The 111,813-nt window shown below is 67.3% G+C and carries 109 protein-coding genes, 1 tRNA gene and 3 pseudogenes; 53 read left to right on the plus strand and 60 right to left on the minus strand.

From position 1 onward, the window contains the following. Positions 1-74: 74 nt before the first annotated feature. Together ACJH6J_RS14415 and ACJH6J_RS14420 are read right to left on the minus strand one after the other, a co-directional pair. Positions 75-779: an MBL fold metallo-hydrolase gene (locus ACJH6J_RS14415; protein WP_406804116.1), complete on the minus strand. Its 705-nt coding sequence runs from the start codon at positions 777-779 to the stop codon at positions 75-77. A 1-nt stretch (position 780) separates the two neighbouring features. Then, the gene (locus ACJH6J_RS14420; RefSeq protein WP_406804117.1) at positions 781-2,205 is read right to left on the minus strand and encodes a PLP-dependent aminotransferase family protein; all 1,425 of its coding nucleotides are present in this window, start codon (positions 2,203-2,205) and stop codon (positions 781-783) included. Positions 2,206-2,283: 78 nt separating this feature from the next. Here ACJH6J_RS14420 and ACJH6J_RS14425 point away from each other — a divergent pair, with 78 nt between their 5' ends. The 5 genes from ACJH6J_RS14425 to ACJH6J_RS14445 all read left to right on the plus strand — a co-directional run bounded on the left by ACJH6J_RS14425 (position 2,284) and on the right by ACJH6J_RS14445 (position 7,210). Next, positions 2,284-2,931, plus strand: a complete 648-nt coding sequence (locus tag ACJH6J_RS14425; protein ID WP_406804118.1) for a pyridoxamine 5'-phosphate oxidase family protein — start codon at positions 2,284-2,286, stop codon at positions 2,929-2,931. 191 nt (positions 2,932-3,122) lie between these two features. Beyond that, positions 3,123-4,985, plus strand: coding sequence for a molecular chaperone DnaK (dnaK, locus tag ACJH6J_RS14430; RefSeq protein WP_133428481.1), 1,863 nt, complete (start codon positions 3,123-3,125; stop codon positions 4,983-4,985). After that, complete coding sequence (gene grpE / locus ACJH6J_RS14435) at positions 4,982-5,629, plus strand: nucleotide exchange factor GrpE (RefSeq protein ID WP_133428482.1); 648 nt, start codon at positions 4,982-4,984, stop codon at positions 5,627-5,629. The genes dnaK and grpE overlap by 4 nt, the downstream gene beginning before the upstream one ends. Before the next feature lie 28 nt (positions 5,630-5,657). Next, positions 5,658-6,842 carry a molecular chaperone DnaJ gene (dnaJ, locus tag ACJH6J_RS14440; protein WP_133428483.1) on the plus strand — a complete coding sequence of 395 codons (1,185 nt, stop codon included), beginning with the start codon at positions 5,658-5,660 and terminating at the stop codon, positions 6,840-6,842. Beyond that, positions 6,839-7,210, plus strand: a complete 372-nt coding sequence (locus ACJH6J_RS14445) for a heat shock protein transcriptional repressor HspR (RefSeq protein ID WP_226520508.1) — start codon at positions 6,839-6,841, stop codon at positions 7,208-7,210. Before dnaJ ends, ACJH6J_RS14445 begins: the two co-directional genes overlap by 4 nt. 11 nt (positions 7,211-7,221) lie before the next feature. Here the strand turns inward: ACJH6J_RS14445 and ACJH6J_RS14450 are convergent, their stop codons facing one another. The 6 genes from ACJH6J_RS14450 to ACJH6J_RS14475 all read right to left on the minus strand — a co-directional run bounded on the left by ACJH6J_RS14450 (position 7,222) and on the right by ACJH6J_RS14475 (position 13,003). Further along, entirely contained in the window at positions 7,222-7,968 is a 747-nt protein-coding gene (locus ACJH6J_RS14450) for a hypothetical protein (RefSeq protein ID WP_406804119.1), read from the minus strand. Next, positions 7,965-8,783: a secretion protein EccK gene (locus ACJH6J_RS14455; protein WP_406804120.1), complete on the minus strand. Its 819-nt coding sequence runs from the start codon at positions 8,781-8,783 to the stop codon at positions 7,965-7,967. The genes ACJH6J_RS14450 and ACJH6J_RS14455 overlap by 4 nt, the downstream gene beginning before the upstream one ends. A 1,538-nt stretch (positions 8,784-10,321) precedes the next feature. After that, positions 10,322-11,482 carry a hypothetical protein gene (locus ACJH6J_RS14460; RefSeq protein ID WP_406804121.1) on the minus strand — a complete coding sequence of 387 codons (1,161 nt, stop codon included), beginning with the start codon at positions 11,480-11,482 and terminating at the stop codon, positions 10,322-10,324. Further along, the gene (locus tag ACJH6J_RS14465; RefSeq protein WP_406775134.1) at positions 11,479-12,327 is read right to left on the minus strand and encodes a hypothetical protein; all 849 of its coding nucleotides are present in this window, start codon (positions 12,325-12,327) and stop codon (positions 11,479-11,481) included. The genes ACJH6J_RS14460 and ACJH6J_RS14465 overlap by 4 nt, the downstream gene beginning before the upstream one ends. A 72-nt stretch (positions 12,328-12,399) precedes the next feature. Then, positions 12,400-12,690, minus strand: a complete 291-nt coding sequence (locus ACJH6J_RS14470; RefSeq protein ID WP_029120443.1) for a WXG100 family type VII secretion target — start codon at positions 12,688-12,690, stop codon at positions 12,400-12,402. 10 nt (positions 12,691-12,700) lie between these two features. Further along, the gene (locus ACJH6J_RS14475; RefSeq protein ID WP_212808142.1) at positions 12,701-13,003 is read right to left on the minus strand and encodes a WXG100 family type VII secretion target; all 303 of its coding nucleotides are present in this window, start codon (positions 13,001-13,003) and stop codon (positions 12,701-12,703) included. A gap of 297 nt (positions 13,004-13,300) precedes the next feature. Between ACJH6J_RS14475 and ACJH6J_RS14480 the strand changes: the two genes are divergently transcribed. Beyond that, the gene (locus ACJH6J_RS14480; RefSeq protein WP_212808143.1) at positions 13,301-14,860 is read left to right on the plus strand and encodes a hypothetical protein; all 1,560 of its coding nucleotides are present in this window, start codon (positions 13,301-13,303) and stop codon (positions 14,858-14,860) included. A gap of 12 nt (positions 14,861-14,872) precedes the next feature. Here the strand turns inward: ACJH6J_RS14480 and ACJH6J_RS14485 are convergent, their stop codons facing one another. The 5 genes from ACJH6J_RS14485 to ACJH6J_RS14505 are packed head-to-tail and all read right to left on the minus strand — an operon-like array spanning position 14,873 to position 19,038. Then, the gene (locus tag ACJH6J_RS14485) at positions 14,873-15,616 is read right to left on the minus strand and encodes a potassium channel family protein (protein WP_212808144.1); all 744 of its coding nucleotides are present in this window, start codon (positions 15,614-15,616) and stop codon (positions 14,873-14,875) included. A 37-nt stretch (positions 15,617-15,653) separates the two neighbouring features. Next, on the minus strand, positions 15,654-16,553 hold the full coding sequence (locus ACJH6J_RS14490; RefSeq protein WP_212808145.1) for an aldose 1-epimerase: 900 nt from the start codon (positions 16,551-16,553) through the stop codon (positions 15,654-15,656). Positions 16,554-16,567: 14 nt separating this feature from the next. Then, positions 16,568-17,734, minus strand: coding sequence for an FAD-binding oxidoreductase (locus tag ACJH6J_RS14495; RefSeq protein WP_212808146.1), 1,167 nt, complete (start codon positions 17,732-17,734; stop codon positions 16,568-16,570). After that, positions 17,734-18,357, minus strand: a complete 624-nt coding sequence (locus tag ACJH6J_RS14500) for a CYTH domain-containing protein (RefSeq protein ID WP_212808147.1) — start codon at positions 18,355-18,357, stop codon at positions 17,734-17,736. Before ACJH6J_RS14500 ends, ACJH6J_RS14495 begins: the two co-directional genes overlap by 1 nt. Before the next feature lie 15 nt (positions 18,358-18,372). Next, complete coding sequence (locus tag ACJH6J_RS14505; protein ID WP_212808148.1) at positions 18,373-19,038, minus strand: GAP family protein; 666 nt, start codon at positions 19,036-19,038, stop codon at positions 18,373-18,375. 187 nt (positions 19,039-19,225) lie between these two features. Here ACJH6J_RS14505 and clpB point away from each other — a divergent pair, with 187 nt between their 5' ends. Next, positions 19,226-21,772: an ATP-dependent chaperone ClpB gene (clpB, locus tag ACJH6J_RS14510; protein ID WP_318984667.1), complete on the plus strand. Its 2,547-nt coding sequence runs from the start codon at positions 19,226-19,228 to the stop codon at positions 21,770-21,772. 230 nt (positions 21,773-22,002) lie between these two features. On the opposite strand, the gene ACJH6J_RS14515 is transcribed toward clpB, so the two are convergent. Next, entirely contained in the window at positions 22,003-23,079 is a 1,077-nt protein-coding gene (locus tag ACJH6J_RS14515; RefSeq protein WP_212808150.1) for a dihydrodipicolinate reductase, read from the minus strand. A gap of 4 nt (positions 23,080-23,083) precedes the next feature. After that, positions 23,084-24,073, minus strand: a complete 990-nt coding sequence (locus ACJH6J_RS14520) for a Rieske 2Fe-2S domain-containing protein (protein ID WP_212808151.1) — start codon at positions 24,071-24,073, stop codon at positions 23,084-23,086. 69 nt (positions 24,074-24,142) lie between these two features. Here ACJH6J_RS14520 and ACJH6J_RS14525 point away from each other — a divergent pair, with 69 nt between their 5' ends. From ACJH6J_RS14525 to ACJH6J_RS14545, 5 genes are all read left to right on the plus strand, one after another. Further along, entirely contained in the window at positions 24,143-24,748 is a 606-nt protein-coding gene (locus ACJH6J_RS14525; protein WP_212808152.1) for a TetR/AcrR family transcriptional regulator, read from the plus strand. Positions 24,749-24,814: 66 nt separating this feature from the next. After that, positions 24,815-25,627 carry a trehalose monomycolate transport factor TtfA gene (gene ttfA / locus ACJH6J_RS14530; protein WP_212808153.1) on the plus strand — a complete coding sequence of 271 codons (813 nt, stop codon included), beginning with the start codon at positions 24,815-24,817 and terminating at the stop codon, positions 25,625-25,627. 25 nt (positions 25,628-25,652) lie between these two features. Beyond that, the gene (locus ACJH6J_RS14535) at positions 25,653-26,564 is read left to right on the plus strand and encodes a hypothetical protein (protein WP_212808154.1); all 912 of its coding nucleotides are present in this window, start codon (positions 25,653-25,655) and stop codon (positions 26,562-26,564) included. Continuing rightward, on the plus strand, positions 26,536-27,222 hold the full coding sequence (locus ACJH6J_RS14540) for an RNA methyltransferase (protein WP_212808155.1): 687 nt from the start codon (positions 26,536-26,538) through the stop codon (positions 27,220-27,222). The genes ACJH6J_RS14535 and ACJH6J_RS14540 overlap by 29 nt, the downstream gene beginning before the upstream one ends. A 15-nt stretch (positions 27,223-27,237) precedes the next feature. Next, the gene (locus ACJH6J_RS14545; protein ID WP_406804122.1) at positions 27,238-28,380 is read left to right on the plus strand and encodes a glycoside hydrolase family 76 protein; all 1,143 of its coding nucleotides are present in this window, start codon (positions 27,238-27,240) and stop codon (positions 28,378-28,380) included. Between the two features lies 1 nt (position 28,381). On the opposite strand, the gene ACJH6J_RS14550 is transcribed toward ACJH6J_RS14545, so the two are convergent. After that, a complete protein-coding gene (locus ACJH6J_RS14550) occupies positions 28,382-28,702 on the minus strand; it encodes a DUF732 domain-containing protein (RefSeq protein ID WP_212808157.1) in 321 nt (106 codons plus the stop codon). 165 nt (positions 28,703-28,867) lie between these two features. Here ACJH6J_RS14550 and ACJH6J_RS14555 point away from each other — a divergent pair, with 165 nt between their 5' ends. From ACJH6J_RS14555 to chrA, 3 genes are all read left to right on the plus strand, one after another. Further along, positions 28,868-29,152 (plus strand): hypothetical protein, encoded by a 285-nt coding sequence (locus ACJH6J_RS14555; RefSeq protein WP_406804123.1) that lies wholly within the window; start codon positions 28,868-28,870, stop codon positions 29,150-29,152. A 104-nt stretch (positions 29,153-29,256) separates the two neighbouring features. Continuing rightward, entirely contained in the window at positions 29,257-29,709 is a 453-nt protein-coding gene (locus ACJH6J_RS14560; protein WP_406804124.1) for a lipoprotein LpqH, read from the plus strand. Positions 29,710-29,747: 38 nt separating this feature from the next. Continuing rightward, the gene (gene chrA / locus ACJH6J_RS14565; protein ID WP_406804125.1) at positions 29,748-30,905 is read left to right on the plus strand and encodes a chromate efflux transporter; all 1,158 of its coding nucleotides are present in this window, start codon (positions 29,748-29,750) and stop codon (positions 30,903-30,905) included. A gap of 38 nt (positions 30,906-30,943) precedes the next feature. Here chrA and ACJH6J_RS14570 read toward each other — a convergent pair whose 3' ends face one another. Beyond that, entirely contained in the window at positions 30,944-31,297 is a 354-nt protein-coding gene (locus ACJH6J_RS14570) for an Rv2640c family ArsR-like transcriptional regulator (protein ID WP_318984658.1), read from the minus strand. Positions 31,298-31,398: 101 nt separating this feature from the next. Here ACJH6J_RS14570 and ACJH6J_RS14575 point away from each other — a divergent pair, with 101 nt between their 5' ends. Together ACJH6J_RS14575 and arsB are read left to right on the plus strand one after the other, a co-directional pair. Continuing rightward, complete coding sequence (locus ACJH6J_RS14575; RefSeq protein ID WP_212808161.1) at positions 31,399-31,824, plus strand: ArsI/CadI family heavy metal resistance metalloenzyme; 426 nt, start codon at positions 31,399-31,401, stop codon at positions 31,822-31,824. Continuing rightward, a pseudogene (gene arsB, locus ACJH6J_RS14580) lies at positions 31,821-33,289 on the plus strand (ACR3 family arsenite efflux transporter). The gene ACJH6J_RS14575 and the pseudogene arsB overlap by 4 nt, the downstream one beginning before the upstream one ends. Here the strand turns inward: arsB and ACJH6J_RS14585 are convergent. Continuing rightward, positions 33,286-34,335 carry an oxygenase MpaB family protein gene (locus tag ACJH6J_RS14585; RefSeq protein WP_244872690.1) on the minus strand — a complete coding sequence of 350 codons (1,050 nt, stop codon included), beginning with the start codon at positions 34,333-34,335 and terminating at the stop codon, positions 33,286-33,288. The pseudogene arsB and the gene ACJH6J_RS14585 sit on opposite strands and share 4 nt — an antisense overlap. 17 nt (positions 34,336-34,352) lie before the next feature. Further along, positions 34,353-34,985, minus strand: coding sequence for a TetR/AcrR family transcriptional regulator (locus tag ACJH6J_RS14590; protein WP_212808164.1), 633 nt, complete (start codon positions 34,983-34,985; stop codon positions 34,353-34,355). A gap of 66 nt (positions 34,986-35,051) precedes the next feature. Between ACJH6J_RS14590 and ACJH6J_RS14595 the strand changes: the two genes are divergently transcribed. Further along, the gene (locus ACJH6J_RS14595; RefSeq protein ID WP_406804126.1) at positions 35,052-36,959 is read left to right on the plus strand and encodes an acyl-CoA dehydrogenase; all 1,908 of its coding nucleotides are present in this window, start codon (positions 35,052-35,054) and stop codon (positions 36,957-36,959) included. On the opposite strand, the gene ACJH6J_RS14600 is transcribed toward ACJH6J_RS14595, so the two are convergent. The 3 genes from ACJH6J_RS14600 to ACJH6J_RS14610 form a co-directional block, all read right to left on the minus strand. Continuing rightward, on the minus strand, positions 36,956-37,480 hold the full coding sequence (locus tag ACJH6J_RS14600; RefSeq protein ID WP_212808166.1) for a DUF1254 domain-containing protein: 525 nt from the start codon (positions 37,478-37,480) through the stop codon (positions 36,956-36,958). The genes ACJH6J_RS14595 and ACJH6J_RS14600 overlap by 4 nt on opposite strands. 158 nt (positions 37,481-37,638) lie before the next feature. Next, positions 37,639-37,911, minus strand: a complete 273-nt coding sequence (locus ACJH6J_RS14605; protein ID WP_212808167.1) for a hypothetical protein — start codon at positions 37,909-37,911, stop codon at positions 37,639-37,641. 56 nt (positions 37,912-37,967) lie between these two features. Continuing rightward, the gene (locus ACJH6J_RS14610) at positions 37,968-39,398 is read right to left on the minus strand and encodes a DUF1254 domain-containing protein (RefSeq protein ID WP_212808168.1); all 1,431 of its coding nucleotides are present in this window, start codon (positions 39,396-39,398) and stop codon (positions 37,968-37,970) included. A 150-nt stretch (positions 39,399-39,548) separates the two neighbouring features. On the opposite strand from ACJH6J_RS14610, the gene ACJH6J_RS14615 reads away from it, so the two are divergent. Next, positions 39,549-40,547, plus strand: coding sequence for an AraC family transcriptional regulator (locus tag ACJH6J_RS14615; RefSeq protein WP_212808169.1), 999 nt, complete (start codon positions 39,549-39,551; stop codon positions 40,545-40,547). 4 nt (positions 40,548-40,551) lie between these two features. On the opposite strand, the gene ACJH6J_RS14620 is transcribed toward ACJH6J_RS14615, so the two are convergent. From ACJH6J_RS14620 to ACJH6J_RS14635, 4 genes are all read right to left on the minus strand, one after another. After that, positions 40,552-41,043 carry a hypothetical protein gene (locus ACJH6J_RS14620; protein ID WP_212808170.1) on the minus strand — a complete coding sequence of 164 codons (492 nt, stop codon included), beginning with the start codon at positions 41,041-41,043 and terminating at the stop codon, positions 40,552-40,554. A gap of 2 nt (positions 41,044-41,045) precedes the next feature. After that, complete coding sequence (locus tag ACJH6J_RS14625) at positions 41,046-43,088, minus strand: DUF4185 domain-containing protein (protein WP_406804127.1); 2,043 nt, start codon at positions 43,086-43,088, stop codon at positions 41,046-41,048. Positions 43,089-43,182: 94 nt separating this feature from the next. Beyond that, entirely contained in the window at positions 43,183-43,548 is a 366-nt protein-coding gene (locus ACJH6J_RS14630) for a hypothetical protein (protein ID WP_406802296.1), read from the minus strand. A 6-nt stretch (positions 43,549-43,554) separates the two neighbouring features. Beyond that, entirely contained in the window at positions 43,555-44,952 is a 1,398-nt protein-coding gene (locus ACJH6J_RS14635; protein ID WP_406804128.1) for a threonine/serine exporter ThrE family protein, read from the minus strand. A gap of 134 nt (positions 44,953-45,086) precedes the next feature. Between ACJH6J_RS14635 and ACJH6J_RS14640 the strand changes: the two genes are divergently transcribed. The 3 genes from ACJH6J_RS14640 to ACJH6J_RS14650 all read left to right on the plus strand — a co-directional run bounded on the left by ACJH6J_RS14640 (position 45,087) and on the right by ACJH6J_RS14650 (position 47,552). Further along, a complete protein-coding gene (locus ACJH6J_RS14640; protein WP_212808174.1) occupies positions 45,087-45,230 on the plus strand; it encodes a hypothetical protein in 144 nt (47 codons plus the stop codon). Positions 45,231-45,306: 76 nt separating this feature from the next. Then, entirely contained in the window at positions 45,307-46,533 is a 1,227-nt protein-coding gene (locus ACJH6J_RS14645) for an AAA family ATPase (RefSeq protein ID WP_406804129.1), read from the plus strand. Then, entirely contained in the window at positions 46,530-47,552 is a 1,023-nt protein-coding gene (locus ACJH6J_RS14650; protein WP_406804130.1) for a hypothetical protein, read from the plus strand. Before ACJH6J_RS14645 ends, ACJH6J_RS14650 begins: the two co-directional genes overlap by 4 nt. 28 nt (positions 47,553-47,580) lie before the next feature. Here ACJH6J_RS14650 and ACJH6J_RS14655 read toward each other — a convergent pair whose 3' ends face one another. The 3 genes from ACJH6J_RS14655 to ACJH6J_RS14665 all read right to left on the minus strand — a co-directional run bounded on the left by ACJH6J_RS14655 (position 47,581) and on the right by ACJH6J_RS14665 (position 49,456). Then, positions 47,581-47,985 (minus strand): HNH endonuclease, encoded by a 405-nt coding sequence (locus ACJH6J_RS14655; protein ID WP_406804131.1) that lies wholly within the window; start codon positions 47,983-47,985, stop codon positions 47,581-47,583. Positions 47,986-48,031: 46 nt separating this feature from the next. Then, positions 48,032-48,103, minus strand: a tRNA-Thr gene (locus ACJH6J_RS14660). A 48-nt stretch (positions 48,104-48,151) separates the two neighbouring features. Next, a complete protein-coding gene (locus ACJH6J_RS14665; protein WP_406804132.1) occupies positions 48,152-49,456 on the minus strand; it encodes a hypothetical protein in 1,305 nt (434 codons plus the stop codon). Between the two features lie 132 nt (positions 49,457-49,588). On the opposite strand from ACJH6J_RS14665, the gene ACJH6J_RS14670 reads away from it, so the two are divergent. Beyond that, positions 49,589-50,308: a response regulator transcription factor gene (locus tag ACJH6J_RS14670; protein ID WP_020098732.1), complete on the plus strand. Its 720-nt coding sequence runs from the start codon at positions 49,589-49,591 to the stop codon at positions 50,306-50,308. 35 nt (positions 50,309-50,343) lie between these two features. Beyond that, the gene (locus ACJH6J_RS14675) at positions 50,344-51,876 is read left to right on the plus strand and encodes a cell wall metabolism sensor histidine kinase WalK (protein ID WP_212808179.1); all 1,533 of its coding nucleotides are present in this window, start codon (positions 50,344-50,346) and stop codon (positions 51,874-51,876) included. On the opposite strand, the gene ACJH6J_RS14680 is transcribed toward ACJH6J_RS14675, so the two are convergent. Genes ACJH6J_RS14680 through ACJH6J_RS14700 form a run of 5 tightly spaced genes read right to left on the minus strand, consistent with a single transcriptional unit; the run spans position 51,823 to position 56,139 of the window. Further along, positions 51,823-52,227, minus strand: a complete 405-nt coding sequence (locus ACJH6J_RS14680) for an HIT family protein (RefSeq protein ID WP_212808180.1) — start codon at positions 52,225-52,227, stop codon at positions 51,823-51,825. The genes ACJH6J_RS14675 and ACJH6J_RS14680 overlap by 54 nt on opposite strands. Positions 52,228-52,236: 9 nt before the next feature. Then, complete coding sequence (locus ACJH6J_RS14685) at positions 52,237-53,214, minus strand: enoyl-CoA hydratase/isomerase family protein (protein WP_318984646.1); 978 nt, start codon at positions 53,212-53,214, stop codon at positions 52,237-52,239. 9 nt (positions 53,215-53,223) lie between these two features. Then, entirely contained in the window at positions 53,224-54,585 is a 1,362-nt protein-coding gene (locus ACJH6J_RS14690; protein WP_406804133.1) for a cytochrome P450, read from the minus strand. 15 nt (positions 54,586-54,600) lie between these two features. Beyond that, positions 54,601-55,515, minus strand: coding sequence for an SDR family NAD(P)-dependent oxidoreductase (locus tag ACJH6J_RS14695; protein ID WP_406804134.1), 915 nt, complete (start codon positions 55,513-55,515; stop codon positions 54,601-54,603). Then, complete coding sequence (locus tag ACJH6J_RS14700; protein ID WP_406802502.1) at positions 55,516-56,139, minus strand: PaaI family thioesterase; 624 nt, start codon at positions 56,137-56,139, stop codon at positions 55,516-55,518. Between the two features lie 461 nt (positions 56,140-56,600). Here ACJH6J_RS14700 and ACJH6J_RS14705 point away from each other — a divergent pair, with 461 nt between their 5' ends. From ACJH6J_RS14705 to ACJH6J_RS14720, 4 genes are read left to right on the plus strand one after another with little or no spacing between them, the layout of a single operon-like run. Beyond that, on the plus strand, positions 56,601-57,767 hold the full coding sequence (locus ACJH6J_RS14705) for a thiolase family protein (RefSeq protein ID WP_318984642.1): 1,167 nt from the start codon (positions 56,601-56,603) through the stop codon (positions 57,765-57,767). Next, entirely contained in the window at positions 57,764-60,001 is a 2,238-nt protein-coding gene (locus tag ACJH6J_RS14710) for an MMPL family transporter (protein ID WP_406804135.1), read from the plus strand. The genes ACJH6J_RS14705 and ACJH6J_RS14710 overlap by 4 nt, the downstream gene beginning before the upstream one ends. Beyond that, positions 60,001-60,975 (plus strand): SDR family NAD(P)-dependent oxidoreductase, encoded by a 975-nt coding sequence (locus ACJH6J_RS14715; protein ID WP_212813551.1) that lies wholly within the window; start codon positions 60,001-60,003, stop codon positions 60,973-60,975. Before ACJH6J_RS14710 ends, ACJH6J_RS14715 begins: the two co-directional genes overlap by 1 nt. After that, positions 60,975-61,973, plus strand: coding sequence for an NAD-dependent epimerase/dehydratase family protein (locus ACJH6J_RS14720; protein WP_212813549.1), 999 nt, complete (start codon positions 60,975-60,977; stop codon positions 61,971-61,973). The genes ACJH6J_RS14715 and ACJH6J_RS14720 overlap by 1 nt, the downstream gene beginning before the upstream one ends. Here the strand turns inward: ACJH6J_RS14720 and ACJH6J_RS14725 are convergent. From ACJH6J_RS14725 to ACJH6J_RS14760, 8 genes are all read right to left on the minus strand, one after another. After that, positions 61,961-62,383 carry a nuclear transport factor 2 family protein gene (locus ACJH6J_RS14725; protein WP_244872688.1) on the minus strand — a complete coding sequence of 141 codons (423 nt, stop codon included), beginning with the start codon at positions 62,381-62,383 and terminating at the stop codon, positions 61,961-61,963. The two genes, ACJH6J_RS14720 and ACJH6J_RS14725, sit on opposite strands and share 13 nt — an antisense overlap. Before the next feature lie 71 nt (positions 62,384-62,454). Beyond that, positions 62,455-63,585, minus strand: a complete 1,131-nt coding sequence (locus ACJH6J_RS14730; protein WP_064985444.1) for an NDMA-dependent alcohol dehydrogenase — start codon at positions 63,583-63,585, stop codon at positions 62,455-62,457. 93 nt (positions 63,586-63,678) lie between these two features. Beyond that, the gene (locus tag ACJH6J_RS14735) at positions 63,679-64,242 is read right to left on the minus strand and encodes a nuclear transport factor 2 family protein (protein ID WP_053854654.1); all 564 of its coding nucleotides are present in this window, start codon (positions 64,240-64,242) and stop codon (positions 63,679-63,681) included. 17 nt (positions 64,243-64,259) lie between these two features. Then, complete coding sequence (locus ACJH6J_RS14740) at positions 64,260-64,466, minus strand: ferredoxin (protein ID WP_212813545.1); 207 nt, start codon at positions 64,464-64,466, stop codon at positions 64,260-64,262. Next, a complete protein-coding gene (locus ACJH6J_RS14745; protein WP_406804136.1) occupies positions 64,466-65,818 on the minus strand; it encodes a cytochrome P450 in 1,353 nt (450 codons plus the stop codon). Before ACJH6J_RS14745 ends, ACJH6J_RS14740 begins: the two co-directional genes overlap by 1 nt. Next, positions 65,815-66,669 carry an SDR family oxidoreductase gene (locus ACJH6J_RS14750; protein ID WP_212813541.1) on the minus strand — a complete coding sequence of 285 codons (855 nt, stop codon included), beginning with the start codon at positions 66,667-66,669 and terminating at the stop codon, positions 65,815-65,817. Before ACJH6J_RS14750 ends, ACJH6J_RS14745 begins: the two co-directional genes overlap by 4 nt. Next, on the minus strand, positions 66,670-67,869 hold the full coding sequence (locus ACJH6J_RS14755; protein WP_212813539.1) for a cytochrome P450: 1,200 nt from the start codon (positions 67,867-67,869) through the stop codon (positions 66,670-66,672). It abuts the gene before it with no gap. Beyond that, on the minus strand, positions 67,866-68,471 hold the full coding sequence (locus ACJH6J_RS14760; RefSeq protein WP_212813534.1) for a TetR/AcrR family transcriptional regulator: 606 nt from the start codon (positions 68,469-68,471) through the stop codon (positions 67,866-67,868). The genes ACJH6J_RS14755 and ACJH6J_RS14760 overlap by 4 nt, the downstream gene beginning before the upstream one ends. Before the next feature lie 209 nt (positions 68,472-68,680). Between ACJH6J_RS14760 and ACJH6J_RS14765 the strand changes: the two genes are divergently transcribed. From ACJH6J_RS14765 to ACJH6J_RS14785, 5 genes are read left to right on the plus strand one after another with little or no spacing between them, the layout of a single operon-like run. Continuing rightward, a complete protein-coding gene (locus ACJH6J_RS14765; RefSeq protein WP_406775118.1) occupies positions 68,681-70,150 on the plus strand; it encodes an aldehyde dehydrogenase in 1,470 nt (489 codons plus the stop codon). 51 nt (positions 70,151-70,201) lie between these two features. Then, on the plus strand, positions 70,202-70,954 hold the full coding sequence (locus ACJH6J_RS14770; RefSeq protein WP_406775117.1) for an SDR family oxidoreductase: 753 nt from the start codon (positions 70,202-70,204) through the stop codon (positions 70,952-70,954). Beyond that, positions 70,951-71,805, plus strand: a complete 855-nt coding sequence (locus tag ACJH6J_RS14775) for an NAD(P)-dependent oxidoreductase (protein WP_406775116.1) — start codon at positions 70,951-70,953, stop codon at positions 71,803-71,805. The genes ACJH6J_RS14770 and ACJH6J_RS14775 overlap by 4 nt, the downstream gene beginning before the upstream one ends. Next, a complete protein-coding gene (locus ACJH6J_RS14780) occupies positions 71,805-72,248 on the plus strand; it encodes a carboxymuconolactone decarboxylase family protein (protein ID WP_073695680.1) in 444 nt (147 codons plus the stop codon). Before ACJH6J_RS14775 ends, ACJH6J_RS14780 begins: the two co-directional genes overlap by 1 nt. Further along, a complete protein-coding gene (locus tag ACJH6J_RS14785) occupies positions 72,238-73,464 on the plus strand; it encodes a hypothetical protein (protein ID WP_406804137.1) in 1,227 nt (408 codons plus the stop codon). Before ACJH6J_RS14780 ends, ACJH6J_RS14785 begins: the two co-directional genes overlap by 11 nt. Before the next feature lie 221 nt (positions 73,465-73,685). On the opposite strand, the gene ACJH6J_RS14790 is transcribed toward ACJH6J_RS14785, so the two are convergent. Beyond that, positions 73,686-74,177 (minus strand): EspA/EspE family type VII secretion system effector, encoded by a 492-nt coding sequence (locus ACJH6J_RS14790; protein ID WP_318984629.1) that lies wholly within the window; start codon positions 74,175-74,177, stop codon positions 73,686-73,688. Between the two features lie 72 nt (positions 74,178-74,249). On the opposite strand from ACJH6J_RS14790, the gene purD reads away from it, so the two are divergent. Further along, positions 74,250-75,518: a phosphoribosylamine--glycine ligase gene (gene purD / locus ACJH6J_RS14795; protein ID WP_406804138.1), complete on the plus strand. Its 1,269-nt coding sequence runs from the start codon at positions 74,250-74,252 to the stop codon at positions 75,516-75,518. A 48-nt stretch (positions 75,519-75,566) separates the two neighbouring features. Here purD and ACJH6J_RS14800 read toward each other — a convergent pair whose 3' ends face one another. After that, on the minus strand, positions 75,567-76,463 hold the full coding sequence (locus tag ACJH6J_RS14800) for an alpha/beta hydrolase (RefSeq protein WP_406804139.1): 897 nt from the start codon (positions 76,461-76,463) through the stop codon (positions 75,567-75,569). Positions 76,464-76,548: 85 nt separating this feature from the next. Between ACJH6J_RS14800 and ACJH6J_RS14805 the strand changes: the two genes are divergently transcribed. From ACJH6J_RS14805 to ACJH6J_RS14815, 3 genes are read left to right on the plus strand one after another with little or no spacing between them, the layout of a single operon-like run. After that, positions 76,549-77,163, plus strand: a complete 615-nt coding sequence (locus tag ACJH6J_RS14805; protein ID WP_020098760.1) for a TetR/AcrR family transcriptional regulator — start codon at positions 76,549-76,551, stop codon at positions 77,161-77,163. 24 nt (positions 77,164-77,187) lie between these two features. After that, the gene (gene purB, locus ACJH6J_RS14810; protein WP_406804140.1) at positions 77,188-78,606 is read left to right on the plus strand and encodes an adenylosuccinate lyase; all 1,419 of its coding nucleotides are present in this window, start codon (positions 77,188-77,190) and stop codon (positions 78,604-78,606) included. After that, the gene (locus ACJH6J_RS14815; RefSeq protein WP_406804141.1) at positions 78,603-79,820 is read left to right on the plus strand and encodes a cytochrome P450; all 1,218 of its coding nucleotides are present in this window, start codon (positions 78,603-78,605) and stop codon (positions 79,818-79,820) included. The genes purB and ACJH6J_RS14815 overlap by 4 nt, the downstream gene beginning before the upstream one ends. A gap of 57 nt (positions 79,821-79,877) precedes the next feature. On the opposite strand, the gene ACJH6J_RS14820 is transcribed toward ACJH6J_RS14815, so the two are convergent. From ACJH6J_RS14820 to ACJH6J_RS14830, 3 genes are all read right to left on the minus strand, one after another. Then, the gene (locus ACJH6J_RS14820) at positions 79,878-80,762 is read right to left on the minus strand and encodes a cyclopropane mycolic acid synthase family methyltransferase (RefSeq protein ID WP_406784451.1); all 885 of its coding nucleotides are present in this window, start codon (positions 80,760-80,762) and stop codon (positions 79,878-79,880) included. A 9-nt stretch (positions 80,763-80,771) separates the two neighbouring features. After that, positions 80,772-81,635: a cyclopropane mycolic acid synthase family methyltransferase gene (locus tag ACJH6J_RS14825; protein ID WP_406784450.1), complete on the minus strand. Its 864-nt coding sequence runs from the start codon at positions 81,633-81,635 to the stop codon at positions 80,772-80,774. A gap of 377 nt (positions 81,636-82,012) precedes the next feature. Continuing rightward, positions 82,013-82,642, minus strand: a complete 630-nt coding sequence (locus ACJH6J_RS14830; protein ID WP_406784449.1) for a hypothetical protein — start codon at positions 82,640-82,642, stop codon at positions 82,013-82,015. Between the two features lie 30 nt (positions 82,643-82,672). On the opposite strand from ACJH6J_RS14830, the gene ACJH6J_RS14835 reads away from it, so the two are divergent. Then, positions 82,673-83,572: a phosphoribosylaminoimidazolesuccinocarboxamide synthase gene (locus tag ACJH6J_RS14835; protein ID WP_267324618.1), complete on the plus strand. Its 900-nt coding sequence runs from the start codon at positions 82,673-82,675 to the stop codon at positions 83,570-83,572. Beyond that, positions 83,569-85,725, plus strand: a complete 2,157-nt coding sequence (locus ACJH6J_RS14840; protein WP_406784448.1) for a S9 family peptidase — start codon at positions 83,569-83,571, stop codon at positions 85,723-85,725. The genes ACJH6J_RS14835 and ACJH6J_RS14840 overlap by 4 nt, the downstream gene beginning before the upstream one ends. Here the strand turns inward: ACJH6J_RS14840 and ACJH6J_RS14845 are convergent. Next, the gene (locus tag ACJH6J_RS14845) at positions 85,654-86,100 is read right to left on the minus strand and encodes a DoxX family protein (RefSeq protein WP_212813490.1); all 447 of its coding nucleotides are present in this window, start codon (positions 86,098-86,100) and stop codon (positions 85,654-85,656) included. The genes ACJH6J_RS14840 and ACJH6J_RS14845 overlap by 72 nt on opposite strands. A gap of 80 nt (positions 86,101-86,180) precedes the next feature. Between ACJH6J_RS14845 and ACJH6J_RS14850 the strand changes: the two genes are divergently transcribed. From ACJH6J_RS14850 to ACJH6J_RS14860, 3 genes are all read left to right on the plus strand, one after another. Continuing rightward, the gene (locus ACJH6J_RS14850) at positions 86,181-86,732 is read left to right on the plus strand and encodes a TetR/AcrR family transcriptional regulator (RefSeq protein WP_212813488.1); all 552 of its coding nucleotides are present in this window, start codon (positions 86,181-86,183) and stop codon (positions 86,730-86,732) included. Positions 86,733-87,130: 398 nt separating this feature from the next. Further along, the gene (locus ACJH6J_RS14855; protein WP_212813486.1) at positions 87,131-87,835 is read left to right on the plus strand and encodes a DUF2334 domain-containing protein; all 705 of its coding nucleotides are present in this window, start codon (positions 87,131-87,133) and stop codon (positions 87,833-87,835) included. Between the two features lie 24 nt (positions 87,836-87,859). Further along, positions 87,860-89,500: an FAD-binding dehydrogenase gene (locus tag ACJH6J_RS14860; protein ID WP_212813484.1), complete on the plus strand. Its 1,641-nt coding sequence runs from the start codon at positions 87,860-87,862 to the stop codon at positions 89,498-89,500. Positions 89,501-89,504: 4 nt separating this feature from the next. On the opposite strand, the gene ACJH6J_RS14865 is transcribed toward ACJH6J_RS14860, so the two are convergent. Both ACJH6J_RS14865 and ACJH6J_RS14870 read right to left on the minus strand, forming a co-directional pair. Next, the gene (locus tag ACJH6J_RS14865; RefSeq protein ID WP_212813482.1) at positions 89,505-90,098 is read right to left on the minus strand and encodes a phosphatase PAP2 family protein; all 594 of its coding nucleotides are present in this window, start codon (positions 90,096-90,098) and stop codon (positions 89,505-89,507) included. Positions 90,099-90,115: 17 nt separating this feature from the next. Further along, on the minus strand, positions 90,116-90,766 hold the full coding sequence (locus tag ACJH6J_RS14870) for an MBL fold metallo-hydrolase (RefSeq protein WP_212813480.1): 651 nt from the start codon (positions 90,764-90,766) through the stop codon (positions 90,116-90,118). Positions 90,767-90,877: 111 nt separating this feature from the next. Between ACJH6J_RS14870 and purS the strand changes: the two genes are divergently transcribed. Continuing rightward, positions 90,878-91,117, plus strand: coding sequence for a phosphoribosylformylglycinamidine synthase subunit PurS (purS, locus tag ACJH6J_RS14875; protein ID WP_020098778.1), 240 nt, complete (start codon positions 90,878-90,880; stop codon positions 91,115-91,117). Continuing rightward, entirely contained in the window at positions 91,114-91,788 is a 675-nt protein-coding gene (gene purQ, locus ACJH6J_RS14880; protein WP_406804142.1) for a phosphoribosylformylglycinamidine synthase subunit PurQ, read from the plus strand. Before purS ends, purQ begins: the two co-directional genes overlap by 4 nt. A 227-nt stretch (positions 91,789-92,015) precedes the next feature. Here purQ and ACJH6J_RS14885 read toward each other — a convergent pair whose 3' ends face one another. From ACJH6J_RS14885 to ACJH6J_RS14895, 3 genes are read right to left on the minus strand one after another with little or no spacing between them, the layout of a single operon-like run. Next, complete coding sequence (locus ACJH6J_RS14885) at positions 92,016-92,813, minus strand: family 1 encapsulin nanocompartment shell protein (RefSeq protein WP_073696664.1); 798 nt, start codon at positions 92,811-92,813, stop codon at positions 92,016-92,018. Then, positions 92,810-93,826: a Dyp-type peroxidase gene (locus tag ACJH6J_RS14890; protein WP_073696663.1), complete on the minus strand. Its 1,017-nt coding sequence runs from the start codon at positions 93,824-93,826 to the stop codon at positions 92,810-92,812. The genes ACJH6J_RS14885 and ACJH6J_RS14890 overlap by 4 nt, the downstream gene beginning before the upstream one ends. Positions 93,827-93,872: 46 nt before the next feature. Beyond that, a complete protein-coding gene (locus ACJH6J_RS14895; RefSeq protein ID WP_073696662.1) occupies positions 93,873-95,240 on the minus strand; it encodes a cytochrome P450 in 1,368 nt (455 codons plus the stop codon). Between the two features lie 63 nt (positions 95,241-95,303). Between ACJH6J_RS14895 and ACJH6J_RS14900 the strand changes: the two genes are divergently transcribed. Both ACJH6J_RS14900 and ACJH6J_RS14905 read left to right on the plus strand, forming a co-directional pair. Beyond that, on the plus strand, positions 95,304-96,563 hold the full coding sequence (locus ACJH6J_RS14900) for a M18 family aminopeptidase (RefSeq protein ID WP_073696661.1): 1,260 nt from the start codon (positions 95,304-95,306) through the stop codon (positions 96,561-96,563). Between the two features lie 15 nt (positions 96,564-96,578). Then, positions 96,579-96,932: a VOC family protein gene (locus tag ACJH6J_RS14905; RefSeq protein ID WP_073696660.1), complete on the plus strand. Its 354-nt coding sequence runs from the start codon at positions 96,579-96,581 to the stop codon at positions 96,930-96,932. A gap of 4 nt (positions 96,933-96,936) precedes the next feature. Here ACJH6J_RS14905 and ACJH6J_RS14910 read toward each other — a convergent pair whose 3' ends face one another. Beyond that, positions 96,937-97,107 (minus strand): hypothetical protein, encoded by a 171-nt coding sequence (locus ACJH6J_RS14910; RefSeq protein WP_406804143.1) that lies wholly within the window; start codon positions 97,105-97,107, stop codon positions 96,937-96,939. 136 nt (positions 97,108-97,243) lie between these two features. Between ACJH6J_RS14910 and ACJH6J_RS14915 the strand changes: the two are divergent. The 3 genes and pseudogenes from ACJH6J_RS14915 to ACJH6J_RS14925 all read left to right on the plus strand — a co-directional run bounded on the left by ACJH6J_RS14915 (position 97,244) and on the right by ACJH6J_RS14925 (position 100,441). Further along, a pseudogene (locus ACJH6J_RS14915) lies at positions 97,244-97,667 on the plus strand (DoxX family protein). Between the two features lie 51 nt (positions 97,668-97,718). Beyond that, the gene (purL, locus tag ACJH6J_RS14920; RefSeq protein ID WP_073696659.1) at positions 97,719-100,007 is read left to right on the plus strand and encodes a phosphoribosylformylglycinamidine synthase subunit PurL; all 2,289 of its coding nucleotides are present in this window, start codon (positions 97,719-97,721) and stop codon (positions 100,005-100,007) included. A 53-nt stretch (positions 100,008-100,060) separates the two neighbouring features. Continuing rightward, on the plus strand, positions 100,061-100,441 hold the full coding sequence (locus tag ACJH6J_RS14925) for a sterol carrier family protein (protein ID WP_406804144.1): 381 nt from the start codon (positions 100,061-100,063) through the stop codon (positions 100,439-100,441). Position 100,442: 1 nt separating this feature from the next. Here ACJH6J_RS14925 and ACJH6J_RS14930 read toward each other — a convergent pair. Further along, positions 100,443-101,705: pseudogene (locus ACJH6J_RS14930) on the minus strand (DoxX family protein). 284 nt (positions 101,706-101,989) lie between these two features. Here ACJH6J_RS14930 and purF point away from each other — a divergent pair. Then, positions 101,990-103,522: an amidophosphoribosyltransferase gene (gene purF / locus ACJH6J_RS14935; protein WP_073696672.1), complete on the plus strand. Its 1,533-nt coding sequence runs from the start codon at positions 101,990-101,992 to the stop codon at positions 103,520-103,522. A gap of 62 nt (positions 103,523-103,584) precedes the next feature. Then, a complete protein-coding gene (gene purM / locus ACJH6J_RS14940) occupies positions 103,585-104,667 on the plus strand; it encodes a phosphoribosylformylglycinamidine cyclo-ligase (RefSeq protein WP_406775817.1) in 1,083 nt (360 codons plus the stop codon). A 61-nt stretch (positions 104,668-104,728) separates the two neighbouring features. Here the strand turns inward: purM and ACJH6J_RS14945 are convergent, their stop codons facing one another. The 5 genes from ACJH6J_RS14945 to ACJH6J_RS14965 all read right to left on the minus strand — a co-directional run bounded on the left by ACJH6J_RS14945 (position 104,729) and on the right by ACJH6J_RS14965 (position 109,297). Beyond that, the gene (locus tag ACJH6J_RS14945; protein WP_318987077.1) at positions 104,729-104,944 is read right to left on the minus strand and encodes a DUF3073 domain-containing protein; all 216 of its coding nucleotides are present in this window, start codon (positions 104,942-104,944) and stop codon (positions 104,729-104,731) included. 144 nt (positions 104,945-105,088) lie between these two features. After that, a complete protein-coding gene (locus tag ACJH6J_RS14950; RefSeq protein ID WP_212813459.1) occupies positions 105,089-106,198 on the minus strand; it encodes an alcohol dehydrogenase catalytic domain-containing protein in 1,110 nt (369 codons plus the stop codon). After that, the gene (locus tag ACJH6J_RS14955; protein WP_212813457.1) at positions 106,195-107,412 is read right to left on the minus strand and encodes an aminotransferase class III-fold pyridoxal phosphate-dependent enzyme; all 1,218 of its coding nucleotides are present in this window, start codon (positions 107,410-107,412) and stop codon (positions 106,195-106,197) included. The genes ACJH6J_RS14950 and ACJH6J_RS14955 overlap by 4 nt, the downstream gene beginning before the upstream one ends. Beyond that, on the minus strand, positions 107,409-108,425 hold the full coding sequence (locus ACJH6J_RS14960) for a transketolase family protein (protein ID WP_406775816.1): 1,017 nt from the start codon (positions 108,423-108,425) through the stop codon (positions 107,409-107,411). The genes ACJH6J_RS14955 and ACJH6J_RS14960 overlap by 4 nt, the downstream gene beginning before the upstream one ends. Continuing rightward, on the minus strand, positions 108,422-109,297 hold the full coding sequence (locus tag ACJH6J_RS14965; RefSeq protein WP_406775815.1) for a transketolase: 876 nt from the start codon (positions 109,295-109,297) through the stop codon (positions 108,422-108,424). Before ACJH6J_RS14965 ends, ACJH6J_RS14960 begins: the two co-directional genes overlap by 4 nt. 65 nt (positions 109,298-109,362) lie before the next feature. Between ACJH6J_RS14965 and ACJH6J_RS14970 the strand changes: the two genes are divergently transcribed. Both ACJH6J_RS14970 and ACJH6J_RS14975 read left to right on the plus strand, forming a co-directional pair. Further along, complete coding sequence (locus ACJH6J_RS14970) at positions 109,363-110,103, plus strand: Lrp/AsnC family transcriptional regulator (protein WP_406775814.1); 741 nt, start codon at positions 109,363-109,365, stop codon at positions 110,101-110,103. Positions 110,104-110,274: 171 nt separating this feature from the next. Continuing rightward, positions 110,275-111,741: an aldehyde dehydrogenase gene (locus tag ACJH6J_RS14975; RefSeq protein WP_212813449.1), complete on the plus strand. Its 1,467-nt coding sequence runs from the start codon at positions 110,275-110,277 to the stop codon at positions 111,739-111,741. Positions 111,742-111,813 lie beyond the last annotated feature (72 nt).

Consider the following 111,813-nt stretch of genomic DNA (forward strand, 5'->3'; position numbering starts at 1 on the left):
GTCTCCGGGTCGTACTTGCTCGGCATGACATGCACCTTCCCAAGGAAGGAGGTGCGCATCAAACGCGGGATGGTTCACCCATCGGCCAGTGCTCGGAGCTGCGCCGCGCCGTCGCCGGTATAGGACGAACCGTGCATGAGGGCGAGCGTCGACGGATTCAACGCGGCGAGCTGCTCGAGTGTCGGCGCGAGGTTCGTCGTCAGTCCGGTGGCGTGGAAGATGGCCTCCGCCTCAAGTGCCGGGACCACGCAATCGGATTCGGTCAGCGGCGGACAGTGTCCGGTGTGGGTGAACAGATCGCCGGCGAGCAGGGTGGAGGTCGTCTCGTCGAACCACAACCCCGCCTCCCAGTTGTGCGGAACATGGGGTGTGGCAATGAATCTGAGTCGGTGACCGCCGATGTCCAGCACAGTGTCCGGGGCGGCGACGGGCGGTCGGTCGCACATGTCGACCAGCGACAGCATCAGGGCCAGCCCGCCGTGAACGACCTCGGCATGAGGCGCCGCGGCCAACATCAGGTTCATCGCGCCGCATTCGTCGGCCTCGAGGTGCCCAAACGAGATCCAGCGCAGCTTCGGCAGTGGCATGACTCGGCTGATGGCGTCCGAGACCAGTGGGAACAGTTGTCGTTGGCCGCAGTGGAAGAGGAATGGCTCGTCGCCGGTCAGCAGGAATTGGTTGAAGGTGAAGCCGTTTTCGGTGATGTCCGGAATCCAGGTGGAGAGCCGGAAGATATCGGGGGCAATCTCGTCGACTGCCGTGTGCGGGTCGGCATTCATCTCACAATGGTGCGCCTTGGGCGAGAGCCGCCGCAGTGTAATCGGCGAAGCGCCTGGCGATCGCCCGGTCAATGTGCGCGAAATTCACTGCGATGCCGTTGATCTCGGAGCCGGGCCGCTGCGGGAAATTCGACAGTGGCGTGACGATGAGACCGGCGGCCTCAAGGGATGCGGCCACGTCGCGGTCGCGCCGGCCGGCGGGCAGCAGGATGGCGACGTGCAGCCCGGCCTGGACGCCGAGCACTTCGAGGTCGGGACAGCGTGCCTCGAGTTCGGTGATGAGAATATCTCGGCGGCAACGGTATTCGCGGCCGGCCCGGGCCAGGTGCCGTTGCAGTTCCCCGGCGGTGATCAGTTCGGTGAGGGCGATGCGGGTGATGGTGGAGACCGCGATGCGGTGGTCGCGGAGGTAAGTCTGGACCGCGTCTCGCAGGGGGAGTGGCGGCACCAACCAGGCGGCGCCGAGGCTCGGCGCGAGCATCTTGGAGGCGGTGCCGACGTAGGCGACGTGTTCGCCGGCGCCGGGAATCGACCGGATGGCGGGCAATGGCGCGACGCCGTAGCGGAACTCCCCGTCGTAGTCGTCTTCGATGACGATCGAGCCGGTGCGCTTGGCCCACGCGACGAGCTCGGCCCGGCGATTCACCGAGAGCCGGTGCCCGAGCGGGTACTGGTGAGCCGGTGTGGTGTAGACGATGCCGGCCTCCTTGCCGAGCCTGTCGACGCAGAGGCCGTCATGGTCGACGGAAACGAAGACCGGCTGCAGGCCGGCGCGGATGAATTCTTCCGCAGCGGCGGGGTAGCAGGGCGACTCGAGATAACAGCGGGTGAGGCCACTCACGGCCGCCAGAGTCTGGAAGGCTGCGGTCGATCCCGGAATGTCGAAAACCGTGTCGGTGTCGACACCCCGATTGGTGCGCAGGTGGCGGGATATGGCGGTGGTGAAGGCATCGTCGGTGTCCTGCCATGGCGAGAGCATCGTCGGTGGGGCAGACGCGGCGGCCCGCCACGCGCGGGTCCAGGCCCGCATGTCGATGAGTCCGGTGTCGGGGGTGCCGGGGCGCAGATCGACCACACCGGTGGGGTGCACCGCGGCATGCGGTGCCGGCGCGACGTTCGTCGTCTCCAGGCGGGGCGCGCGACTGGACAGCCCGGCGCGGGCAGCTGCCGTGGCGCCGACGGTCGTCCGGGTCCCAGCGCCGGGCACGCCTTCGAGGAACCCGGCCGCGACCAGTTCGTCATAGGCGGCGGCGACCATCGTCCGCGAGGCCCCGAGCTCGTGTGCGAGCGTTCGCGTCGACGGCAGCCAGTCGCCGTCGCCGACCTGCCCAGCGGCGATCAGCGCCACCAGCTGGCTCGCGACGGCCCTGGCGCTGAGGTCGGTGGTGTCGAGAGGTAGATGTACCGCCCGGGTGTGCCGCGCCACTCGGTCAGAATACTGGCCTGCTGGAAATGAGCAATTCTGGCTATTTTGGCAAGGCCGCAATCATGGTGATCTGGACTCATGGAAAAGGTCACCCGTAAGTACGGTCGTCAGTCCACGGCGCGCGCCGCTCTCGAGGAGTTCCTCGATGGGCAGTGGTGGGGCGTGCTCAGCATCGGCGACGTGGCTCGGCCGAACGGCAAGGTCCGGCCGCTTGCGGTGCCGACGCTGTACGTCCGTCACGGCGACCGGATTCTCATCCACGGGTCGACCGGCGCGGGTGCGCTGGGGACGAAGGGGGCGGGTGCGCAGGTCGCCTTCTGTGTGACGGCCATGGACGCGCTTGTGGTGGCGCACAGCACTTTTGACTCATCGGTGCACTACCGATCGGCGGTGCTGTACGGCGAGGTGGAACCCGCACGCCGGGAGGATCGGGCGGCCTTGCTCGAGCGCTTCAGTGAGTTGCTGATCCCCGGCCGTACCGCCGAGGTGCGCGCGATGTTGCCGAAGGAGATCGCGGCGACCAACGTCATCTCGCTGCCGATCGTCGACGGCGACTGGGTGTACAAGGTCAACGGCGGCCCGATCGCGGAGCCGGATGAGGAAACCGACGCCTGGGCGGGCATCGTGCCGTTCTCCGTCTCTTACGGGGAGCCGCAGCGGGCGGAGTGGTCGACGGCCGAACTGCCGGATTCAGTGCGGGCGATGGTCACCAAAGCGCCAGCCTGACCTGCGTCAACAGGTCCGGATAGACATTTTTGGGGATTCGGGAATAGATCGCCAACCACCCAGGTTGGACCGACCGACAAGAAGTTGAGTGCAACAGACTCAAGTATGGCTTGACAGACGACCCCATCCGATAGCAAGCTTGAGCGCAGTTCGCTCAGATCACCCATCAATGTCTATCAGGAGGCATCACTATGGCTCGTGCGGTCGGTATCGACCTCGGGACCACCAACTCTTGCGTCGCGGTGCTGGAGGGCGGCGACCCCGTCGTCGTTGCAAACTCTGAGGGCTCCCGGACCACCCCGTCGGTCGTCGCGTTCGCGCGTAACGGCGAGGTGCTGGTCGGCCAGCCCGCCAAGAACCAGGCCGTGACCAACGTCGACCGGACCGTCCGTTCGGTGAAGCGCCACATCGGCACCGACTGGACCATCGACATCGACGGCAAGAAGTACACCTCGCAGGAGATCAGCGCGCGCACGCTGCAGAAGCTGAAGCGCGACGCGGAGGCGTACCTCGGTGAGGACATCACCGACGCCGTCATCACCGTCCCGGCGTACTTCAACGACGCTCAGCGTCAGGCCACCAAGGAAGCCGGCCAGATCGCCGGCCTGAACGTGCTCCGCATCGTCAACGAGCCGACCGCGGCCGCCCTGGCCTACGGCCTCGACAAGGGCGAGAAGGAACAGACCATCCTGGTCTTCGACCTCGGTGGTGGCACCTTCGACGTCTCGCTGCTGGAAATCGGCGAGGGCGTCGTCGAGGTCAAGGCGACCTCCGGTGACAACCACCTCGGTGGTGACGACTGGGACCAGCGCATCGTCGACTGGCTCGTGGAGAAGTTCAAGGGCACCAGCGGCATCGACCTGACCAAGGACAAGATGGCCATGCAGCGTCTGCGTGAGGCTGCCGAGAAGGCCAAGATCGAACTGAGCTCGAGCCAGAGCACCTCGATCAACCTGCCGTACATCACGGTCGACGCCGACAAGAACCCGCTGTTCCTCGACGAGCAGCTGACCCGCTCGGAGTTCCAGCGCATCACCCAGGATCTGCTGGACCGCACCCGTAAGCCGTTCCAGCAGGTCATCAAGGACGCCGGCATCTCGGTCTCCGACATCGACCACGTGGTCCTCGTCGGTGGCTCGACCCGTATGCCCGCCGTCACCGAGCTGGTCAAGGAACTGACCGGTGGCAAGGAGCCCAACAAGGGCGTCAACCCGGACGAGGTCGTCGCCGTCGGCGCCGCGCTGCAGGCCGGTGTGCTCAAGGGTGAGGTGAAGGACGTTCTGCTGCTTGACGTCACCCCGCTGTCCCTCGGTATCGAGACCAAGGGTGGCGTGATGACCAAGCTGATCGAGCGCAACACCACCATCCCGACCAAGCGGTCCGAGACCTTCACCACGGCCGACGACAACCAGCCGTCGGTGCAGATTCAGGTCTTCCAGGGCGAGCGTGAGATCGCCGCGCACAACAAGCTGCTCGGCAGCTTCGAGCTGACCGGCATCCCGCCGGCCCCGCGCGGTGTGCCGCAGATCGAGGTCACCTTCGACATCGACGTCAACGGCATCGTGCACGTGACCGCCAAGGACAAGGGCACGGGCAAGGAGAACACGATCAAGATCCAGGAAGGCTCCGGCCTGTCCCAGGAGGAGATCGACCGGATGATCAAGGACGCCGAGGCGCACGCCGAAGAGGACAAGAAGCGTCGCGAAGAGGCCGACGTCCGCAACCAGGCCGAGTCGCTCGTCTACCAGACGGAGAAGTTCGTCAAGGACCAGCGTGAAGCCGAGGGCGGCTCGAAGGTCCCCGAGGAGACGCTGACCAAGGTCGACGGTGCCATCGCCGAGGCCAAGACGGCGCTCGCCGGCACCGACATCGCCGCCATCAAGACGGCCATGGAGAAGCTGGGCGTCGAGAGCCAGGCCCTGGGCCAGGCGATCTACGAGGCCACTCAGGCCGAGCAGGCCGCCGGCGCCGGTGCGGGTGCTCCGGGTGGCGCCGCCGCAGATGACAACGTCGTGGACGCCGAGGTTGTCGAGGACGATCAGGAGAACAAGTGAGCCAGGACGATTCGCACGAGCCGGTGACCATCACCGACAAGCGGCGCATCGATCCGGAAACCGGCGAACCGCGTGAGGGCGCTCCGGCGTCGGCCCCTGAGGGGTCGGCGCCGGGCTCCCCGGCCACTGGTCAAGGTGGCGAGGCCGCGGAGGCTCCGGTGACCGACGAAGCCGCCGAGCTGAAAGCAGACCTGCAGCGGCTGAAGGCCGAGTACGACAACTACCGCAAGCGGTCGGTCCGTCAGGAGCAGGCCGCGGCCGAACGGGCCAAAGCGGTTGTCGTGCACCAGTTCTTGCCGGTGCTCGACGACCTCGAGCGGGCCCGCGCCCACGGCGATCTGGAGTCCGGACCGCTGAAGTCGGTGGCGGACAAGCTTTCCGGTGCGCTGGAGGGCCTAGGGCTGACGTCGTTCGGCGCCGAGGGCGACGCGTTCGACCCGTCGCTGCACGAGGCCGTTCAGCACGAGGGCGACGGCTCCAACCCGGTGTTGGGCACCGTCATGCGTCGCGGCTACAAGCTCGGTGAGCAGGTGCTGCGGCACGCGTTGGTCGGTGTCGTCGACGCCGAACCCGCAGCTGATGCGCCCGACACGCCCGCCAATACCGACGCTGCGACCGAACAGAAATCAGAATCAAACGAGTAACCGAGCGACGCTGAGGAGGTGACGCGACATGGCTCAACGTGAATGGGTCGAGAAGGACTTCTACAAGGAACTCGGCGTCACCTCTGACGCCACCAAGGATGAGATCAAGCGCGCCGCGCGCAAGGTGCTGGCCGACAACCATCCGGACCGCAATCCGAACAACCCCGCGGCCGAGGAACGCTACAAAGCGGCGACCGAGGCCAAGGAGATCCTGACCGACGACACCAAGCGTGCCGAATACGACGAAACCCGGCGGCTTTTCGCCAACGGTGGATTCGGCCGCCGGTTCAGCGGCGGCGGAGGCGGCTTCGGAGGTTTCAGCGGCGACGCGTCGGAGTTCAACCTGGGCGACCTGTTCGACCAGGCGGGGCAGACCGGCGGCGCCAACATCGGTGACCTGTTCGGCGGCCTGTTCGGCCGGGGCGCGCAGCAGCCGCGCCCCAGCCGTCCGCGCCGCGGCAACGACCTGGAAACCGAAACCGAGCTGAGCTTCCTGGAAGCGACCAAGGGCGTGGCCATGCCGCTGCGCCTGACCAGCCCGGCACCCTGCACCAACTGCCACGGCAGTGGCGCGCGCCCGGGCACCAGCCCGAAGGTGTGCCCCAACTGCAACGGCGCCGGCGTCATCAACCGCAACCAGGGTGCGTTCGGCTTCTCGGAGCCGTGCACCGAATGCCGCGGCACGGGCTCGATCATCGAGCACCCGTGTGACGAGTGCAAAGGCACCGGCGTCTCCACCCGGACGCGCACCATCAACGTGCGCATCCCTCCGGGTGTCACCGACGGTCAGCGCATCCGGCTGGCCGGGCAGGGCGAAGCGGGTCTACGCGGGGCGCCCTCGGGCGACCTGTATGTCACCGTGCACGTCCGGCCCGACAAGGTGTTCGGCCGTGACGGCGACGATCTCACCGTCACCGTTCCGGTGAGCTTCCATGAATTGGCATTGGGGACAACGCTTTCCGTGCCGACGCTGGAAGGCAAGGTTGGCGTCAGGGTGCCCAAGGGCACGTCCGACGGCCGCATCCTGCGCGTGCGTGGGCGCGGTGTGCCCAAGCGCGGCAGCGACGGCGGTCATGGCGACCTGCTGGTCACCGTCAAGGTGGCTGTGCCGCCGAACCTCGAGGGTGAAGCGGCGGAGGCGCTTGAGGCGTACGCAAAAGCAGAGCGGGCCAGTGGATTTGATCCGCGGGCCGGTTGGGCGGGGTCGCTATGAGTGCCCGGCGTAAGACAGAGGAAGCGCGGACCTTCCTGATTTCGGTGGCCGCCGAGCTGGCCGGTATGCACGCACAGACGTTGCGGACATACGACCGGCTCGGCCTGGTCAGCCCCCAACGCACCTCGGGCGGCGGTCGGCGCTATTCGCAGCACGACGTCGACCTGCTGCGCGAGGTGCAGCGCCTGTCCCAGGACGAGGGCGTCAACCTGGCCGGCATCAAGCGCATCATCGAGCTGACGAATCAGGTCGAGGCGTTGCAGGCCCGGCTCGCCGAGGTGACCGCCGAACTCGAACGCGTCCGCAAGCCCAGCACGGCGTTGGTGCTGTGGGAACCGCGGCGGCGGGGGAATTCGCAGCGGAGCTGAACCCCAGCGGTTCAACGGGTTTGGCGGTCCACCTCGTCAGGTGTGTAGAAGAACTCGCGGTCGTCGTCACGGTCGTCGAACATGCCGGCTTGTTCCAAGAGTTGGAAAAACACTCGATAGAGCCGACGGTAGATCACGAGTTCTTGATCGATAAGCGCTGCCACCCAGGGGTTGTGCTCGGGTGTGGCAGCCAGCCCGCCGACGCAATCGAATTGCACCCGAAGAGGAATCTGGTCGCGGTGGGTTGTGAAAATTTCGCCAGCGGCAAGCAATACCCCGTAGAACGGGTCGTTCGACAGCGGTGGGATAGGGCCAAAATCGACGTCCAAGAACGCAAATGTGGCGCGTCTGATGCAGTCGGCAGACGCGATGGTGACGCGGCTCAGGTCCTTGTTGTCAGCCGCGGCGACGACGTCGACAGTTACGTTGAACCAGGACCGCTGCCGCCGCCAATGACCGAGAATGCGCTGGACCCATTCTCCGATCTCTGGCGCACCGCGCTCGAACAGCTTTAGGGCGTGCCGGTCGATCGACTCGATCGTGGAGTCCGCATCGATGTTCAGAACCCATGGTTCATGTAGACGTGCGATTCGCTCAACTACCTCACGACTGCCAGCACCGATCGCAGCCGCGCGGCTAGCATCGTCGCCTTTTGCGATCGCCGACAGCAGCTGGATGTCCATGTGCCGATAGAGCTCTGGGAAAACCTCGAAAGGCCGGACCGCGGTACGTTCCCATCCGTCGCTGTGGTCGCTCACGCTTGAACACTGCCAAGAACAGGATTCGTGGCGTCCTGGCAGATCGACGAAACGTGCTGCCAGTAAATCCAGTCCGACATCGCTTCGCGTTGCGCGGCCACATGAGGGGCGGTGTACGCCTTGTACAGCTCGATGTTCTGCATGTGGTCGGCGTAAGCGATGAGCTTGGTCAGATGATCGATCGGACCATTGGTGCCGGTGGTGCGCAATAGCGGCTTGATGGTCTCTACCCAGAGCTTCATCGTCTGCTTGGCGTCGGGTGGGGCATCCTGCACCGGTCGAGGCGGCAGCGCCTCGTACAGCGTGACGTCAGACCATTCCTCCAGTCGCGCAGCTGCTTCCGGCGCGATCACCTGCAGCCGTGACCGACCTTGCATGGTGCCATCGGCGGGAATGTCATCAGGTGCCAACTCTTCGGCATGCATGCTCGACTTGTAGGGCTTCACCTCGTCAGGCGTGCCGATGATCGCGCGAAGCGTCTTGCCGTGGAACTGCGCCCAGCCTTGCAATGCGAGGAACGGAACATTCACCCAGCGGCCGCGCTCAGCCGGCGAGATTGCCTCATCCGCACTGACCAGCGTCACCTGCCCCGGGAGCTTCACCCCGTCAGGGATGTAGCCGATCCCGTACGAGTTGGCCGCCAGTATCTGCCCTTCGGACGTGACACCGACTGCCCACACAAACTGATAGCTGGCGGCCGGAATAGACGGCGGCGCATGCAATGCCGCGGAAATGCGCCGCGCGATTTCGATATCTGCGTCGGTGTTTCCCGCCGACTTACGTTGCAGCAGGCCGGCTTTGGCGGCCGCTGCCATGGCGTCGCGCTCTGCGCGCGCCGGGCTGACCGGGATCGGCGCGGCCGCGGCAGCAGCTTGCTGGTTGTTCGTACCGGCCGCGGCGACACCTGGGCCTGTTGGTCCGACGGGGCCGCCCTGTCCGGGTTGTGCGACCGGTGCCGCCGGAGACGGTGTCGGGGCAGGGCCCAACGGTGCTGCCGGCGCGGCCGGCGTTGCAGCCGCTGGCCCGCCGACGGAACCGCCACCGCCCGCCGCCGACGCGGCGCCGACGGGAGCGGCACTCGTCCCGGACGTGCCGCCAGCTGCGCCAGTCGGGGTTGCCGGGGGCGGCGGCGTAGTGGGTTGTTGCGTCGCCGGTTGGGCTGCCGCCAGCGGTTGTGAAGTGTTACCCGCTCCGCTCTGCAGACCCTGACCGAACTGCTGCAATCCCTGCTGCAGTGGATTGTTCGGTTGGCTGCCCGGCTGCTGCGCTGCGGTCGGCTGGCCGGTCGGGCTTCCTGACTGGGGCGTGCCGGATCCACCAGTGGTGCCGCCGAGGCCACCCGAAGAAGCGCTGCCTGCGGGGCTTGTGGTCGTGGTCGTGCTACCGCCTGCGGACGTCGAGTTTGCCGGTCGGGGACCAGGTTGCAGTGGTGATGTGACCATGCTGCCGCCGGGTGTGGAACCGTTCGATGTCGGGTCATTGACGGCGGGTAATCCGGGTGCTGGAGCAGGGTCTTGCTGACGTGGTGCCGCAATTTTGGGACCGTCGCCGCCCTTCGTTGCTGGTGTCGACACGGGTGTTGCTGCACCACCCGGTGATCCAGGAGCGGGATGGTCTTGCTCCGCCACTACCGGGGTCTTTGGACCGAGGCCAGCCTTCGGTCCGGCGGGCTCGTCGGGTGTCGGTTTATTGTTTGGCGCAGGGGGGCTGGGCTGATTCTGTGCCTCGGTACCCTCCAATTTCGGGCCCTCCCCGGCTTTTGGTGCTGGGGGTGGTGCCGTTGTTGTAGGAGCAATGGGTGCCGCCCCAGGTGCCTCGGGTAAGCCATTTGCAAGGAGTTGTTGGTCTGTCGCTCGGGGCTTGTAGGACTCTGGGGGTACCGCGGCCTGAGCGGCTGTCTTAACAACGCTGAGGTTGTCGTTGTAGCACTGGGTCTTTCTATTTCTTACCAGTGTTTCGTAATTTGGGGCGTCGGTCGATATCTTCTCAATGTCAGCTTTTGCATTGTTTACATTGTTTATTATCGAGTCTTTCGCGCCTGCGATCGTATGTGACAGGTCATTGTTCCAGTTAGCTGCCACGGTCAAGTGGTTCTGCATTGCGGCGAAGTTGGTCAATATCTTGCCGCCTTTGCCGTCCGCAGCTCCAGCGGCGCTTCCGGACCAGTTTCCTCCACCGTTGCGGAACGTATCGCGAAGATTCGTATCCCATGGATGCATGCCGTTGTTCACGAGATTCCGCAATGCATCGAGACAATCTTGTGCAACCCTGTGGAATTGTGTCTCGCTGGCATCCGGCCAAGCGCCCGGCTCCAGCATATCTTCGGCGCCGCTTGGCCTTTGCCTGTCGCTCATTAACGCACCCCCACGGCGTTGCATGCAGCGCTAATAGCTCCTGGAGCACGCTGAAAAACGTTGAATAGGTAGATGTCTGAACGGGTGTATGTGGAGATTCCTTGGTTGAACGCGCGGCCGTACTGCGCTGCCAGGACTCCGAAGTCTTCAATTACTGGATTTGAGCTTTGCCGACCGAGTTTCTCAACGACGTCGGAGGACCGAGTAAAGAGCGGTTTCACTGCCTCGTTCTCGGCCTTATACTGAGGCGACCAGCTGCTCGCCGGAATGCTGCTGTCTTGCTTGTTCCATGCGATATAGGCTGGGTCGTTGAGAATATCGTCGACCGACCGGTTCCAGTCCTGGCATCCTTGGTACGGCGCTGTGAGAAATTGAATTGGCTTGTCTGCATTGCCGATCGGTGCAATTGATGAGGGCGGCTCCGCGGTTGGGACGAGTGGGCCGCGAGCAGCGGCTGAACCGAACGTAATCGCCTGGCAAACGCCGTTGATAACGCCACCGAGCGTAGCTCCAGTTACGACAAGATCGTTGTCATTTGCGGTATAATTCGAGACTCGGTCAACAAATGCTCGCATGTATGCTACGTATTGCTGGTAGAGTTCGCGCATCACTCGGTGCGTGGTTAGTTTTATCAAAGGTATTGCTTGATCGGCTGACGTACGAAATGCGTCCGCGGCGATTTGGTATGTTGTGCGCATCTCTGGCGTCCATTCGGAAGCAGGGATTGCCGCGTCTCGAGTGCTCCAACCGCCGTTCTTGGTGACGTTGGCGAGCGTGTCATTAATCGGACCCCACGGCGCACACGACGGGTCCTCGGTTATCACCGAAACAGGTCCAGTGTCGTTAGCGCTAGCGATGTCGGATTTCGAACCCGATGATGGTGTACCGCCGCCGTTCCCATTGTTGGAACCATTGCCACCCGCGCATGACACCGCCACCACGGCGGTGACCGCGATGACAGCAATCAGGGCGATTGCACCGAGGATCCACTTCAGCGGGCCCTTCTTCTGAGGAGCAGGAGCTGGATTCGGCCACTGCTGTTGCGGGTTCCACTGCCCCCGCGGACCCGGCCCATGTTGTCCACCGGGGTAGCCCTGCCAGTTTCCGGGCTGCTGCGGGGGCTGAGCACCCCACGGGCCGGACTGCGGTGGCTGGGTCACAGTTGTTCCTCCACATTGGGTCGGGTCGGTGCCGCGTGGCGTGGTGCAGACGAGGACGGGGGGACGGGGGGAGCGCTTGAACCGTGGATCGGCGCTGCAGCATGCTTGCCCTCGACCGGAGCCTTCGGCTGCGCTTTCTCGGACTGCGCCTGCGACTTGTCTTTGTCGTCTGCCGACTTCTTTTCGTCGTCGGTTTTCTTGTCGTCAGCAGCTTTCTGTGCAGCGTCTTCTGGCTTGTCCTTGTCGGACTCGCCCTTCTTGCCGGCCATTTGGCCGATCTGCTGGCCCACTTGCTGGGCCATCTGCATCGCCGCTTGCGGGATTGCTCCCGCTGCCTGGGCCATCTGCATAGGCATCTGCAGCATCTGGCCGCCCATCTGGCCGAGTTGGCTCAGCTGGCTCATCGGATCCCCACCGGCACTTGGCGCGCCTGGTGCGGCCGCGGACGTTGCGCCAGCTTTGGCCGAATTGGCGGCGCCGCCGGGTGAGCCCGCCCCGCCGCCACCGCCTGGCACGCCACCGCCGCCGCCAGACCCTTGGCCTGCCGGATCATCGAGCTTTTGTTTCAGCACGTCTGCCGCGGCCTGTTGATCAGTCGTCGCGTAGGTGGACGCCGCGTCTTTGATATTCGCTGCATAGGCCGCGGTCTCGGTTTTCAGCTTGGGCAAGCCGGTCGTTATCGGGTCCGCGTACTTTGGGGCATTGGTCGCCGCGGCAGACGACAGCGCATCTGCAGCGGGCGGAATGTAGAAAGCCGGAGCAGCCGGCACCGCGTCCGACGCTGCTTGAAACGCTTGACCGGCAGCCGCGAGTTGGGTCGTATCAACCTTCAACGTAGGCGTCATCTGCTGCCCGCCCTGCGATGCGCCCCCAGCGGACGGTGACTACTCGACACCGAATTCCCCTCCCTGAGTCGGTCAGCCGAACTTGCCCTTGAGCTTCCCCTCGGCGGATTCCATCGAATCATGACCGCCCTGGATGGCGCCGATCAGCTTGTTCAAGGCTTCCAGCGCAGCGTCGGCCTTCTCACCCCACGAGCGCTCGGCAGCTTGCCACCCCTCACGAGCGGTGCCGTGCCAGATGTCGCTGCTGACCATCTGAATCCGAGCGCGCTCCTCGGCCAGAACGTCATTCAACCGCTTGTGCTCATCCTTGAGGTCGCCGACCGTCTGCTCGATCTTCGCAAAGTGCCACTCTTGCTCGGCCATTGATGTCCCCCTACAGATGCATTGCTTGGGTCAGCCCTGAGGCGGCGTTGGTGTCGGTCGAGTCGTAGGCCGCAACCGCGGAGTGCAGCTTTTCAGCAATGCCGTGTTGCTCGGTGCGCAGTGCGGCCATCGCCTTCTGATAGCTGCTCAGAGCCGCCGCGACGGCCTTGCCCGTGTCGCCCTTCAGTGCCTCACCGAATGAGTCGATGGCGTGCCCGACCGTCTTCTCATGCGACTCGAGATGACCGATAGTCTCCTCGAGTTTCGCCACCTGATGCCGCAGCATCTCTGTGTCGACCTTGACTACGTCCACGCCGCCCCCTTCACACGACAACCCCGGACCGATTTTACGCCGGGGCGGTTATCAGTCGTCCCAACAAGGATAGTGGGCCGGAAGAGCGGTTACCTGCACCAAAAGTGTGGGCAGATCGTGCGAGGCGCGTGGCTTCGCTGACTTTTCGAGTGGCGCGTCATGGCCCCGATAGGATTGGGCTGTCGTCGACAGCACAAGTTTGCGCTTGACGCTGACTGCGGCCCGACATCCATCCGAAGCAGATACCTAGAGCGATTCTTGCCAGTGGCCTCGACCGATCCTGCACCGAGATTGTGGGTGTCCGAAGACGCTCAGATTGGTGAACTCGTCGCTGGCTTTGATGCGGTCGCGAACCTGCGCATTCCGTACGGAAAGTTGCCGCCTCGTGCGCGGAGTTTGTACGCATCGCGCTACACAACGTGGTCCGACATCGCCGAAACGACGATCGCCGAACTGCTTGAATCCCGATCGAGCGGGGTCCGTACCGTCGCGTCGATCGTGGCGGCAGCACATGACGCAGTGAGCCAATTGGCGGACTCTGTGGACGGTCCTCAACCGTCGCTTGCAGACGGGCTCGATCGATTGGTGGCTGGCATCGGGGAGCGCGACCACCACGTTCTGCGCGCTCGAGCATGGGGATCCACTCAAGTCACTCAAGAGCGACTCGCCGAAGAGCTTGGTGTGCACCCGACCTGGTTGTGGCGAAACGAGAGCCGGATTCGGTCGCGCTTCGCGGAACTACTCAGCGAACCTGGCCACTTTCGGATCCGGCAGTCGGCAGATGAATTGCGCCGCAGGCTCGGCATCTATGTGCCGCGAGAAACAGTCGAGTCAGAGATTCAGCAGCTGGGGCTAGAGCCGACGAGCGAAGCCGCCCGGCTGTTGCTGTACGTCGCCGGGCCGTACAAGGAGCGTGGGGACTGGTTCGAAGATGCGTCGCAGGGCGGACTTCGACGGGTCGATGCTTGTGTCCGGAGGCTGTTCCGTGGCGAGCCCGCCCAGACCCTGGAAGCGCTGACTCGGGAACTCGCAGCCGAAGGGATGCGGCGAGATGCAGTGCCTCCGTATTTGGACACGCTGGCACTGAGCAGGATCGGCGGCGCCTACCTGCCGCCGCGCTCTGGGCTCAGGGCCAAAATCGTAGCGGCATTGGACGCTGCTGGGCGGCCGATGACTGCCGAAGAAATCAGCGACATGGTGGGGGATTCGGCCAGCGCCAAATCTGTACTGAAAGCGTTGCACGGCAACGACACATTTAGGCGAACGAGCCGAACTGGATGGGCCTTGGCCGGGTGGAGTTATCCCGAGTACGGCGGCATCGCGCAAGAACTGACCAACCGTATCGAGGCTGCCGGCGGGCGGATGCCGGTGCGGACGTTGCTTGACGACATGCTCAAGGCATTCCCGGACATCAAGGAAAGCTCAGTCCGTACGTACCTGGCGACTCTCGCGTTCGTAACCGAAGGGGGCATGGTGCGTTGCCGAGGCCCCGAAGACGCATGGCCACCAGTACCTTCACTGAGCACCGTGCCTGGAGCAGTTCGCCAGTCCGACGGCTGCATCGGAATTGCAATCCCAGTGACCGCACACGTTCTCCGAGGCTCGGGCTTGTCGATCGATCCGCCTGTCGCACAGGCGATTGGTGTGACGCCGGGGAACCGCCGTGACTTCGAAACATCCAGCGGGTCCGTCTCCGTTGCGTGGGCACTGTCCGAGCCCGCTGCGCCCAACATGGGATCAATTCGCCGCCTCGCCAAGGCCGCTGGAGTTCGCCTTGGTGATTCCCTTGTGCTGATCTTTGACCCAAATGAAGGCGTGCTGCGTGCAGAGCGTGGCCAACGGAACGAATCGGACTAGCTGTCAGGCGGCTCAGTTGACCGGAGTTGCATCTCCACTCACCTTGTCACGCAACAACTCCCGCAGTTGCGCGATCTCACCTCGCAGGTCTTCGATGTGCGCCGCCGTCACGGCGTCTTGTTTCTGATCGTCGATCGACACGCTCTGCACGATCCATGACGCGATGGTCGCCGTGATCGAACCGACCAGGCTGATGCCGCCGATCATCATGAGGCTGGCCATGACTCGACCCGTGGTGGTGACGGGGTACATGTCGCCGTAGCCGACGGTGGTGATGGTGGTCATCGCCCACCACACCGCCAGGCCGAAGCTCGTGATGTGGGCGTCCGGCGCACCGCGTTCGGCTTCGTACACCGCCAGCGCCCCGACGTACACCAACAGCACGGCGCCCGAGATGGTGTAGATGATCACCTTGCCGCGAATGGCGTTGCCGATGGCCTTCTGCAGGGCACCGACGAGCACGACCAGCCGGAGTAGACGAAGCGGCCGCAGCAGCGGCAGCAGCACGACGGCGAGGTCGACCAGATGCCGGAAGAACCACTGCCTGCGGTCGGGGGCCAGGTAGAGCCGCGCCGCGTAGTCGGCCGTGAACACCGCCCACGCCAACCAGGTCACCAGGGTCAGAAGCCGGGCGAGCAGGCCCGTCGGCTGGACGAGGACCTCGATGCTGTACGCGGCCAGGAACAGGGCGGCGACGGCGGCCAGGGGCCACTCCGCGCGGTGTTCCCACCGGTCGAGGCGGTCTTGCGTATCCACGTCAGAAAGTGTGCGGCACCGGCCGCGATTTCGGAACTCAGTTGACCGTGATCGAGAACCGCGCTGTCGCCGGTCGACCCGGCGCCGCGACGCGGTGGCCGCCACGACGCAGCGCGTCGGTGGGCGCGGCCATGGGCTCGATGGCCACCAATGCGTCGCCGGGCGGCGCGAACAGCTGCGCGGCGGGGTAGCCGGTTTCGAACGTCACCGTGATCCGGTGGTCGCCACCGCTGAGGATGAACTGCGCGCCGTCGGGCACCTGGTCGAACCCGTCGTCGTAGGCGGTGTCGCCGAGCGGCGCGGACTGCGCCGGCCACGGTTCGACAACACCGCACGGCAATCCGCGATCATCGGTCGGCAGGTGCCGCATCGCCGGCGTCTCCAGTACCCAATCCTCACGGGGCACACCCGGAATCGTCAGGTACGGGTGGTACCCGAAGCACAGCGGCACCGCTGCGGACGCCGACGGCCGGACGGTCGTCTCGACCGACAGGACACGACCCACCAACGTGGCCCGCTGCGTCAGCACATGCGGGAACGGGAACGACGCCAACAGGCCGGGCCGGTTGAAATCGACTGCGGCGGTGACCGAATTCGCGGACTGCTCGACGATCACCCAACCCGGGTACGCGGCCAGGACACCGTGCATGGGTGCGCCGTGCGGGTCGGTACGGACACCGCCGGAGCCGGGCGTCAACGTGACGACGCCACCGTCGACGTCATATGTGTTGGCGCCCAACCGGTTCGCCCACGGATACAGCAGCGGGATACCCATGGTCTTGGCGTTCGCCAGGTAGGCGTCGAGGCCGCGGCGCTGGCCGAGGAACTCGAGATCGCCTTCGGCGAACGACGTGCCGATCATGCCGGCACCGGGGACGAACGTCGCCCTCATCGCGGACTCGGGGTCGCGCAAGACGACGGTGTCGAGTTCGGCCATCGATTCCTCCAGCGTCAGTGGGCCAACGGGTCGTGCTGAATACGTTCTGGTGGTGCGCCTTTGGCGATCAGGGCGGCTTTGGTCGCCGTGACCATCGCGGGCCCGCCGCACAGCAGGATCTGCCGGTCGCCCCAGCTGCCGTAGCTCGTCACGACGTCTGCCAGCAGCCCCGTCTGCCGCACGTGCAGCCCGCGCGGCGGCGTCACATCGGGATAGTCGGCGGCCCACGGCGGATCGGTGGAGTACTCGGACACCGGCGTGACGGACAGCCACGGATTGGTGGCCGCGATCTCCCAGAGGACACGCAGGTCGTACAGGTCGCACGGGTAGCGCCCGCCGAAGAACAGGTGCACGCGCGGATTCTCGGCCTCGCGGCACAGATTCATCAACAGCGCCCGCAGCGGGGCGAGTCCGGTGCTGCCGGCCACCATGAGCACATCACCGTCGGAACGTGAAACATGCATTCCGCCATGCGGATTGGACAGTCGCCAGCGGTCGCCGGGCGCGGTCTGGTTGACGATCGCGGTGCTCACCATGCCGCCGCTGACGGAGCGGACGTGAAACTCGATGGCGCCGCTGGCATCTGACGGCATCGAGGGACTCAGGTGTCGCCAGCGTCGCGGCCACTGCGGCACCTGCACCGCGACGTACTGCCCGGCGTGATACGGCAGCGCCTGGTCGAGCTGCAGTCGTACCACCGAGACATCCCGGGTGACGCGCAGATGCTCGACGACGGTGCCGTCGACATAGGGCGGCGTCTGTTCGGCATCGGCCGCGCCGCGCATGACGCCGACGATCAGGTCCACGGCATGCGTGGTGGCCTCGGCGACCCGGGCATCCCAGCGGTCGCCGAGTTCATCGCGCAGGGTGGTCAGCAGCGCGTCCTGCAGCGCCGCGTAATGCTGATGTCCCACACCGTATTTGCGGTGATCCCGGCCGAGCTGGGCCAGGAATGCCACCGGCTCCTCGGCGCGCTGCTCGATGAACTCGCCCAGCACCCAGAACAGCGCCTGGCTGAAGGCGGTGCGCTGGCCGGCCAGGTCGGGTGGGAAGAGGTCGCGCGCCGACAGGTCGCCGGCGAACCACCGGGTGTAGAAGCGGCCGATCACGTCGTCCCCGCCGCGCGCAGGGTCGACCACGGCCCGCACCGTCATCAGCGCTTCGCGGTCGTCAAGTCCCATCAGGCATCGTCGAAGTGGTTCTGCCCCAACGTGTTGACGAAGCTGGGGCCCAGCCGGTCGAGTTCGCGCCGGTGTGCGTCGGCCCACGTGCCGTACGGCTGGTGGGCCAGGTACTCGTTGCGGAACCGGTCGTCCTCGGACACCTCGGTGACACAGAACGTCGGGATCGCCAGGTCGACCACCGGTCCGCCGCGCTCGACCTCGGCCAGCAGGAGCGGGGCATTGCCGCCGGTGAATCGGTCGATGATCCAGCCGTCCTCACCCAGCCACACCGAATACCGCACCTTGGTGACGACGTGCTCGGCGCGACGGACGATTTCGCCGGCCACCAACGGATCGAGTTCGCGTTCGGCCTCATAGCGGGTGCCGCCGGTGGCCGGGCCCTTGGCGGTCATGGTGCCGATCGAGTCGCTGCCGATGGCGTCGATGAGGTCCAGCGCCGGATCACTGAGATCGGCCGGAGCGGGGCCCTGGACGCGCACCCGGACGGCATAGCCATCGGACGCGAACAGGTAGGCCTGCACGATCAGGGCAGGGCTCGGGTCGGACGCTGTGACAGCGGGCAGGTCGCGGACGAGGAACTTTCGTTCGAACTCGAAATCGCCGAAGCCGGACTCGGACATGGTTAAACGGTAGTCCTAGAGGTGGCTCAGGCCCTTGTATGCCACGAGAAGTCCGATGACGATCAGGATTCCGGCGACCAGCACCGCGTGCTGGCGGTGCAGCCAGGCGCCGAGGCGGGCCATGGCCGGGTCCAGCCGTTCGCCGGCGGCGGCGTAGGTCAGGATCGGGATGGCGACCGAGCTGCCCGCCACCACGGTGAAACACAGCACCGATGCCAAGGCAGCCGCGTGGGGGAGTTCGTCGGTGCTGATCGCCAGACCGGCGGCGACGCACATGAACAGCACTTTCGGGTTCACGACCGCGAGCACCGCGGCGGTCACGAAGCCCCGGCCGGGGGTGACACTGGTCAGCTTCCGCATCCAGGCCGGCTCGGGAGCGTCGTGGTTGCGGTTGGCCCAGCGGTAGATGCCGAAGACGACCAGCAGGACGCCGATCACGATGCGCACCCACGACGCCGTCGTCGACGGATGGCCGGCCTCGGGCATGAGGCCGGACAGCTGGACGAAAACCCCGGTGAGTACGCCGATGGCCACGAGCCAGCCCGCGAGAAACGTCAGGCCGGTGATGCGGGCGTGGGGGGATTGCAGCACCAGGACCGCGGGAATGATCGACAGTGGAGAAAGGGCGATCACCAAGGCGAGGGGAATCAGTTCGGTCAGGACCGAAGCCCAATCTGTCATGCGTGCACCCCTTCGCGGTCGCGACAAGTATGCCTTCACCGACAAGGGGCATTCGGACAGCGTGGAAAAGGACTTGTGGCGGTATTGAAAATTGGTCGGAATTTTCTAGACTTGAGCGGAACAGACTCAACCTTGACGACGTTGAACTCAGCGACAAGCATTTTTCTGTAGACGAAAGGGAGGTGTCGTGGACTCGTTCAACCCGACCACGAAGACTCAGGCGGCGCTGACCTCAGCGTTGCAGGCGGCGACTGCCGCCGGAAACCCGGAGATCCGTCCGGCGCACTTGTTGATGGCTCTGCTGACCCAGAATGACGGCATCGCCGCGCCTCTGCTGGAGGCCGTCGGTGTCGAGCCCGCCGCCATCCGGGCCGAAGCCCAGCGGCTGATCGACCAGCTGCCGAGTGCCAGTGGCGCCAACTCGACGCCGCAACTGTCTCGTGAGTCGGTGGCAGCCCTGACGGCTGCCCAGCACCTGGCCACCGAGATGGACGACGAATACGTCTCCACCGAGCACCTGCTGTACGGCCTGGCCAGTGGCGACTCCGACGTCGCCAAGCTGCTGGTCAACCACGGCGCCGCGCCGCAGACCCTGCGCGAGGCGTTCGTGAAGGTCCGCGGCAGCGCCCGCGTCACCAGCCCCGACCCCGAGGGCAGCTACCAGGCGCTGGAGAAGTACTCCACCGACCTGACAGCACGCGCCCGGGACGGCAAGCTCGACCCGGTCATCGGTCGCGACAACGAGATTCGTCGTGTCGTGCAGGTCCTGAGCCGGCGCACGAAGAACAACCCCGTGCTGATCGGTGAGCCCGGCGTCGGTAAGACCGCGATCGTCGAGGGCCTGGCCCAGCGCATCGTCCAAGGTGACGTGCCGGAGAGCCTGCGGGACAAGACCGTCATCTCCCTGGACCTCGGCTCGATGGTGGCCGGCGCCAAGTACCGCGGCGAGTTCGAAGAGCGGCTCAAGGCCGTCCTGGATGACATCAAGAACTCGGCCGGTCAGGTCATCACCTTCATCGACGAGTTGCACACCATCGTGGGTGCCGGCGCGACCGGCGAATCCGCGATGGACGCCGGCAACATGATCAAGCCCATGCTGGCCCGTGGCGAGCTGCGGCTGGTGGGTGCGACCACGCTCGAGGAGTACCGCAAGTACATCGAGAAGGACGCCGCCCTGGAGCGCCGCTTCCAGCAGGTGCTGGTCGGTGAGCCGTCGGTCGAGGACACCGTCGGCATCCTGCGCGGCCTCAAGGACCGCTACGAGGTACACCACGGTGTGCGCATCACGGACTCGGCTCTGGTGGCCGCGGCGACCCTTTCCGATCGCTACATCACGAGCCGCTTCCTGCCGGACAAGGCCATCGACCTGGTCGACGAGGCCGCGTCCCGGCTGCGCATGGAGATCGACTCGCGGCCTGTCGAGATCGACGAGGTCGAGCGACTGGTCCGTCGCCTCGAGATCGAGGAGATGGCGCTGTCCAAGGAAGAGGACGACGCGTCGAAGGAGCGGCTCGAGAAGCTGCGCTCGGAGTTGGCCGACTACAAGGAGAAGCTCTCCGAGCTGACCACCCGGTGGCAGAACGAGAAGAACGCCATCGACATCGTCCGCGAGCTCAAGGAACAGCTGGAGACGTTGCGCGGTGAGGCCGACCGGGCCGAGCGCGACGGCGATCTGGCCAAGGCCGCCGAGCTGCGGTACGGCCGGATCCCCGCGGTCGAGAAGCAACTCGACGCGGCGCTGCCCGTTGCCGAGGCCCGCGAGAACGTCATGCTCAAGGAAGAGGTCAGCCCCGACGACATCGCCGACGTGGTGTCGGCGTGGACAGGCATCCCGGCCGGCCGCATGCTCGAGGGTGAGACGGCCAAGCTGCTGCGGATGGAGAGCGAGCTGGGCAAGCGCGTCATCGGCCAGGCCGAAGCGGTGGTTGCGGTGTCCGACGCCGTGCGCCGGGCCCGGGCCGGGGTCGCCGACCCCAACCGCCCGACGGGTTCGTTCCTGTTCCTGGGCCCGACCGGTGTCGGTAAGACCGAGCTGGCAAAGGCGTTGGCGGAGTTCCTGTTCGACGACGAACGCGCGATGGTCCGCATCGACATGAGCGAGTACGGCGAGAAGCACTCGGTGGCTCGTCTGGTCGGTGCCCCTCCCGGCTACGTCGGCTACGACGCCGGCGGTCAGCTGACCGAGGCGGTGCGGCGACGCCCGTACACGGTGGTGCTGTTCGACGAGGTCGAGAAGGCCCACCCGGACGTCTTCGACGTGCTGCTGCAGGTGCTCGACGAAGGACGGCTGACCGACGGTCAGGGCCGCACGGTCGACTTCCGCAACACCATCCTGATCCTGACGTCCAACCTGGGCGCCGGAGGTACTCCGGATCAGGTGATGGCGGCGGTGCGTGCCAAGTTCAAGCCGGAGTTCATCAACCGGCTCGACGACGTGCTGATCTTCGACGCGCTGAACCCGGACCAGCTGGTGTCCATCGTCGACATCCAGCTGCAGCAGCTGCAGAAGCGGCTGGCTCAGCGGCGCCTCCAGCTGGAGGTCTCGCTGGACGCCAAGAAGTGGCTGGGCGACCGTGGCTTCGACCCGCTGTACGGTGCGCGCCCGCTGCGCCGGCTGGTGCAGCAGGCGATCGGCGACCAGTTGGCCAAGAAGCTGCTGGCCGGCGAGGTGCACGACGGCGACACCGTCCCGGTGAACGTCAGCGAAGACGGCGAGAGCCTGGTGCTCGGCTGAGTCTCAGGTAGTTCCCGAGTAGACGTGAAAACCCCCTATTTCTTTGGAAATAGGGGGTTTTCGCTTGGGGTGCGCAACAGTGCCGACGAAAAGTGCATGAGTTCAACCGGACTGCCATCTCCAGTTGGAGATTGAACTGAGGGACGTCTGAGGGCCCAGAACGGTCCCTGGCTTCTGTCGGGCCGGATGCAAGTGCCTAGTGATTGAAGCTACGTACTTTTCGCTGGGCGTCAGATGTTGAAGCGGCCCGCGAAACCACGCAGCGGCACGTCGGCGCTCGTCAACAGTCCCGGCGGGGCCTTGACCACCGAGGCGATGACGTTGAGTGCGGGCAGCCCCGTCACGGTCATGCCGATCGAGGCGAAATTGTCCGGATTCGACAGGTCCACACCGGGTTTCGGGTAGATCATGTGCTTGTTGTAGACGCACGGGTCACCCTTGATCTGAGTGATGTAGCAGCCCTTGATGTTCCAGCTCGGGTCGGTGTGCGGCGTCATCTGCCATTCCAGGTGCGTCTCGATGCGCGGCACCCCGTCGACCATGCCCTGGTACTTGATGTAGTTGCCGCCAAGGGAGCCCTTCGGCAGCGTGTACCAGCCCAGGTCGACATCCTTGGTGCAGGCGCCGAGTTCCGCGCTGAATGTCACCTCGTCGAGCTCGAGCCCGAAGCAGTCGGCCATCATCAGCACACTGTCGGCGAACACCCGTGTGTACTTCTCCAGTTTCGCCGGGATCGACGGATCGTCAACGGGCAGGCCGTATCCCACCTCGATCCAGGTGTCCTTGCTGTGATGGCACGACACGTCGACGGATTCGATGGTGGTGACGTTCTCGATCTCGGCGACGTCCGCCGAACACACCACGCCCAGGATCTGGTTGACGCCGGGGTTCATCCCGGTGCCGTAGAACGTCGACCCGCCCTTGGCACAGGCCTCGGCCAGCAGCTGCGACACCGGCCTGCCCGAGGGGTGCGGGTGGTTGGTGTCGCGGTGCCAGCCGGTGATCCAGTCGGCCGTCGTCACGATATTGATCCCGGCCTCAAGGACTTTCACGTAGAGATCCTCGTCGGGGAAGACGCCGTGAAAGGTGAGGACATCGGGTTTCGCGGCGATGATGTCGTCGACCGAGCCGGTGGCGATGACGCCGATCGGCCCGATACCCGCGATCTCGCCGGCATCGCGTCCCACTTTTTCCGTTGTATAGCAATGCAATCCGACCAACTCGAGGTCGGGACGCTTGCCGATGCGCCTGATCATCTCGGTACCGACGTTGCCGGTTGCCACCTGGAAGACGCGAATCTTGGACATCTGGTCAGCCCTTCGGGGTTTCGGGATAGAACTGCATGGCCCACTTGCGGATTGCGGTGAAGCCCTCGTATTCGGCGGTGGCCAGCGCCGGCGGATCCGCATAGCGCTGATGCGACCAGATGTGGATGTCCTGGGTGAACTGCCGGATCACCTCGTCGCCGAAGGCGGCGGCGCGCTCGGCGGCCCGGGGGCTGTCCTTGCCCGGTGTCCGCCCGATGTAGACCATGAATCGCACGTCGGAGGTGCACTCGTCGACGGGGGTGACGGCCGAGATGGTGCGGTTGTCGATCATGCCCCAGCTCTTGGTGACGGCGATGCCGAGACCGCCGTTGATCGCCTCGACGCCGCTGCGGACATCCTCGATCGACTGCTGGTCGCTGCCCTCGAAGGTGATCGTGAAGTCGACGTAGGAGACCGGTGCCGCGAAGTCGTGCCGGGTGAACACCGGCACGATCGGCGTCTGGTGCACGAACTTGAAGTGCGCGAAGTCGACGCCGTTCTCCAGGACGTACTGCGGATGCAGCTCGAGGGTTTCGCGGAACAGTCGCTGCTGGGGGTAGTAGTCGGCGGCGCTGCTGCCGTCGTTGAACGATGCGAACACGTCGGGCGCCTCGAAGAACGGCTCCCGGCCCTCGACGTCGTGCCAGATGTAGATGGCCTCGTTGCGCTCGGTGACGGGGTAGGTACGAATCCGGCGGCCGCGGTTGGGCCGGTCCTGGTACGGGATGCAGACGTTGCGGCCTTCGGCGTTCCACTGCCAGCCGTGGAACGGGCACTGGATGGTCTCGCCGACGACGTGGCCGCCGAAGCCGAGGTGTGCGCCGAGATGCTCGCAGTAGGCGTTCATGACGGTGACGGCGCCGGATTCGGCGCGCCAGGCGACCATCTCCTCGCCGAAGTACTTCATGGCGTGCACCACGCCGACTTCGACCTCGTCCGACCAGGCGACCTGGAACCATCCCGTCGGCTTCATGGGCAGCGTGGGTTTGGCCATGAGCCGAATCGTAGGAGGTTCTGTGAAACTTTGAAAGAGGGTTCTGCGAAACTGCGCTAATCTCGGACGATGACCGCGGCGGCACGACGAACCAACAAGCGCGGTGACGCCACCCGGGAGAGCATGTTGGAGGCCGCGCGCAAGGCGCTGGCCACCGGCGATCCGGGCGCGGTATCGGCCAACCGGATCGCCAAGGAGATCGGCGTCACCTGGGGTGCCGTGAAGTACCAGTTCGGCGATATCGACGGCTTCTGGGCCGCCGTCCTGCGCCGGACCGCCGAGCGCCGCGCGGGCATGCTGAGCCACCACGACAGCGCCACTACGCTGCACCAACGCGTCGCGACCATCATCGACCTGCTCTACGACGGCCTGACCATCGGCGATTCGCGGGCCATCGAGAACCTGCGCGCGGCGCTGCCACGAGACCACGCCGAGCTGGAACGGCTGTACCCGAAGACCGCCGCCGAACTGTCGTCATGGGGGCAGAGCTGGCTGCAGACCTGCCAACAGGCCTTCGCCGACCTGGACGTCGACCCCGAGCGGGTGCGCGAGGTGGCCTCGTTCATCCCCGGCGCGATGCGCGGTATCGCCTCCGAACGCCAGCTCGGTACCTACACCGACCTCGACGTGGCCCGGCGGGGGCTCACGAGCGCGATCGTGGCCTACCTCAAATAGCACGTGACCAGCTTGTAACCAATTCGAGTTCGAGCATTTCGGGTACCAACCAGTAGGCTTGGTCCGATGGTCCCGCTCTGGTTCACGCTTTCCGCACTCTGCTTCGTGGGTGCGGCAGTGCTGCTGTATGTCGACATCGACCGTCGACGTGGCCTCGGCCGGCGCCGCAAGTCATGGGCGAAGTCGCACGGGTTCGACTACGAACACGAGACTCCCGACCTGGTCAAGCGGTGGAGCCGCGGCATCATGTCGACCGTCGGTGAGAACGTGCACGCCCGCAATGTCGTCCTCGGACAGATCCGCGGCGAGGCCGTGTTCATCTTCGACCTCGACGACGTGGCCACCGTCATCGCCCTGCACCGCAAGGTCGGCACCAACGTGGCCATGGACGTCCGCCTCAAGGACATCCCGGAGCCGCGGGAAAACGACATCTGGCTGCTCGGCGCCATCGGGCCCCGCATGGTCTACTCCACGAACCTCGATGCCGCCCGTCGCGCCTGTGACCGCCGCATGGTGACGTTCTCGCACACCGCCCCGGATTGCGCCGAGATCATGTGGAACGAGCAGAACTGGACGCTGGTGTCCATGCCGATCACCAGCACCCGCGCTCAGTGGGACGAGGGTCTGCGCACCGTCCGCCAGTTCAACGACCTGCTGCGGGTGCTGCCGCCGGTGCCGTCCGGCCAGAACAGTGTCGCCGGTCAGGCCGTCGCCCGTCGCAGCGGTTCGCCGAGCCGCCCGCTCAGCGCCGGCCCGATGCGTCAGAACGAACTGCCCACCGGCCGCAGCAACCAGGCCCCCGGCCGCGCCGACGTCGGGCGCTACACGCAGTTCGCGCCGGCCCGTAACGGCCGTCCCGCGCCGAATTATCAGCGCTGATTCGCCTGCGGCTAACCTTGGCCGCATGTCTTTTCGCAGGTTGGCCTCGCGGCTGCTGACTGTGCTGCTGGCCGGCGTGCTGGTCGCGTGTTCGAGCGATGGTTCCGCCAGCTCTGTCGTCTTCGGTGCGCCCAGCGCCAAAGTCGGAGAGTCGCAGGCGCTGCTGGGCTGGAACGTCTCGGTGTCCAACCTGCGCTTTCAAGACGATCAGGTGCTGATCGACGTCGATCTGGCCGCCGCGAAGGCCGGCGGTGAACACGCCAAGCCCGAGACGCTGCGCTTCGGCCTGTACGGCGCATTGGCGCACCCCCTCGAATCGAACCTGATCGGTGGCTGCGTCGGCGTCCCCAACCTCAAGATCAACCCGGCCGTCGTGCAGAACCCGGACAAGGTCACGGGCACAGTCTGTTTGGGCCCGATGCGCGATCAGACCCAGGTGCGTGGCGTCTACCTGTACTCGCCCGCGGACCGGATCAAGGACACCACCGTCGCCTACGGTGCGGCGTACCCCGTCGGGCTGACGCCGACCAATGAGTCCGACACCGGATTGACCCTCAAAGCCACCAGCGTCGACGGGTTCCGGGCCGACGGTGGGCAGCTGATCCCGGCGGCGCTGGGGGATCCGACGGCGTTCACCGGCAAGGGCTACATGCTGCTCGGCCTCGAAATCGGCGGCCTGGCAAGCAGGTACAAAGATGACTCGGCCAAGCGCGGCGGGCCGCTGATGATCGCGGTGGCGCCGACGTTGCCACCGCCCGGCCTGTCGCACATGTGCGACGTCTACGGTGCGACGCTGCTGGTGCTGCCCGACTCGAAGGTCGGGGCGATCAACACCCGCGCGTCGTTGTGTACGCAGGGTGACATCAACCAGGCGCTGCTGTACGCCACCGTCACCGTGGTGGGAACGCATGCGGCGGTGTGGATTTCGCGTGACTGACCAGATCGTCGACCACGCCGATGTGCCCGGCCCCACCGAATGGGGAGCTGGACCCGGCGTCGGCCCGTGGCCGGGCGAGCTGCCCGACGATCCGCGCTACGACCCGGAGTTGTTGCGTGAGGGCGACTCTCGCAACGTCGTCGATGCCTACCGGTACTGGACGCGGGAGGCGATCATCGCCGACATCGACCAGCGCCGGCACCCGCTGCACATCGCGATCGAGAACTTCGGCAACGACGCCAACATCGGCGCGGTGGTCCGCACCGCCAACGCGTTCGCGGTGGACACCGTGCACATCGTCGGCCGGCGGCGGTGGAATCGCCGGGGCGCCATGGTGACTGACCGCTACCAGCGACTCATGCACCACGCCACCACAGCGGAATTGCTGGCGTTCGCCGAAACCAAGGGGCTGACGCCGGTGGCCGTCGACAACGTGCCCGGCTCGGTGCGGCTGGAAGAGACGACGCTGCCCCGCGCGTGCCTGCTGATCTTCGGGCAGGAGGGGCCGGGCATCACCGACGACGCCAAGACGGGGTCGATGATGACGGTGTCCATCGCGCAATTCGGCTCGACCCGAAGCATCAACGCCGGGGTGGCCGCCGGGATCGTCATGCACACCTGGATCACTCAACACGCAGGACTGGATCGGGCCTGGTAGGGCAGGATGGAACGCATGGATCAGCGTCCGGTGGAGCGGAGCGACGGGGATGCAGTCTGGGCGAACCGTGCGGCCAGCGCCGAGACGGCGGTGTTCAACCGGCATATCCGGCGGCTCTGGGGGATACCCGGCACCCAGCTGGGCGTGGTGGCCTGGCCGTCGACGCGTGCCGACCGGCTGTTCAAGAGCTGGGACTACTGGTGGCAGGCGCACCTGCTGGACTGCATGATCGATGCGCAGCTGCGCGACCCCCAGGAGTACCGCGTCGCCCGCATCAGCCGTCAGATCCGCGGACATCGCCTGCGCAACAACGGGTCCTGGACCAACAACTACTACGACGACATGGCGTGGCTGGCGCTCGCACTGGAGCGGTCCGGCCGGTTGGTCGGGGTGGCCCGGCCCAAGGCGCTCAAGACGTTTGCCGACCAGTTCCTCAACGCGTGGGTGCCCGAGGACGGCGGCGGTATCCCGTGGCGCAAGCAGGACCAGTTCTTCAACGCACCGGCGAACGGTCCGGCCGGCATCTTCCTGGCCCGCCACGACCGCCTGCGGCGGGCGCAGCAGATGGCCGACTGGATCGACGGCACGCTGATCGACCCCGATACGCACCTGGTGTTCGACGGCATCAAGGGCGGTTCCATGGTGCGCGCCCAGTACACGTACTGCCAGGGCGTGGTGCTGGGCCTGGAAGTGGAGCTGGCCGTGCGTACCGGCGATCCGCGGCACGCGGAGCGGGTGCATCGCCTGGTGGCAGCGGTCAAGGACCACATGCTGGACGACGGCGTGATCAGGGGCGCGGGAGGCGGCGACGGTGGCCTGTTCGGCGCCATCCTGGCCCGCTACCTGACGCTGGTGGCCACGACCTTGCCGGGGGATACCGAGGCGGACGACGCGGCCAGGACGACCGCGCGCGAGCTGGTGCTCAAATCAGCGGAATCGGCGTGGGACTACCGGCAGTCCGTCAACGGCATCCCGCTGTTCGGCGCGTTCTGGAACCGTGCGGCCGAGCTGCCGAAGGACACCGGCGAGCAGGCGAAATCCGTTGACGGCGCGGTGAATTCGTCTGATATCCCGGAACGCGACCTGTCGGTACAGGTGGCCGGCTGGATGCTGATGGAAGCGGCCCACACGTTGACCGCTGAGGCCGGGGAGTCCTGACCTACTGCCCCTTCGGCGTCAACTCGCGGCAGTACGCGTAGATGGCCAGTCCGCCGAACTTGACGGCGTCGTCATTGGACAGGTTGCCGGCGTTCTTCTTCAGGTAGCTCAGTGCCGAGTTGACGCCGCCGCTGCGCATCGCGCTACAGGTGCCGTGCGCGAGCTTGATGGCGGTGCTGTTCGGCATCAGGATGCCCTTGTCATGCACGGCCTGCAGGAACATCGGGTCAATCTGGTCGTCGGCGTGGGCGGGGACGGCCATCACGATGGCGGCCGCCGACGAGACCGCCGCGAACAGAGCTGCTGTGCGTGTGCGCTTCATTGGGATCCCCCATGCAAGATCGGTTTGCTGACAGGCTACGCGAGGCTCGGCGATCCCGGGCGGAGTCGCTCGTCGGCGACCACCGGAATTTCTTCAGCAGCGTCAGCGTCATATACTTAGACCGCATATTGCATTTTGATTTTTTGCTTATTTCGGAGGATGGCCATGGCCACGATGAAGAAGATTGCGTCGACTACAGCCCTTGCCGCAAGCCTGGGAGCTGCGCTTTTGGGTGTCGGTGCCGGAATCGCGAGCGCTGCTCCGGCGCACGACCCCGCCACGATCCCGATGGACCGCGGCTGGGGCCACGGCCACGACGACTGGGACGGACACCCCGGCCGCGGTTGGGGTGCACCCGGCTGGCGTGGTCCGGGCTGGGATGGCCCTGAGGTCTACGTCAACCTGCCCTGCGTTACCGGCCCCGCCGGCATCGTGACCGTTTGCCCGTAGCTCTTTGCCGCTGACGATTCTCTGCCGCTGACGATTCGGCTCCTTCGCTCTGGGGAACCCCTGGCCTGTACCGCCAGATATCCCGGACGCGAAGGAGGAGAACGTTGGTACGCAAGACTCTCGTGATCGGTGTGGTCGCGCTAGGACTGGCCGGTTGTTCCACGGAGAACTCCAAACCGACTGCCGGCTCACCGAATTCGGGCTTGCGCGCGCCGCAGGTCATCGTTGACGGACAGCAGCGGCCGGTGAGCGGTGGGGTGACCTGCCACCAGGCGGGTGACAACGTCACGATCGGGATCGGCGACATCTCCAGCGGGGTCGGCGCGGTGGTGACGACGAGCGATCCGCCACAGGTTCGTACCGTCGGGCTCGGCACCGTCGACGGTGTCGCGCTGGGGTTCACGAGCTCCGAGCCCGGCGAGGCGGACCAGGCCGTCGCCGCCGTGCGGGGCAAGTCGTACGCGATCAAGGGCACCGCCAGCGGTAGTGACCTGAACAATCCGCGGTCGCCGCAGCAGGTGAGCAAGAGCTTCGAGATGGATGTCGCCTGCCCGTAAGGTGCGCGATACGGCGTGACCCGCCAGGATGATTGGTCGTGACCACCCCGGCAGAGGATGCATCGCCCCGAGTGTCCCTGGGCACCGTACTGCGTGAGTGGGGCACCATCGGATGCATCGGTTTCGGTGGGCCGCCCACGCACATCAAGCTGTTGCGCAGCCTGTGCGTGGAGCGGCGCCGCTGGATCGGTGCCACCGAGTTCGAAGACGCGATCGCCACCTGCAACCTGTTACCGGGGCCGGCGTCGACGCAGCTGTCGATCTACTGCGCCTGGCGCGTCCGTGGCCGCCTGGGTGCGCTGGTCGGTGGCGCCGCATTCATCATTCCGGGGCTCATCGTCATCCTCGGCCTGGCGGCGTTGTTCCTGGCCGGTTCCCCACCACGGTGGGTGCTGGCCGCCGGGGCCGGCGCGGGCGCGGCGGTGGCCGCCGTCGCCGTCCATGCCGGGGCCGCATTGATCCCCGCGAGCTGGCAGCGGCGCACCAGCTCCATCCGGTGGCTGGTGTATGTCACATGCGGCGCGGCCGCGGCGGCGCTGCTGGGCCCGTGGCTGGTAGTGGTGTTGTTGGCCTGTGGCGCAATCGAATTGGTGCGGACGACGACGCTGCCCCGGTCCGGTGCTCGCAGCATGCCGGTCTTGGCGCTGCACTCCCTGACACTGGGCACGCTGGGTTCGCTGTGCTGGGTGGCGTTGAAGGTCGGCGCGCTGTCGTACGGCGGCGGCTTCGTCATCATTCCGCTCATGCAGGCCGATGCCGTTGACCACTACCACTGGATGACCGGGGCTCAGTTCCTCAATGCCGTTGCGCTGGGCCAGATCACGCCGGGACCGGTGGTGCAGACCGTCGCCGTCGTCGGCTATGCCGCCGCGGGACTGCTCGGCGGGGTGCTGGCCTCGGTGGTGGCCTTCAGCCCGTCGTTCCTGTTCATCCTGTTGGGCGCCAGGCACTTCGACCGGATTCGCAGCAATGGATACGTGCGGGCCTTCCTGGACGGCGCGGGTCCGGCCGCTGTCGGTGCCATCCTCGGCTCGGCGGTGCCACTGGCCATGTCGATCAGCCAGACCTGGCAGTACGTCGTGCTGGCGGTGGCGGTGGTCGCGGTGTTCAGCCGGGTCAACGTCGTGATCACCTTGCTGCTGGCCGCCGGGGCCGGCGTCCTCGCCACCGCATTCGGCCTGCCCTTGCCGGGCTGATCTGCCCGGTCGGAAGCCCGCAGGGCCTGCGAGGGCTGTCAGCAGCAATTCGGGTCGAGCACCCGGCACAGCGCGGCGAGTGCGTCGCGCCGCGGGGTGTGGTGCACGTTCATGCCCTGACGTTCGGATATGACGAACCCGGCGGCGCGTAGCTGGCCGAGGTGGTGACTGACCGTCGATTCGGCCAGGCCCACGGCGGCGGCGAGGGAGCCGGTGGTACAGGGCTCGTCACACGTGAACAGCAGCGACATCAGTTTCACACGCGCGGGGTCGGCGAGTGCCTTGAGCCGCATGGCCAGGTCGAGGGCCGCGGCGTCATCCGTCGGGCTCGCGGCTACCGGGGCGCAGCACAACGGCGCCGACATGTCGATCACGGGCAGTGCCTTGGGCATGCCGCCGATGATACCCCAGCTTGTTGACATATATCGAAAAGGTGCGTAGAACAGTCTTGCGCGCAGATTCGACATACGTCACATACCCCAGGAGGTCTGCAATGTCTCGTGTCCAGCTGGCTCTGAACGTCGACAACCTCGACGAGTCGATCGCCTTCTACCGCAACCTCTTCGGCGCCGAGCCGGCCAAGGTGAAGCCCGGCTACGCCAACTTTGCGATCGCGAATCCGCCGCTCAAACTGGTGCTGCTCGAGAACCCGGGACACGGCGGGTCGGTCAACCACCTGGGCGTGGAGGTCGAATCCAGCGACGCCGTGCACGCGGAGATCGCCCGCCTCACCGACGCAGGGATGTTCACCGAAGAGGAGATCGGCACCACCTGTTGCTTTGCCACGCAGGACAAGGTCTGGGTGACCGCCCCCGGCGGGGAACGCTGGGAGGTCTACACCGTGCTGGCCGACAGTGACACCTTCGGCGCGGCCCCGAGTGGATCGGACGATGCGGTGTGCTGCGGGGCGCAGGCATGACGCAGACCGCTGACGCCGCTCCGGCGACAGCTCGACTCTCGACGCTCGACCGGTATCTGCCGGTCTGGATCGGGTTGGCGATGGCGGCCGGGCTCTTGCTCGGCCGCTGGGTCCCCGGACTGGACGTCGTGCTGGAAAAGGTTCAGGTGGAAGGCATTTCGTTGCCGATCGCGCTGGGCCTGCTGATCATGATGTACCCGGTGCTGGCCAAGGTCCGGTACGACCGGCTCGACACCGTCACGTCCGACCGCAAGCTGCTGCTGTCCTCACTGGTGTTGAACTGGGTGCTCGGGCCGGCGCTGATGTTCGCGCTGGCCTGGCTGTTCCTCGCGGACCTGCCCGAGTATCGGACCGGACTCATCGTTGTCGGCCTGGCTCGCTGCATCGCCATGGTGATCATCTGGAACGACCTGGCGTGCGGCGACCGGGAGGCTGCAGCTGTTCTGGTGGCGCTCAATTCGGTGTTCCAGGTACTGATGTTCGCGGTGCTCGGCTGGTTCTACCTGTCGGTGCTGCCGGGCTGGCTGCACCTGCCGCAGACCGCGATTGCGACGTCCCCGTGGCAGATCGCGAAGTCGGTGCTGATCTTCCTCGGCATCCCGCTGGCAGCCGGCTACCTGTCGCGCCGGCTCGGCGAAAAGGCCAAGGGCCGCGCCTGGTACGAGTCGACGTTCCTGCCCAGGATCGGGCCGTGGGCACTGTACGGGTTGCTGTTCACCATCGTGATCCTCTTTGCGCTGCAAGGGCATCAGATCACCACTCGCCCATGGGACGTCGCCCGTATCGCGCTCCCGCTGCTGGTCTACTTCGCGATCATGTGGGTCGGTGGTTACGTGCTGGGAGCCGCCCTCGGACTCGGCTACGAACGCACCACGACGCTGGCGTTCACCGCGGCGGGCAACAACTTCGAACTGGCCATCGCCGTCGCCATCGCGACGTGGGGCGCGACCTCTGGGCAGGCCCTGGCCGGCGTCGTCGGGCCGCTGATCGAAGTGCCGGTTCTGGTAGCGCTGGTGTATCTGTCGCTGGCGCTGCGGCCGCGGCTGAGGAGTGTGCCCGCATGAGCCCCAAACCCAGCGTGCTGTTCGTCTGCGTCCACAACGCCGGCCGGTCGCAGATGGCGGCCGCGCTGTTGACTGAGCTGTCCGACGGGCAGATCGAAGTACGTTCTGCGGGAACGGCTCCCGCCGATGCGATCAACCCGGTCGCGGTCGCGGCCATGGCTGAACTCGGCATCGACATCACGGCCGAAGCGCCCAAGGTGCTGACGGCTGACACGGTGGAAGCGAGCGACGTGGTGATCACCATGGGCTGCGGCGACACCTGCCCGTACTTTCCGGGGGTGTCCTACCGGGACTGGAAACTCGATGACCCGGCGGGGCAACCCATCGAGGCCGTCCGGCCCATCCGCGATGCCATTGCCGAGCGGGTCCGGGACCTGGTCGCCGAACTGCTGCCGCGCTAGGCGAGACTCCCGAGGTACGCCTGCGACTCGATCAAGCCCTCGTCGCTGGGAGCCTGGCCTTCGCCGAACACCCGTTGCTGTTGCTTGGCCCGCAGATCGTGGTGTGCGTCAGCGGGTTTGACGAATCCGTAGCGGCGGCGCGCCTCTTCTGGAGTGAACACGGCATCGGTGATCGCCGGGACGCCGAGGATGTACGGCGCGGCCACCTGGGTCACCGACGGCGCGATCAGCTCCGCCACGGCGAGTTTCAGCCGTGGGCTGCGATCGACGATGCCATAGGCCACCTTGAGTACCGGGCGCACGGCGATGTCGACGACGCGGGGCTGGTCGAAACCGCTGAGCTTGCGCATCCAACGCGGCATGGTGGCAATCGTGCCCGCGCGCAGGACGAGGTTGATGAGCTCGACGACCGGCTTCAGTACCCACGGCGCCGGAGGCAGCACGACTTTGGCATTGAGCAGGTGGTCCATCATGGCGCGGGCCGCTTCACTGACCGCCAGATGTGGGCGCATCTCGTCGAAGTACGCGCGAACACCGGCGCTGGTACGGGGTACGTCGGCCGGGTCGCAGGTCTGGAATTCGGCCGCGATGGCGCACTCTTCCCAGTACTGCTTCTCTTCCTCGGGGGTGAGCTTGCCGCCGCCGTACATCTCGTAGGCGGTCAGTACCGAATGCCATCCGGTCAGCAGGATCCACAGCTGTGAGTGCGGGTTGTTGGCGTCGTACTTGTTGCCGCTGACCGGCTCTGTGCCAATCGCTTTCGAGTGCACCTTCACCAGCACGTCGGCGGCCTTGACCACGGACTCGCTGTCGCCGAACGCGACAGTTGCGAAATACCGGACGGTGCGGTCATAGCGGGTGCGCGGCCGGTCGTAGTTGGCCTGTGTGGCGTCGACGGCTGCGATCAGCGACGGGTCGAGTTCCTCGACCACAACGGCCCGCTGGAGGCCGGTGACTGGAGTCGTGGTGTGTCCCCACACCTTCCAGGTGACGGTGCCGGGGCCGAAGAAGCCGTAGTCGGCGAGGGGTTGCACTGGCTGGGGCACGACTTACTCCTTGATCGTCAGGCCGCGGCGAACGCGCGGCACATGAGTCGTCCGTAAAACTCACCGAGATTGTCTGCGTCCCAGTCGTTCTCGGGGTCGAGCAGGGACCGGACCGCCGCCTCGCTGGACGACACGAACAGTTCGGTCAGAACCGGCATCTTGCGATTGAGGTCGGTGGTCTGCCACCACATCGTCAGTGCCGGTGCGATCCAGCGCGACGAGCTGCTCGCGAGTGCGCGGCGGGTCTCCGCGACCATGTCGGCGACCGCCGGGTCGGCGTGCGCCAGGTAGACGAAACGCCAGGTATCCGGCTGGTCCTCGACGGCGTGCAGCAGCGCGCGATAGCCGTCGATGAACGCCGCCTCCGGGTCGTCGCCGCGGCCGGTGTGCAGCGCCGCCAGCAGGGTTTCGCGCAACGACTCGCCTTCGCGATCCAGCAGGGCGGCAAGGAGTTCCACGCGGTCCTTGAAGCACGAATAGACAACCGGCCGGGTGACGCCGAGGTGGGTGGCAACGGCACCGATGGTCACCGCCGCGGTGCCGAATTCCGCAGCGATCTGTAGTGCGGCATCGAGGATCTGCGGACGGCGGCGCTCCGGGCCCAGGTGGGCGGCCCGCTCGCGGGGCTTCGTTGCGGCGTCGGTGGCCATGAACTGAATGTAGCAGGATTATTCTTGTTTGAATAATTTTTCTTCATCCTTGTAGGATTGCTCGCCATGACCATGCTCAACCCGCACAAGCCGGACTTCGCCGACTTCGACGAGCGGACCCAGCAGATCTTCATCGCCACCATCGAGTTCTTCGAGAGCCACGGCAAGGCCTGGCTGACGCAGCAGGACCGCGACCGCGTCTGGTACGCGGAGTTCATCGAATTCCTCAAGAAGGAAAGGGTTTTCGCGACGTTCCTGACGCCGGCATCGGAAGCCGACGGTGACCCCGACAAGCGCTGGGACACCGCTCGCAACGCGATGTTCAGTGAGATCCTGGGCTTCTACGGCATGCAGTACTGGTACGTCTGGCAGGTCACGATCCTGGGACTCGGCCCCATCTGGCAGTCATCCAACACCGCGGCCCGCAAGCGCGCCGCCCAGCTGCTCGAGGCCGGCGAGATCTTCGCGTTCGGCCTATCGGAGAAGGAGCACGGCGCGGACGTGTACTCGACGGACATGGTGCTGACGCCGGTCGACGACGGCTACCGGGCGAACGGCGGCAAGTACTACATCGGCAACGGCAACCTGGCCCGCATGGTGTCGGTATTCGGCCGCCGGGCCGACAAGCCGATCCTGGACAGCTCGACCGCGCTCGACGGCGGCAAGCCCGACGAGGATTTCGAGGGGTATCTCTTCTTCGCCGCCGACAGTCAGCATGCTGACTACAAGCTGCGCAAGAACGTCGTCAACGGCCAGATGTACGTCGCTGCTTTCGATCTCGAGGATTACCCGGTCGACGCCGAGGACATCCTGCACGCCGGCAAGGGCGCTTTCCATGCCGCGATCAACACCGTCAACATCGGTAAGTTCAACCTCGGCTTCGGTTCCATCGGCACGTGTGAGCACGCCATGTACGAGGCCGTCACGCACGCCGAGAATCGAATCCTGTTCGGAAAGCACGTCACCGAGTTCCCGCAGATCCGCCGCATGCTCACCGAGGCCTACGCCCGGCTGGTCGGCATGAAGCTCTACAGCGAGCGCGCCATCGACTACATGCGGTCAGCGTCCTCGACTGATCGGCGCTACCTGCTGTTCAACGCCATCGAGAAGATGACCGTCACTCGTGAGGGCGAGAAGATCATCACGCTGCTGTCGGACACGATCGCCGCGCGCGGCTACGAGAACGACATGTTCTTCGGGATGGCGCTGCTGGGTTCGACCGGTCTGCCGCGCCTGGAAGGCACTGTGCACGTCAACATGGCGCTGTCGCTGAAGTTCATGCAGAACTTCATGTTCCGTCCCGCCGACGCCGGACTGCTGGCGCTGCAGCAGCTTCCCGTCGAGTACTCGCCCAACGCGGCTACGCGGGCACTGGCCACCGGCCTACGTGCGGCCGGCTCGGCACTCATCCCGCGCGTGGCGCGAATTCCGGTGGCGCCGGCGGCATTGCGGTCCGACCGCCTGCCGGTGGTGCGCCGCCGTCGGGACTTCACCAACGACGACTTCCTGTTCCGTCAGGGTCCCAGCCGTGGCCTCGGGCGGGTGGCGTTTGCGGACTGGCGATTCATCTTCGGGCAGTTCGAGCACATCCCCAACGTCACGGTGTTCCTCAAGCAGGCCAACGGGTTCCAGACCCTGCTGGCTGCGGCCACACCGACCGCCCAGCAGCAGAACGACGTCGATTTCCTGTTCGCGATCGGTGAGCTGTTCACGCTGCTGCCCTACGCGCAGCTGATCCTCGAGCAGGCCATCATCGACCACACCGACGACGACGTGCTGGACCAGCTTTTCGAGGTTCTGGTCACCGACTTCTCCCGGCACGCCACCACGCTGCATTGCAAGCCGACCGCCACCGCGGCGCAGAAGAAGCTCGCGCTGGATCTGATCGTGGAACCGGTGGGCGACCCGGAACGCCTGGAGCGCATGGTCCGTACGGTGCGGGACCTGGCAGGTCGGTACGAGATGGCGCCCTAGTCGGACACGAACTGAGTGACGTAGGCACTCAACGGAACCAGCGAAATCCGGTCCAGCAGCTCCTGTGCGGCGGCGCGGTCCTCGGCCGTGCCCGTGCACTCGATGCGGCCCAGCAGCCAGATGATCGGGGCGAGCGAGCGGTGTTCGGTGACACCGGCAGGCAGTTCGCCGTTCCAGTTCGGCCCGGTGATGGCATAGGTCTGCGGCGTCGTCCAGGCGACGTGCTCGTCGGCGTCATCGAACACGTCGGCCCGGCCGGAGAGCACCTGGAACAGGTATCTACGATCGGCGGCGTCCGGCAGTGTCAGCACCCAGGGCTCGGCGTTCACGTCGAGGAACCGGTCGACGTACATGGCGTCGGTGGTGCTCGTCCGCATGAGTTGCTGCAGTGGGCAGCGGCGGGGTGCGGTCGCACCTTCGGCGCGATAGGCCCGGCGAGCCGTGGGGCCGGCCAGGATCACCAGTGCAGCCATGGCGATGGACAACGTGCCGCACCACGGCAGGACATCGGCTGCTGACATGACGGCCGTGCTCCAATCCGGGTGTGGCCCATGGTTGGTCGCGGGCCGGGTTCGGTCCGCTCATCCCACTGTGCAGGACGGCGCTGCCCGAAGTCTTGACATCTAGAGACTGATTCTTGACAGTTCGGGACAGCGCCATCGAGGGCAACAGCCGAGTATCAGCAGGGGGCGCCGGGCGGCGTGTAGTACGGCACGCCTTCGTCTGTGTAGCAGGGCACTTCACCCGCGACATACGGGACGTGCGCCGCCGCAATGGCAGTGCCGACGGCGACGTCGCCCGCGATGTTGGTGCAGCCGCCGGCGGAGAAGTGCCGGCCGCCCGCGCTGGCGCAGACATCCGCGGCGGCGGTGGGGGCCACCGTCAACGGCGCCACGGCCAGGGCCACGCCCATCAGTGGGACGGAAACCAGTGCGGTGATGCGTGGTGTCATGGTGCTCCTTGGGTTGATCAAAGCGAAATCGGCTCGCGTCGAGTACGTTTCGTGGCTTACGGGAGTTTTGTCACGGCCGGTGGCTGCCAGGTGCCATCGATGATCGACGGCGGGTTCTGCTTCGGCCAGTACAGGCGCAGCATGAGGTTGAAGGCGCCGGCGGGTGCGGGCAACCAGTTGGCCTGCTTCTCCGGTCCCGGATTGTCGTGCTGCAGATACAGATCCACGGATCCGTCGGGGTTGCGGGCCAGGTTGTCGCGCTGGCTGAGCGTGAAGCGGTTGAGCGGATTGGCGACGAAGAAGTAGCCCTCGTCGTACATCGTCAGTGACCAGAAGCCCTCGGCGGGAGGCAGCTGGTCCTTGGCGAAGTGCATCACGTACTTGTTGGCGCCATTGTACGGCTGGCCCGCGGCATCGGTTTTCGATGTCGGGTAGACCGCGTCCTGGGGCCGGTTCGCGCCCAGCCCGATGGCGGTGATCAAGGCGCGCTGCAGGTAATCGGTGCCGTATTCGCCTGTCTTGGTGGTGAATTGCCACCCGTTGACGGTGTTGAGAGTGCCGTAGTGGCCCATGATCTTCGCGACGCCGTCCTTGGGTACGGACTTCAGCGCGGCAGCCACATCGGCATCGAGCTTGGTGATGTCGAATTTCTCGCCGGGCACGATGCCGATGCGGGCCATCTTCTCGATGATCGGCTTGTCGGCCGCGGCGGGCGGGTTGTCCTTCAGCAGGGCGGCAAGCATGTCGAAATAGGCTTCGGTACTGAGGTTTTCGACCTGGTCACGGACCGGGGTCTTCATGTCGATGCTGGGATCGACCTTCCCGGCCGGCGGCGTGTAGGGCTTTCCGTATGAACTCAGCGGCACCAGCGAAATCTGGTCCTGCATCGCGTGCACGGCGGCATAGTCCGCAGGCGTGCCATCGCAGTAGATGCGGCCCATCAGCCACACCGTCGACGTCGGAGACTTGTACTCCGTCACGCCCGCGGGCAGCGTGCCCTTCCAGTTCGGGCCGGTGATGGCGTAGGTCTGCGGGCCGGTGCCCGTCGTGCGTTTGCCGGGAACCTGGAACACATCTGTCCAGCCCGACAGCATCGGGAAAAGGTAGTACCGGTCGTGGGCGTCGGGCAGCGTCAGGATCCACGGCTCGTCTTTGACGTCGATGAACCCATTTGTGTAGAGCGTGTCGGCGTTGGGCGCCGTGACGTCGCGGAACGCGGCGTTCGGGTACTCCCGCATACGCATCAACTGGCCCATCGGGGCCCGGGGCGCCTGCACCTGGGCGACGTTCGTCATGACCCGCCGCGTCATCTCGACGGTGTTGAGGGCGTAGCCGTAGACGTACGCGTCGACCGCGATGGCCTTGGCCTCGTCGGCGGACAGCTTCGACGGTTTGCTGGATGTGGCACAGCCGGCGGCTGTGGCCGCCAGCGCTGTGATGGTCAGGGCAGCCAGCGTCCGGGTCCACCGGCGATGTCTGTGCAGCATACGGGAAGTGCTCCTATTTCGTTGTTGTGCAGGACACATTGCCTGTACCTGCGGCGCGACGCTGCACCGGCTGATCGTGGGATTCGACTGTGCTGCACCATACCGGTTTGTGTCTTGACATTTCGCGACAAATTTTTGACAGTTAGAGACATGGCGATGATCCGGGGTACGGCGCTCACGTGCTTTCCCGAGTTGGTTGCTGAACTCGGCGGCGACGGTGACGCGCTGCTGGCCGCGGCGCATATCGCGAGCGCGGACATCGGCCGTCACGATCGGTTCATCTCCCTGCCCAGCGGCGCCCTGGCGCTCGAGGCCGCGGCGGTCGCACTGCGCACTCCCGATTTCGGACGTCGACTTGCATTGCGCCAGAACATCGACATCCTCGGACCCGTCGGGCTGGCGGCCCGCAACGCCGAAACGGTCGCCGATGCGTTCGTCATCTTCGACAAGTTCATGGCCGCCTACAGCCCCGCGATCAGTGCCCGGATCACCGTCCCCGCCGGAACCGACCTGCGCCGCTTCGAGTTCGAGTACCTCCTGGACCCGGCACCGCCGCAGGCGCAGGCCATCGAGTTGTCGCTCGGTGTCACGCTGCAGGTGCTGCGACTTTTCCTGGGTCCGGACTACCGCCCGCTCGCGGTGCACCTGCCGCATTCGGCGCGCACCCCGGCCGGCGAGTACCAGTCCTACTTCGGCTGCCCGCCGTCGTTCGGTGAACCGGTCGCCGGCTTCACGCTGCGCGCCGCCGACCTGGAGCGGCCGTTGCCCACCGACCGCATCGCGCATCAGACGGCCATGGACTACCTCATGAACACCATCGGTGAATCTGAGCCTGCCACAACGCAATTGGTCCGCACCCTGGTCCGTCAGTTGCTGCCGGGTGGAGCCGTGGGGCTGCAGGACATCGCCCGGCATGTCGGCCTGCACCCGAAGACGCTGCAGCGACGCCTGTCGGCCGAGGGCGCGACGTTCGGTGACCTGGTCGATCAGATCCGCCGCGAGACCGCGCAGCGGTTACTGCTCGATACCGAGCTGACCCTCGACCAGCTCTGCCGGAATCTCGGCTATGCCGAACAGAGCGTGCTCACGCGGTCGTGCAAGCGGTGGTTCGGCACGACGCCCACGGCCTACCGGAACGGCCGGCGCTGACGACTCAGCCGAGCCGCGTCCAGAGGCAATAGCCGGAGAACTCGACCGAGGACGCGGTGGGCGCCACGTCGAAGTGCAGCGTTTGGTCCGGTCCGCCGTCGGTCGCCACGGGCGCGCTGACCACACCGGCGCTGATCACCGCGCGCTGCTCGACATGGCATCGGTTCCCAGGACCGAGCGGCGTGCCACTCCACTTGCCGGACATCAGGTTTGGATTACGCATGCCCTGACCGTGCAGGGCGATGACGGGGCCGGTGCTCCACCAACGGTCGCTGGGTTCCGCGGGTAGTGCGACGGGCTGCCAGCGCCCTTCGTGGCACTGCAGCGGGGTGTTGGCGCCCGACCTGGGCGCCGGCGTCGTCGGCATGGTGGTGGCTTCGTCCGCCGTCGGCGGACACGGCTGATCCTGTTGTGGCGCAACGGGATCAGCCGCGCAGAGGGGCGCGACCGCGGTCGCCAGGGCGACTGCGGCCATCGCGACGGTCGTGCGAATCATGGCTACAGCTTCGTCAGATCGGTCTTCATCAGCATGACGTTGTACTCACTCCACAGTGACAGGTTCCAGTACAAGTCGGTACCCGTGCCCAGGGTCGACGGCGACCAGGGTTGCATCATGGGCGCGTAGATGCCGCCGTTCTGTTGCGGTATCAGCACGGTGGCCGCCGACCACGTGCCCTGTGGGGCGTCGGCGGTGCGCAGCACGACGTTGTTGAACTGGTCGGCGTAGAGCGTCACGTACTTGCCGAGCGTCGGGTTGTACTGCACCGACATCTCGCTGACCTGGTTGCCCGGCTTGCCGATGCCACACGCGCCGGTGTCCCTGCCGAACACCACGCCGGCCTTCGACGGGTCCTTGTACCAGCCCTGTTTGATCGCACCGATGCCGAACCAGCCGCCTGCGCTGCCCTTGTTGTAGTACTCGTACTTCGACACGTCGAGGATGTCGGCTTCGGCCACTCGCGAGATGTAGGCCGCTCCGCCGCGGCCGTTCGGGGTGCCATACGAGTAGACGTAGCCGTCCCCCGGACGAACCAGGGCCGCCTGTTGGAAATTGGCGTTGCCGCCCCAGTTCTGGCGGACGCTCTGCGGTGCGATGGTCCAGTTCTCGCCGTTGTCGGTCGAGTAGGCCATGGCCGAGTAATTCGTCGTCCACTGCCCGGGCGCGCCCCACTGCTTGACCGACATGAAGCTCAGGTACTGGGTGGCGCCGAACTGGGTGCCCGGTGTCGGCACCGAGATGCCGGAGGTCGGGATCAGCGTCACCCCGGACGGTAGACCCGCCGGGAGTTTGGCGGGCAGGATGATCTGGCGTGCTGTCGTCGGCGACGACAGCGGCGTACCGCCGAACATGTTGCCGTTGAACCACTGACCGGCCGGGATCGAGATGCCGTCGGCGAGGTTGGCATCCGACGAGCGGAACAGGATGTTGTTGAGCCAGTTCCCGGTCATGTTGGGGCCGCTGAAGGTGTCGCCGAACGCCATCAGCACCTGGTGCTCGTTGATCGGGGTGCTGGGATCGTCGGCGATGCCGTTGTCCCACGCGGTGCCGACGTCGGTGCCCCAGACGCCGAACCGGTTGTAGGTGTCGTTGGGCGCGAAGTTGCCCGTCACCCAGTCGACGAAACTCGTCGAGGGACTGAGCTGTTGACCCGGTGTGGGCCAGGCCGGCCGCGGGTTCATGACCGTGGTGAGCGCGGCCATGGGATTGCTCAGCACCTGGCCGGTGGTGGTGAGTGCGCTGACGACGTTCTGCGGCTTGATCGCTGTCAGGAGGTTGTCGATCTCTTTGCGCGCGAACGCCAGCACGGTCCACGCCAGCGTCGGCTGGGCCGGGCTGCCGAACGGATTGAACGCCCAATTCAGCGCGCCGGACACGGCTTTCATCACGGCGGCCACCGGGTTGGTCGGCTTGACCGTGGGTGCGGTGACGTTGGGGGTGAGCAGGTTCGTCGTCGCCGACACCGGGCTCGGCGACGCCGTGACCGCACTGGTGGTGACCTTCATGACCGTGGGTGCGACGGCCGCCACGCTGACCGGCTTGGGCGCCGCGGTCTGCTGGGCGGCCAGCGGCTTGGCGGCGGGCTTGTCCGGAGTCAGCTGTGGACGTTTCGGGGTTTTCGGGACCGTCGCGGTGTCGCTCGGGTTGTCGTTCTTCGGCTTGTTCGTGCGCTCACGGCCCTTGGCCGGTGCCTTGGTGGGTTTGTCGGTCTTGGGGTCAGGCGTGGTCTCGGTCTCAGGGTCAGCTTTGGGATCGGCCTTGGGGGCGGACGAGCTGTCGCCGGTGCTGCCCGCGGCCGGTGTCTCTGCCTTGTCGTCGCCCTTCTTGGGCCGGGGCTTGTCGCGACGCGGCTTGGTGGGGCTGCCCGAAGTGCCGGACGCGCCGGCGTTCTCGCCTGTCGTGGACGTGGCCGCCGGGCCGGCGGGCGTTCCTGATTCAGTCTGGTCGGCCCATGCGACGCCCTGGCCCGATGCGATCGCGGTTCCGATGCCGAGTGCGACGGCGAGCCTTCCGACCCGGCCGACGTAGCGTGCGGCGCTCATCGTGTCTCCCTGCTGTTCCAGCTAATTAACTAATGGAACAACATCGGCCCGAACCGCGGGAGACTTTTGGACGGTTGTTTCGGTTTCGACACCGTCAGCGAAGCAGCCCGGCCTCGCGGAGTGCGTCTTCGTACAACTCGATGGCGTGGTCGATGCCGCGATCGACCCAGCTGTCGACGAAGGCCACCCGGTCGGCGATCAGCTGGATTCCGGTGGCCCAGCGCTCGAAATCCCCAGTGCGGCGCAGGATGTCGATCTGGACGCGGGTGCCCTTGATGTGGATGAACCCGCCCAGCTCGGTAGTCTGCGGACGCAGCACCGTGACGTCGAAGCCTTCGATCCGGCCGTCGTCGACGAGGGCCTGCAGGTAGCCGCGGGCGTCGCGCAGCGCCGCGAGGGCCTGCAGTTCCCGTCCCGGGGTGGGCAGTCCCCAGGCAATCCAGATTCCGGTCTCGGACATGGCGCCCTACGCTACGCGCGAGCCGAGCAGTCGGCGGGGAAGACGCGGACGCCGCATGGTGCGCGCCACCCATTCGCCGAGGGTCACCCCGGCGGCCAGCGTGCAACCGACCATGACGGCGGTGAACAGATTGGAGATGGCCGCCAGGGTCTGGCCGGCCATGATCTCGGACAGCCCGCGGTAGACGGCGAGACCGGGCACCAGCGGAGTGATGCCGGCGACGGCGACGATGATCGGCGGGACGACGGCGCGCCGCGCCAGCAGGCCGCCGGCCAGGCCGACGACGGTGGCGGCGACCGCGGAGGCCACGATCGGGCCGAGCCCCGCGTTCAGGATCGACCCGACCAGACCCGCGCCGACCGCGCCCGACGCGAACGAGGTGGTGAGCGCCTTCAGCGACGCGTAGCTGGCGAGCGCGAAGGCCGCTGACGCCAGGCCGCCGGTGAGCACCATGATCGGCAGCGGCGCATAGGGGAGCACCTCCTGCTGCATCGGCGGCAGGCTCGCGCCGAGGGTGCTGGTCAGTCGCAGCGCGATGCCCACGCCGCCGACCAGGCCTGCGGTGTAGACCATCACCTCGATGAACCGGCCGGCCGCTGTGACGGGCGCACCCGTGATGGCGTCCTGCACCGAACCGACGAGCGACAGCCCGGCCATGAGCACGATGATGCCGGACACGATGATGCGGTACGGCGCGACGACGGCGCTGTGCTCGATGGCCAGCTTGTAGATGAACGCGGCCGGGACCGTCGCCATGAAACCGCCCATGACCTGCTGGAAGAAGTAGGGCAGCCCGAGCTTGCCGAGAGAGACGTTGGTTCCGTAGATCGCGGCGGTGGTGACGAACGAGACGACGGCGAGCGTCGGGCTGCCGCCGAGCATGAGCGTCACCGCGGCTGCCATCAGCGCCCAACCCGACAGCGCGACCTTGCGTGAATACGGATGGTCGGCGGCGACAATGTGGTCCAAGGCCGCGCGGGCGGGCTTGAGGCCGAGGTGTCCGCGGCCGATCTGCCGCAGCAGCGTGTCCACCTGCTCGAGCCGGGTGTAGTCCAGCGAGCGGTACTTCACCGTGCGCATGTAGTTGGTCGGCGGCAGTCCCGGACCGCGGCGGGCCGAGACGTGGATGGCGTTGTAGGTGACGTCGACGGCGCAGTCCGGCAGCCCGTAGGTGGCGGCGACGAACGCGATCTGCTTACTGGTGTCGATGGCACCGGTACCGGAGTCCAGCAGCACCTCGCCGACGTTCATCGCCAGCTCGACCACTTCGGTGACGGCGCGCTCGTCGCTCAGGTCGACGGGCTGTGCCGGTGCGATGACGGGCAGTCCCGCGGTGTCGGCGGTGGACGGCCGGTCACCGAGAATTCGCCGCCGCGCGGAGGCGACGCGATCACGCAGTGTCACAACAGAATCGTAGGTCCCAGGTGTGAACCGCCAGCATTTGCGCGGTGCCGTGTGCCAGATCACGGCCGGGCGACGTTCGGTTGGCCGTCGGTCCGCCGACTACACCTTGCGAACGCGTTCAGAGGGGAGTCGGCGTGAGGGACTTTCGGCCGGGCGGCCGATGGTGGCGGCGGTCGGCCCGCTGGTGGCCGGTGGTGGTGGCGTTGTTGGTCACGGTCGCCCTCGCGATCGCCGGCGAGCATTGGTTGGCGGTCCTCGCCGGTCACCGGCTGAAGTGATGCCCGCCGCATCACCGGGCATGTGCAGGAACCGCCGACCTAGGATTGAGGTCAGCGTGGGGCGAGGGGGATGAAGGTGACCGACGATCCGGTGATCGCGCAGTTGTTGCAAGCGGTCGAGCAGAGTCCGGACGCACTGGCTCTGCGCCTGCACCTGGCAGGACTGCTGGCGGAACGGGGCCGGCACGCCGAGGCGTTGACGCACTGCGGTGCGGTGCTGGCCGCCGACCCGACCGACACCACGGCGCAGGGCTTGTTGCAGCAATGCACCGCGGCGCTTGCTGCCCCGGCACCACCGCCGGAATCTGTTGCACCGCAACCAAAGCCATCGTTCGACTGGGAAGCGGCGGAGGACCAGGTATCCGACATCATCAAGCCGGCGTTCGTCGACGAACCCGCTCAGGCAGTGGGTGAGGACGACTTCGAGGCGGTTACCCGCAGCGAAGTCCGGCTCGCCGACGTCGGTGGCATGGACGCTGTCAAGAAACAACTCGAGCTCTCGCTGCTCGGGCCGCTGCGCAACCCCGAGTTGATGAAGGCCTACAAGATGTCGGCGCGCGGCGGTCTGCTGCTCTACGGACCGCCCGGGTGCGGGAAGTCGTTCATCGCCAAGGCGGTGTCGGGCGAGTTGGGCGCGAACTTCTATCAGGTCGGCATCGCGGACGTGTTGCACCGATGGTTCGGTGAGAGCGAGCGCAGCATCCGCTCGGTCTTCGACACTGCGCGGCGCAACGCGCCCTGTGTGCTGTTCTTCGACGAGGTCGACGCACTGGGCCACCGCCGGTCCGCGTTGAGCGGTACGTCCGGCATCCGGACCATCGTCAACACGCTTCTGGAGGAACTGGATTCGGCATCGGCCAGCAACGACGGTGTGTACATCCTGGGCGCCACCAACGCGCCGTGGGATGTCGATGCGGCGCTGCGCCGACCGGGACGTTTCGACCGGATGGTCTTCGTCGGTCTGCCTGACACCGAGGCCCGGGCCAGCATCGGGCGGCTGCATCTGCAGGATCGCCCGATCGAGGGAATCGACCTGTCCGCATTGGCGGCCCGGACGGCAGGATTCTCCGGCGCGGATCTGGCTCATGTCTGTGACACCGCAACGCAATTGGCGATGGCGGACTCGCTGCACACCGGCCAGGTGCGGCCGGTGCGGATGTCCGATGTGGAGGCGGCGCTGCGACAGGTCCGCCCGTCTACCGGTCCCTGGTTCGATACGGCCCGCAATGTCGTCGAATTCGGCAATCGGGACGGTACCTACGACGAGCTGGCGAAGTACCTGCGTCGCAACAAGATTCGGTGACCGCCGAAAGTGTCGAGGCCGCGCTGCAGCGGGCGCGGCTGTACCTCGACGTCGACAACCATCAGCGCGCCCGCGAGGTGCTGGCCGCCGCGCTTTCGACGGCGCCGGATGACCCGGTGCTGTTGACCCTCGATGCCCAGGCCGCCGTCGGGCTCGGCGACTACATCGGTGCCGAGCGCCGGCTCTATGCGGCACTGAAATCAACCCCTGATGACGAGCACGCGCTTCGCTTGTACGCGTTGGCACTTCGAGGGCAGGGCCGACTCAACGAGGCGAAGTGGATGGCATGGCGGGCCGTCTGCGTCGATCCGAACGGGTACCGGACCCACCTGGTGTACGCCCAGATCCTGTCGGACGAAGGCTGGCTGGATGCCGCACTGGCCGAGGCCACCGAGGCGATCCGGCTGGAACCCTCAGATCCTTCGCTGTTTGTCCTACGAGGGAACATCTTTCGGAAGATGTCGCGAACCGCCGAGTCCGATGCGGAATACACTGCCGCGCTGCAGCTGCAACCCGATCACGCGGTAGCGACACACAACCTGGCGGTCAACCGGATGTCGCGGGGCCGGCTGTTGGGTGCGCTGCGGGGTTTCCTCGGCGCCGGCACGCTGGACCCGGCCCTCGGCGGTTTGGCGCGCAGCAACATCGCACTCGCGATGGCCCGGTGGCTGCGGTGGTGCACTGCCGGAGTGTTGTTCCTCCTGTGGCTGCTGCTCGTCACAGCAGCTCCGGGTAACACGCTGGGTATGGGACCACGGATCGGTATCGCTGTGGCGACTGTCGGTCTCGGCGCCGCGCTGGGAAAGCTCGTTGTCACCGTCGGGCGCCGGACCTTGGCCTCGGCGCTGAAGAGCGGGCCACTGCTGGCGGTGCGCCTTGTCGTCGTCGTTGTCGCGGTGATCTTGGGAGCTCTCACCGTCGTCAGCCCCCACCAGTTGGAGGTGGTGCAGATCGGTGCGCCGATGCTGCTCATCATGACCCTCGTGCTGGCCTGGGTAGGTCGCTTCACGCGGCAGTAGGCAGGTACGAGGGTCGCGTCGTTTTGCGTTAGTACGACTGGCCGTTGGCGTACCGCTCGCGCCGGAAGTGGCGGCCGTTGCCGCGGTTGCGGCTCTTGTACGTCGGCAACTGGGAGTCGCAGTTCGGGCAGATCAGCCGCAGGTTCTCGCGACGGTTGTTCGTCGGGTCGCCGTCGATGTGGTCCAGGACCAACGCCAGCGGCAGGTCCTGCCAGGTTGTGTCTCCACCGCAGATCGCGCAGCAGCCGGATTGAGCGCCGAGAAGATAATCCCGGATGTAATGACCTTGATGGCTGTCGATTCGCCCGACGCCCGTTTCAAGCCAACGTTTCGTGCTGGCGTCGCTGCGGGCCAATGCCTGGCATGCGTTACTGCAGTAGATCTTCTGACTGCGCCTCACGAGTGGAGTGCCACAACCACGGCATGACCTCATGCGCGGACACTACGACGGGCCACCGACAAGCGGCTACGGCTATCTGAGCCCCCTGTCAGGATTGAACTGACGACCTTCTGTTTACAAGACAGATGCTCTACCACTGAGCTAAGGAGGCATGCGGTTCGAGCATGCCCGAACCGCCCAGAATCCTAACCCGTCAGCGTCACTGGCTGGATCCCGGCTGGTCCTGCCCATTCTGTTCGACGGCTTGCCGCGCGGCCGCGGCCTTGGCGGCGCGCTTGCCGCGTTGGCGGCTCAGTGGGATGCGCCCGGCGATGTTGCTCAGCGGATTCACCGCGTCGTTGAGCACCAGCACCGCGTCGTACAGCTTGTCGACGGTCGGAGCCAGCCCGGCGAGTACGGGGGCCAGCTGGTTGAGGTTGTCGACGACGTCGTTCAACTTCATCAGGGCACCGTCGGGTGCGGTGAGGACGTCGATCGCGCCGCCCTCGTCGAGCAGCCGTTCGGCGATACCGCCCTCGCTGAGCAGGCGGTCCACGAGGCCGCCGTCGGAGAGCATCTTGTCGACGGGCCCGCCGTCGCCGAGGAGGCGGTCGGCGATGCCGTCGGCGCGCAGCACGCGGTCGACGACGCCGTTGTCGGCCAACAGGCGATCGGCGATGCCACCTTCGCCGACCAACCGATCGGCGATGCCCTCCGGCCGCAGGACGCGGTCCACGATGCCGCCGTCGGCGAGCACCTGGTCCACGACGCCGCCTTCGGCGAGCCCACGGTCGGCCACCCCACCCGGGGCGAGCACCCTGTCGAGGATGCCGTCGGTGGACAACACGCGGTCGACGACGCCGCCGTCGGCGAGGACGCGGTCGGCCGGCCCACCCGGTTCGAGCAGCCGGTCGACGATGCCGCCCGAACTCAGCAGCCGGTCCACCACACCGCCGTCGGCGAGGACGCGGTCGGCCGGTCCGTCCTTGGCGATCAGGCGGGCGGCGATGCCGTCCTCACTGAGCACCCGGTCCACGACACCGTCGGGGGCGAGCACCTGTTCGGCGAAGCCGCCCGGGGCGAGCACGCGGGACAACGCGCCGTCGTCGGACGTCAACTGGTCGAGCAGGCCGCCGTCGAGCGTCAGCCGGTCGATGACGCCGCCGGGTGCCAAAGCCCGTGTCACGGCGCCGCCCTCGGCGGTCAGGCGGTCGAGGAGGCCGCCGTCCTGGCTGATCTGATCGACCAGGCCGCCTGGGCGGAGCAACCGGTCGAGGACGCCGCCCGGGGCGAGCGCCCGGCCGAGCGGAGCGTCGTCGTCGATCAGTCGGGTGAGGCGGCCGGCCCGGCTCAGCGCGTCGTCGAAGCCGAAGATGCGGCTCATGGACGGGGCGACGATGGCCGGCCCGCCGCCGTTGAGGCCGCGCTGAACGGCGGTGACGGTGTCGCCGGCGATCTCGAGGCCGACGCTGGCGATCTTGATCGGCGCCGCGGCCAGGTCTGACAGGGCTTTACCCAGATCCATCGGCCAAGTGTATGGCGCCGGTCACATCTGATGTGCCCTGGTGCGGGAGGTCTGGCAAATGGCCGCGTGACTCACAGTATCTTCACAGCCACCAGGCAGGGAGGATTTAAGGCCTGCGAGGACCATGGCTGCATGGCCATGGCTGCAGTTCCTGAGGCGACCCCCGAAGCGCGGATCCTGGTAGTCGACGACGAGACGAACATCGTCGAGCTGCTGTCGGTCAGCCTGAAGTTCCAGGGCTTCGAGGTGCACTCCGCCTCCAATGGCCCCGCCGCACTCGACAAGGCCCGCGAGGTCAAACCCGACGCGGTGATCCTCGACGTCATGATGCCCGGCATGGACGGGTTCGGTGTGCTGCGCCGGATGCGCGCCGACGGCATCGATGCGCCCGCCCTCTTCCTCACCGCCCGCGACAGCCTGCAGGACAAGGTGGCCGGCCTGACGCTCGGCGGCGACGACTACGTCACCAAGCCGTTCAGCCTCGAAGAGGTGGTGGCCCGGTTGCGGGTGATCCTGCGCCGCACCGGCCGTGGTGTCGAAGAGCCGCGCAGTGCCCGGCTGACGTTCGCCGACATCGAGCTCGACGAGGACACCCACGAGGTGTGGAAGGCCGGCGAACCGGTTTCGCTGTCGCCCACCGAGTTCACGCTGCTGCGCTACTTCATCATCAACGCGGGCACGGTGCTGTCGAAGCCGAAGATCCTCGACCACGTGTGGCGCTACGACTTCGGTGGTGACGTGAACGTCGTCGAGTCCTATGTGTCGTACCTGCGCCGCAAGATCGACACCGGCGAGAAGCGCCTGCTGCACACCCTGCGGGGTGTGGGCTACGTCCTGCGCGAGCCGCGCTGAGACACTTTTGGGCGGGCATCGCCAACAATGGAGTGATGACACGCCGACTGGGCGAGCGCAGTGATGGGAGATGGCGCGGTACGCGCGGCATTCCGCTGCGGGTGGGGCTGGTCGCCGCGATGGTGTTGCTGGCGGCCTGTGGTCTGCTGGCCTCCGGCCTCGCCGTCACCTCGATCATGCAGCACAGCCTGATCAACCGCGTCGACGAGACGCTGCTGGATGCCTCGCGCAGCTGGGCACAGGAACCGCGGCGCATCCCGGCCACGCCCATCGAAGGCCCGAACCCGGCGCGGCCGCCGTCGAACTTCTATGTCCGCGGCATCGACCCGGACGGGCGGGTGTGGATCGCCGTCAACGACAACGACGCGCAACCGGCGCTGCCGGACAGCAATGACGTCGGGCCCGTCCCGACGACGGTCGGCTCGATCCACCACTCCGACGTGAAATGGCGGGCCATGACGGTGCGCGGCCCGGCCGGGGAGTTGACGACGGTCGCGATCGACCTCTCCGACGTGGCGTCGACAGTGCGGGCACTGGCGTGGTCTCAGGTCGGCATCGGTGCCGCCGTGCTGTTGATCCTGGGTATCGCCGGGTACGTCGCGGTGCACCGCAGTCTGCGACCCCTCGTCGAGGTGGAGCGGACAGCGGCCGACATCGCGGCGGGGCAGCTCGACCGCCGTGTTCCCGAGCGCGACTCACGCACCGAGGTCGGGCGATTGTCGTTGGCGCTCAACGGAATGCTCGCGCAGATTCAGAACGCGGTGGCGTCGTCGGAGCAATCGGCGGAGACCGCGCGCACGTCCGAGGAACGGATGCGGCGTTTCATCACCGACGCCAGCCACGAGCTGCGGACGCCGCTGACCACCATCCGCGGATTCGCCGAGCTGTACCGGCAGGGCGCCGCCAGCGACGTCGAGATGCTGATGAGCCGCATCGAGAGCGAGGCCCGGCGCATGGGTCTGCTGGTCGAGGATCTGCTGCTCCTCGCGCGGCTGGACCAACAGCGGCCACTGGAGCAGCGGCCCGTCGACCTGCTGATCCTGGCGACCGACGCGGTGCACGACGCGCGGTCCATCGCACCGCGGCGGGCCGTGTCGCTGGAGTTGTTGGACGGGCCCGGCACGCCGGAGGTCCTCGGCGACGAAGCGCGGCTGCGCCAGGTGCTGGGCAACCTGATGATGAACGCCGTACAGCACACGCCGGAGACCGGCGGCATCACGGTGCGCGTCGGCACCGTCGACGGCGACGCGGTGCTCGAGGTCTGCGATCAGGGCCCTGGCCTGTCGGCCGAGGACGCCCACCGCATCTTCGAACGCTTCTACCGCACCGACTCCTCACGGACCCGGACCAGCGGCGGCACGGGCCTGGGACTGTCGATCGTCGACTCGCTGGTGCGGGCGCACGGCGGCGTCGTCACGGTGACCACCGCGCCGGGCCAGGGCTGCCGATTCACGGTGCGCCTGCCACGTATCGGCGATGCGGCCGACTCAGCCGACGGCGCCGAATCAGCCGAATCAGCCGACGGTGGCGAGGGCAGCGATGATCTTGGCCTGAGCCTCGTCGAGTGATTCCGGCGACGGGTTGCGGTCGACGTTGGCGAACCCGAAGTCGGACAGGTTGCGGGCCGGGAACACGTGCACGTGCAGGTGCGGCACCTCGAGTCCGGCGATGATGACGCCGGCGCGCTCGGTGTCGAAGGCCGAGCACACGGCGCGGCCGATCTTCTGCGACACCGCCATCACCTTGTTGAACAGTTCGGGGTCCAGGTCCTGCCAGTTGTCCACCTCGGCCCGGGGCACGACCAGGGTGTGGCCCTGCGTCATGGGCTCGATGGTCAGGAACGCGACGACGTCGTCGTCCTCGTAGACGAATCGGCCCGGCAGGTCGCGGTTGATGATCATGGTGAAGACGGACGGCATGGCCCCAGCCTATTGCGCGACGCGGGTGCCCGACAGCCAGGGCTCGATGTCCCTGGCGAAGGGACTGTCGCCGATGGCTTCGTAGTCCTGCTGAAAAGCGTCCGCCGTCAAGTGCTTTCGCGGATTTCGGCCGGTTCCGACGAATCCCGCGAGCTCGAAGTCGAGGGCGCCGGACAATGACCTGTTGCCGCCGAAGTAGACGGCGCGTTTGACGGCCGCGATGGCGTAGGGCGAGCGGCGGGACAGGCGCTGCGCGGTGGCATAGACGTCGTCGAGCAATCCCTCGGCAGGGGCGAGTCGGTGCACGATGCCCGCGTCGAGTGCCTCACGCGCGGTCAGCGGGCGGCCTTCCAGCATGTGCTCCAGCGCGGCGGACATCCCGAGCATGGCCGGAAGTCGTTGGCTCCCACCGCCTCCCGGCACGAGGCCGGCCAGAATCTCGATCAGCCCGATACGGACCTGGTCGGCGTCGGCCGCGATGCGCAGGTCGCAGAACAGCGCGAGTTCGAACCCACCGCCGAGGGCGGTGCCGTTGATGGCCGCGATATAGACGACGCCCGACCGGTTCATCCGGGTGATGGTCCGCTTGAGGATGGCGCTGTAGACGATGCCGGTGCCCCAGTCGCCGCCACGGGTCTCGGTGGCCTTGAGCAGGGCGGGCACCCGCATGGCGGCATTGTTCAGCTTGATGGACCAGGTCACCGCGCGCGACGGCAGTGGCGGCGTCGCCATCTGGAAGAACAGTTGGACCTGTTCGGGTTCGGAGTGCGAGATGAACTTGTCACCGGTGCCGGTCAGGACGACGGCGCCGACCGACGGGTCCTGATCTGCGGCGCGCGTGAGCCGGTCCATGTCCTTGACCAGCCGCAGTGACAGGAAATGGTTCGGCGGGTCGTCGAACCGCGCGGTGAGGACGCGGCCGTCCTGGTGCAGCGTCAGGGTTTCCAGGTTGAGTTCGGCGGTGCGTACCGGGGCTCGTCGTGGCACGGCGTCTTCCTAGGAGTTCACGGTCTGGACCAGGGCGGGGATGGGCCCGTCCGGCACGATGGTGAGCGGCGCGGTGATGGGGAACGTCGCTTCGCGCGACGTCAGCCGGCAGTGCCGGACGATCGACGCGAGCTCCAGGGTCGCCGCGGTCAGGGCGAAGAACTCGCCGATGCACGACCGCGGACCACCGCCGAACGGCAGGAACTGCCACTGCATGCGCGAACGGCCGCCGCTGAACCGGTCGGGATCGAATTCCAATGGGCGGTCCCATAATTGCGGGTCACGATGCATGGCGTAGACGCCGACCATGAGCATGCTGCCGGCCTCGACGCGGAAGCTGTCGACGGCCATGTCCTGCCGCGCGATGCGCATCACCGCGGGCGTCGGCCCGCCCAGCCGCAGGGCCTCCTGGATGACGCTGACGGTGTAGGGCAGGTGGCTGCGCGGATTTGTCCGCAGCGCCGTCTCGTCGACCGCGGCGACCTCGGCCGCGACCCGATCGGAGATCTCAGGATGACGGCCGAGTGCCCACAGGGCGTAGGCGAGCGTCGTCGCGGTGGTCTCCAGTCCGGAGGCCAGGAAGATGACGAGCTCGTGGCAGATTTCCTCGTCGGTCAACGGTTCCGCGGTCTCGGGGTCGCGGGCCTCCATCATGGCGCGGACCAGGGGCGCGCTCAGCTGCGGATCGGCGCGGCAGTCCTGCAGGATCTGCGCGGCGAGGTCGTGCGCCACCTTGTTGAACCTGACCGCGAAGCGTCGTTCCCGGGTCGGGACCCAGCTCGGCAGCTTCACCGGCGCGCGGCCCCGGTCGGCGATGTACTTGCTGATCCGGCGCAGCGGATCGACCAATTCGTCTGTGTACGAACCTGGTTCGAACCCCATGATGGTGCGGCCGAGCACTCGCATGGTGATCCGCCGGCTCTCCTGGTCGAGGTCGATCTCGGACCCGTCACGCCACGAGGTCGCGGCGTCGGTGGCGATGTCGTACATCTGCTCGTTGAGTTCGGCGATGCGCGCGGTGGTGAACACCGGTTGCAGCATGCGGCGCCGCCCGACCCATTCCTTGTGGCTGAAGTTCAGCAGCGAGCCGCCATTGAGCTTCTGCTGTTCGGTCATGAACGGGAAGTCACGGTCGACGGCCGGGTACGTGGCGGTCAGGACGTCGCGGGCACCCTGCGGCGAGGTGACGGCGATGATCGGCGGCATCATCCACTTCGGCGCGATGCGCACGGTGGTGACCGGGCCGCCGGCGTCGCGGAACGTCTCACATCCACTGTGCGCCACCTGGATCGCGGCGATGCGCTCGCGCAGACTCAAAGGTACGTCGGGGGCGAGGGGCAGCCGGGCGACGTCCGGTGCGTCGGTTGACACGGTCGGCTCCTGTCGTCAGATGTCGTACCGGACACCGGTGTGGTGTTCGGCGGCAACCCAATTCGCGGTCATCAGGGCCGGGTCGGTGGCGGCGCGTCCGGCCTTGGCCGGCGCCGGTAGTCCGCGCATCCCGAAGAACCGGTCGGGTCCGTAGTAGCCGCCACCGTCAACGTCGTCCGCGGCGGCGGCGTAGGTGATCGAGAGGGCCGCGACGTCGGCCGGCTGGCCGATGGCGCGGCACGAGGCGCGCCACGAGAGGTCGCCCCACTTGCGGCCCGAGTGCATGCCGGCGTCGGTGTCGGCCCAACCGGGTTGTGCGGATACCGATTTCACCGTGCTGCCGGCGGCTGTCAGGCGGCGTTGCAATTCATTGGCGAACAGCAGGTTGGCGAGCTTGGCCTGGCAGTACCCGTCGAACGCGGAGTAGCGGCGGATACGCCAGCCCGGATCGGCGGGCATGAGCTTGCCGAATCCCGGCCGCCCGACGAACTCGTGCGCGCGGCTGGTGACCACCACGACGCGATCGGTGATCCGGTCCAGGAGCCGGCCGACCAACGCGAAATGCCCGAGATGGTTGATACCGGTGTGCAATTCGAAACCGTCGGCGGTCAGGCCGTAGGGCACGTGACAGACGCCGGCCAGCGCGATGACGGCGTCGACGGGGCCGCAGGATGCCGCCGCGGACTTGACGGAGTCCAGGCTGGCCAAGTCGAGGTTCAGAGTCTCTGCGGCAGAACCGATTTCGGCGGCCAATGCCTCGGCCTGTGCGGGACGGCGGCACGCCAGGATGACCCGGGCGCCGGCGGCCGCCAGGTGTCGCGCGGTGGCGGCACCGAGGCCGCCGTTGGCGCCGGTGATCAGGATCGTGCGGCCGGTCTGGTCAGGAATGTGGGCGCTGAGCCAGTCTTCGGCGCCGGTCGACCGCGCCATCTAGCCGCGGGCCCACTTGGGCTGGATGAAGACCCCTTCGGCTTCGATGGTGACGCCCTGGTCGTCGGCGATGTGGGCGACCCCGTAGGCCTTGAAGCCCTCGGTGCGCACGATGCGGGCCTCGGCCCGCAGCTTGCCCAGCGGGGTGGGTCGCACGTACTTCACGTTGATGGTGCCGGTGAACCGGGTGGTGCCGTCGTTCGACGCCACCTCACCGAGCACGTGGTCGAGGATCATGGCGCAGACGCCGCCGTGCGCGTGGTTGGGCGGGCCCTCGTAGGCGGCGCCGAGAGAGAACTCGGACCAGACGTAGTCGGTGGCCTCGAGGACGACCGTCAGCGGCGGCGCGACCGGGTTCCGCAGGCCCACAACGGCATTGGTCCACGGCAGCCATTCGCCTTCGGTGGTGAAGCGCAGGCCCCACGTCTTCTCCAGTTGCTTGGAGCGCAAACGCGCGGTGGCCGAATCGATTTCGGCTTTCGCGGCCGCGATGACGTCGGCATCGGCGTCGCTGCGCGCAGTCGCGTCCATCAGTTCGCGGACCGACTGGGTCAGCGGCTCGAATACGGAACGGAGGCGCTGCGCTTCCTCCGGGCTGAGGGTGTCGGTGCTGAAGTCGAGCATGTCGCTACTAGAACATGTTCTACCGGATGCTGTCGAGCCCAGAGTTTGCTGCAGGACCGACCGCTGGTTTGCCACGGCGACGGGCTCCACTGAATTGACTGCGCGGTCAACGGGCCGATTCATGGCGCCGGCGGGTGGCGTTCGAAACGGTGTTATCGGTTGTGCGCCAACGCTGTTCCGACTGTGACCGGGGTTACACCGACCCATGCCATATGCAAATATTGAAACAAGTTCTAACTAGTTCGCTAAATTCATAATTAACGCTCTTGACGTGGATATTTACGCTTCTGGAATATAGACCGCGTCCGATTCGCGTGCTACAAACTATTGCCGTTAGTCGCTGGCATCAGCACAACGAAGAACAGCCATGCCGTTATGTCCGCGCGCACACGACAGTTCTGGGCAGTCCGCGGATTGCGCGGTGCCGTACGCGGACGTCGTTGCCGAGGAGGGCAAGAACCTTGACCAATCCCGTAGTCGTTGCGTATGCGCGAACCCCGTTCACGCGTTCGCTGGTAGGTGGACTGGCCAACGTTTCCGAGTTCGACCTCGCCAGCACCGTGATCCGCGAGGTCATCAACCGCTCGGGTGTCGACCCCGAACTGATCGACAACATCGTGCTCGGTGAGGTGTTGCAGGGCGGCGGATGTATCGCCCGCTACTCGGCCCTCGACATGGGACTGCCGCTGGACACTCCCGCCGTCGCGGTCGGCGGCTGGTGTGCGTCGGGCATGATGGCGATGCACCAGGCGGTCGCGACCATCAAGGCGGGCATGGGCAACTGCGTCATCGCCGGTGGCCTGAACACGCCCTCGGCGTCGCCGCTGGCCGGTCCGCACTTCGCGGCCACCGGGATCACCGACACCCAGATCGCCCCGATGCATCCCGGCATCGGCGAGATGCCCGCGCTCGACCTGGCCCGCACGCTCGGCGAAGGCACCGCGCGGCAGTACGGCCTGACGCGGCAGGAGGTCGACGAGTGGTCCGCGCGGGCGCACACGCTGGCCTCGGACGCCATCGAGGGCGGTGTCCTGGACACCGAGAAGGTCGCGGTAAGCGTCGACGGCACAGAAGTTTTCGCCGACGAGCTGCCGTGCCGCGAATTCAACATGACCAATCTGTCGGCACTGACGTCGTTCCTCGGCGAGGACTGCACGGTGACGCCCGGCAACCAGACGGGCCTGACCGATGGCGCCGCCGCGATGATGATCTGCGACCCTGACTTCGCGAGCCGCCACGGCCTCACCCCGCTTGCCGAGATCATCGGCTGGTCCGTCGTCGGTTCGGAGCCCGAGCGCGCCACCGATGCGGCGATCACCGCCACCCGGCGTGCCCTGGACGGCGCCGGCATCGACACCGAAGCCGTCGACCTGTACGACGTCCACGACTCCTACGCCTCGATCGGCATCGCCTACGAGCGCTCGCTGAACATCAGTCGCGACCGGCTCAACGTGCACGGCGGCGGCCTGGCACTCGGCCACCCGTACGGCGCCTCCGGTACGCGCGTGGCCGGCACCTTGATCAACGAACTGCAGCGCCGCGGCGGCGGCATCGGCGCGGGCGCGATCGTCAGCGCGGGTGGCCTGGGTGCCGCCGTCGTGCTCAACGTCTTCCCGAAGGCTGCGTGACCCGGGCGATGCTCGATCTGATCTCGCGCGCGGTGATCGCCGCGCCCAAGCGAATTCTCGTCGCCACCGTCCTGCTGATGTCGGTCTTCGGCATCCTTTCCGCGCCCGTCGCGGATCTGCTCGGCGCCGGCGGCTTCACCGACCCCGACGCCCAGTCCAACCGCGCCAACAAGGTGCTCACCGAAGAGTTCCACCGCGGCTTCGTGAACCTGAATCTGTTGGTGCAGGCCAGAGACCCGGGGGTGCCGGTGACCGCTGCTCCTCAGCGGGCTGCGGTGGACCGGTTGGTCACCGAGTTGCGCGGCACCGAGCACGTCGCGCGGGTGCTGTCGCCGTTCGAGACGCCCGATCCGGTCGCGGCCGGCCTGGTGAGCAAGGACGGGCGTTCGGCCCTGGTCATCGCCTTCATGGACGGCAACGAGACCACCGGCATCGCGTCCTCCACCGCATTGGTGGAACGCTATGCCGGCCAACGCGATCCGGGCCTCACCATCTCGGCGGGCGGTCCCGGCGCGGTGTACTCCGCCGTCAACGAGCAGAGCCGGCACGACCTGACCCTCAGCGAGGCCATCGTGCTGCCGCTGACATTCCTGGTGCTGGTGTGGGTCTTCGGCGGCGTCGTCGCCGCCCTCGTGCCGCTCGCGGTCGGGGCCTTCGCGATCTCGGGCTCCGTTGCGATCCTTCGGGTTCTGGCCGAGTTCGTCGACGTCTCGGTGTTCGCGCTCAACCTCGCCGTGGCGCTCGGCCTGGCCCTGGCGATCGACTACTCACTGCTGTTGGTGAGCAGATACCGCGAAGAGATCGGCGACGGCTCCCACCCCGACGAGGCGTTGCGGCGCACCATGCGCACCGCGGGCCGCACGGTGGTGTTCTCGGCGGCCACGGTCGCGCTGTGCCTGGCGACCATGGCGGTCTTCCCGATGTACTTCCTGCGGTCGTTCGCGTACGGCGCGGTATCGGTGGTGGCCATGGCCGCACTCGCGGCGCTCGTCATCACGCCGGCCGCCATCCGCGTCGCCGGCAAGCGGATCGGCAAGCCGGGCCAGCGGGGACCGCTCACCGGATCACGGTGGTACACCTGGACGCACGCCGTGATGCGCCGTCCCAGGATCGCCGCCGCCGTCACCCTGATTCCGCTCGTGATCGTCGGGCTGCCGTTCCTCAACATCAAGTTCGGCTTCCCCGACGACCGCATCCTGCCGACCACATCGTCGGCCCGGCAGGTGGGCGACCACATGCGCAGCGACTTCACGCAGGACGCCGGGCTGCCGGTGCACATCGTGCTGTTGCACGGCAACGGGTCCCGTGACAACGCCGCCATCGACGCCTACGCCGCCGAGCTGTCCAAGGTGCCGACCGTGGTGGCCGCGGCCGGACCGGGTGCCACCTATGCCGGTGGCCGGGCGATCGGGCCCGCCGGGCACGAAGCCGGCACCGGGAAAGACGCCAGCTTCCTGACCGTCACCACCACGACGCTGCCGTTCAGCGCGGCGTCCGACGAAGCGCTGGACCGGCTGCACGCCGTGCCGCCACCGGCCGGCATGACGCCGCTGTTCACGGGAGCCGCGCAGTCGAACCGCGACGGCGTCGAGGCCATCGCGAGCCGGGTGCCGACCATGCTCGGGTTGATCGCCGTGGTGATGTTCGTCCTGCTGTTCCTGCTGAGCGGCAGTGTGATCATCCCGCTGAAAGCGTTGGTGCTCAACGCCTTGTCGCTCACTGCGACGTTCGGGGCGCTGGTGTGGATCTTCCAGGAGGGCCACCTCGGTGGGCTGGGCACCACAGTCGTGGGCACCCTGGTGTCGACCATGCCGGTGTTGATGTTCTGCGTGGCGTTCGGGCTGTCGATGGACTATGAGGTGTTCATCATCGCCCGCATCCGCGAATTCTGGCTTGCCTCGGACAAATCCGATGCGGCCGGCCGCGAATCGGTGGCTCTCGGCCTGGCCGGAACCGGCCGGATCGTCACTGCCGCGGCGCTCGTCATGGCGATCACATTCGCCGGATTGATCGCTTCGCAGGTGTCGTTCCTGCGCATCTTCGGGTTCGGGCTGGCGGTCGCGATCCTGGTGGACGCCATCGTGATCCGGACCATCCTGCTCCCGGCCGTCATGGTGCTGCTGGGCAAGGCCAACTGGTGGGCGCCCGCTCCGCTGGCGCGGCTGCATGCCCGCATCGGCCTGAATGAGGGGGCACCGTCCAGCAATTCGTCGGTTCCAGCGGAAGTCGGGTGATGAATCAGATGGAAACCCGCAGTCTGCTGCTGACGGGCGCCACCTCCGGGCTGGGGCTCGGACTGGCGAAACGGATCGTGGGAACGCCGGGCTGGCACTGCGTGCTGCCCGTCCGGAACGCCACGCGGGGCGAGGAACTCAAGGCGCTGCTCGGTGAGCGTGCCGCTGCCGGTACCACCCACATCGTGGTGTGCGACCAGGGTTCACAGGAAAGCGTGCGTCGCGCTGCCGAGGAGATCGCCCGTCTGGTGGCGGACGGCGTCATCCCGCCGCTCAGCACTGTCGTGCTCAACGCCGCGGTGCTGCGCAACGACGCCCGTGAACTCAGCTCCGACGGTATCGAATTGACCGTCGCCACCAATCTTTTCGGCCCGCACGCGTTGCTGGCGCGGATCAGTCCGCAGCTGGCCGCGGATGCCCGGATCATGATCGTCGGGTCCCCGACCATTCGCCAGACGCTGTTCCAGCGGCTGGCGCGGGTGAAGACCGCGGAATGGCAGCCGCTCGCCGAGCAGTGCCTGCCCAGCGATGACGGTGTCCAGGCCTACGCGCGCACCAAGCTCGGCCTGTTCTATCTGTCGCGCGCGGCGGGGCAGCTGGTGCCCGAAGGGATGTCCGCGGCGTACTTCGATCCGGGCGTGATGCCGGGCACGAACATCCTGCGGGAACGCGGCACGTTCAGCCAGGTGTACTGGCGCCGGGTGCTCCCGTACATCGCGTGGACGTTCGGCGGGGTCACCGTCGGCCGCGGTGCGCGGTCGATGTCTCCCTATGTGCTGCACCAGAAGTCGATGGGGGACAGCGGCTTCCTGTCGGTCAAATGGGGCAAGCGCGCACCCGCCGTCGACGCCGCGCGGGTGCACGAATACTTCGTCGAAGCCAACGACATCACCGGGATCGATGAGGCCGACGCCGCGCCGTGGTGGTCGCAACCGGACCGCCTGCTCGGCCGGCCGGTCGGGCCGCGCGCCTGATGGCACCGCGCAAGTCACTGGTGATGGGAGCCAGTGGCTTCCTCGGCTCGCACGTCACGCGCCAGCTGGTCGAGCGCGGCGACGACGTCCGGGTGCTGCTGCGGGAGACCAGCTCGACCCGCGGCATCGACGATCTCGACGTCGAGCGTTGCTACGGAGACATTTTCGACGACGACGCCGTGCGGGCCGCCATGTGCGATCGGGACGTCGTCTTCTACTGCGTCGTCGACGCCCGGGCCATGCTGCCGGACCCGGCGCCGTTGTTCCGGACCAACGTCGACGGACTGCGGCGGGTACTGGACATCGCGGTGGACGCCGATCTCGACAAGTTCGTGTTCGTCAGCACGATCTGCACCATCGCCGTCAGCGATGACGGCTCCGTCGTCACCGAGGACACGCCGTTCAACTGGGCCGACAAGGGTGGCGACTACGTCCGATCACGGCGTGCCGCAGAGCAACTCGTGCTGGATGCGGTGGCGCAGCGGGGGCTGCCGGCCGTCGCGATGTGTGTGTCGAACACCTATGGCCCGCGGGACTGGCAGCCGACGCCGCACGGCGAGATCGTGGCGCGTACCGCGGCCGGCCGGATGCGGTTCTATGCCGCTGATGCGGCCGCGGAAGTGGTCGGTATCGAGGACGCCGCCCGGGCGCTGCTGCTGGCTGCCGAGCACGGCCGCGTCGGTGAGCGCTACATCATCTCGGAGAGCTACCTGCCGCTGCGCACCATCCTCGAGACGGCGGCCGACGAAACCGGTGTGCGGCCACCACGATTCGGGGTGCCCAAGGCCGCGATGTACGCCGGTGCCTACGCCACGGAGCCGCTGCGCGCGGTGCGCCCGGGCAAGATTCCGCCGCTGGTCACCATCACGCGGCTACTGCACATGACGTCGCCGGCCGACAACAGCAAGGCGCGGCGGGAGCTGGGCTGGGAACCGGAGCCGACGGTGAACGCGATTCGCCGCGCGGCCCGGTTCTACGCCGACAATCAGTTGGTCTGATCGGCCGGCTGCTCGAACTTCATGGCCTCGAGGTTCCAGTACCCGCGCAGGTTGGTGATGAGCCCCTCGGCATTGACCTTGTAGGTGAACACGCCGCGGACGCTGGCCACGAAGCCGTTCGGAAATTCGGTGCGCAGCACCAGGATGTAGGCGATCTCGTCGGGCGAGCTCGACGGGAACGTCTCCTCGCACGTCACCGTCAGCTGGTTCGGGCCGATGTTGGTGTCGTAGAAGGCGGCCAGCGCCTCCTTGCCCTTCACTCCCGTGCCGTCGGGGTTGGTGACGGCCTCGCCGATCGGATCTTCGACGACGATGTCGTCGGCCATCAGGGCAAGCCAGCCCTCGCGGTCGTGGCTCTGCACGCACCGCCACGACGACTGCGAGGCGATGACAACAGGATTGTCGGACAAGGGTTTTCCTCCTACAGACAACGCCGAGTCGGCCTGGGACGTCCCCCCAGGCCGACTCAGCGAAAGTGGGTTCAGCGGTCGGCGTCGGTGTACCGGATGACGCCGCGGATGTTGCGGCCCTCCAGCATGTCCTGGTAGCCCTCGTTGATCTGCTCCAGCTTGTACTGGCGCGTGACCATGTCGTCGAGGTTGAGGCGGCCGGCCTTGTACATGGCCAGCAGCGACGGGATGTCGTGGTGCGGGTTGCCGCCGCCGAAGATGGTGCCCTGTAGGCGCTTCTGCATCAGCGTCAGCATCGACAGGTTGAGCTTCACGTCCAGGCTGGCCATGTTCGCGACCGCCGTCACCACGCAGGTGCCGCCCTTGCTGGTGATGTTGAGGTAGTTGTCGATGTCCTCACCGTGCAGCTCACCGACGGTGACGATGGTCTTGGTGGCCATGCGGCCTTCGGTGACCTCCGCGACGCCCGCCATGGCACTGTAGATGTCGGGGTAGGCGTGCGTGGCGCCGAACTTCAGGGCGTTGTCCCGTTTGAACTCAACGGGATCCACGACGAACACGTTGCGGGCACCGGCATTGAGCGCACCCTGGAGGGCACCCGTGCCGACGCCGCCGACGCCGACGATGCAGACGTCGTCACCGGGGCGGACGTCGCCGCTGCGGACCGCCGAGCCGTAGCCGGTGGTGACGCCGCAGCCGACCAGGCAGGCGACCTCGAAGGGGATGGTGGGGTCGATCTTCACGACGGAGCTCTTGTGCACCACCATGTACGGGCTGAAGGTGCCCAAGAGGGTCATCGGGATCACCGGCGTGCCGTCGGCGGCATGCACGCGGTTGGTGCCGTCGGACACCGCGGTGCCGGTCAACAGGTACATGCCCAGGTCGCACAGGTTGCGCATACCGGCCTGACACGACGGGCACTCGCCACACGACGGGATGAACGACAGCACGACGTGGTCGCCGACGGCGATGTGGTCCACACCGGGGCCGACCTCGACCACGATGCCGGCGCCTTCATGGCCGCCGAGCACCGGGAAACCGGCCATCGGGATGTCGCCGGTCACCAGGTGGTGGTCCGAGTGGCACATGCCCGAGGCTTCCATCTGGATCTTGACCTCGTCCTTGACGGGGTCACCGATCTCGATCTCCTCGATCGACCACGGCTGGTTGAACTCCCAGATGAGAGCACCTTTTGTCTTCACCGCACGTGCCTTCCACTAGAACCTGTTTCAGTTAGCGTAGAGGGAAAAGTTACGTTCGTCACACCCCACCCCCAATAACTGCTCGGCCGGTTTTCACCAGATCGGGACGGGAGCCTCGCCCAGGGGGTAGTAACCCGGCAGCTGCTCGCCGGCCAGGCTGCGCTGGATGCGCTGCTGCATGCCCTTCGACAGTTTTCCGGCCGTCATCAGGTCCAGGTAGAGCTTCTGCACGTGGCCGAAGTCGAAGAAATCGCGCTGCCAGGCGATCTTCGGTTCGCCGTCGACGTTCTCCAGCCGGAACCAGCTGCCGCCGATGCCGTAGATCTCGCGCGCGGGGGCCGAGGCGTCGTCCGGATCTGTCACGACCTGCTTCCAGAAGCCGACGACCTCACCCTGCTTGTCGTCGATCACCACGCGCTGGTACGGGTATTTCCAGCCTTCGAGGCCCTCCATCTCCAAACCCAGGGCGATGTCGCGGATTTCGGCCTTGCCGAGGCACATGACGTCCTCTTTGGGGCCGATGTTCCAGCCGTACGTGGCGTCGTCGGTGTAGAAGTCGGCCATCGGCTTCCAGTCGCCGGCCGCCTCGGCGTCACGGTTGACCTGCAGCCACCGCTCGACCCACTCTTCGAGTTGTTCGCGGGGGAATGACGTCATTGTCTTGTCCTTTGTTTTCAGCTGGTTTCGCGAATGAACAGGGCTTGGGTCGGGCACTCGGCGACAGCGCGCTCGATCTCCTCGCGCGCGTCGTCGGGCGGGGTCTCGTCGAGGATCTCGACGGTGCCGCGCTTGGGGACGTTGAAGTAGTCCGGTGCCTCCAGGGAGCACATGGCGTGGCCCTGGCACAGGTCGCGGTCGACCTCAACGCGGTAGGAACCCATCAGGCGCGCTTCCGGTAGCGGACGGTGGCGGGCCGGGCCAGTTGGACGACCATCTTGGAGTGGTCGTTCTGGTAGCTCTCCGGGGGCTGGGCCATCTCGAACTCATACTCGCGCAACAGAACCGAGAAGATCGCCTTGATCTGCATCTGCGCGAAGGCTGCGCCCACGCAGCGATGCTTGCCGGCGCCGAACGGGATCCAGGTCCACCGGTTCAGCAGGTCTTCCTGACGCGGCTTCTCGTACCGGTTCGGGTTGAAGGCGTCGGGGTCGGGGAAGTCCTCGGGGATGCGGTTCGAGATCGCCGGTGAGGCCGCCACCATCTGGCCCTTGTGGATCGGGTGCTCGGCGACCTCGAACTCATCCTGCGCGACGCGCATCAGGATGATCAGCGGCGGGTGCAGGCGCAGCGTCTCCTTCAGGGCGTTGTCCAGATTCGGAATCTGGCGCAGCGCATGGAAACTCACCTCCTGGCCGTCGGCGTAGAGGTCGTCCAGCTCCTGCTGGACCTTGGCGTAGAAGTCGGGGTGACGCAGCAGTTCGATGAGCGTCCACGACGAGGTGCCCGAGCTGGTGTGGTGCCCGGCGAACATCAGGGAGATGAACATGCCGGTGACTTCGTTGGCGCTGAAACGGTGGTTGCCCTCTTCGTCCTTGATGGAGACCAGGACGTCGAGCAGGTCGCGATCGCTCTTGTCGGTGGGCGGGTTGGCGATTCGCCCGTTCATGACCTCCTGCACGAGCTCCACCAGGTTGGCCCGCGCCTCGTCGCGGATGCGGAAGCTCTCGATGGGCAGGTAGGGGTCGACGTAGCAGAGCGGGTCGGTGCCGCGCTCGAGCAGGTGGTAGTAGTTCGCGAACCGGGAATCGAGCTGGTTGCGGAACTTCGGGCCGATCAGGCAGGCCGTGGAGGTGTAGATGGTGAGCTCGGAGAAGAACTCCAGCAGGTCGATTTCACCGGAGTCGCCCCAGTTCTCGGTCATCCGCCGGACCTCGCGCTCGATGGTCGCGGCGTGGCCCTTCATCTGCTCGCCGCGCAGCGCGGTGTTGTGCAGCATCTCGGCGCGGCGTTCCGGGTCGGCGTCGAAAACCACGCCCTCACCGAAGATCGGGGTCATGAACGGGTAGGCCTCGGCCTGGTTGAGCTCGCTGTCGCTGGAGCGGAAGAAGAACTCGTTGGCCTCGGCGCCGGTGAGCAGCACCACCTGCTTGTCGGCGAGCTGGAACCAGCCGACGTCACCGCATTCGTCGCGGACGCGTTGCATCAGGCCGATCGGGTCGGTGCGGAACTCCTCCAGGTGGCCGTGCTCCTCGGCGCCACCCGAAACCCGTTGAACCTCTTTGGTGATCGTCATTTGTCTTCCTTGCTCCTCGCGTCCGCGGGTTCCGGCATTCCTTCCTCGCCCAACGCGAGCGACTGACGTTCCTTGGCTTCGGCCAGCGGCGCCTCGGGCTGCAGTTCCATGTTGGCGATGAACCCGCCGCGCGGGGTCTCGGCGACGAACGTGATGGCACGGGCCAGGTCGGCCGCGCGCAGGAAGTAGCTGTGCCGGGCCTGGCCCCACTTGGCCCAATCCTCAAGGGCCGGGCCGATTTTCTCGGCAGGCAGGCTCCAGCCCATGGACGTCATGGTCGGGCCGGGGTGCACCACCGAAGCGCGGACGCCCGTGCCTTCCAGCTCCATCTGGAGGTTGGTGACCATCGCGACCAGCCCGGCCTTCGCGGCACCGTAGGCGCCCATGTGCGGGCGCTGGCGCAGCGCCACGTCGGAGCCGACGAAGATCAGGTCGCCGCGGCGGCGCTCGACCATGCCGTCGAGAACGGCGCGCGCCATCCGGTTGGCGCCGACCAGGTGAATCTGCAGCTGCTCGGCGAACTCGTCGGTGCTCATCTCGTGCAGCCGGCCGAAGTTGGTGTCACCGGCGCCGGTGACCAGGACCTCGATGTCGCCGAGCGCGGCCGTCGCCTTGGCGACGAAGTTCTCGACCGACGCGGTGTCGGTGACGTCCAGCGGCAGCGCGACCGCTTCTCCGCCTTCGGCTTTGATCTGGTCGACGAGTTCCTGACACTTCTCCACCCGGCGGGCGCCGAGCGCGACCGGGAAGCCGCGCGCGGCGAGCGCGGTCGCCGTCGCGGCGCCGATGCCCGACGAGGCGCCGGCCACGATGGCGGGCCGGCGGGCGGGGTGTGGTTCGAAACGGGCCATTTAGCGTGCCTTCACAGTTATTGGGAGATGGGCAAATCCGCGTACCGAACTCGAGTGGACGCGGACGGAGTTGTCCTCGTCGACCTCGTAGCCGCGGATACGTTTGAACAGTTCGGTGAGGGCCACCCGGGCTTCCATCCGCGCCAGGTGCGCGCCCAGGCAGAAGTGTGCGCCGCTGCCGAAACTCACGAGCTTCGAACCGATGTCACGGCCGATGCGGTACTCGTCGGGCGCCTCGAACACCCGCTCGTCGCGATTGGCCGAGCCGGCCAGCAGAATCAGGACATCACCGGCAGGGACGGTGGTGCCGTAGAACTCGAGGTCCTCCACGACGGCCCGGGCAAGGAGCTGGCTGGAGGTGTCGTAGCGCAGCGTCTCCTCGATCCACGGCGAGATCAGCTCGTGGTTGTCGAAGATCGGAGCCAGCTGGTCGGGGTTTTGGTATCCCCAATAGGCCGCATTGGCAAGCAGTTTCGTGGTCGTCTCGTTACCGGCGATGACCATGAGGAACAGGAATGCCATGATCTCGTCGTCGGTGAGCTTGTCGCCGTCGATCTCGGCCTCCACCAGCGCCGAGGTGAGGTCGTCGGACTGATTCTTGCGGCGCTGCTTGACCATGTCGGCGTAGTACATCAGCAGCTCACCCGATGCGGCCATGGCAGACGCCGGGACGTCGGCCGTCCCGTCCTCGCGGTGCATCACGCCGTCGGCCAGTGCGCGGATGCGCACGCGGTCTTCTTGCGGGACGCCCATCAGCTCGCTGATCACGTCCATCGGCAGCTTGCCGGCGAAATCGTCGACGTAGTCGAAGGTGTTGTTCTGCAACGCCTCGTCGAGATGCTGGACGGCGATCTCGGTGACCCGGCCCTCGAGCTCACGGATGCGCCGCGGGGTGAAGCCCTTGGAGACCAGGGTGCGCAGCCGCAGGTGCGCCGGATCGTCAAGGGCCAGAAAGGACATCACGCGGTGGGCTTCGTCGTTGCGGGATATCGGATCCAGCGAGACGCCGTGCTTGTTGGACAGCGCCGTGCTGTTCCGGAAACCGCGCAGCACATCCTCGTGGCGGGACAGGGCCCAGAAGTTGAGCTTGTCGTTCCGGTAGATCGGCGCCTCGTCCCGCAGCCGCCGGTAGTACGGGTACGGATCTTCGTGGAAGTCGTAGCTGTACGGGTCGATCAGCAGTTCCACATTGGCTGTCATGCGTTGTCTCCCACGATGAGTCCGACGACATAGGACAGCCGGTCGGCGATCTGGTGATAGGTGTAGACGCCGCTGCCGGCGTTGACGAGCGCACCGAAGTACGTCATCTCCAGGGCCGACAGCAGGCGCGGATCGGCGTCGGGGCCGACGGCCGAGCGGATGCGCTTGTGGATTTCGCCACCGATGCGGTCGCGCACCTTGCGGACCGTCTCGTCGTCGCCGGACAGCAGGGCCGTCGTGCAGGCCGCGGCCACGCCCGGTTCGTCGGCGACCACCAGTGCGAGGCTGCGCAGTGCCTGTTCGACACGGCTGGCCCTCGACTGGTTGACGTCGGTGAAGTAGGGCACCTGCCGAACCATGTCCAGGTACACCTCGGCGATGAGGTGGTTCTTGGACGAGAAGTAGGTGTAGGCGGTAGCCGGTGCGACCTTGGCGCGCGCCGCGACGGCCCGCACCGTCAGGTCGGCGTAGGACGACTCCCGCAGCATTTCGCGACCGGCCGCCAGGACCTTCTGGAAGGTTTCCTCCTGGCGGCGGTTGCGCGGCTGGTCGTCCGCTTCTTGGCCGGTGTTTGTGAGGGCGGCCACTGCATCGCTGGACACATGTCCAAGTTAGCCGATGGCGCGGCGTTGAAGCAAGAACCGCCCACAAAGATCCTGATGAACAGGCATTTACGTCGTGTTCGCGGTTGCTGATCCCGCTGGACCCTTGCTACTCGAGGCCGCGTGGGGTTATGGTTCGACCGACGTTGTCGGACAGCTGTCCAGTAAAAATCAGATCGCTGGATTTCGTCCCGAAGGCAGGAGCGCAGATGACCTTGTTGGGTGATGGCGAAAGTCGCCTTCTCATCGACGGAAAATTGGTGCCGGGTTCGCGAGGCACGTTCCCGACCGTCAATCCCGCGACCGAGGAAGTCCTCGGGGTGGCGGCCGATGCCACGGTGGGCGACATGGTGGACGCCATCGATGCCGCCCGTCGGGCGTTCGACGAGACCGACTGGTCGACCAACGTCGAGTTCCGGGTGCGGTGCCTGCGGCAGTTGCAGCAGGCCATGCGCGACCACGCCGACGAATTGCGCGAACTGACGATCTCGGAGGTCGGCGCGCCCCGGATGCTCACGGCCGGAGCGCATTTGGACGGTCCGATCGAAGACCTGAGCTTCGCCGCCGACACCGCGGAGGGCTACCAGTGGACCACCGACCTGGGACATGCCACGCCGCAAGGCATTCCGACCAACCGCACCATCGCCCGGGAGGCCGTCGGCGTCGTCGGGGCCATCACGCCGTGGAACTTCCCGCACCAGATCAACCTGGCCAAGGTCGGCCCGGCACTCGCGGCGGGCAATACCCTGGTTCTCAAGCCCGCACCTGACACCCCGTGGGCCGCCGCAGTGCTCGGCGAACTGATCACCCAGCACACCGATTTCCCGGCGGGCACCATCAACATCGTCACCTCCCGGGACCACAGCGTCGGTGCCATGCTGTCGAAACACGCTGACGTGGACATGGTTTCGTTCACCGGCTCGACCGTGACCGGCCGGGCCGTGATGACCGACGCTGCCGAGACCATCAAGAAGGTGTTCCTGGAACTCGGCGGTAAGTCGGCGTTCCTGGTGCTCGACGATGCCGATGTCGCCGCTGCCTGCGCGATGGCCGCGTTCACGGCGTCGATGCACGCCGGCCAGGGGTGCGCGATCACCACCCGGCTCGTGGTGCCGCGGGCCCGCTACGACGAGGCCGTCGCAGCCGCGGCCGGCACGATGGGCGGCATCAAGCCCGGCGATCCGTCCAGCCCGCGCACCGTCTGCGGCCCCGTGATCTCGGCGCGCCAGCGGGACCGGGTGCAGGGCTACCTCGACCTCGCCCTCCAAGAAGGTGGCACGTTCGCCTGTGGTGGCGGCCGGCCGGCCGACCGCGACAAGGGCTTCTTCATCGAGCCGACCGTCATTGCCGGGCTGGACAATTCGGCGCGCGTCGCCCGCGAGGAGATCTTCGGGCCCGTGCTGACCGTCATCGCGCACGACGGCGACGACGACGCCGTCCGCATCGCCAACGACTCGCCGTACGGCCTGTCCGGCACGGTGTTCTCGGCCGACCCGCAGCGGGCGGCCGGCGTGGCGGCGCGGCTGCGGGTCGGCACCGTCAACGTCAACGGCGGTGTCTGGTACTCCGCCGACGCACCGTTCGGCGGCTACAAGCAGTCCGGCAACGGGCGGGAGATGGGCATCGCCGGATTCGAGGAATACCTGGAGACCAAGTGCATCGCCACGCTGGCCACGTAACCGTCGGCGTCCCAAGACCATTGGCTCACACGAAGTAGACGAGAGGACATCATGAGCAGGTTCGAGAACAAGGTCGCGATCGTGACCGGCGCGGGCGGCGGCATCGGCCAGGTGTACGCCGAGTCGCTGGCCCGCGAGGGCGCCGCCGTTGTCATCGCCGACATCAACGTCGAAGGTGCCGAGCAGGTGGCCGCCGGCATCAAGGCCGACGGCGGCAAGGCGCTGGCCGTGCGGGTCGACGTGTCGGATATCGATTCGGCGAACGACATGGCCGCCCAGGCCGTGGCGGAGTTCGGCGGCATCGATTACCTGGTGAACAATGCCGCGATCTTCGGCGGCATGAAGCTCGACGGGCTACTGACCGTCGACTGGGAGTACTACCGCAAGTTCATGAGCGTCAACCTCGACGGGGCGCTGGTGTGTACCCGCGCGGTTTTCCCCCACATGGAGAAGCGGGGCGGCGGGGCCATCGTCAACCAGTCCTCTACCGCGGCATGGGTTTACGCCAACTTCTACGGTCTGGCGAAGGTCGGTGTCAACGGCCTGACGCAGCAGCTGTCCCGTGAACTGGGGTGGCGCAACATCCGGATCAACGCGATCGCGCCGGGACCCATCGACACCGAGGCCAACCGCAGCACCACTCCGCAGGCCATCGTCAAGCAGATCGTCCAGACCCTGCCGCTGGCGCGGATGGGCACGCCCGAAGATCTCGCCGGCATGTGCCTGTTCCTGCTGTCCGACGAAGCCAGCTGGATCACCGGACAGATCTTCAACGTCGACGGCGGACAGATCATCCGGTCATGAGTTCTGAGGTGAAACTGGGCTATATCGGCCTGGGCAACCAGGGCGCGCCCATGGCCAAGCGGCTGGCCGAATGGCCCGGCGGGCTCATCGTTTTCGACATGCGCGCCGAGGCCATGGCGCCGTTCGCCGAACTCGGCGCCACTCTGGCCGACAGCGTCGCCGAGGTCGCCAAGGCCGATGTCATCAGCGTGACGGTGCTCAACGACGAGCAGGTCCGTGACGTCGTGGCCCAGCTGGCCGAGCACGCCGGGCCCGGCACCGTGATCGCTATCCACTCCACGATCGAGCCGACGACGGCGGTCGAGCTGGCTGAGCAGTTGCGGCCCAAGGGCATTCACATTGTCGACGCTCCGGTGAGCGGCGGCGCCCATGCCGCGAGCCAGGGTGAGCTGGCTGTGATGGTCGGCGCCGACGACGAGGCTTACGACAAGGTCAAGCCCGTTTTCAAGCAGTGGGCGTCGCTGGTGGTGCGCGCCGGCGAGCCGGGCGCGGGCACCAAGATGAAGCTGGCGCGGAACATGCTGACGTTCATCGGTTTCGCCGCCGCGTGCGAGGCGCAGAAGCTGGCCGAGGCCTCGGGCATCGACCTGCAGAAGCTGGGCCGCGTCGTCCGGCACAGTGACGCGCAGTCGGGCGGTCCCGGCGCCATCATGGCGCGCGACGACACCAAGCCGCTGGCGCCCGACCACTTCCTCTACAACATGTTCGTCCACACCCGAGGGCTGGCGGAGAAGGACCTGGCGCTGGCACTCGGGCTGGGTTCGGCTGTGGGAGTGGACCTTCCGCTTGCCGAGCTGGCCCTGGCCAACATCGCCGAAGGCCTCGGCGTACCGCATCCGAAGGAGTCATGATGGACGAGCTGCGCGCCAAGGGCCTGGCGAAGATGAACGAGGTCTACGGCTGGGAGATGCCCAACATCGAGGGTGACCCCTACTTCGACCTCACCGTGGATCACCTGTTCGGCACCATCTGGAGCAAGCCCGGACTGTCCATGCGGGAGAAGCGGCTGATGACGTTCACGTGCGTCACCGCCGTCGGCTCGCAGGACCTGGCCGAGATCCAGATCAACGCCGCCTTGCTCAACGAGGAATTCACCGAGGCCGAGCTCAAGGACATCGGCATCTTCCTGACGCAGTATCTCGGCTTCCCGCTCGGTTCGGCGTTCAACGGCGCCGTGTCCAAGGTGGTCGCCAGGCGGCGCAAGGCGGCCGAGAAGGGTCTCGCCGAGGACCGCAAGGCCAACGTCAATGCCGCGGTCAAGATGAACACCGGGAGCGAGCTCGATGACAAGTAGATACGCGTCGCTGTCGCGAGCGGAGCTCGCGGCGCTGGTGCCGGAGCTGCTACTCATCGGCCAGCTCATCGACCGCGCTGCAATGGCCTGGTGCATCGTCGAATTCGGCCGGGAGGAGATGCTGCAGGTCGCCATCGAGGAATGGGCCGGGGCCAGCCCGCTCTACACCAAGCGCATGCAGAAGGCGCTGAAATACGAAGGCGTGGACGTCATCACGATCTTCAAGGGCCTGCAGCTCGACATCGGCGCGCCGCCGCAGTTCATGGATTTCCGGTACACCGTGCACGACCGCTGGCACGGCGAATTCCACCTCGACCACTGCGGTGCCCTCATGGACGTCGAGCCGATGGGCCCCGACTACGTGCGCGGCATGTGCCACGACATCGAGGACCCGACGTTCGACGCGACAGCTCTGGCCACCAACCGCCGCTGCCAGGTGCGGCCCATCCACCGGCCGCCGCGCGTCCCGGCAGGCCGGACGCCGGCCTGCGCCTGGACCGTCATCATCGACGAGTCGTACCCGGAGGTCGGCTTCATCCCGCAGCTCGACATCATCGGCGCGACGAACGCCTACCGCTGCGAGCTCGACGACATCGATCCCGCGGACGAAGGCCAGGCCGACTACTCCGGCCCGCTGGTGAGCGACGTCGACTTCGCGGAGTTCTCGCACTCGGCGCTGGTCCGCATCGCCGACGAGGTGTGTCTGCAGATGCACCTGCTGGTGCTGTCGTTCGCGCTGGCCGTGCGGGCCCGCTGCGACGGCGACGCCGAGAAGGAACGGTCCATCCGGACCAAGTCCCTGATCGGTATCTCCGGGGTCGCGGCCGAACGCATCCGGAAGGTGCTGGACCTGCCGAACACCGCCGCCGGAGCCCTGCGGGTACTGGAGCTGCATCCGCTGCTCAACCCGGCCGCCTATGTCTCCGTTGATGTTTCGGGCGACGAGGCGCACGTGCACCCGTCACCCGCCCATGAGGACGGTGCGTGGATCACGCTGGTGTCCCCGGAGTCGGACCTGCCGCTGCAGGCCATCGCGACGGCCGTCAATCCGCTGTTGCGCGCCGAGGTGGCGGGTGACGCCGCCGACTGGACCGTGCGGTTCATCGAAACCGATACCCCGGCAAAGGAACTCGGTGAGGTCTCGGTGTGCAAGGTCAGCAGCGGGGCGGCGTGGGTTTTCGAGGAACGCAAGTCCCTGCCGTTGACGGTGGTGTAGGGCAAGCCGGCGGGGTCGCTCTCTCTGGGACACCTCGCAGTCCAAGCTGTCAGCACCGGCTGACATCGTCAGCTCATGATGACAATGTCGCGATTTGTGACAGCTCTGGGCGAAAGGCATCGGGGTGAGAGGTGGCTCCCGCGTTCACCCCGCGCTGATGGCGCAGAACATCGAGTAGAGGTGTGCCTGGGTGCAGGGTCAATGTTGGCCTGCGTCAGCGCTCAGAAGTCGTCGAACTCGCTGTCGAGGCTCTGGATGCGGCCGGCGACTCCCGACAGGTCGGTGTGGGAGCGCTGGATGATGTCGGCGACGTCGCCGCTGGCCTTGCCGATCGCCGACCACAACGCGTGGTCGGCGGCGGCGGTGGGCGTCTTCTTCGATTCGTCGGCGAGGTCCGTCACCCACCGCTTGAGCGCGTCGAGTTCGCGGCGTCCGCCGTTGACCACGTCCGCGGACCGCTCGAGTTCGTCGCCCACACGCTTGTCGAGTTCGGCCAGCCGGCCGAGGGCCTGGGCGTGCTTGGCGTTGGCGTCGGCGTAGCGGTCGGCCGCACCGCCGGTCCAGTGCGAACCGGGACCCGCGGCCTTCACCTGATCCTGCAGTTCGCGTAGCTGCTCGCTCTTGTCGAACTCGGAGCGGTCGTGCGGAACGCCCTCGCCGAAGGTGGCGCGCGCCCGCTCCCACATCAGCAGGAAGGCATCCAGCGGCTCCACCGGTGCGGACCTCCTCGCGTGCGTCGGGCCTGCCCAGTTTAGGACGAGCCGACCAGCTACTAGGGTGTGGCTGTGCGCGTCCTCGTGATCGGCTCTGGTGCCCGTGAACATGCCCTGCTGCTCGCCCTGAGCCGCGACCCCCAGGTGGACTACCTGGCCGTCGCTCCCGGCAACGCCGGTACCTCCGCCGTCGCCGAGCAGCACGACGTCGACATCACCGCCGCCGACGACGTCGTCGCGCTGGCCAAGAAGCTGACCGCCGACCTGGTCGTGATCGGGCCCGAGGTGCCGCTGGTGCTCGGCGTGGCCGACGCGTTGCGGGCGGCCGGTATCGCCACCTTCGGGCCGTCCAAGGATGCCGCCCGCATCGAAGGCTCGAAGGCGTTCGCCAAGGACGTCATGTCCGCCGCCGGCGTTCGCACCGCGACGAGCGAGATCGTCGACAACCCCGCCCACCTCGATGCCGCGCTGGACCGCTTCGGTCCGCCCGCGGGCCAGCAGGCCTGGGTCGTCAAGGACGACGGTCTGGCCGCCGGCAAGGGCGTCGTCGTCTCCGCCGACCGGGAGGCCGCCCGCGCGCACGCCGCCGAACTGCTCGAATCCGGCCACCCCGTGCTGCTCGAGTCGTTCCTCGACGGGCCCGAGGTGTCGCTGTTCTGCGTCGTCGACGGCGAGACCGTGGTGCCGCTGCTGCCCGCGCAGGACTTCAAGCGCGTCGGCGACAACGACAGCGGACCCAACACCGGTGGCATGGGCGCCTACACGCCGCTGCCGTGGCTGCCCGCCGCGGTCGTCGATCAGATCGTCGACGAGGTCGTCAAACCTGTTGCCGCGGAACTGGTCCGGCGCGACAGCTCCTTCTCGGGCCTGCTGTACGCGGGCCTGGCCATCACCTCGAACGGCCCGGCCGTCGTCGAATTCAACTGCCGCTTCGGCGATCCCGAGACCCAGGCGGTGCTGGCGCTACTGCAGACCCCGCTGGGCACGCTGCTGAACGCCGCGGCCACCGGAACCCTGGACTCCGTCGGCCCGCTGCAGTGGCAGGACGGATCGGCCGTGACGGTCGTCGTCGCCGCCGAGAACTACCCGGGCCGCCCCCGCGTCGGCGACGTCATCACCGGATCGGAGACGGCAGGCGTGCTGCACGCAGGCACCACCCGCCGTGACGACGGCAGCGTCGTCTCCTCCGGCGGCCGGGTGCTGTCGGTGGTCGGTACCGGTGCGGACCTGGCGGCCGCGCGCGCCGAGGCCTACCGGATCATCGAGTCGATCCGCTTGCCGGGCAGCCACTTCCGCACCGACATCGGCCTCGCCGCCGCCGAAGGCCGCATCTCCCTCTAGGGATTCGTGCACGATTTTCCGCGGTGCGCGCGGAAAATCGTGCACAAATCACCGGACGAGGAGCGGGGCGAGCCAGGAAATCTCGGCCGGCAGCTGCGCGCTCCAGAACGACGCGTCGTGCCCGCCGGGGGAGAAGCCACCCGCAGCGCCGTTCGGCAGCTGCGCGATGAACTGCTTGGTCGCCGAGTAGAACGGGTCGCTGTCACCGCAGTCGATCCGGATCGGGATACCCGCCAGCCCGGGCAGACCCCACACCGAGTTGGCCGCGTAATCGGCCGCGCCGTCGAACGCGCCCGGGGCCGTCGCGCCTGATGACGTCCACAACGCCGGGCTGACGGCGCAGATCGCCGCGGTGCGGGCCGCGCCCAGCCGGGCCCCCAGCAGCAGCGCGCCGTAGCCGCCCATCGACCAGCCGAGGAAACCCACCCGCGAAGTGTCGAGGCCCTGCGAGGCCAGCATCGGGATCAGCTCGTCGAGCACCATGGCGCCCGAATCCTCCCCGGACGCCCGCTTGTGCCAGTACCCACCGCCGCCGTCGACGGCCACGACCGCGAACGGCGGCAGTCCCGCGGCCACGGCCTGTGCCAGCCCCTGTTCGACGCCGCCGGCCATCACGGTCGCGGCGTCGCTGCCTTTGCCGTGAAGCGCGATCACGGGCCGCAGCGGCGCGGTCTGGCCCGGCGGGCGGGCGATGGCCCAGTTGGTGGAGATGCCGCCCCGGGCCTGCGAGACGAACGAACCGGTCACGTAGGTGGGTGCCGGATCCGCGACGGCCGGCGGTGGCGCGAGGGGCGCCCCGACGCTCGTCATGGTCACCGGGGGCGCGGTGACGGTCGGGCGGTTGGACGTCGACCCCAGCGCGAACGCGCCGGCGGCCCCTGCGGCGGCGCCGACTCCGAGACGGAGGACGGCGCGTCGGCTCAGCTCTGCCATGGCCGCCATCATGCCATCGGCATTTCTGAGCGTTGCCTAATGGATTACGTGAAATCGTGATCGCCGCGTGACCATTCCTGGCAGCATTTACAGGGTGATGACAGCAGTCACCCCGAAGGGGGAACGGCGACGGTATGCGCTGGTCAGCGCGGCCGCCGAGCTGCTGTGTGAGGGCGGCTTCGACGCCGTCCGGCACCGCGCCGTGGCGCAGCGGGCCGGGCTGCCGCTGGCCTCCACGACGTACTACTTCTCGTCCCTCGACGACCTCATCGAAAAGGCGGTCGAGCACGTCGGAGAATCGGAATCCCAGCAGCTGCGCATGCGCGTCTCCGCGCTGTCGCGGCGCCGCCGCGGCGCGGACGCGACAGCGGACCTGCTGGTTGATCTGCTGGTCGGCGACGGTAACCGTGCGTCCGACCAGCTGATCTCCCGCTACGAGCGCTACATCGCCTGCGCCCGCCAGCCCGGGCTGCGCGACGTGCAGCGACGCATCCTCAAGCAGCGGTCCGAAGCCGTCGTCGAGGTGGTGGAACGGTCCGGGCGCTCGGTGCGCGCCGAACTGCTGACGGCCCTGGTCTGCGCCGTGGACGGGGCAGTGGTGGCCTCGATGGTGAGCGACGGCGACGGCCCGCGTGCGACGGCCCGCGCGACCCTCGTGGACGTCATCGACGTCTTGGCCCCCTTCGACCAGGAACGCCGGGTCGCCCTGTAAGCGGGCTTAGTAGGCTGTAGTTCCGTGAGCATCCCCAACGTGCTGGCCAATCGTTACGCCAGCGACGAGATGGTGGCCATCTGGTCCCCGGAGAACAAGATCGTCGCCGAACGCCGGCTGTGGCTGGCCGTGCTGCGCGCGCAGTCCGAACTGGGCGTGGCCGTGCCGGCCGGCGTCGTCGAGGACTACGAGCGGGTGCTGGAGCAGGTCGACCTGGGTTCCATCGCCGCGCGGGAACGCGTCACCCGGCACGACGTCAAGGCGCGTATCGAGGAGTTCAACGCGCTGGCCGGCCACGAGCACGTCCACAAGGGGATGACGAGCCGCGACCTCACCGAGAACGTCGAGCAGCTGCAGATCCGGCAGTCGCTGGAGCTGGTGTTCTCGCACGGTGTCGCGGTGGTGGCCCGGCTCGCCGAGCGCGCCGCGCTGTACCGCGACCTGGTGATGGCCGGCCGCTCGCACAACGTGGCGGCGCAGGCCACCACCCTGGGCAAGCGGTTCGCCTCGGCCGCCGAGGAGACGCTGATCGCGCTGACCCGGCTCCGGGAACTGATCGACCGGTACCCGCTGCGCGGCATCAAGGGCCCGATGGGTACCGCGCAGGACATGCTGGACCTGTTCGACGGTGACGCGTCCCGCCTGGCCGACCTGGAGCGCCGGGTTGCCGAATTCCTGGGATTCACCGAGGTTTTCACCTCCGTCGGGCAGGTGTACCCGCGGTCGCTGGACCACGACGTGCTGTCCGCGCTGGTGCAGTTGGGCGCCGGCCCGTCGTCGTTCGCGCACACCATCCGGCTGATGGCCGGCCATGAACTGGCCACCGAGGGCTTCGCGCCCGGGCAGGTCGGCTCGTCGGCCATGCCGCACAAGATGAACACCCGCTCGTGCGAGCGCGTCAACGGCCTGCAGGTCGTGCTGCGCGGCTACGGCTCCATGGCCGCGGAACTGGCTGGGGCGCAATGGAATGAGGGCGACGTCTTCTGCTCGGTGGTGCGCCGTGTCGCGCTGCCCGACGCGTTCTTCGCGATCGACGGCCAGACCGAGACGTTCCTGACGGTGCTCGACGAGTTCGGCGCCTACCCCGCGGTGATCCAGCGCGAACTGGACCGCTACCTGCCGTTCCTGGCGACGACCCGCATCCTCATCGCCGCCGTGCGGGCCGGTGTCGGCCGCGAGACCGCGCACGAGGTCATCAAGGAGCACGCCGTCGCGGTCGCGCTCGCGATGCGCGAAAAGGGTTTGGAGCCCGACCTTCTGGACCGGCTGGCGGCCGATCCGCGGCTGCCGCTGGACCGTGTCGAGCTCGACGCGGCACTGGCCGACAAGCAGGCGTTCAGCGGTGCGGCCGGCGACCAGGTCGACGCCGTCGTCGCCGCGGTGGACCGACTGGTGGCGCAGTACCCGGAGGCCGCCAAGTACACCTCGGGCGCCATCCTGTGACCTTGGCGGGAAGCTTGGCCGGGGTTGACCTGACCGATCTCGACAACTTCGCGTCGGGCTTCCCGCACGAGCTTTTCGCGCGGCACCGTGCGGAAGCTCCCGTGTACTGGCACGAGCCCACCGAGAACACCCCCGACGGCGAGGGCTTCTGGTCCGTCGCCACCCACGCGGAAACCCTTGCAGTGCTGCGTGATCCGGTGACGTACTCGTCGGTGACGGGCGGTGCGCGGCCGTTCGGCGGGACACTGATCCAGGATCTGTCGATCGCCGGCCAGGTGCTGAACATGATGGACGACCCGCGGCATGCGGAGATCCGGCGGCTGGTGTCGTCGGGGCTGACGCCGCGGATGATCGCGCGGGTCGAGGACGACCTACGCGCGCGCAGCCGGGCGCTGCTGGATGCGGTGTCGCCGGGGGTTCCATTCGACTTCCTGGTCGACATCGCCGCCGAGCTGCCCATGCAGATGATCTGCATCCTGATGGGTATCCCTGAGTCGCAACGGCATTGGCTTTTCGAGGCCATCGAGCCGAGCTTCGATTTCGGCGGCTCGCGCAAGGCCGCCATCACCCGGTTGTCCGTGGAGGAAGCCGGTTCCCGGATGTACAACTTCGGCATGGAACTCATCGCCGCCAAGCGCGCCGAACCGACCGACGACATGCTGTCGGTGGTGGCCAACGCCGAGGGCGTGTCGGACCTCGAGGTGTACCTGTTCTTCAACCTGCTGTTCAGCGCGGGCGCCGAGACCACCCGGAACGCGGTGGCCGGCGGGCTGTTGGCGTTGTGCGAGAACGCATCTCAGCTGGCGCGGTTGCGCGCCGACCTGTCGCTGCTGCCGTCGGCGATCGAGGAGATGGTGCGCTGGACGTCGCCGTCGCCGTCGAAGCGGCGCACCGCCACACGGGCCGTGTCGCTCGGCGGTTGCGACATCGAGGCGGGGCAGAAGGTGGTCGTCTGGGAAGGCTCGGCCAATCGCGACGAGCTGGTGTTCACCGACCCCATGACTTTTGACGTGACACGGAAACCCAACCCGCACTTGGGATTCGGTCAGGGTCTGCACTATTGCCTCGGGGCCAATCTGGCGCGTCTGGAGCTGCGGGTGCTGTTCGAGGAGCTGCTCACCCGGTTCCCGGACATCCGGGTCGTCGAGCCGCCGGAATGGACCCGCAGCAACCGGCACACCGGACTCCGGCACCTCTGGATTTCCCTGTCGTGATTTGTGCACGATTTTCCGCGGGTGGCGCGGAAAATCGTGCACAAATCACGAAGGTTTCTAGGCCGCGCGCTTGTGATAGCTGGCCAGGGTGACGTCGAGCAGACCTTCGGTGAAGTAGCGTTCACACCCGCGCAGATACTTCATGAAGCGCTGGTAGACCTCCTCGGATTGGATTTCCACCGCCTTCTCGTGGTTGGCCTCGAGTGCGTCACCCCACGTCTTGAGCGTCCGGATGTAGTGCGGCCGTAGGGATATGGCTTCGGGGACGACGAAACCGGCCCGTTCGCCGTGTTCGACCATCATGTCTGTCGTCGGTATCCGGCCGCCCGGGAAGATCTCGGTGACGATGAACTTGATGAACCGTGCGGTCTCGAAAGTCACCTTCTTCCCGTCCGCATTCAGCTGGTACGGATGGAAGCCGACGCTGCTCTGAATCGTCATCCGGCCGTCGGCGGGCAGAATCTCGAAGCAGTTCTTGAAGAAATCCGGATAGCGTTCGAAACCGAAATGCTCGAAGGCCTCGATGGACACGATCCGGTCGACGGGTTCGTCGAACTCCTCCCAGCCGTGTAGCAGCACCCGGCGGGTCCGGTCGCTGTCGATGCCGTCCAGCAGTTGCTGCGTGAAGGCCTGTTGATTCTTCGACAGGGTCAATCCGATGACGTTGACGTCGTACTTCTCGACTGCGCGTTTGACGGTGGCACCCCAGCCACACCCGATGTCCAACAACGTCATTCCGGGTTCGAGATCGAGTTTGTCGAGGTTGAGATCGATCTTGGCGAGCTGCGCTTCCTCGAGGGTGAGCGTCGGCGGTTCGAAATAGGCGCAGCTGTAGGTACGGGAGGGGTCTTGGAACAGCGCAAAGAAATCGTCTGACAGGTCGTAGTGGGCTTGCACTTCTTCGAAATGCGGTCGCAGGTCGTCATGGGAACCAGATGGCATGAACCGGGCCTACTTCTCCAGTGTGAACTGGTTGATGTCGACCTGGCGGCGACGGAACATGTCCGCGCAACCCGTCAGGTATTTCATGTACCGGTCGTAGACCTCCACCGACTGGATTGCGATGGCCTCATCGCGATGTGCCTCCAGCGCCTCGGCCCACAGATCCAGGGTCCGCGCGTAGTGCGGCTGCAGCGATTGCACCCGAGTCACCCGGAATCCGGCCGCACCGGCCTGGTCACAGACCATCTGGATGGACGGCAGCCGGCCGCCCGGGAAGATCTCGGTGAGGATGAACTTGATGAACCTCGCCAGCTCGAAAGTCAGTGGTACACCGAGTTCGGCGGCCTGCGCCGGCTTGATGCCGCAGATGGTGTGCAGCAGCATGACGCCGTCGGGCGGGAGCGCGTCGTAGGCCATCCGGAAGAACGCCGGATAGCGGTCGTGGCCGAAATGCTCGAAGGCGCCGATCGACACGATGCGGTCCACCGGTTCGTCGTACTCCTCCCAGCCCTCCAGCAGAACCTTCCGCGAGCGCGTGGTGTCCAGGCCGTCGAACAGTCGATTGACATGTGCGGCTTGGTTTTTCGACAACGTCAGCCCGACGACGTCGACGTCGTATTTCTCGATTGCGCGTCGCATCGTCGCGCCCCAGCCGCAGCCGATGTCGAGCAGCGTCATTCCCGGTTCGAGGCCCAGCTTGCCCAACGCGAGGTCGATCTTCGCCAACTGGGCCTGTTCGAGCGTCATGTCGTCGCGTTCGAAATAGGCACAACTGTAGGTCTGGCTCGGATCCAGAAACAGTCTGAAGAAATCATCTGACAGGTCGTAATGCGCCTGGACGTCCGCAAAATGCGGTTTGAGTTTTTCTGCCATGGCTTCCTCTCCAGGCCGACGGCCTGAGAATGCTGATCGCGCGCACGCCTGCTCAGCCGGCGACTCCGACGGCTCGTAGGGAAGTGCTGTGCCCTGTACACGTTTGTGGTGCCCGCACGGTTCACGAGCACGACAACTGGTATTCGTTGCCAGGTTTCAGTTGGATGGGTGAGGCGCCGAAATTGATGATTTGCCCGGTTGCTGGAGCGAGATCGGCGCAGCGATCGGCAGCGCAGGAATTCGCGGTCTGGCGGCGCCCGCGCTGCTGGAGCGATCAGCCAGAGAAGCCCTGAAAGATAGTGCCGACGGCTTACCAGTGAAGCAACGACTCAGCGGCAATGCAAGAGCAAACGCCCACGATCGGTCGGTGTCATCCGTTAGGACGACGTGGGCCGGGCCGGCCGGAGACCGGCCGACCGCAGTTCCAGCGCCGCCAGCTTCCGGATCGCGACGGTGTCGTGGGTGCGCCACGCGGTCACCGGATCGTCGGAAACCTCGGTCAGCTTTGCCAGCGGCCGGTTGGCCAGCGCCCGCAACGCCAGCAGCTGTTCGCCGGCGTCGGTCGACGCCAGCGTCACGGCCGTCCACTTCCGGCGGAAGAACCTGATCCGCAGCACCAGCCACGGCATCGCGACGGCGAGGATCGGCGGCAGCGCCACCGCCAGTGCGAGCACCCAGGCCAGCCAGCTGGCGGTGCTGTTCAGGCTGTCGCCCGCGCCCGCGATGTCGACCGCGGCGTGGCCGGCTGACCGCAACGGGGCCCCGAACGCCTTCCCGATCAGGGGAATGCCGTCGGCATTGTGGCCGGCCGAGGCCAGGCTGTCCGCAACACCGTCGGCGCCGTCGTGCACCTGACGCCCGACGTCGGCGATGGTGGCGATCGCGCTGTGCACCGCGACGCCGACGGAGATCCAGATGACGAACCACACCAGCGCGACGACGTCGCTGGTCAGCTGGGCGAGCAACCGGCCCGGCGTCCGGGCGTAGGGCACATAGCGCGAACTCATGCCAACCATCCCAACAGATAGGGTGGTCCGATGCGCCCAGCTTTGTCCGACTACCGGCATCTGACCAGCGGCAAGGTTCGCGACCTGTACCGCATCGACGACGACCACCTGCTGTTCGTCGCATCGGACCGGATCTCGGCTTTCGACTACGTCCTCGACAGCGAGATCCCGGACAAGGGCCGCGTGCTCACCGCCATGAGCGTCTTCTTCTTCGACTATCTGGCCGAGCAGCTGGGCACCGCCAACCACCTCGCCGGCCCGGCCGACGACGAGCGCATCCCCGCCGAGGTGCTGGGCCGTGCCCTGGTGGTGCGCAGCCTGGAAATGATGCCGGTCGAGTGCGTGGCGCGCGGCTACCTGACCGGTTCGGGGCTCATCGACTACCGCAAGACGGGCCAGGTGTGCGGCATTGCGCTGCCCGACGGGCTGACCGAGGCCAGCAGGTTCGGTGAGCCGCTGTTCACGCCGGCGACCAAGGCCGAGATCGGTGCGCACGACGAGAACATCGCGTTCGACGCCGTCGTGAAGCTGGTGGGCGCCGAGCGGGCCGAGCAGCTGCGCGACGCGACACTGAAGGTCTACAGCGCCGCCGCCGCGCACGCGCTGACCAAGGGAATCATCCTGGCGGACACCAAGTTCGAGTTCGGAGTCGATGCCGACGGCGGGCTGGTCCTCGCCGACGAGGTGCTGACGCCGGACTCGTCGCGATACTGGCCGGTCGACGGTTACACCGAAGGTGTGGTGCAGCCCAGCTTCGACAAGCAGTTCGTCCGCAACTGGCTGACCGGTCCGGACTCCGGCTGGGATCGCGCCGGCGACACCCCGCCGCCGGCGTTGCCCGACGACATCGTCGAGGCCACCCGGGCGCGGTACATCGAAGCGTACGAACGGATTTCGGGTCGCCGCTTTGCCGATTGGATCGGCGCGTGAGCACCCCGCCGATCGCCAAGAAGGTCGATCACCGCCGCGAACACCACGGCGACGTGTTCATCGACCCGTACGAGTGGCTGCGCGACAAGAACGACCCCGAGGTGCTCGCGCTCCTGAACGCGGAGAACGCCTACACCGAGGAAGTCACCGCACCACTGGAACCGCTGCGGCAGAAGATCTTCGACGAGATCAAGGCCCGTACCAAAGAGACCGACCTGTCGGTGCCGACCCGACGCGGCGACTGGTGGTATTACGCCCGCAGCTTCGAGGGCAAGCAGTACAGCGTGCATTGCCGGTGCCCCATCAGCGATCCCGACGACTGGACCCCGCCGCAGCTCGATGAGCACACCGAGGTCCCCGGCGAGCAGGTGCTGCTGGACGAGAACGTCGAGGCCGAGGGCCACGACTTCTTCTCGCTCGGCGCGGCCACCGTCAGCGTCGACGCCAACATCCTCGCCTACTCCGTCGACACCGTGGGCGACGAGCGATACACGTTGAAGTTCAAGGACTTACGCACCGGTGAGCTGTACGACGACCGGATCACCGGCATCGGCGCCGGCGGCACCTGGGCGGCCGACAACCGGACGCTCTACTACGTCACGGTCGACGACGCCTGGCGGCCGGACACCGTCTGGCGTCACCGACTGGGCTCCGGGCTGCCCGGTGAGAAGGTGCACCACGAGTCCGACGAGCGGTTCTGGGTGGGCGTGGGCCGCACCCGCAGTGACAAGTACATCTTCATCGCCGCGGGCAGTGCCGTCACCTCCGAGGTGCGTTACGCCGACGCGGGCGACGCCAAGGCCGAATTCAAAGTGGTGTTGCCGCGCAAGGACTCCGTCGAATATTCGGTCGAGCACGCGGTGGTCGGCGGCGAGGATCGGTTCCTGATCCTGCATAACGACGGCGCCGAGAACTTCACGCTGGTCGATGTGCCGGTGTCCGATGCTCCGCTGACGAGCCTCGACGGCGCCCGCACGCTCATCGAGCACCGCGACGACGTCCGCCTCGATGGCGTCGATGCGTTCGCCGACCAGTTGGTGGTGAGCTATCGGCGGGAGGCGTTGCCGCGAATCCAGCTGTGGCCCTTCGATTCCGACGGCAACTACGGCGAGACCCAGGAGATCGCGTTCGAGTCGGAGTTGATGTCGGTCGGCCTGTCGGGCAACCCGAACTGGTCGTCGCCGCGGCTGCGGGTGGGGGCGACGTCGTTCGTCATCCCGGTGCGGATCTATGACCTGGACCTGGCCACCGGTGAACGAATCCTGTTGCGCGAGCAGCCGGTTCTTGGTGACTACCGGCCCGAGGACTACCTCGAGCGCCGGGACTGGGCGGTGGCCGCCGACGGTACGAAGGTGCCGTTGTCGATCATCCAGCGGGTGGGCGCGCCGACCCCGGCGCCCGCGCTGCTGTACGGCTACGGCGCCTACGAGTCCTGCGAGGACCCCCGTTTCTCGATCGCCCGGCTGTCGCTGCTGGACCGCGGCGTGGTGTTCGTCGTCGCGCACGTGCGTGGCGGCGGTGAGCTGGGGCGTGGCTGGTACGAGCACGGCAAGCTGCTGGAGAAGAAGAACACCTTCACCGACTTCATCAGCGCCGCAGAGCATCTGATCGCCACGGGCGTCACCAGGCCGGAGAATCTCGTGGCGCTCGGTGGCAGTGCCGGTGGCCTGCTGATGGGTGCCGTCGCCAACATGGCGCCGCACCTGTTCGCCGGCATCCTCGCCCAGGTGCCCTTCGTCGACGCGCTGACCACCATCCTCGACCCGTCGCTGCCGCTCACCGTCACCGAGTGGGACGAGTGGGGTAACCCGTTGGCGGACAAGGCCGTCTACGACTACATGAAGTCCTACACGCCGTACGAGAACGTGACGGCTCAGGACTACCCGGCGATTCTGGCGATGACGTCGCTCAACGACACCCGCGTGTACTACGTCGAGCCCGCGAAATGGGTTGCCGCGCTGCGCAGTACCAAGACCGACGACCATCCCGTCTTGCTCAAGACCGAGATGGCGGCCGGGCACGGCGGCACCAGTGGGCGCTACGAACGCTGGAAGGAAGCCGCGTTCCAGTACGCCTGGGTGCTAGCCACCGCGGACCGCGACAAATATGGCAGCGGCCAGGTAGATGACCTCCTGGACGGAGCGCACGCCTAGGTTCGACGCCATGGAGGGCGGGGTGTCGGGCATCTGCGCGGCGTAGATGTTGGCGGGGAACATGGCCAGCATCAGCAGGAACAGGCAGATGGCGGCCGCGACACGCGTGGGCGGGAACAGGAGCCCGACGGCGCCGAGCAGCTCCAGCACGCCGGTGATGGCCACCAGTCGTTCCGGCGACGGCAGCCGCGGCGGGACGATCGCGATCATGTCGCGCCGCATGCCCGGGGTGAAATGTGCGACGCCGGTCATGAAGAACATCAGGGCCAAGCCGACCGCGATGGCGCTCGGCCAGCTGTCGACGTAGCCGACCCCGAGCCAGCCGGCGACGCGTGCGGCCAGGCTGCCCAGCACGAGAGCGAGAAGAACGGCCATGGGCTGCGCCTCCGTAATCTAGTCGACGTCTAGATTGAAGGATATCCTGGAACTTGACACTGTCAAGATAGGATGCGGACATGGCCAGGCAGAGCTACCACCACGGCGATCTGAAGGCCGTCATCCTGGAGCAGGCGGCCGCGCTCGTCGCCGAACGTGGCGCCGACAGCATCTCGCTGCGCGAGTTGGCCCGCGCGGCCGGAGTATCGCACGCGGCGCCGGCGCACCACTTCACCGATCGGCGGGGGTTGTTCACCGCGCTGGCGACCGAGGGCTTCACGCAGCTGGCGGCTGCCCTCGCTGAGGCGGAGCCGGAATTCGCCTATGCGGCACGGGCTTACGTGCAGTTCGCCCTCGACCACCCCGGCCACTACGCCGTCATGTTCGACAAGATGCTCTACGACGCATCCGACCCGGACCTGCGAGCCGCCGAAGCCGAGGCGGCCGCCGAACTCACCGGCGGCGTGGCGACCCTGGTTGATCCCAATGCCCAGAACGACCCCGAGGGCTCGGCCCTGGCCGCGTGGTCTCTGGTCCACGGTTTCGCGCTGCTGACCCTCAACGGCGCGGTCACCGACCCCGATCCCGTCGACACCGCCGAACGCCTCGCCCGCATCCTCTTCTCCGGCTAGTTCTCCGGCCAGCCCCGCCCACCTCCCGCCTCTCACCCCCACTTCCCGCGCACCCCACCTCCCGCCGCCCCCCTTCCCGCCTCCCACCCCCACTTCCCGCTGCCCCCACTTCCCGCGAGCGGCCGTGTTTGTACGGCGACGCGCCGCAATTTGCGTGCAGGAAGGTGCCGCTCACAACTGCTGAGCGGCCGTGTCTGTACGGCGACGCGCCGCAATCTGCGTGCAAGAAGGTGCCGCTCGTGGCTGCTGAGTGGCCGCGTTTTGTACACGTAGGTCGGCGTGTCGCCGTACAAACACGGCCGCTCGCGCTGAAGAGCAGGGAGAGAAAAGGGGCAGTGTTCAGGCGGCACCAATGTCACGGCAACCGACGGGACACCTGACGTTGTCACACTGCTTACATGGCTGGCCAATTGATCGTCTCGATCTCGGGGATCCGGGACCGCACGCTGGGTGACGTCGCCGACTTCTGTGCCGAGCTCGACGCCCGGCAGATTCCGGCGTCGCTGCTGGTCGCCCCGCGGCTCAAAGGCGGCTACCGGCTGGAGCGTGACATCCCCACGGTCGAGTGGTTGACCAAACGCCGTGCGGCGGGGGCCGCTGTTGTCCTGCACGGGTTCGACGAAGCGGCCAGCAAGAAGCGTCGCGGCGAATTCGCCGCCCTGCCCGCACACGAGGCCAACCTGCGGCTGATGGGCGCCGACCGGGTGCTCGAACACCTCGGCCTGCGCACCCGCTTGTTCGCCGCGCCCGGTTGGACGGCGTCGCAGGGCACCGTGACCGCGTTGCCGCGCAACGGATTCCGGCTGTTGGCCGGCGATGCGGGCATCACCGACCTGGTGCGGTCCACCACCTTGCGGTCGCGGGTCTTCGGCATCGGCGAGGGGTTCCTCACCGAACCCTGGTGGTGTCGCACCCTGGTGCTGGCCGCCGAGCGCACGGCCCGGCGCGGCGGCACCGTCCGGCTCGCCGTGGCCGCCGGTCAGCTGCGCCGGACCGGGCCGCGTCAGGCCATGCTCGACGCCATCGACCTCTCACTCATGCACGGTTGCGCCCCCGCGGCCTACGAGTGGACGCCCGACCCGGCACTAACTGACGCGGCCTGACCCCTGGGACGCTAGCGTGGCCCCATGGACGCTGACGTCATCGTGGTGGGGGCCGGGCTGGCCGGGCTGGTCGCTGCCGCCGAACTGCTCGAGCGGGGCCGGTCAGTTCTGATCGTCGACCAGGAGAACGAGGCCAACATCGGTGGCCAGGCGTTCTGGTCGTTCGGCGGACTGTTCTTCGTCGACAGCGCCGAACAGCGACGGGTCGGTATTCGCGACAGCTACGAGCGGGCGCTGGAAGATTGGCTGCGCACAGCAGGTTTCGACCGCGACGAGGACCACTGGCCCGAGCAGTGGGCGCGCGCCTACGTCGACTTCGCCGCGGGCGAGAAGCGCAGCTGGCTGCGCGAGCGGGGCCTGCAGACCTTCGCGTTGGTCGGCTGGGCCGAACGTGGCGGCTGGGACGGCAAGGGGCCGGGCAACTCGGTGCCGCGCTTCCACATCACCTGGGGTACCGGCCCGGCACTGGTCGACATCTTCGCGCGACGGGTCGTCGGGCACCCCAAAGTGCGCTTCGCACACCGGCATCGGGTCGACGAACTGATTGTCGATCAAGGCGCCGTCGCCGGCGTGCGCGGCGCGGTGCTGGAACCGTCGAACACTGCCCGTGGTGAGGCGTCATCGCGTAACACCGTGGGGGAGTTCGAGTTCCGCGCGCAGTCGGTGATCGTCGCAAGTGGTGGCATCGGCGGCAACCACGACCTGGTGCGCCAGAACTGGCCCAAGCGCATGGGCCGGGTGCCCGGCCAGCTGCTGTCCGGTGTGCCCGCGCACGTCGACGGCCGCATGCTCGGCATCAGCCAGGCCGCCGGCGCCAGCGTCATCAACAACGACCGGATGTGGCACTACACCGAGGGCATCACCAACTACGACCCGATCTGGCCGCTGCACGGCATCCGCATCCTGCCCGGGCCGTCGTCGCTGTGGCTGGACGCCACCGGCAAGCGGCTGCCCGACCCGCTGTACCCGGGCTACGACACCCTGGGCACGCTGGAATACATCTGCCAAACCGGTTACGACTACACGTGGTTCGTGCTCGACCAGAGCATCATCGCCAAGGAATTCGGGCTGTCCGGACAGGAGCAGAATCCCGACCTCACCGGCAAGAACCTGCGGGAAGTGCTGGGGCGTAGCCGGGGCGGTGGCCCGGCCCCGGTCCGCGCGTTCGTCGACAAGGGCGTGGACTTCGTGTCGGCGAACACATTGCGCGACTTGGTTTCTGCCATGAACAAGGTGCCCGACGTCGAACCGCTGGACTACGCGACCGTCGAGGCCGAGGTCAACGCCCGCGACAAGGAGATGACCAGCAAGCTCACCAGCGACGGCCAGACCGTGGCCTACCGGGCCGCACGCTCGTACCTGCCGGACCGGCTGGCGCGCATCGCCGGGCCGCACAAACTGACCGACCCCAAGGCCGGCCCGATGATCGCCGTCAAGCTGCACATCCTGACCCGAAAGTCCTTGGGCGGCTTGCACACCGACCTCGACTCGCGGGTGCTGACGCCGGAGGGCGCGGTGCTCGACGGACTGTACGCGGCCGGCGAGGCGGCCGGTTTCGGCGGCGGCGGTGTGCACGGCTACCGGGCGCTGGAAGGCACCTTCCTGGGTGGCTGCATCTTCTCCGGCCGCGCCGCCGGACGTGCCGCGGCCCGCGCCGTCGGCTGAGTACCTAGCCGCCGGCGGGTGACTGCACGCGGTCGGCGCCCCTGGCGCGCGGGGAACGATGCAGTACCTGCGGGCCGGCGGCCAGGACCGCCAGGCACACCATCGACGTGGCATAGAGCGCGCCGCCGATGATGTCGGTGAAGTAGTGGAAGTGGTTGCTGGCCATGCCGATAGACGGGATGGCGGCGCCGATCGTCGCGATCGTGACGCTCCACGCGTGCACCCCGATCCCGAGCACCAGCATGGCCGCGACGGTGATCGCCACGGTGGTGTGGCCGCTGGGATACGCCAGATTCTCGCCGTACCAGGGCCGGCCGAACAGCACCTTCAGCACCTTGGCGCCGATGATCGAGATGACCGGGCACAACGCGGCCACGGTGGCCAGCCGCCACTCGCGTCGCCACAGCGGGATGCCCACAGCCAGCAGATAGAGCGGTACCAGCACCTTGACGCGGTTGAGCAGCAGCATCCAGTACGGGTGGTCGCCGAGCAGTGCGCGCGACGTCTGCATGAACCAGTGATCCACGGCCGAGTCACCCGACCGGACGACGATGCCCAGCGCGATCATCGCGGTGAACCCGACAAGCGGCCACCACACCAAGAACCGTCGCGCGTTCAGAACCGCATCTCCTGCTCGGGCGTCAGCACCCGGAAGTCGGTGTCGGTCATCTCGTCGAGGCGGCCGTAGTAGATGCCCTTGGCCTGCTCGGCGACGACGCCCTGATGGATCGGCACCGCATGCTGCGGCGCGACGGCCCGCAGGAAGTCGACGGCCTCGGCGATCTTCATCCACGGAGCGGCGGCCGGTGCGGCCAGCACCTCGACCGGCTCGTCCGGCACGAACAGCGCGTCGCCCGGGTGCATCAGGCGGGCAGCGTGACCAGCATCACCGACCAGGTACGAGATGTTGTCGATGATCGGAATCTCCGGGTGGATCACCGCATGCTTGCCGCCTGCGCCGCGCACCGTCAGGTGACCGATCGACACCGTGTCGCCGACGTGCACGGCCTGCCACGCGCCACCCAGCTGCGCCGCGGTCATGGGGTCGGCATACAGCTTGGCCTGCGGATTCGCCTCGACCAGGGCCGGCAGCCGGGCCGGATCGGCGTGGTCGGGGTGCTGATGAGTGATCAGGATGGCGTCCAGTCCCGTGATGCCCTCGAACCCGTGCGAGAAGTTGCCCGGGTCGAACAGGACCGTCGCCTGCGCGTCGCCGTCGGTGAATCGGGCCAACAGGCAGGAATGTCCGAAGTGCGTCAGCTCCATCAGTCCATTGTGCGGGCATCGCGGCGCACAAGGGCGCCGGTAGAGTACAGATGTCTTCCCGTCGCTACGCTCGCCTCGGCAGAGCAATCCGACCCGAACAAAGGAGCGCGCGTGGCCCGCGTCGTTGTGCACGTGATGCCCAAGGCCGAAATCCTGGACCCGCAAGGCCAGGCGATTGTGGGAGCGCTGGGGCGCCTCGGGATCACCGGAGTGTCCGACGTCCGCCAGGGCAAGCGCTTCGAACTCGAGGTCGACGACACCGTGTCCGACGAGACGCTGGAGCACGTCGCCGAGACGCTGCTGGCCAACACCGTCATCGAGGACTTCTCGGTGCACCGGGAGAACGCATGACCACCAAGGTCGGTGTCATCACCTTCCCCGGCACGCTCGACGATGTCGACGCAGCGCGCGCCGTCCGGGCCGTAGGCGGCGAGTCCGTCAGCCTCTGGCACGCCGATCCGGACCTGAAGGGCGTCGACGCCGTCATCGTCCCCGGCGGCTTCTCCTACGGCGACTACCTGCGCTGCGGCGCCATCGCCAAGTTCGCGCCCGTCATGACCTCGGTCGTCGAAGCGGCCGGCAAGGGCATGCCCGTGCTGGGCATCTGCAACGGCTTCCAGGTGCTGTGCGAGGCCGGGCTGCTGCCGGGCGCGCTGACCCGCAACGAGGGTCTGCACTTCATCTGCCGCGACGTGTGGCTCGAGGTCACCGCGACGTCGACCGCGTGGAGCAGCCGCTATGAACCCGGCGCCGACATCCTGATCCCGCTCAAGTCGGGTGAGGGACGGTACGTCGCGTCGGAGAGCGTGCTCGACGAGCTCGAAGGCGAAGGTCGCGTGGTCTTCCGCTACCGCGACAACATGAACGGTTCGATGCGCTCGATCGCCGGGATCAGCTCGGCCAACGGCCGCGTCGTCGCCCTGATGCCGCACCCCGAACACGCCACCGAGGCCCTCACCGGCCCGTCCGACGACGGACTCGGCATCTTCTTCTCGGCACTCGACGCGGTCCTGAGCGCCTGACGCCGTTCTGGCTTGCCCGCGAGGGTGCATACAGATCGCGAAAATCGCCCGCGAGACGCGCTAGGCGCACCCTCGTTGGCGTGGCCGACGCAGCTGCGCCCAGGGTTCAGGGTCAACTCGATTCGAGCATCCCGACCTGTTGACCCTGACCTGAGGGCGCACCTCACTCGAAGAAGTGCGCCCTGGGTACAGGATCAATGCGGTGGTGCGGGGGAGCAACCGATGCGTCAGCTGTCGAGCGCGACCGACGCCTCGGCGGTGTAGCACAGGAACGTCAGCGTCTCCTGCAGGTACAGCTGCACCGTCTCGGCATCGTGCGACAGGTAGCCGATGGTCACATCGGTGCCCAACTGCAGATCGAAATCGCCTCCGCGCGTGGATAATACGAACGCGCCGTCGATGGCCGGCGCCCAGATGATCTCACCGTCGACCAGGCGGTTGAGGTGCTCCAGCAGCGGGTAGCCGTGCTCGGTGGTCTCGCTGACCTTGGTGTAGGCCTCCGCCGACAGCAGCACCGAATACGGTCCGTCGACACCGGCGAGGCGCAGCTCCGACAGCGCCTGCGAGATCACGTCCGGGTAGCCGCGCGGATCGCTCGGCAGCGCCAGCGCCGGGTTGGAGCTCGAGGCGCGGATGCCCTCGATCTGGGCGGCGGGGTAGCCCTCGAAGATCGCCCGGTCCTCCGAGAACGCCAGCTTCTTGGCGGCTTCCTTCACCGGATCCCAGTCGGAGTCCTGCGCGCCGCGCTCGACGTCGTCGATGGCCGTGCGCGTCACCGTGAACGGCACCCGCAGCCGCACCAGCGGCCGGGCTTCCCGAAGATGCGCCTGCACACCGTCGGCCGGTGACGTGACATCGACGAGGTGGCCGGTGCTGACCGCGGCCGTCTTGGGTCCACCCGGTTCACTCACGTCGACGACGCGGCGGCCGGCGATGTGCCGCTTGAACGTCCGCGCGGCTTCCTCCTCGATCTGCGCCCACGCGGCGGCGGTGACGGGAGCGAGATCGCGGTACAGGTTGTTCATTGCGGTTGACCTTTCAGACTGCCGATGGACAGGGTGCCGGGGGACGTGGGTTGGGCTTCGGGTTCGGCCGGTGGCGCGGCGGGCAGGGGCGGCGGGGCATCGAGGAAATCGACTGTGGGAGTGAAGAACAACACTCCGGTGACCGCGGTGGAGAAATCCAGGATGCGGTCGGTGTTGCCCGGCGGATCGCCGATGAACATGTTGCGCAGCATGCGTTCGGTGACGGCCGGGTCGGCCGAGTACGCGATGTAGTACGTGCCGAATTCCCCTGAGCCGACGCGGCCGAACGGCATGTTGGCCCGCACGATCTGGAGCTGGTTGCCGTCGTCGTCTTCGATGACGTTGAGGGCCAGGTGCGAGTTGGGCGGCTTGACGTCGTCGGCCATCTCGATGTCCTCGAGCTTGCTCCGGCCGATCACCCGTTCCTGCTCGGTGACGCTGAGCGACTCCCACGACGACATGTCGTGCAGGTACTTCTGCACGTGAACGTAACTGCCACCGGCGAATTCGGGATCGTCGTCACCGACCAGCGCCGCGACCACGGCGTCCGGACCGTCCGGGTTCTCGGTGCCGTCGACGAAACCCAGCAGGTCGCGATTCTCGAAGAACTTGAATCCGTGTACCTCGTCGACCACCGTCACCGCGCCGTCGAGCGACTTCAGAATCTGGCCGGCCAGCTCGAAGCACACGTCCATGGCGTTGGCCCGGATGTGGAACAGCAGATCGCCCGGGGTCGAGGGCGCGTGGTGACGTGCACCCTGCAATTCGGGGAACGGGTGCAGCCCGGCGGGCCGCGATCCGCTGAACAAGCGATCCCAGGCGTCCGAGCTGATGCCGGTCACCAGGCTCAGACGGCTTGCGGGCGTGCGGAATCCAACTGCGCGAACGAGTCCGGACAGCCCGGTGAGCGCATCGTGCACTTCGGGCTCGGCGCCCTCATCGATGGTCGCGATGAGAAAGATGGCGGCAGATGTCAACGTGGTGAGAACGGGCTGAGGCCGTGCGGGACACACGAACCCGACCCTAGCGGTCGTCGCTGTGGGATGTCCGGATATGTCGCTACACGGAACGGACCCGCGCGTGGATGGGCCCGTCGGCGGTCATGGTGAACGGCAACGCAGGCGGGAAAACGTCGTGCAGTGACTGAACTTCGGTGTGGCGCACGATGGTGGCCAGCGCCAGGGTCGCTTCCAGCATCGCGAAATGATCGCCGATGCAGGTCCGTGGGCCGGCGCTGAACGGGATGTACTGCCAGCGATCACGCCCCTTGGATTGCTCCGGGTTGAAGCGGTCCGGGTCGAACTCCAGCGGATGCTCCCACAGTGCCGGGTCGCGATGCATGGCGTAGATGCCGACCAGCGCCACGGTTCCGGCTTTCACCAGGTGTCCGTCGACCTCCATGTCCTGAGTGATCAACCGATGGTTGGCCGGTCCCGGCGGAAACAGCCGGAGAGCCTCGTGGATGACCTGGACTGTGTAGGTCAGGCCCGGTAGGTCGTCGGGGGTGATTTCGCGGTCGCCTATCGCGTGCGCCTCGGCGCGGACCCTGGCCTGCAGGTCGGGATGACGACCGAGCGCCCACAGGGCGTAGGTCAGCGTGGTTGCGGTGGTGTCATGCCCGGCCAGCATGAAGATGACGAGGTCGGCACAGATCTCCGCGTCGCTCAGCGCCTGCCCGGTGTCTGGATCGGTGGCCGCCATCATCGACCGCACCAATGGAGCGTCGTGGCCAGGGTCGTCGCGGCAGGTCCGCAGGATTTGTGCCGCCATGTCGTACAAGTGCGCCGCGGCGGCACGGGCCCGGTGCCGGCCCGGGGTGGGGAGCCAGTGGGGCGGCTTGAACGGGGTCATGGCGCGGGCAGTGATGTAGGTCAGCGCGGTGTGCATCGATTCCCCGATGCTGTCTGCCAGCTCGTCCAGATCGATCCCGAGCACCGAGCGGCCCAGCGCTCGTAGCGTCAGACGCCGACACGACGCATCCAGGTCCACCACCTGCCCGTCGGCCCAGCCGGCGACAACGGTCTGGGCCGCTTGAGCCATGTGGCCGCCGAAGGCGCGAACATTCGGCTTCATGAACACCGGCTGCAACGCGCGTTTGCGGGGTACCCAGTGGTCGTTGCGCACGGTGAACAGGCTGTCTCCGAGCAGGCTGCGGACTTCGTCGTGAATGGGTGTGCGGTCGGTGGAGCGTCCCGGCTCCCCGAGGATGCAACGCGCACCGCTCGGCGACAGCGCGAAGACGAACTCGGGGCCGACCCACCGGGGTACGAGTTTGACGCGGGTCAGGGTCCCGCCCGCATCGCGCAAGATCTCCTGAGCCGCGACGGGAATGGTCGTGAACAACTTGAGCTGTTGTCGGTACGACAGCGGGCTGCGCGGTACCGACGGCAACACCGCAGCGTCCGTACGACCGATTGTATTGACCATGACGTCAGTTTTTGGGATCGTGGGCCGCCGGCGCATCAACCGAACGGCGTAGATTTTCTGGCCATGACCGGAGCTTCTGCCGCGGGCCTGTGCGAGTTCATCGACGCGTCGCCGTCACCGTTCCACGTGTGCGCGACGGTGGCCGCGCGCCTGACCGCCGCCGGCTTCACCGAGCTGCACGAGACTGACGCTTGGCCATGCTCTCCGGGTAACTACTTCACGGTGCGGGCCGGCTCGCTGGTGGCGTGGCGAGCGACGGACGCGCCGAATCCGTTCCGCATCGTCGGCGGCCACACCGACAGCCCCAACCTGCGGGTCAAGCAACACCCGGACCGGTTTGTCAGCGGCTGGCAGGTGGTGGCGCTGGAGCCCTACGGCGGCGCCTGGCTGAACTCCTGGCTGGACCGCGACCTCGGCATCAGCGGGCGGCTCTCGGTGCGGCGCGGCAACACCGTCGAGGACGTCCTGGTCCGGATCGACGACCCGATCCTGCGGGTGCCGCAGCTGGCCATCCACCTGTCCGACGACCGCAAGGGGGTCAGCCTCGACCCGCAGCGGCACGTCAACGCGGTGTGGGGTGTCGGGACCGGAACCCGCGACTTCGTGGCGTTCGTCGCCGAGCGCGCCGGGGTGGACGGCGCCGACGTCCTGGCCGCCGACCTGATGACCCACGACCTGACGCCATCCCGGCTGATCGGCGTCACGGGCGAGCTCGTCAGCGCGCCCCGGCTCGACAACCAGGGCACCTGCTACGCCGGGCTGGAGGCGTTCCTGGCCGCTCCGGCAGCCGACTACGTTCCGGTGCTCGCGCTGTTCGATCACGAAGAGGTCGGGTCGACGTCCGACCACGGCGCGCAGTCCGACCTGCTGCCGACGGTGCTCGAGCGCATCGTGCTGGCGGGCGGTGGAACGCGCGAGGACCTGTTGCGCCGGCTGGCCGGGTCGATGGTGGCCTCGGGCGACATGGCGCACGCCACTCACCCGAACTACCCCGAGCGGCACGAGCCCGGACACCTCATCGAGGTCAACGCCGGACCGGTGCTCAAGGTGCAGCCCAACCTGCGGTACGCCACCGACGGCCGGACCGCCGCGGCGTTCGCACTGGCCTGCGCCCAGGCCGGGGTACCGCTGCAGCGGTATGAGCACCGTGCCGACCTGCCGTGCGGATCCACGATCGGACCGATGACCGCGGCGCGCACCGGCATCCCGACCGTCGACGTCGGCGCCGCACAGTTGGCCATGCACTCGGCGCGCGAGGTGATGGGCGCGCACGACGTCGGGGCCTATGCCGCTGCGCTGCAGGCGTTCCTGTCACCGGCCTGACCTACAGTCGGGGCCATGGCACTCAAAGTGGAGATGGTCACATTCGACTGCACCGATGCGCAGGCGCTCGCCGACTGGTGGGCCGCGCAGTTCGGCGGCACGGTGCACACCCTGATGCCGGGGGAGTTCTTCGTCGTCAACTTCGCCGAAGGCCCGAACCTGGGTTTCCAGCAGGTCGACGACCCGACGCCCGGCAAGAACCGGCTGCACCTGGACTTCCACCTCGAAGGTGACATCGAGCCCGAGATCGAACGGCTCAAGGCCGCCGGCGCGACGGAAACCGAGCGCCACGCGTTCGGCGAGGTGGCCCGCTGGGTGGTGCTGGCCGACCCGGAGGGCAACGCGTTCTGCATCGCGGGCGCGGCCTGACGAGCTAAGGGCCGGCCTGCTCGACCAGCTCGACGCCGGTGGAAACCAGTGGCTCCGAAGCGGCATGCCACGCCTTGGACGCCACGACGATCGCGCCGGCGCAGATACACACCAGGACCGCGATCACGGCGAACATCGCGAGAGCGCCCCGGTTGACGCCCAGGTGGAGTCTCATCTGGCCACGCTAAATCCGCGGGATAAGGCCGGCGTGGGTGCCACCTAGCAGCGGGCTATGAGCCCCGCCGCGATGAATCAGCGTGCTCGCGATGGTCGACATAGTGTTGAACCACCGATCGAGAACGGAGTCCGCCATGGCCGACGCCAAGGACGTATCGAAATCACGGGCCGCGATCGCCGGCCGCAGCACACCGCAGAAGGTCGGCCTGGCGCTGAGCGCCTTCCTCCTGTTGTTCCTGCTGGCCGAATGCCATCCCGAAGATTCTCGGCATGGAGTTCGCGCGCACCGCGACCGAGGAACTCGGATTCCCGCCGTATCAGACGTACGTCATCGGATGGGTGCTGCTGGCCTGCATCATCGCGTGGGTTGTCCCGCGCACCGCAGTGCTGGGCGCGGTCGGGCTGACGGCGTACCTCGGCGGCGCCGTGACCATCGACATGCACCATGAGGCGTGGTTCCCGGTGGTCTTCGCGGTGGCCTTCGGCCTGCTGATCTGGGGCGCACTCATCCTGCGGCGGCCGGCGCTGCTCAAGGTGCTGGTCAGCGGCGACGAGTAGCCGGCGCTCGCCGTGGCGGGCGGGCCAGGTCGGCAACGGTAGACTCTCTGCGTGACGTCCTCGGTCGATACCGTCAATAACGCGACTACCACGCCCGATCAGCCCCAGCCGTATCGCGAGCTCGGCCTCAAGGATGACGAGTACCAGCGCATCCGCGAGATCCTCGGCCGCCGGCCCACCGATGCCGAACTGGCCATGTACTCGGTGATGTGGAGCGAGCACTGCTCCTACAAGTCCTCGAAGGTGCACCTGCGCTACTTCGGTGAGACCACCACCGACGAGATGCGCGCCGGCATGCTGGCCGGTATCGGCGAGAACGCCGGCGTCGTCGACATCGGTGACGGCTGGGCCGTCACCTTCAAGGTCGAATCGCACAACCACCCGTCATACGTCGAGCCCTACCAGGGTGCGGCCACCGGCGTCGGCGGCATCGTCCGCGACATCATGGCCATGGGCGCCCGCCCGGTCGCGGTCATGGACCAGCTGCGCTTCGGCGCGGCCGACGCCCCCGACACCCGCCGCGTGCTCGACGGCGTCGTCCGCGGTGTCGGTGGCTACGGCAACTCGCTGGGCCTGCCGAACATCGGCGGCGAGACCATCTTCGACCCGTCCTACGCCGGCAACCCGCTGGTGAACGCCCTCTGCGTCGGCGCGCTGCGCGTCGAGGACCTGCACCTGGCCTTCGCGTCCGGTACCGGCAACAAGATCATCCTGTTCGGTGCCCGCACGGGTCTGGACGGCATCGGCGGCGTCTCCGTGCTGGCCTCGGACACCTTCTCGGGCGACGAGTCCGGTGCCGGCCGCAAGAAGCTGCCGAGCGTTCAGGTCGGCGACCCGTTCACCGAGAAGGTGCTCATCGAGTGCTGCCTCGAGCTGTACGCGGCGCACCTCGTGGTCGGCATCCAGGACCTCGGTGGCGCCGGATTGTCCTGTGCCACTTCGGAACTGGCATCGGCCGGCGACGGCGGCATGCACATCGACCTGGACAAGGTGCCGCTGCGCGCGACGGGCATGACCCCGGCCGAGGTGCTCTCCAGCGAGTCGCAGGAGCGCATGTGTGCCGTCGTGACGCCGGAGAACGTCGATGCGTTCATGGCCGTCTGCCGCAAGTGGGACGTGCTGGCCACCGTCATCGGTGAGGTCACCGACGGTGACCGGCTGAAGATCAGCTGGCACGGCGAGACCGTCGTCGACGTGCCGCCGCGCACCGTCGCGCACGAGGGCCCGGTGTACAACCGGCCCGTCCAGCGCCCCGACACCCAGGACGCGCTGATCGCCGACACCTCCGCCACGCTGCCCCGGCCGAAGACCGGCGACGAGCTGCGCGCCACCCTGCTGCAGCTGCTCGGCAGCCCGCACCTGTGCAGCCGCGCCTTCATCACCGAGCAGTACGACCGCTACGTCCGCGGTAACACCGTCCTGGCCGAGCACGCCGACGGCGGCGTCCTGCGCATCGACGAGGCCACCGGCCGCGGCATCGCGGTGTCGACCGACGCGTCGGGTCGTTACACCCAGCTGGACCCCTACACCGGCGCGCAGCTGGCGCTGGCCGAGGCCTTCCGCAACGTCGCCGTCACCGGCGCGACGCCGGTCGCCGTCACCAACTGCCTCAACTTCGGCTCGCCGGAGGACCCGGGCGTCATGTGGCAGTTTTCGCAGGCTGTCCGTGGTCTCGCGGATGGCTGTGCGGCCCTTGGTATTCCGGTCACCGGCGGCAACGTCAGCTTCTACAACCAGACCGGTTCGACCGCGATCCTGCCGACCCCGGTGGTGGGTGTGCTCGGCGTCATCGACGATGTGCACCGCCGCATCCCGACCGGTATCGGACTGGAGCCGGGGGAGACCCTGATCCTGCTGGGCGACACCTACGACGAGTTCGACGGTTCGGTGTGGGCCCAGGTCACGGCCGACCATCTCGGTGGCGTGCCGCCGCGGGTCGACCTCAAGCGCGAGCAGCTGCTGTCCGAGGTGCTGACCGCCGGTTCGCGCGACGGACTGATCTCGGCCGCCCACGACCTGTCCGAGGGCGGGCTCATCCAGGCCGTCGTCGAGGCGGCCTTGGCCGGCGAAACCGGTTGTCGCGTCCTGCTTCCCGAGGATGCTGACCCGTTCGTGCAGCTGTTCTCCGAGTCGTCGGGCCGTGTCCTTGTCGCGGTGCCGCGCACCGAGGAGAGCCGCTTCATGGCGATGTGCGAGGCCCGTGAGCTGCCGGCCGTCCGCATCGGTGTCGTGGATCCGGGCAGCGACTCGGTGGAGGTTCAGGGCCAGTTCAGCGTCACGCTGGACGAGCTGAGGACCACCTCCGAGAGCGTGCTGCCCGCCCTGTTCTCCCATGAGTGATTTGTGCACGAAAATCCGCGCCCACCGCGGAAAATCGTGCACAAATCCCTGAGATGGTGACGCGTAAGGCGCCCGACCCGGCGCAGACGCGGGCGGCGGTGTTGCTGGTAGTCGACTGGCTGCGGGATGAGCAAAGTCCGCAGCCTGAGAGGGCCGCGATCTCGGACGCCGTCCGGCTGACCGCGCGGACCCTCGCGGCTGTCGCCCCCGGCGCCAGCGTCGAGGTACGGGTGCCGCCTTTCGTTGCGGTGCAGTGTATTTCGGGGCTCAGTCACACCCGCGGCAATCCGCCCAACGTGGTGGAGACCGACCCGCGCACCTGGCTGCTGTTGGCCACCGGACTCCTGTCGGTGGCCGACGCCACGGGACTGCAGATGTCCGGATCGCGGGCAGCGGAGATCGCCGACTGGCTGCCGCTGGTGGCGCTCACCTGACTCACCTGAAGAACGGGTACTCCTGAACCCAGTGAAAACCCCTGTTGCGCAGGGTGAATTGGTTCGGGTCGACCTGATCGAGGGTGATCTGCGCGGGGCGGCCGCGCAGCGTGCCGGTCAGCTGCAGTTGTCGGGCGGACGGACGGGTCACCTTCAAATCGGCCAGCGGCGTGTCGCCGGGTTCGGTCGCCGTGATGGTGTCGGACGTGACGGTGGCGGTTGCGTCCACCAGCTCGCCGTTCATCCGCTGGTACGTCAGTGCGCCAGGCTTCTCGAAAACCAGGCGCTGCCAACGGGTCTCGTCGGTGGTCAGGGGTGGCAGTGCCTTGCCGTCGACGCGGAACTCGCGGACCGCCCAGATTCCGTACAGCTCGGGCTTGGGGCTGCCGCCCCCGTACGTGTGCCACGCCTGCCAGCTGCCCCAGGCACAACCGACGACGATCCAGAGACCCAGCGCGGCCTGCGCGACGGCCGCTCGCCGATTGGCCCGCGCGGAGCTGAACAGCTCGGGTTGGGTGACCGGCTCCGCCGGGCGTTGCAGGAGGAACAGGTTCGTCAGGCGGCCGAGCTGGGGGACGAGCAGCACCAGGCTCATCAGCAGCAGGTGACCGGACAGGATCTTGACCGGCACGTCGAAGGTCATGTTCAGCAGGAACACCTGGGCCATGCTGGCCAGGCCCAACAGTGTCCCCAGCGTCGCGGTGCGCGGCAGGAACATGAGCAACCCGGCGAGCACCTCGACGGCGCCGAGTGCCATCTCGTACGGATGGGAGCTGCCCACCTGCAGCCACAACACCGAGGCCGGGCTGAAGTCGCCGTAGGACCGCAGCAGCGCGGTCAGCGGCGGTTCCGGCATCTGGGTCGGCACGAGCTTCGCGAAGCCGTAGAACAGCATCTGTCCGGCGACGCACAACCGCAGGAACGTCAGGAACCACGCCGACAGCCGCGCGTAGTCGGGCCGCCGCCGGTCCACGACCGTCCACACCGCGGTGCCGACGGCCGCGACGGCCAGCAGGCAGAACACCAGCACCCAGATCGCGGCCTGGTCGCCGCTGCCGGAGTCCGGGTGCAGCACCGCCTCGACACCGAAGACCTCACAGCCGACCCATCTCACCGCCGGGCCCAGCACCGTCATCTGTCACATCACCGCCAGCTTCGGCAGCCATTCACTGACGATCCCGAAGAAAGCGAACGTGATCTGAGCGAACAACAGACAGAACAGGCCGAAGTACAGAAAACAGAATCTGAATGCGATCTTCGTCACTGTGGACCAGGGTGGCGGCGTGGTGTCGACGCCGGATTGGGTCGCGTCCGTGACGGGCTGTTCTGAATGTTGCCTCCCCATGAAAACCAGTTAAACAGCTGGATTGCGGTGGGCCGGTGGCCATCCCGAGTGCTCTGGGGCGGCGCGCGGCCGGGCGCGAGCTGAGCCGGGCAGGTGTCCCGCAGCGCCCGAGGCAGTGCCGGCCGCGCGATTCGATTCCATTTCGCGCCCATCTGGACCGTAGACTCGTCTCTGTCACCAACCGCCTCCCCGGGAGCAGCCCTATCGTGACCGAACAGACCGAGAACGAGCCACGCGAGGAATGCGGCGTATTCGGGGTCTGGGCCCCTGGCGAGGACGTGGCAAAGCTCACGTACTACGGCCTCTATGCGCTGCAGCACCGAGGGCAGGAAGCGGCAGGCATCGCCGTCGCCGACGGATCTCAGATTCTGGTGTTCAAGGACCTCGGTCTGGTCAGCCAGGTGTTCGATGAGCAGACCCTGGCCGCCATGCACGGCCACGTCGCCGTCGGGCACTGCCGTTACTCCACCACGGGCTCCACCACGTGGGAAAACGCGCAGCCGGTGTTCCGCAACACCGCCGCCGGCACGGGCGTCGCGCTCGGCCACAACGGCAACCTGGTCAACACCGCGGAACTGGCGGCCCGGGCCCGCGAAGACGGCCTGATCAACGCGCGTGGCCATGTCGCCGCCACCACCGACTCCGACATCCTGGGCGCGCTGCTGGCGCACGGCGCCGCCGACTCGAGCCTGGAACAGTCCGCGCTGGAACTGCTGCCGCAGGTCCGCGGCGCGTTCTGCCTGACCTTCATGGACGAGAACACCCTGTACGCCGCCCGCGACCCGCACGGCGTGCGTCCGCTGTCCCTCGGCCGGCTGGACCGCGGCTGGGTCGTCGCCTCCGAGACCGCCGCGCTGGACATCGTCGGCGCCTCGTTCGTCCGGGACATCGAACCCGGTGAGCTGCTGGCCATCGACGCCGACGGCGTGCGCTCCACCCGGTTCGCCAACCCCGAGCCGAAGAGCTGCGTCTTCGAGTACGTCTACCTGGCCCGCCCGGACAGCACCATCGCCGGCCGCTCGGTGCACGCCGCGCGCGTCGAGATCGGCCGCCGGCTGGCGGAGGAGAAGCCCGTCGACGCCGACCTGGTCATCGGGGTGCCCGAATCGGGCGTGCCCGCGGCCGTCGGCTACGCGCAGGGCTCGGGTATCCCGTTCGGGCAGGGCCTGATGAAGAACGCCTACGTCGGGCGCACCTTCATCCAGCCGTCCCAGACCATCCGTCAGCTCGGCATCCGGCTCAAGCTGAACCCGCTGAAGGAAGTCATCCGCGGCAAGCGGCTGATCGTCGTCGACGACTCGATCGTCCGCGGCAACACGCAGCGCGCCCTGGTCCGCATGCTGCGCGAGGCCGGCGCCGTCGAGGTGCACGTGCGCATCGCGTCGCCGCCGGTGAAATGGCCGTGCTTCTACGGCATCGACTTCGCCACCCCCGCCGAGCTGATCGCCAACGCCAAGAGCACCGAGGCCAGCGAGGACGAGATGCTCGAGGCGGTCCGGCATGCGATCGGTGCCGACTCCCTCGGCTACATCAGCAGGCAGGGCATGATCGCCGCCACCGAACAGCCCGCCTCCCGGCTGTGCGCGGCCTGCTTCGACGGCAACTACCCGATCGAACTGCCGGGTGAAGCCGCCCTCGGCAAGAACGTCGTCGAGCACATGCTGGCGACCGCGGCCCGCACCGGCCTGCCGCTGACCGCCGACAACGACAACGCCTCGGCCCTGCGTCGCCCCTGACCGGACGCCCTGACTGGGCGCGACGTGCATCCGCGAGGGTGCGACCGGTAGCCTTGGGGCCGATGACTAGCCAGGATGAGCGAGCTGAATCGATTGGCGCCTCCTACGCTTCGGCGGGGGTTGACATCGAGGCAGGCGATCGCGCCGTCGAATTGTTCAAGCCCCACGCGAAGAAGGCCACCCGCCCTGAGGTGCGGGGTGGTCTCGGAGGTTTTGCCGGTCTGTTCGGCCTGAAAGCCGGATACCGCGAGCCGCTGTTGGCCTCGTCGACCGATGGTGTGGGCACCAAACTCGCCGTGGCACAGGCCATGGACAAGCACGACACCGTCGGCATCGACCTCGTCGCGATGGTCGTCGACGACCTCGTGGTGTGTGGCGCCGAGCCGCTGTTCCTGCAGGACTACATCGCCGTGGGCCGGACCGTGCCCGAGCGGGTGGCCGAGATCGTCTCGGGCATCGCCGACGGCTGTGTCCAGGCCGGCTGTGCGCTGCTGGGCGGTGAGACCGCCGAGCACCCGGGTCTGATGGAGCCCGACCACTACGACATCTCCGCGACCGGCGTCGGCGTCGTCGAGGCCGACGACCTGCTGGGCCCCGAGAACGTCCGCCCCGGAGACGTGATCATCGCCATGGCCGCCACCGGCCTGCACTCCAACGGCTACTCGCTGGCCCGCAAGGTGCTGCTCGAGATCGACCGCATGAGCCTGTCGGGCCACGTCGAGGAGTTCGGCCGCACGCTCGGTGAAGAGCTGCTGGAGCCGACCCGCATCTACGCCAAGGACTGCCTGGCACTGGCCGCCGAGACCCAGGTGCGCACCTTCTGCCACGTCACCGGTGGTGGACTGGCCGGGAACCTGGAACGCGTCATCCCGCACGGCCTGACCGCCGAGATGGACCGCGGCACCTGGACGCCGGCGCCGGTGTTCCAGATGATCGCCCAGCGCGGCCGCGTGGAGCGTGCCGAAATGGAGAAGACGTTCAACATGGGTGTCGGCATGGTCGCCGTCGTCGCGCCGGAGGACACCGACCGCGCACTGGCGATTCTGACTGCCCGGCACCTGGATTGCTGGACCCTGGGCACCGTCAACAAGGGTGGCAAGAGCAGCGTTCGCGCCGAGTTGGTGGGCCAGCACCCGCGCTTCTGACCTTCAGGTCGTGCGCGGGGGCTGGGCCGGCGGCCTTGGGACTCAGGGCCGCTCGTGGGGTCTAGTGACGCCAGTCGTCTTCGGGAACGGCCCAGCGACCGGCGGGCTCGTCGTCCGAGTCGTCGTCGCCCAGGTCGTCATCGAAGGCACTGGTGCGGTAACCAACGGGGTCGTTCGAGAGCTCTCGTTGCAGCCGACCGAAATCGGTCTGCGGTGAGCTGTACTTAAGGTCTCGAGCAACCTTGGTCTGCTTTGCCTTTGCTCGGCCGCGGCCCATGGGGGACCCCCTCGCGCAATAACGGAGCGGCCCGATGTGCAGGCGGCTCCGATCTGAGTGTGTTTATTGTCCTGCCGTTAGCTTACCGTGCCCGGCGGTCTCATGCTGGCAGGCCACCCTTACGGGGGTCTGAGGGCCGAATCGTCAGCCCTGGTCGAACAGGATGACCTGACGAATGGCCTGCCCGTCGGCCAGCCGATCCATCGCCTCGTTGATCTGATCGAGCCGAATCCGCGCGGAAATGAGCTTCTCCACCGGCAGCTTCCCGTCGCGCCACAGTTGCGCGTACCTGGGGATGTCGCGGGCCGGGACCGACGAGCCCAGATAGCTGCCGACGACCATCCTGGCCTCGGCGGTGACCGTCAGCGGTGAGATGGCGGCCAGTGCGGCCGCGGCCGGCAGGCCCACCGTGATGGTGTTGCCGCCCGGCAGCGTCGCGCCGAAGGCCGTCTCGAAGGCGCGGGGATGCCCGGCACACTCGATGACGTGCCGGGCCTTGATGCCGAGTTCAGCGGCCTGACCTGCGGTATAGGTCTCGGTCGCGCCCAGCGCGGCTGCCTGGCCGAGCTTGTCCGCGGCGGTGTCGACCGCGATGACCCGCGCGACCTGCAGCGCCCGCGCGGTGATGACGGCCGCCATGCCGACGCCGCCGAGGCCGACCACCATCAGGCTGTCGGTCGGCGCGGGCCTGGCGACGTTGAGTACCGCACCACCGCCGGTCAGCACGGCGCAGCCGAGCATCGCGGCGACGTCGGGCGGGACATCGGATCCGACGGGCACGACGGAGGCCCGGTCGACGACGGCGTGGGTGGCGAAACCGGAGACGCCGAGGTGGTGGTGCACGGGCCGGCCGGCCGCACTCAGGCGCCGGCCGGCCAGCAGCGTGCCGGCGGAGTTCGCCGCGGATCCGGTCGGGCACGGCAGGCGGCCGCCTTCGGCGCAGTCGGGGCACTCGCCGCAGCGGGGCAGGAACGACATCACGACGCGCTGCCCGGGGCGGATGTCGCCGACGGCGTCACCGGTGGCGACGACGACACCGGCTGCCTCGTGCCCCAGCAGCATCGGCAGCGGGCGGGGCCGGTTGCCGTCGACGACGCTCAGGTCCGAGTGGCATACGCCGGCCGCCTCGATCCGGACCAGCAGCTCGGTCGGGCCGGGATCCGCCAGCTCCAGCTCGCCGACCGTGATCGGCCGCGACTGTGCGTACGGCCGGGCCCGCCCGGCCTCCTCGAGGACTGCACCGGTGATCTTCATCGGCGGGCCAATGCCGCGAAGGCGTCGTCGGTGCGGTCGAGCGCGTCGTGGATGTCCGTCGCCGTGTGGGCCGCGCTGAGGAACCAGTTGTGGTACGGGTGCAGGTAGACGCCGCGGGCACCGGCCTCGTCGCACCACAGCCGGGTCTGGCTGAAGTCGTCGTCACCGGCGAACCGCAGCAGTGGCATCTGCACCGGCCCCGTCTGCACGACCTCGAAGCCGTGCGCGCGGGCCTGGGCCGCCAGCCCTTCGCGCAGGCGCTGACCGGAGTCGGACATGCGCTGCATCGCGTCGGTGTCGCGCAGTTCCCGGATGGTCGCCAGCGCGGCCGCCATCGACACCGCGGAGTACCAGAACGACCCCGTGGCGTAGATGCTGCCAGCCGCTTCTCTCATCGCTTCGGTGCCCGTCACTGCCGCCAGCGCGTAGCCGTTGGCGATGGCCTTGGACCACGCCGACAGATCGGGACGCACGCCCAGCGGCTCCCAGCTACCGGCGAGGTCCAGCCGGAAGCCGCAGCGGACGTCGTCGAGGACCAGCGCCGCGCCGGTGCGGTCGCACAGTTCGCGTAACCCCTTGGCGAACAACGGATCGGCCAGTTCCTGATCGCGGTACACGTCGTGCCGGAACGGGCAGACGATGACGGCGGCCAGATCGCCGCCGGCGCGGTCGACAGCGGCGCGAAGGGAATCGAGGTCGTTGTACTCGAAGTAGTCGAGATGCGCCCGGTCCTCACGCGTCACCCCTGCCGTCACGGGGGTGCACCACGGCACCGCACCGTGATACGCCCCGTGAGCGATGAGCACCTTGCGCCGCCCGGTGGCCGCGCGCGCGATCGTCACACACGCGGTGGTGGCGTCGGTGCCGTTCTTGGCCAGCATCGCCCAGTCGGCGTGGGCCACGGTGTCGACGAGCAGTTCGGCCAGTTCCACCATCACCGGAGCCGCGCCGTTGAGGCAGTCGCCCTTGGCGATCTGCTCCGAAACCGCTTGTTGTACAGCTGGATTGCGATGGCCGAGCACCACGGGGCCCCAGCCGCACATGAAATCCAGGTACGTGTTGCCGTCGGTGTCGGTGATGCGGCAGCCCTCGCCGGTGGCCATGTACTGCGGCAGCGTGGCCGAGAACGACCGCACATTCATGTGTCCGTACATGCCGCCGGGGACGACGAGCCGGGCTCGTTTGGTCAGGGCCGTGTCGTTGTGGTCGATCATCGCAACAGCTCCCGGGCCACCGCCGCGACACCGGGTGCGTCCAGCCGGTACTTGGCATACAGCGCCGCCGGGGGACCGACGGGGATGTACTCGTCGGGCACACCGTGTTTGGCGAACGGCACGGTGGGCGCGCCGTTCAGGAACAGCGCTTCGGCGACCGCCGACCCCAGGCCATTGGTGACGTTGTGTTCCTCGACGGTGAGGATGGCGCCGGTCTCGTGCGCGGCGGCGAGTACCTCGTCGATGTCGAGCGGCGCGACGGTGTGCATGTCGACGACGCGGGTCCTGATGCCTTCGTCCGCCAGGATCGCCGCGGCCTCCAGGGCCGGGTGGACCTCGCTGCCGGTGGCGATGATGGTCAGGTTGTGGCCGTCGCACAGCCGGATGGCCTTGCCGAAGGTGAGCTCGGGCACCGTCTGATAGACCTCGGGGTCGCGGCCGCGGCCCAGCCGGATGTACATCGCGCCCGGGTGGTCGACGGACGCCCGCAGGATCGCGCGCAGGTGGTTGGCGTCGGTCGCGCAGACGACGGTCAGTTCGGCGAAAGTGCGCAGTACGCCAAGGTCTTCCAGCGCGTGGTGGCTGGTGCCGTAGAACCCCATCGACATGCCGGAGTGGTGTCCGACGATCCGCACGGGCATCCGCGGGTACGCGCAGTCGGTGCGGATCTGCTCGGCGCACAGCAGTGCCGAGAACGACGCGAACGTCGCGGCGAACGGCACGTAGCCGCACGACGCCATGCCGGCCGCGGACGTGATCATGCCCTTCTCGGCGATGCCCATGTTGAAGAACCGGTCGGGGTGGCGTGCGGAGAAATCGGTGGCCCGGTTGGCGCTGGCCAGATCGGCCGTCAGCACGACGACGCGCGGATCGTGGTCGGCCAGGTCGGCCAGTTCCTCACCGAACACGAACGCGGGAATCGAACTGACGTCGCTGCCGTCGAACGAGCGCTTGTCGCGCAGTTCGGTGGCGCCGCCGCCGAAAATCTCTGCCTGGTCCTGGGTTTCGGTCATTTCGCTGCCTCCAGCGGACGCAGGCCGGCCTGCAGTTCCGCGATCACGTCGTCGTAGTCGGCGCCGACGAGGTTGCCGACGTGCCAATCGGGGTTGTATTCCATGAGCTGCACGCCGCGGCCCTTGACTGTGTCGGCGACGATGAGCTGTGGTGGGCCGTCGGGCTTGTCGGGCAGGGTGCCGAACAGATCCAGCAGCGCCGCGGGGTCATGCCCGTCGACGCGGTGGGTCTGCCAGCCGAAGGCGGCGAAGCGGTCTTCGATGGGCTCGACGCTCATCACGTCATCGGTGAAGCCGTCGATGCACAACTGGTTACGGTCGACGATCGCGACCAGCTTGCCGAGGCGGTAGTGCCCGGCGGCGTTGGCGGCCTCCCAGATCTGGCCCTCGTGCAACTCGCCGTCGCCCAACATGCAGAAGGTGCGGTACGGGCGGTTGCCGACCCGTCCGGCGAAGGCCATGCCGACGGAGATGGACAGGCCGTGGCCGAGCGAGCCCGAACTGAAATCGATGCCCGGGATCTTCTTCATGTCGGGGTGATCGCCGAACGGGCTGCCCAGGCGTGTGTAGTCGTCGAGCGCCGACGGCGGGAAGAAGCCGACTTCGGCCAGCACCGGGTACAGGCCGATCGCGGCGTGGCCCTTGCTCAGGACGAACCGGTCACGGTCGGCCCATTTCGGTTCTGCCGGGCGGTATTTCAGGACCGAGTAGTACAGGGCCGCGAACAGCTCGGCGGCCGAGAAGGACGACGTGTAGTGGCCGGCGCCGGCGATCCGGGACAGTCGCACGGTCTCGAGCCGGATGAACTTCGCCCGGTCGGCGAGTTGCTCCAGTGCTGCCGCCCGGTCGGGCGTTCCCGTTGGTGGAATCATCTGCTGCTCCCTTGCAGTGGGTGGTGCCGACCGGGGCGTGCCAAAGGCGATGTGGCGCAACGGGTATGGCGCTGATCGCAGTTCCGGCTGTGGTCGGCCTCACGCTATGGTGGGAGATCTTTCGAGGCTGGACGGGTGCCACCGAATTTCGTTCGGAAACTCAGGCGAACAAGACTCTTTTTTCGGCTGCGGCCCGTATTGTCCGAGATGCGCCGAAGGATGTGCTGCCCGAACTCGGGCGCGGACGCCGCGGCTTCAGGCTGTGGCACGAGGAGGTTCAGATGCAGCGGTATGAGGACGGCCGGGTCGGAGAGGTCAAGACCGACGAGATCGACGAGTTGTTGCTCTGGGAGCTGACCACCAACGGCCGGCGCACCAACAATGAGTTGGCCCGCAAGGCGGGAATCGCGCCGTCGACCTGCCATGCGCGGATCAAGCGGCTCGAGCAGCTCGGTGTCATCCGGTCGATCAACGCGTTCGTGGACTACGAGGCGCTCGGATTCCCGGTGCAGGCAATCGTTTTCGTGCGGCTGCCCGCGTCGGCGCGCGATCAGGTGAAGAGCTACGCCAGTCGGGTGATCCGGTTTCCCCAGGTGCTCAACGTGTTTCACATGGGCGGGCCGGACGACTTCCTGATCCATGTGGCGTGCACGTCGACCAGTCAGCTGCGCGACTTCGTCGCGACCAAGCTCAGTTCCGGGCCCGTCGCGGCCACGACGACCAGCATCATGTTCGATCACTACATCGGCGTCCAGCACATGGAATACGTCAGCGGTTACGACGAGATGCGTCGGCCGATCCGGTAAATACCGAAGAAATTTCGGCGGGCACCAGGTCTGGCCGGGCTTGTTTCGAAGAACATCGAAACTTCCGGACCACCTGGCGCACGATGTTCGGAATCCTCCCGGGGCCCGAAATGTGGTCTGCATCATAGGCAGCGTCTTGCCGCCACGGCCCGCCCCGAGAGGAATTCGACGATGACCGCAGCAATGGAACTGCTCGCCAAGCACCGGATGTCGATCGGTGGTCAGGAGCGCGACAGCGCCTCCGGTCAGGTCATCGAGATCCGCGACAAGTTCGACGGCCACCTCATCGGCACCGTGCCGGCCGGCACCGTCGCCGACGCGCAGGACGCCCTCGACGCAGCCGTGGCCGGTGTCGAAACCTGGTCGGCAACACCGGCGTTCCGTCGAGCCGCCATCCTCAAGACCGCCGCTGCACAGATCCGCGCCGACCGCGCCCAACTGAGCGCGATGCTGTCGGCGGAGAACGGCAAGACCATCTCCGATGCCAGGGCGGAGATCGACACCACCGCCCGCATCTTCGACGGCTTCGCCGAAGAATCCCTGCGGCTGTTCGGGCAGACCATCCCCCTCGACATCCAGGACGGGCTGCAATCGGACCTCATGCTCACAGTGCGTGAGCCGCTCGGCGTCATGGTGGGCATCGTCCCGTTCAACTTCCCGGCCGAGTTGTACGCGCACAAAGTGGGGGCCGCGCTCGCCGCGGGCAACCCCATGATCGTCAAGCCGCCGGAGGACGACCCGATCGTCACCGTCATGCTCACCGAGATCCTGCACCGGGCCGGAGTGCCCGGCGCCGCACTGCAATTGGTCACCGGTTATGGCCACATCGTCGGCGCGCACCTGGCCGGCAGCCCCGACATCGCGGCGGTCACGTTCACCGGCAGCACCGCGGTAGGCGCCGTCATCGCCGCCGCCGCGGGCCGCAACGTCGTTCGCGTCTTCCTCGAACTCAGTGGCAACGACGCCTTCATCGTCTGCGACGACGCCGACCTCGACACGGCCGTCGACCATGCCGTCGCGGGGCGCACCTACGCCAACGGACAGGTGTGCGTGGCCACCAAACGCATCATGGTCGTCCGGTCCCGCTATCAGGAGTTCGTGGACCGCCTGCGTGAGCGGGTCGCGGCGCTGCGGGTCGGCGATCAGCGCTGCGAAACCACCGATGTCGGTCCGCTCATCAGCGTCGAGGCAGCGCGGACCGTCGAACGGCAGATCCACGAAGCCGTCGAGCAGGGCGCGCGGGTGCTGGTCGGTGGCACCCGGCGCGGTCCCTTCATCGACCCCACGCTGCTGGAGATCGACACCCGCGTCGGCATCGCCACCGACGAAGAAATCTTCGGGCCCGTCTTCTCGGTGCTCGCCGTCGACAACCTCGACGAGGCCATCGAACTCGCCAACGCCTCCCAATTCGGGCTCAATGCAGCGGTTTTCACCAACGACGTCACACAGGCCATCCGCGCCGGCCGGCGCATCAAGGCCGGCATCGTCTCGGTGAACGGCGGCAACACCTACCGGCCCGACGTGGCCGCGTTCGGCGGCTACAAGAAGAGCGGCCTGGGGCGTGAAGGGATCGCCTACACGCTCGACGAATTCACCCAGGTCAAGAGCATCGTGCTGCGGGGCGTGCTCGCCGACTGACCCCGCCCGCTCGCCCCGCCGTTCCTGGGTTCCCGGAATTCACCCCGACAGCGTCGTCAGAAAGCCGAAAAT

It is taken from the genome of Mycobacterium sp. SMC-18, from assembly GCF_045310895.1.
Taxonomy (GTDB): Bacteria; Actinomycetota; Actinomycetes; order Mycobacteriales; family Mycobacteriaceae; genus Mycobacterium.

Bases quoted from the DNA above. Each gene is read 5' to 3' on its own strand.
- ACJH6J_RS14415 (WP_406804116.1), bottom strand. From the start codon at position 779: ATGAATGCCGACCCGCACACGGCAGTCGACGAGATTGCCCCCGATATC.
- ACJH6J_RS14425 (WP_406804118.1), top strand. From the start codon at position 2,284: ATGGAAAAGGTCACCCGTAAGTACGGTCGTCAGTCCACGGCGCGCGCC.
- dnaK (WP_133428481.1), top strand. From the start codon at position 3,123: ATGGCTCGTGCGGTCGGTATCGACCTCGGGACCACCAACTCTTGCGTC.
- dnaJ (WP_133428483.1), top strand. From the start codon at position 5,658: ATGGCTCAACGTGAATGGGTCGAGAAGGACTTCTACAAGGAACTCGGC.
- ACJH6J_RS14445 (WP_226520508.1), top strand. From the start codon at position 6,839: ATGAGTGCCCGGCGTAAGACAGAGGAAGCGCGGACCTTCCTGATTTCG.
- ACJH6J_RS14455 (WP_406804120.1), bottom strand. From the start codon at position 8,783: ATGGCAGCGGCCGCCAAAGCCGGCCTGCTGCAACGTAAGTCGGCGGGA.
- ACJH6J_RS14465 (WP_406775134.1), bottom strand. From the start codon at position 12,327: ATGACGCCTACGTTGAAGGTTGATACGACCCAACTCGCGGCTGCCGGT.
- ACJH6J_RS14470 (WP_029120443.1), bottom strand. From the start codon at position 12,690: ATGGCCGAGCAAGAGTGGCACTTTGCGAAGATCGAGCAGACGGTCGGC.
- ACJH6J_RS14490 (WP_212808145.1), bottom strand. From the start codon at position 16,553: ATGGCCGAACTCGACACCGTCGTCTTGCGCGACCCCGAGTCCGCGATG.
- ACJH6J_RS14495 (WP_212808146.1), bottom strand. From the start codon at position 17,734: ATGGGACTTGACGACCGCGAAGCGCTGATGACGGTGCGGGCCGTGGTC.
- ACJH6J_RS14500 (WP_212808147.1), bottom strand. From the start codon at position 18,357: ATGTCCGAGTCCGGCTTCGGCGATTTCGAGTTCGAACGAAAGTTCCTC.
- ACJH6J_RS14505 (WP_212808148.1), bottom strand. From the start codon at position 19,038: ATGACAGATTGGGCTTCGGTCCTGACCGAACTGATTCCCCTCGCCTTG.
- ACJH6J_RS14515 (WP_212808150.1), bottom strand. From the start codon at position 23,079: ATGTCCAAGATTCGCGTCTTCCAGGTGGCAACCGGCAACGTCGGTACC.
- ACJH6J_RS14520 (WP_212808151.1), bottom strand. From the start codon at position 24,073: ATGGCCAAACCCACGCTGCCCATGAAGCCGACGGGATGGTTCCAGGTC.
- ACJH6J_RS14525 (WP_212808152.1), top strand. From the start codon at position 24,143: ATGACCGCGGCGGCACGACGAACCAACAAGCGCGGTGACGCCACCCGG.
- ttfA (WP_212808153.1), top strand. From the start codon at position 24,815: ATGGTCCCGCTCTGGTTCACGCTTTCCGCACTCTGCTTCGTGGGTGCG.
- ACJH6J_RS14535 (WP_212808154.1), top strand. From the start codon at position 25,653: ATGTCTTTTCGCAGGTTGGCCTCGCGGCTGCTGACTGTGCTGCTGGCC.
- ACJH6J_RS14540 (WP_212808155.1), top strand. From the start codon at position 26,536: ATGCGGCGGTGTGGATTTCGCGTGACTGACCAGATCGTCGACCACGCC.
- ACJH6J_RS14545 (WP_406804122.1), top strand. From the start codon at position 27,238: ATGGATCAGCGTCCGGTGGAGCGGAGCGACGGGGATGCAGTCTGGGCG.
- ACJH6J_RS14550 (WP_212808157.1), bottom strand. From the start codon at position 28,702: ATGAAGCGCACACGCACAGCAGCTCTGTTCGCGGCGGTCTCGTCGGCG.
- ACJH6J_RS14555 (WP_406804123.1), top strand. From the start codon at position 28,868: ATGGCCACGATGAAGAAGATTGCGTCGACTACAGCCCTTGCCGCAAGC.
- ACJH6J_RS14570 (WP_318984658.1), bottom strand. From the start codon at position 31,297: ATGCCCAAGGCACTGCCCGTGATCGACATGTCGGCGCCGTTGTGCTGC.
- ACJH6J_RS14575 (WP_212808161.1), top strand. From the start codon at position 31,399: ATGTCTCGTGTCCAGCTGGCTCTGAACGTCGACAACCTCGACGAGTCG.
- ACJH6J_RS14590 (WP_212808164.1), bottom strand. From the start codon at position 34,985: ATGGCCACCGACGCCGCAACGAAGCCCCGCGAGCGGGCCGCCCACCTG.
- ACJH6J_RS14595 (WP_406804126.1), top strand. From the start codon at position 35,052: ATGACCATGCTCAACCCGCACAAGCCGGACTTCGCCGACTTCGACGAG.
- ACJH6J_RS14600 (WP_212808166.1), bottom strand. From the start codon at position 37,480: ATGTCAGCAGCCGATGTCCTGCCGTGGTGCGGCACGTTGTCCATCGCC.
- ACJH6J_RS14605 (WP_212808167.1), bottom strand. From the start codon at position 37,911: ATGACACCACGCATCACCGCACTGGTTTCCGTCCCACTGATGGGCGTG.
- ACJH6J_RS14610 (WP_212808168.1), bottom strand. From the start codon at position 39,398: ATGCTGCACAGACATCGCCGGTGGACCCGGACGCTGGCTGCCCTGACC.
- ACJH6J_RS14615 (WP_212808169.1), top strand. From the start codon at position 39,549: ATGGCGATGATCCGGGGTACGGCGCTCACGTGCTTTCCCGAGTTGGTT.
- ACJH6J_RS14620 (WP_212808170.1), bottom strand. From the start codon at position 41,043: ATGATTCGCACGACCGTCGCGATGGCCGCAGTCGCCCTGGCGACCGCG.
- ACJH6J_RS14625 (WP_406804127.1), bottom strand. From the start codon at position 43,088: ATGAGCGCCGCACGCTACGTCGGCCGGGTCGGAAGGCTCGCCGTCGCA.
- ACJH6J_RS14630 (WP_406802296.1), bottom strand. From the start codon at position 43,548: ATGTCCGAGACCGGAATCTGGATTGCCTGGGGACTGCCCACCCCGGGA.
- ACJH6J_RS14655 (WP_406804131.1), bottom strand. From the start codon at position 47,985: ATGAGGTCATGCCGTGGTTGTGGCACTCCACTCGTGAGGCGCAGTCAG.
- ACJH6J_RS14665 (WP_406804132.1), bottom strand. From the start codon at position 49,456: ATGGATCTGGGTAAAGCCCTGTCAGACCTGGCCGCGGCGCCGATCAAG.
- ACJH6J_RS14670 (WP_020098732.1), top strand. From the start codon at position 49,589: ATGGCCATGGCTGCAGTTCCTGAGGCGACCCCCGAAGCGCGGATCCTG.
- ACJH6J_RS14675 (WP_212808179.1), top strand. From the start codon at position 50,344: ATGACACGCCGACTGGGCGAGCGCAGTGATGGGAGATGGCGCGGTACG.
- ACJH6J_RS14680 (WP_212808180.1), bottom strand. From the start codon at position 52,227: ATGCCGTCCGTCTTCACCATGATCATCAACCGCGACCTGCCGGGCCGA.
- ACJH6J_RS14695 (WP_406804134.1), bottom strand. From the start codon at position 55,515: ATGGCGCGGTCGACCGGCGCCGAAGACTGGCTCAGCGCCCACATTCCT.
- ACJH6J_RS14700 (WP_406802502.1), bottom strand. From the start codon at position 56,139: ATGCTCGACTTCAGCACCGACACCCTCAGCCCGGAGGAAGCGCAGCGC.
- ACJH6J_RS14715 (WP_212813551.1), top strand. From the start codon at position 60,001: ATGAATCAGATGGAAACCCGCAGTCTGCTGCTGACGGGCGCCACCTCC.
- ACJH6J_RS14720 (WP_212813549.1), top strand. From the start codon at position 60,975: ATGGCACCGCGCAAGTCACTGGTGATGGGAGCCAGTGGCTTCCTCGGC.
- ACJH6J_RS14735 (WP_053854654.1), bottom strand. From the start codon at position 64,242: ATGACGTCATTCCCCCGCGAACAACTCGAAGAGTGGGTCGAGCGGTGG.
- ACJH6J_RS14740 (WP_212813545.1), bottom strand. From the start codon at position 64,466: ATGGGTTCCTACCGCGTTGAGGTCGACCGCGACCTGTGCCAGGGCCAC.
- ACJH6J_RS14745 (WP_406804136.1), bottom strand. From the start codon at position 65,818: ATGACGATCACCAAAGAGGTTCAACGGGTTTCGGGTGGCGCCGAGGAG.
- ACJH6J_RS14750 (WP_212813541.1), bottom strand. From the start codon at position 66,669: ATGGCCCGTTTCGAACCACACCCCGCCCGCCGGCCCGCCATCGTGGCC.
- ACJH6J_RS14755 (WP_212813539.1), bottom strand. From the start codon at position 67,869: ATGACAGCCAATGTGGAACTGCTGATCGACCCGTACAGCTACGACTTC.
- ACJH6J_RS14765 (WP_406775118.1), top strand. From the start codon at position 68,681: ATGACCTTGTTGGGTGATGGCGAAAGTCGCCTTCTCATCGACGGAAAA.
- ACJH6J_RS14770 (WP_406775117.1), top strand. From the start codon at position 70,202: ATGAGCAGGTTCGAGAACAAGGTCGCGATCGTGACCGGCGCGGGCGGC.
- ACJH6J_RS14775 (WP_406775116.1), top strand. From the start codon at position 70,951: ATGAGTTCTGAGGTGAAACTGGGCTATATCGGCCTGGGCAACCAGGGC.
- ACJH6J_RS14780 (WP_073695680.1), top strand. From the start codon at position 71,805: ATGGACGAGCTGCGCGCCAAGGGCCTGGCGAAGATGAACGAGGTCTAC.
- ACJH6J_RS14785 (WP_406804137.1), top strand. From the start codon at position 72,238: ATGACAAGTAGATACGCGTCGCTGTCGCGAGCGGAGCTCGCGGCGCTG.
- ACJH6J_RS14800 (WP_406804139.1), bottom strand. From the start codon at position 76,463: ATGATGGCGGCCATGGCAGAGCTGAGCCGACGCGCCGTCCTCCGTCTC.
- ACJH6J_RS14805 (WP_020098760.1), top strand. From the start codon at position 76,549: ATGACAGCAGTCACCCCGAAGGGGGAACGGCGACGGTATGCGCTGGTC.
- ACJH6J_RS14820 (WP_406784451.1), bottom strand. From the start codon at position 80,762: ATGCCATCTGGTTCCCATGACGACCTGCGACCGCATTTCGAAGAAGTG.
- ACJH6J_RS14825 (WP_406784450.1), bottom strand. From the start codon at position 81,635: ATGGCAGAAAAACTCAAACCGCATTTTGCGGACGTCCAGGCGCATTAC.
- ACJH6J_RS14830 (WP_406784449.1), bottom strand. From the start codon at position 82,642: ATGAGTTCGCGCTATGTGCCCTACGCCCGGACGCCGGGCCGGTTGCTC.
- ACJH6J_RS14835 (WP_267324618.1), top strand. From the start codon at position 82,673: ATGCGCCCAGCTTTGTCCGACTACCGGCATCTGACCAGCGGCAAGGTT.
- ACJH6J_RS14845 (WP_212813490.1), bottom strand. From the start codon at position 86,100: ATGGCCGTTCTTCTCGCTCTCGTGCTGGGCAGCCTGGCCGCACGCGTC.
- ACJH6J_RS14850 (WP_212813488.1), top strand. From the start codon at position 86,181: ATGGCCAGGCAGAGCTACCACCACGGCGATCTGAAGGCCGTCATCCTG.
- ACJH6J_RS14855 (WP_212813486.1), top strand. From the start codon at position 87,131: ATGGCTGGCCAATTGATCGTCTCGATCTCGGGGATCCGGGACCGCACG.
- ACJH6J_RS14860 (WP_212813484.1), top strand. From the start codon at position 87,860: ATGGACGCTGACGTCATCGTGGTGGGGGCCGGGCTGGCCGGGCTGGTC.
- ACJH6J_RS14870 (WP_212813480.1), bottom strand. From the start codon at position 90,766: ATGGAGCTGACGCACTTCGGACATTCCTGCCTGTTGGCCCGATTCACC.
- purQ (WP_406804142.1), top strand. From the start codon at position 91,114: ATGACCACCAAGGTCGGTGTCATCACCTTCCCCGGCACGCTCGACGAT.
- ACJH6J_RS14885 (WP_073696664.1), bottom strand. From the start codon at position 92,813: ATGAACAACCTGTACCGCGATCTCGCTCCCGTCACCGCCGCCGCGTGG.
- ACJH6J_RS14895 (WP_073696662.1), bottom strand. From the start codon at position 95,240: ATGGTCAATACAATCGGTCGTACGGACGCTGCGGTGTTGCCGTCGGTA.
- ACJH6J_RS14900 (WP_073696661.1), top strand. From the start codon at position 95,304: ATGACCGGAGCTTCTGCCGCGGGCCTGTGCGAGTTCATCGACGCGTCG.
- ACJH6J_RS14905 (WP_073696660.1), top strand. From the start codon at position 96,579: ATGGCACTCAAAGTGGAGATGGTCACATTCGACTGCACCGATGCGCAG.
- ACJH6J_RS14910 (WP_406804143.1), bottom strand. From the start codon at position 97,107: ATGAGACTCCACCTGGGCGTCAACCGGGGCGCTCTCGCGATGTTCGCC.
- ACJH6J_RS14925 (WP_406804144.1), top strand. From the start codon at position 100,061: ATGGTGACGCGTAAGGCGCCCGACCCGGCGCAGACGCGGGCGGCGGTG.
- purM (WP_406775817.1), top strand. From the start codon at position 103,585: ATGACTAGCCAGGATGAGCGAGCTGAATCGATTGGCGCCTCCTACGCT.
- ACJH6J_RS14945 (WP_318987077.1), bottom strand. From the start codon at position 104,944: ATGGGCCGCGGCCGAGCAAAGGCAAAGCAGACCAAGGTTGCTCGAGAC.
- ACJH6J_RS14950 (WP_212813459.1), bottom strand. From the start codon at position 106,198: ATGAAGATCACCGGTGCAGTCCTCGAGGAGGCCGGGCGGGCCCGGCCG.
- ACJH6J_RS14955 (WP_212813457.1), bottom strand. From the start codon at position 107,412: ATGATCGACCACAACGACACGGCCCTGACCAAACGAGCCCGGCTCGTC.
- ACJH6J_RS14960 (WP_406775816.1), bottom strand. From the start codon at position 108,425: ATGACCGAAACCCAGGACCAGGCAGAGATTTTCGGCGGCGGCGCCACC.
- ACJH6J_RS14965 (WP_406775815.1), bottom strand. From the start codon at position 109,297: ATGATTCCACCAACGGGAACGCCCGACCGGGCGGCAGCACTGGAGCAA.
- ACJH6J_RS14970 (WP_406775814.1), top strand. From the start codon at position 109,363: ATGGCGCTGATCGCAGTTCCGGCTGTGGTCGGCCTCACGCTATGGTGG.
- ACJH6J_RS14975 (WP_212813449.1), top strand. From the start codon at position 110,275: ATGACCGCAGCAATGGAACTGCTCGCCAAGCACCGGATGTCGATCGGT.